Origin of the sequence: Capnocytophaga sp. FDAARGOS_737, from assembly GCF_009730375.1 — a bacterium.
Taxonomy (GTDB): Bacteria; Bacteroidota; Bacteroidia; order Flavobacteriales; family Flavobacteriaceae; genus Capnocytophaga; species Capnocytophaga leadbetteri.
The window spans coordinates 2537549-2652717 of sequence record NZ_CP046316.1; the positions used below are offsets into that span (position 1 = coordinate 2537549).

Below are 115169 nucleotides of genomic sequence, written 5' to 3' on the forward strand. Positions count from 1 at the left end.
TTTGGAACGATTTTGGCTGTGTATTTTTACGCATAAGAATCTTAATGTATCTTTTTTATGAAACGCTTATTATTAGTAAGTTTGCTATTTTCGATTTTGCTTACCGCTTGTTCTAATAGCAAGGGGGGCGAAACCTATCTGCCTGCCTCGGTAGGCCCTATTAACAGCTTAGCTGTAGTTATTGATAACGACCTGTGGGAAGGGTCAGTTGGCGACACTATACGCCGCTACTTCGCTGCCCCTATCGACGGACTTCCTAATGAAGAACCCACCTTCTCCCTTCACCAAGTGCCTCCCCAAGTATTCGAGGGCAACACGCGCAACAGCCGCAATGTGCTGATAGTCAGCCGTGGCAACCAGCCACAAGGCGCTATTAAAGAGAATGTGTATGCTAAACCTCAGGTAGTAGCTGTTATCGAGGCTAAGAAAGTACGCGACATCGCCTGCAAGATAGAGGAGTACCACCGCCTATTTATCAATGCTTTTAAAGAAAACGAATTAGCCGAAACGCGTCATCGTTTTCAGAAATCGCTCAATACCGAAACCGAATACACACAGGCACTGGGGGTAAAGCTACAGATGCCTTCTTTCTACAAAATAGTAAAACACGAAAACAATTTCTTCTGGATAGAGCGCCCTATCAAAGGGGGTCGTGCAAGTGTTATCCTTTACGAAATGCCGCTTAAGAGCATTCCCACTGACGAAGAGGGGCGCGCTAAGGCGATTGTAAAAATGCGCGACTCAATAGGCGAAAAGTACATCCCCGGACCTGAAAAAGGAATGTATATGGTTACTGAAACTTATTTAGCACCTAGCGTAAGCGAAGTAAAGATAAAGAACCATTTTGCTTTAGAGAGCAAAGGCTTGTGGGAGGTAAAAGGTTTTGCTTTAGGCGGCCCTTATATCAACTATATTATTGAGGACAAGGCTAAGAACCGCCTATTAGTTGCCGAGGGCTTTCTGTATGCGCCAGGCGTATCAAAACGCGATGTACTATTTGAGCTCGAAGCCATTATCAAATCAATCAGCTTTAATGATTAACAGCTATTTGGTAATTAAAAAAAATAATGTACTTTTGCACTATAAAATGATTTTGACATACAACCAATAAAAGTTATAACTCCCTCATTCCCCCTTTGGAGGGGGCAGGGGGAGGTCAAAAAAGAACCACCAATGCCAAACATTATACCTTATAACCCTAAACTCAGAGAGTTTGCTCGATATTTACGCAATAACAGTACTTTATCTGAAGTACTTTTATGGAAAGAAATCAAAAACAAAGCTTTAGGAGTAGAATTTAAGCGACAAGTACCTATATTAGATTACATAGTTGATTTTTATTGCCAAGAATTGAAGTTAGCTGTTGAAGTAGATGGTCATATACACGATTTTAGGTATGTAGAAGATAAAGTTCGGCAAGAGCAAATAGAGCAATGGGGAATAACTTTTATTCGTTTTTCAAATGAAGATATTAAAACAAATATGTTCAGTGTAGTACTCTCTTTAGAAAGTAAAATAGACGAACTAAAAAAGACAAACTTTTCTGAGGAATAGGCAGCTAACACTTTTACTCAGTTATAAAAATCAAAAAGTATAACAATTAACAACATAAAATATATGAATATTTTTTTAGGAATGGTAGGGCCTTGGCAAGTAGTGATTATTGTAGCCCTTATATTATTGCTTTTCGGGGGCAAGAAAATCCCTGAATTAATGCGTGGTTTAGGCACAGGCATCCGCGAGTTCAAAGACGCCACTAAAGACCCTGCTAAAGACAACGAACGTATTGGCAAACCAGAAGACGAACAAATCAACAAATCTGCTAATTAACAAATTGGCAAATCGACAAATTGGCAAATCGACAAATTAACATTATGCTTTTAACAACAACACCTACAATCGAAGGACATCCTATTAAGCAATATTTAGGCATCGTTACTGGCGAGACCATCATCGGGGCGAATGCTATTAAGGATTTTATGGCGGGGCTTACCGACTTTTTCGGCGGACGCTCTACTACCTACGAAAAAGTACTTATCGAAGGCAAAGAAACTGCTTTAAAAGAATTACAACAGCGTGCTGCTGCCCTCGGTGCTAATGCAGTAGTGGGTATCGACCTCGATTACGAAACCGTAGGGGCTAATGGGGGTATGCTAATGGTTACTGCCAGTGGCACAGCCGTACAAGTATAATTAGCTCATCTACGAATTGGCAAATCAACAAATCGACAAATCAGCTAATTGGCTAACCAGCAAATTGCTCTCTTGGTACGCTACGGCTAAGCGCGACTTGCCGTGGCGTGGCACAACCGACCCCTATAAAGTCTGGCTCTCCGAGATTATCCTCCAGCAAACGCGCGTAGTACAAGGGCTCCCTTATTACGAGCGATTTATCACTCATTTCCCTACCGTATCCGATTTAGCAAAGGCTTCCGAAGAAGAGGTGCTAAAGCTATGGCAAGGTTTGGGCTACTACTCACGCGCTAAGAATCTACATCATACCGCTCAGCACATAGCCACAGTGCTGGGGGGTGTTTTCCCTAAAAGTTATCAAGAACTCGTAAAGCTCAAAGGCATAGGCGATTACACTGCCAGTGCCATTGCTTCTTTCTGCTATAACGAGCCTTGTGCAGTAGTCGATGGCAATGTATATCGCGTATTATCACGCCTCTTTGGGGTGCAGACACCTATCAACACCCCTGCAGCAGCCAAAGAGTTCAAAGCCTTAGCTAATGAGTTGTTAGACAAGCCTCGGGCAGGCGAATACAACCAAGCTATTATGGAGTTTGGCGCAATCGTCTGCACTCCCCAGTCACCCGACTGTGCTAACTGCGTATTGCGCGACAACTGTTGGGCTTGGGCGCATAATCAGGTAGGTGTTTTGCCTGCCAAACTCAAGAAAATCAAGATAAAACAGCGTTACTTCAACTACCTCGTATGGCTGAGTGCCGATCAGCAAACCCTCCTTCAGAAACGAGAAGGCAAAGATATATGGCACGGACTCTACGAATTTCCGCTTATCGAAACCTCTACGCCCCTCTCTGCTGCTGCCCTTACTGAGCAGCTAAGAGAGCAGCACCCCCTCATCACTCCTTATTTGTATAACGAAAGCCCTGTTGTGCATAAGCTCACGCACCAGCACATACACACCTCGTTTTGGGTACTTACCACCCACTCTCCACTCGAAAAAGGCATATCTATCAGCCAGTTAGAGCGCTATCCTGTGTCAGCTCTTACCGCAAACTTTATTAAAAACTTTTGGAAGTTATAAAAAAAATCGTACTTTTGTAACATCTTTTAACCCCATAACCCAATTTACCAATGAACGGATATGTAAATAAAGTTATCCTTGTCGGACGCATAGGCGAGGCAATAAAGCTAACCTATTTTAGCGAAGGCAATTGCGTAGGTCAGTTCAGACTCGCTACCCACGAAGAGTATACTAACCGCAATACTAATGAGCGCGTAGAGCACACTGAGTGGCACAATATAGTGGTACGCAATAAGCTGGCTGAAGCCATAGAAAAGTACACCCAAAAAGGCGACCTTATCTATTTAGAAGGACAGTTGCGTACCCGCTCTTGGCAAGCCGAAGACGGCAGTCCTCGCTACATTACCGAGGTAGTAGTAAGCGATATGAATCTGCTGCCCAATATGCGCGCCCCTAAAACTGCTACCCCACCGGTAGCTGGCACCCTTACTACTCAATCGTCGCCTGAGTTAGATGCTAATGGAGTGCCGTTTTAATGTATAACGAAATTCTTTTATTTTGGAAACAGAACCCCTCTCGGCATCGTTGCTGATGCCCTTTTTAACCGTAGATATTGCGCTGATAGTACAATTTGCTATTTTTTGCTTACTGCTGCTCTGCTCTGCTATCATCTCTGGCTCTGAAGTGGCCTTATTTTCGCTCTCGCCTACTGAAATAGACGAGCTGAAAGAAGACCACAATTCTGCCAATAACCTGATAGCCAAAATGGTAGAAAACCCTAAAAAGCTGTTGGCTACCGTACTCATCGCTAATAACTTGGTCAATATCTCTATAGTGCTTATCTCACCAGAGCTGACCAACTTTGCCTTCGGAGGCATCAAAAACCCTATATTGCGCGATGTGATGGATATTGGGTTGGTAACCTTTGTATTGTTGCTCTGCGGCGAGATACTGCCCAAGATTTACGCCAATCGCAACAACTTGGCTTTCGCTAAGAGAGTGGCCTACTTCATCTATATACTCGATACCGTTTTCACCCCTATCAGCCTACCGATGAAGTCTTTCACCGTATGGATTCAAAAGCGATTAGGCAAAACCAAGAGCAATATATCAGTTGGGCAACTTTCGCAAGCCTTAGAATTGGCATCAGAAGAGGATACTACCAATGAGGAAAAGAAGCTATTAGAGAGTATTGTATCGTTTGGCAATACCGAAACCTGCGAAGTGATGGTGCCCCGCGTAGATATTTTTGCTCTTAGCGAGGATACCCCTTTTAGCGAAGTGTTGAGCGAGATAGTAAAAATAGGCTATTCGCGCATACCCGTATACCGCGAAAATTTAGACAATATTACAGGGGTTATCTATATCAAAGACCTATTGCCTTATATCGAAAAACCTGATTTTCAATGGACTAAGGTAATGCGAAAAGCTTTCTTCGTGCCTGAAAACAAGAAGTTAGACGATTTGCTCAGCGAGTTCCAAGAAAAGAAAATACACTTAGCCGTAGTGGTAGACGAGTATGGCGGCACTTGTGGTATCATCACTTTAGAAGATATTATGGAGGAAATAGTAGGTAGCATCAATGATGAGTTCGATGATGATGATGTTACATACTCTAAGATTAATGATCACACCTATATTTTTGAAGGCAAGACTGTGTTAAAAGATTTTTACCGCATCGTAAAGATGGACGATGAAAACATCTTGCTTTTTGATGAAAAAAGAGGAGAAGCAGAGACCTTAGCAGGCTTTTTGCTCGAAATATCAGGCAACTTCCCTCAAAAAGGCAAACCTATTGTGTTTCACAACTATAGTTTCACCGTAGAAGCCTTCGACAAACACCGAATAAAGGAAATCAAAGTAAAAATTAACAGTTAATTGACGTGAAGTATTCAAAAATTATAGAAGCAGCCTATAAAACAGTAATGGAAGCTGAGAATGTAGGCACTGTACCTACTTATATCCCCGAATTGGCTCAAGTAGACCCTAATAAGTTTGGGGTGTATTTCTACAGCCTCAACAAGCAATCCTTTGGCATAGGCGATTGCGACGAGAAGTTTTCGTGCCAAAGTATCTCAAAAGTGTTAGCGTTGTGCTTAGCTTATAGCATCATAGGCGACAAACTCTGGAAACGCGTAGATGTAGAACCTTCGGGCACTTCGTTTAACTCGCTCGTGCAATTAGAGGCTGACAATGGTATTCCGCGCAATCCGCTTATCAATGCAGGAGCCATAGTTGTATGCGACATTTTGCTATCTATTTTAGAAGATGCCGAAGCCGATTTCCTTACTTTCGTCCGCGATTTGGCAAATGATGAGTCAGTAAACTATTCTATCAGAGTAGCCGAGTCTGAAAAATCAGTAGGGTATAGAAATTTTGCGCTATGCTATTACATCAAATCGTTAGGAAATATAGAAAATGACCCTATAGAGGTACTTAACTTCTACTTCAAACTCTGTTCGTTAGAACTCAGTTGCAAGTCTTTAGCCTATATATTTTCATTTTTAGCCAATGATGGTATTCGTATGCACGACCGCGTACAGATACTCACCGACACTTGTACTAAGCGGGTAAATGCAATTATGCAAACCTGCGGTTTTTATGACGAGTCGGGTGAATTTGCTTTCAAGGTAGGCTTACCGGGCAAGAGTGGTGTGGGCGGAGGCATCGTAGCTTTATTGCCTAACCACTACAGCATAGCCGTGTGGAGCCCTAAGCTAAATAACAAAGGCAACTCATACCGCGGAATGCTATTTTTAGAGGAATTTACCGCCCAAACCCATACCTCAATTTTTTAATCCGTAAATCTTATCGATTTGCTAATTAGCTAATTATTTGTATCTTTGCCGCCCAAAAACACACACTCTAATGACTATAGAAGCAATACAAAACCAGATAATAGAAGAGTTTTCACTCTTTGAAGATTGGATGCAGCGATATGAATATATGATTGAGTTGGGCAAGTCGCTGCCCCTAATAGCAGAACAGTACAAAACTGATGATTATCTTATCAAAGGGTGCCAAAGTCAAGTATGGCTACACGCTGACTACCAAGAGGGTAAGATATTCTTTACGGCCGATAGCGATGCCATTATCACCAAAGGTATTGTAGCCTTATTGGTGCGCGTGTATTCAGGTCACACCCCCGAAGAGATTTTAGCGGCTAAAACTGACTTTATCGACCAAATAGGACTCAAAGAACACTTATCGCCCACCCGTGCTAACGGATTGGTGAGTATGCTCGAGCAGATGAGGCGATACGCCCTGTTACAAGCAAAAAAATAAGGACATAAATCTATAAACAAATGGCTGAAGAGACCACAAATACTCAAAAAATAATAGACACTGAAGTACTCGGCGAGAAAATCGTAGAAGTGCTTAAAACAATATACGACCCCGAAATACCTGTAGATATCTACGAATTAGGCTTAGTATATGATGTATTCGTAAATGAAGACTGCGATGTGAAGATACTTATGACTCTCACCTCGCCTAACTGCCCTGTAGCCGATGCACTCCCTATGGAGGTAAAAGAAAAGGTACAGAGCATTGATGATGTTCACGAAACCATTGTTGAACTCACTTTCGACCCGCCTTGGCATCAGGATATGATGAGCGAGGTAGCGAAACTCGAACTCGGATTTTTGTAAACTAATTAATAAATCACTTATGAAAAAACTTTTATTCTCAGCATTATTACTTTCTGCTGTATCAATGGGTTTTGCCCAAGAAGAGAGCACCGATGGAGTTGCTCAAGACCCTACTGTAGCCCCTGAGCAAGAAGCTCCTGCTACCCCTCGTTGGACAAAAGGAGGCAATGCCTCATTAATGTTTTCGCAAGCTGCCTTCAATAACGATTGGACTGGAGGGGGTACTAACAACGTAGCAGCAAGCCTTGCTGTTAGCTATGCATTCAACTATAAGAAAGACCGTTTAGCTTGGGATAACAACCTATACATCGATTATGGTCTTACTAAGTTAGAAGGCGATGAATTCACTCGCAAAACAACAGACCGTTTTGAAGTAAACTCTGTACTTGGTTATCAGATGACCAATCCAGAGTGGTTCTACTCATTCTTCTTCAACTTCAAAACCCAAATGACCGATGGTTATAAGTACACTTCTGGCACTCAGCGCGACCTTATAAACCAATTGCTTTCACCAGGGTATGTACAATTTGGTCCTGGTATCTTGTGGAAGAAAAGCGACAACCTAAAAGTGAATATCGCTCCTGCAACTTCTAAAATTACTACTGCTAGAAGTAGATGGACGCAAGCTGGTAGTTTCTACGGAGTAGAGAAAGGTAAAACAATACGCTATGAGCTCGGTTTCTCACTTAGTGGCTATGCTAAATTCAATGTAATGGACAATGTTTCATTTGAAAACATACTATCATTGTATAGCAACTACCTTGATAAACCTCAAAACATAGATATTGACTACACTGCCAACTTAGTGATGACTATCAACAAATATCTATCGGCAAACTTCACTTTCCAAGCTATCTATGATGATAATGCCGCTAAAGCCTTCCAAATACGCGAAGTATTAGGTTTAGGAGTAACTTACAAATTTTAAACATTTAGTAAATTTAATAATTAATAAATTAGCCCATTAACAGACGCGATTGTCTGTTAATGGGCTAATTTGTTAATATACTGACAAATAAGTAAGCAATCCTTAATAATATATTATTTTTTCGTAAAAAACTTTTGCGAATATCAAAAAATTATTTTAATTTTACGGCGAAATTAAGTTTGACTTACTCAAAAGCCTTACTCAATGACTTTTCCATAAGCCAAAAAAATACCACCACTATGATCGACCCACTTTTATTACCCTACCTCAGCATTATAGAGGATAGAAAAAAACACTTTACTGCCACCGCACGCACTATGCAAGGCGATGCCGCCCGATTGGCAGATAACTGCAACTCTCACCTGTACTACGGCTTACATTTTGAAGCTAACGAATGGGTGTTGCGCGAGTGGGCTCCTAACGCAACGGCTATATACCTCCTTTTTGAAGGTAATGACTGGCAAAAAAACAATCACTTCTCATTTAAAAAACTCAACAACGAAAATTGGGAACTACGGCTCCCCGCACATCTTTTGCACCACCAAATGCTCTACAAACTGTTAGTAGAGTGGGACGGCGGTAGCGGTGAGCGGTTGCCTTCGCATACCCTACGCGCAGTACAAGACGATTATACTAAAGTATTTACTGCACAAGTATGGCAACCCCCTGTACCCTACCAATGGAAGCACTCTCGCCCCAATACTACCGAACCGCCCCTTATCTATGAGGCGCATATAGGTATGAGTACTGAGCATCAGCGCGTGAGCACCTTTGTGGAGTTTCGTCTATACGTATTGCCTCGTATCGCTGATTTAGGCTATAATACAATACAGCTAATGGCTATACAAGAGCACCCTTACTACGGGTCGTTTGGCTATCAGGTAGCCAATTTCTTTGCAGTGAGTTCACGCTTTGGCACCCCTGAAGAGCTCAAAGAGCTTATCGACACGGCACACGGCTTAGGCATACGCGTAATTTTAGACCTTGTGCATTCGCATTCGGTAAGCAATGAGGTAGAAGGGCTCAGTTATTTTGACGGTACTGATTATTTGTACTTCCATAGTGGTGAGCGCGGCAAACACCCTGCGTGGGACTCTCGCTGTTTCGACTACGGCAAGCCCCAAGTACTCAACTTCTTGCTCTCTAACTGCAAGTATTGGCTTGAAGAATACCAGTTTGACGGCTTCCGCTTCGATGGAGTAACCAGTATGCTCTATTACGACCACGGACTTGGCAAAGCATTTACTAACTATAGTTTTTATTATGACGGTAATGAAGATGTAGAGGCAATAACCTACTTAACGCTTGCCAACTTAGTCACACATCAGCTCTATCCTCAAGCTATTACCATAGCCGAAGAGATGAGCGGTATGCCAGGGTTAGCCTCACCTATAACCGAAGGGGGTATGGGCTTCGATTTCAAGATGAGTATGGGCATACCCGACTATTGGATTAAGTTGCTAAAAGAAGTACCCGATGAACAATGGCACGTAGGCGATATTTATTATGAACTGACCAACAAACGCGCCGAAGAACGTACCATAAGCTACGCCGAAAGTCACGATCAAGCTCTCGTGGGCGATAAGACCATATTTTTCCGTATGACCGACAAGGAGGTCTACACCGGTATGAGCGTGTTCGACCACAATCTCATCATCGACCGTGCAATGGCTCTACATAAAATGATACGCCTCGTAACGTTAGGCACTGCCGGCGGAGGCTATCTAAACTTTATGGGGAATGAATGGGGGCACCCCGAGTGGATTGACTTCCCTCGCGAGGGCAACGGCTGGAGTTACGCCCACGCACGCCGCCTCTGGAGTTTGGTTGATGACCCCAACTTAAAATTTAAGTATCTGAACGCTTTCGACCGCGAAATGATACACCTAATAGCACGCAGCCGCCTATTGACCTACGAACCCCGTGTATTAGTACGCGACATCGAGCGGCAAATACTCGTATTCGAGCGTGGCAACTATCTATTCGTATTCAGTTTTAACCCTACCACCTCATATAGCGACTATCCGTTTGAGGTGCGTGCCGGCAAGTACCTAACCGTACTAAGTACTGACAACCCCGCTTTTGCAGGAGCTAACCGCATAGATGAGAGCATCGAGCACTTTACCCAGTACTTAGAGAAGAAGAACCTATTATCGCTGTATATACCAGCGAGAATTGCAATGGTGCTAAAAATTGACAATTGACAAAGGTTATGTAAATAGTACCTCACGTCTTGAGAAAAACATTATAAAACTTAAAAAACTCATCAGTATATTGTTAGATACTATTTATCGTGATAATATTTACTTGATAAGCCCTATAATTAATTGGACATTAATTGATGGGGTAAATAGACACTTTAGAGATAATTACAACAAAGTATTACCCACCTTACAGATGAAAGATTTGAAATCATTGATTTACCATCTAATCAATTAACAAGTGAGTAACAGTTTTTTAGACAAGAGCTCTAATATTTTATATATTTTTTCACAGATCTAAGTAAGCAAAAAACAAGAAAATGGAAATCATAAGTTCAAAAAACCAACAACTCATCAAAGATTTATGTGATTGGAAAATCAATAGAGAAAAGTTTATAGAAAAAACTGCTTTTAAAGCTAATTATGAGCAGTTAAGATATTTATTGTTGAGTGTTAGTGTTAAGGATTATCTAGACGAAAATGATTATAATCAGTATTTTGATACCATTCTTTGGGAATTACCTAATAGTATGAGTAAAGAAGAAGATGAAGCTTTATTTCAAGAGTTTTTGTTATGTAATTTTCACTCTGAACACGAGAATATGGCAAGTGCTTTTCAGTCGACTTTTAACAATAATATAGAAAACATTCTTATCTTACTAAAAGCAATAGACAATGTTCCCAAATATTTAGAGCCTGAAGATTTTAAATACCCTTATGTAAGAAAAATCATTTATGCTATAGGTGCCCAGCCACAACCTGAGAGTTTTTTAGCTTTAGAGCAATTAGTTTCTCAGACTAACGATGTAGAAATAAAAAAACTAGCCTTACACCAGCTTGAGAAACGAAAAGAATTAGGGCGATGGGAGTATGAAAGAAGTAAATAATAAGTTATAAACTTAGTCAAAAGTTTAAAACTTTAACTATCTCTAAAACATAATAACGCGTATTATACTACAACCTAATTATTATTAATTATCAATTGTTATGTATTTATCATTCAAAAAAGACCAACTTATCAATCTAGAGTACTCTCTTAGCAGAGAGTTCTTAGGTACCAACCGCGGTGGAGGCTACTGCTCCTCTACCCTTGTATTTTGCAACACCCGTAAATACCACGGGTTATTAGTAGTGCCTATCGAAAAATTTAGAGGCAAAAACTATGTAATGCTTTCATCACTCGATGAGACTATCATACAGCACGGACGTGATTTCAACTTTGGGGTACATAAGTACGAGGGTACTTATGAGCCACGCGGACATAAGTATATCGTAGATATTTCGTACGAAAAAGCTTTTACCGTTACCTACCAAGTAGGCGGGGTATTGCTAAAGAAAGAAATACTAATGATGCACAACGCTCCACAAGTATTGGTGCGCTATACACTACTCGAGGCTCACTCAGCTACCAAGTTGCGCTTAAACCCTCTTTTGGCTTTCCGCGATATACACTCACTCAGCAAACAAAACCCTGTAGCTAGCACCCAACCTGAAGCTGCTGATAACGGCATACGTGCCCGCCTATACCCTGAGTTTCCATACCTATATATGCAGTTTAGCAAAAAAGTTGACTTTATAAACAACGCGTATTGGAATAACAATATCTATTACACTAAAGAGAAAGAACGCGGCTATGACTATCAGGAAGATTTGCTAAGTATTGGTTATTTTGAAGTGAGCCTAAAGAAGGGCGAAAGCATCGTCTTTTCTGCCAGCATTGAAGAGGCTGAAAGCAAAACCCTCGAAAAGAATTTCAACAAATATCTAAAAGAACGCAGTGAGCGCAACTCAGCTCAAGAATGCCTACAGTACAGTGCAGCCCAATTCTTGATACACAAGGCAGGCGAAACACGCATCAAAGCAGGATATCACTGGTTTGACAGCAACACCCGCGATACCTTTATCTCTCTACCGGGTATTGCTCTTTCTGGCAATACAGCCAAGATATTCGATGAGGTGCTTACCTCTGCTTGCAAGTATTTTTATGAGGGACTTTTCGCTCGCGACATTAGTACCCACGTCACCAATCCTGTGTTTGATGCCGATACCTCATTGTGGTTCTTCTGGACGCTTCAGCAATACGAAAAAGAAACCAATAAGACCAAAAAACAACTGTGGAAAGAATATGGCGAACTGCTGAAAGCTATCCTACAAACCTACCGCAGCCGCAAGCACAAAACAATGTGTATGGACGACAACGGACTGATATGGAGTGATAACCTAAGTCGCCCCCTTACGTGGTTTGACGCTGAGGGCAATTACGGAGCTATCGTACCTAGAAATGGATATGTGGTAGAAGTAAACGCGCTATGGTACAATGCTGTATGCTATGCCATTGCAATGGCTGATGAGGCTAAAGACAAAGCTTTTTTGAGCGAATGGGCTACCCTACCGGCTACTATAGCCGAAAGTTTCAACCAGACTTTCTGGTATGAAGCTGAATCTTACTTAGCTGACTATGCTAACCACACTCATCAAAACACTGAAGTACGTCCTAACCAGCTATTGGCTTGTGCGCTTAACTACTCGCCTCTTACTGAAAAAAGACAACGCAAGGTGTTAAAGATCATCACCCAAGAGCTCCTTACCCCTCGTGGTTTGCGCACGCTATCACCTGAGAGCCCACGTTATGAAGGCGAAGGTGTAGGCCCCGTATACGTACGCGATAAGGCAACTTTCAACGGGTCGGCACACCCTTGGTTGATAGGTTTTTATATAGAAGCCAACTTAAAGCTCTACGGCGATGCTTACATACCTGATGCTGAAAGTATCCTCGCTGACTTCGAAGAAGAACTCAACGACCACGGAGTAGGCTGTATTTCGGCTATCTATGACGGCAATCCACCATTCCAATCAAGAGGATGTATCTCTAAAGCTAAGAATGTATCAGAGATTTTAAGGGCACAATGGCTGCTAAAAGGTAATAAATAACTCAGAATTTAAACCCTTCGAAATCGAGGGGTTTAGAAAAATCAATAAAAGCGTATGAAGAATGCAAGAGTATTAATGTTTGGTTGGGAATTCCCCCCACACATCAGTGGAGGGTTAGGAACAGCTTGCCTCGGTATAGCTCAGGGGTTAGCCAAAAATGGTGTACAAGTACTATTTGTAATGCCTAAAGCCTCAGGTGATGAGGATAGTAGTGTGGCAAAGATTATCAATGCCAGCGATGTAGAAATGCTTCAGAACACCGAGAAGATAGAAGAGTTCTGGAAACATATCAATTTTATGGAGATAGGCTCTAACCTTGTGCCTTATCTCGACCCCGAAACCTTTGCTCGCGAGCGCGACCGCTACCTCAAAGAAGGCGAAAACCGTGAACGCATCAGCTACCATAATAAATTTCAGTTTTCGGGCAAATATGGGGCTAACCTAATGGAAGAGGTATATCGTTATGCCTTAGTAGCTGGTACAGTAGCCAAAAACCACGATTTTGATGTAATTCACGCCCACGACTGGCTAACCTATAGTGCAGGTATCATCGCTAAAAAAATATCAGGAAAACCGCTAATAGTACACGTACACGCTACCGAATACGACCGCGGAGGTGAGTTTAACCGCAATACCTTAGTGTACGACATCGAAAAACGAGGTATGGAAGCTGCCGACAGGGTAGTAACAGTAAGCAACTGGACGCGCAATATTGTTATAGAAAAATATGGTATCCCTGCTGAAAAAGTTATCACAGTGCATAATGCAGTAGACTTTAAAACCGACACCGAAGACCGTGAGGAACGCGGCATCAAAGATAAAATCGTAACTTTCTTAGGGCGCATCACCCTACAAAAAGGGCCTGAGTACTTTGTAGAAGCCGCTGCCAAAGTGATGAAACGCCTGCCTAATGTACGCTTTGTGATGGCAGGTAGCGGTGAGAAGATGAACCCTTTAGTACGCCGTGTAGCCCAATTGGGTTTAGGCACACGTTTCCACTTCACAGGCTTCTTGCGCGGCAACGATGTACAACGTATGTTCCGCTATAGCGATGTGTATGTGATGCCTTCTGTATCTGAACCCTTTGGTATTTCGCCCTTAGAGGCAATGCGCTCTGGGGTGCCCACCATCATCTCTAAACAATCGGGAGTAGCCGAAGTACTCCACCACGCTATAAAAGTAGATTATTGGGATATCAACGCCCTCTCCGATGCGATATACGGCGTATTGGCTTACCCCACCCTATCTAACTTTATGCAACGCGAAGGTTATGAAGAGGTAAACCAACTAAAATGGGAAACTGCCTCGCTGAAACTCAAAAAAATCTACGAATCTTTAATGTAAAACCACCATTATGAAAAAGTCAATTTGTATTTATTTTCAAATCCATCACCCCGAACGTCTTAGAAAATATCAATTCTTCGACATAGGAAAAAAACACAACTATTTTGACAACTACGCTAACCGCTCAGAATTAGAAGATTTAGCCGAAAACTGCTACTTGCCTGCTAACGCTTTATTGTTAGACCTTATCAAGAAATACGAAGGCAAATTCAAAGTTGCTTTCTCTATTTCGGGCTCAGCTATTGACCAGCTCGAAATGCACACCCCAGAGGTAATACGCTCTTTTCAGGAGCTCGCCCAAATAGGACAAGTAGAGTTCTTAGCCGAAACCTATTCGCACTCATTAGCATCGCTATCTGAAGACACTGATGAGTTTGAATTGCAGGTAAAACGCCATAGTGCAGCTATCAAAGAGCTTTTTGGCAAAAAACCGGTAACCTTCCGCAATACGTCTCTCATCTATTCTGATAAAATAGGGAAAAGAGTAGCTGACTTGGGCTTCAAGACGATGCTTACCGATGGTGCTAAGCACGTATTAGGTTGGAAGAGTCCTAACTTCGTCTATAAAAATGCTTTAGACGAAAACCTCAACCTCTTACTAAAGAACAGTAAGCTGAGTGATGATATAGCAATACGCTTTTCTGACAGAAACTGGAGCGAATACCCACTTACTTCAGAAAAATACGTTGATTGGGTATCGCACAGCCTACAAGATACTGAAGTGCTCAACCTCTTTATGAACTACGAAGTAATAGGGCACTACAACCGCGCTGAAAGTGGGATTTTCGACTTTCTGAGATATTTCATCCAGCAAATAGCCGAAAACCCTAATTATCAGTTCTTATTGCCTAAGGAAGTCACTAAAAAGCATACAGCTAAAGATATACTACCTGTGCCTTACCCTATTTCGTGGACAGACGAAGAGCGCGATATCACTTCGTGGTTAGGAAACGAACTACAAAAAGAAGCCTTTACCGAGCTATTCAAAATACAACCTTTGGTGAAGAAGAAAAAGAATGCAGAGCTAAACGAAGACTATAGTAGGCTGCAAGCCAGTGAGCATTTCTATTTTATGCGCACTAAGCTATTCTCAGGAGCCGACTATCACAAGTACATTCTGCCTTACGAATCGCCGTATGAAGCGTTTATCAACTATATGAACGTGCTAAGCGACTTCATCGAGCGGGTGAAAGGCTAAATTAGTTAGGAGTTTATAGAAAGTTTAATAATAATTTTAAAAACAGACAAAATGAAATTAGAAAATGCTAAACCCAAAATCAATCATCTCTACGAAGAGATTGTCAGCAATGACGCCGCAGAAATGTCTGTATCTAATGGATTTGCAAGAAAAACCGTTGATGCGGAACGTAAGGTGAAAGCGTTAGACTCGGAAGAGTTTTTCTACGCAAATCCTCCTAAGGACAGGCAGAAAGGTGCCAAATATGAGGCTGATGAAAGTCTCATAGACAGTTCGCTGTATCTACCTTAATTTAGAAATTAATAATTTAGTCGTCAGTAGTGAATACTGGCGACTATTTTTTTATTCATAAATTAGCCTTTCAACAAATTTGCTAATTATCAAATAATATGTACCTTTGCCCTTTATTCTTAACTAAATACAGCTATGGCAAAAGAAACCCCTCTGATGAAGCAATACAATCAGATAAAGAGTAAATACCCTGATGCTCTTCTCCTTTTTCGCGTTGGCGATTTCTACGAAACCTTTGGCGAAGATGCCGTAAAAGCTGCTCACACCCTCGATATAGTACTTACTAACCGCAATAACGGTAGCGAACGCTCGGAATTAGCGGGCTTCCCTTATCACTCTATCAATACTTACCTGCCTAAACTAGTAAAGGCAGGATACCGCGTGGCTATCTGCGACCAATTAGAAGACCCTAAACTAGTAAAAGGCATTGTAAAACGCGGCGTGACGGAACTTGTAACCCCTGGTGTTGCTCTTAATGACGATATTCTACAAAGCAAAAACAATAACTTCCTCGCCTCGGTATGGCTCGGCAAACAGCTGTGCGGTATTGCTTTTCTCGACATCTCGACAGGCGAGTTTTTGGTAGCCCAAGGTGACAAACCTTATATAGACAAACTACTACAGAACTTCAAACCCAGCGAAATACTCATAGCTAAACAACAGAAAAAAGCCTTTGCCGAAAGTTTTGGTGAGGATTTTCACTGCTTCTTCTTAGAAGACTGGGTCTTTAAAGAAGATTACGCCCGTCAAGCACTTACTAAGCACTTCCAAACCAACTCGCTAAAAGGCTTTGGCGTAGACGAACTGACCGAAGCAATACTAACCGCAGGAGCGATACTTTACTATCTTTCAGAAACTCAGCACCACCAGCTACAGCACATCACTACCCTACAGCGCATAGCTGAAGATGCATACGTGTGGCTCGACAGATTCACCATTCGGAATCTGGAGCTCTATGCGGGTAGCTCGGCTCAGTCGGTTACACTTATAGATGTGATAGATAAGACTCTATCGCCTATGGGTAGCCGTACCCTAAAACGTTGGTTAGCCCTCCCGCTAAAGAAAATAGAAAAAATAGAACAGCGACACGAGGTGGTAGCTTACCTGCTCGACCATACCGATACGCTTAACCTAATAAAAGAGAATATCAGCCGTATGGGCGACATAGAGCGGCTTATCTCTAAAGTGGCAACACTGAAAATCAATCCGAGAGAGGTAGTGCAGTTGTGCGCTTCGTTAGAACATATAGCCCCTATAAAACAACAATGCTTGCAATCGGGCAAAGAGTCACTGAGTTTATTAGGAGATAAGCTGCACGACTGTCAGCAACTCTGCACACGCATACGCCAAACCCTTACTGATGAAGCCCCCGTAAACATAGCCAAAGGCAACGCTATAGCAGCAGGTTTTTCGGCAGAATTAGATGAACTGCGCAACCTTTCGCACACAGGCAAATCGTACTTAGACGACCTGTTACTACGCGAAACCCAGCGTACGGGTATCCCCTCGCTAAAAATAGACAGCAACAACGTCTTCGGCTACTACATAGAGGTACGCAACACCCATAAAGACAAAGTGCCTGCCGACTGGGTGCGCAAGCAAACCCTTGTGAATGCTGAACGCTACATCACCGATGAGCTGAAAGAATACGAGGCTAAAATAGTAGGGGCTGAAGAGCGCATCAGTCAGTTAGAGCAATCGCTGTATGCTGAGCTGATAAGCTATATAAGCGAATACATAGCACAAGTGCAGACTAACGCTAACCTAATAGGGCAATTAGACACTCTCTGCGGCTTTGCTACCCTCGCCCTTGAGAACCACTACAACCGCCCTGAAATGAGCGAAAGCTATGTGATAGACATCAAAGAAGGGCGACACCCTGTGATAGAAAAACAACTGCCTGTTGGCACCCCCTACATAGCTAACGATGTATATTTAGACCGTGACACCCAGCAGCTGATGATGATTACCGGACCTAATATGTCGGGTAAATCGGCTATACTGCGCCAAACGGCTCTTATCGTACTACTCGCCCAGATAGGTAGCTTTGTGCCTGCTACCTCAGCCCATATAGGTATCGTAGATAAGATTTTCACCCGCGTAGGGGCAAGCGACAATATATCAGTAGGCGAATCGACTTTTATGGTAGAAATGAACGAGGCAGCCCTGATACTCAACAACCTTTCTGACCGCAGCCTTATACTACTGGACGAGATAGGGCGCGGCACCAGCACCTATGACGGCATCTCGATAGCGTGGGCAATAGCCGAATACCTACACGAGCACCCCTCGCGCGCCAAAACGCTCTTTGCAACCCATTACCACGAACTGAACGAAATGACAGAGCAGTTTGAGCGCATCAAAAACTACAACGTAACCGTAAAAGAAACTCAAGATAGCGTGCTTTTCTTGCGCAAATTGGCTGCAGGAGGTTCGGCACACAGTTTTGGTATACACGTGGCTAAAATGGCTGGAATGCCGCAATATGTAGTTCAGAAAGCAAATAAGATGCTACAGAAGCTCGAGCAGATGCACAATGTAAATACTACCGAAGCGGTAAAAGCAGCTCAGAAGGAAATGCAGCTCTCTTTCTTTGATATGAGCGACCCTCGTCTTGACGAACTCAAAAACGACCTACTGAGCTTAGACATCAACAGTCTGACGCCGGTAGAAGCGCTAATGAAGCTCAACGAAATGAAGAAGCTACTCAATTAGACGATTTGCCAATTTGTCGATTTGCTAATTTACCAATTATATATGATATTTCAATTTAAAGAATTTAGTGTAAAGCAAGAACATAGTGCGATGAAAATCAGCACCGATGGGGTATTGCTCGGGGCGTGGGCACCCGTAGAAGATGCCGCATCGGTATTGGATATAGGAGCCGGTACAGGGTTATTGAGCCTTATGATAGCCCAACGCTGTGATGCCCCCCTAATAGATGCCGTAGAAATAGATGAAGCGGCTTATATAGAATGCACCGACAACTTCGAAAACAGTCCGTGGGGCGACCGCCTTTTCTGTTACCACGCTTCATTTAAAGAGTTAGTGGCTGAAATAGATACTCTTTACGACTTTATTATATCTAACCCTCCTTTCTACACAGCCGACACTCAAGCCCCTGAGACAGCACGCAGTACTGCCCGTTCGGCTGCAGCGCTCCCTTTTGAAACCCTTATAGAAGGAGTAGCCCAATTATTGTCGGATAGAGGGCGTTTTGCAGTTATCATTCCTTATCAGGAAGAGGCTTCTTTTATCGGTTTGGCAGCCGCTCAAGGGCTTTACCCTCACGCATTGTTGCGCACTAAAGGAACTGCTACGGCTCCGCTAAAACGCAGCCTTATCAGCTTTTGTAGGACAGAACAACCTTACACCCCTACTGAGCTTATTATAGAAGAAAGCAGAGGCGTCTATACCCCTGCTTATAAAGCTCTTACTGAAGATTTTTATTTGCCAAAATAGGCAGCTTACTGCCTTGAAAACCTCATACAGATTGCACGGAGAGAGTGCTAAGTTTATAATTACAATATGCCAAAGAACGCGCTGAAAGTTTTAAAACTTTTACGGCGCAAAGTTCAGACATTAGGGTGAAGTAAAAAAATAGTTGTTTCATAATGTGACAACTTTGTCAAAGTTTTGGTGTATCTCTTGGGTCTCCAAATTAGGTTTCAGCCAAAAAACCTTATTATATAATACTTAAATACAACTTGTATAGTTATTTTTTAAATAACTCAGAATGACTACCTAAACGTAATAAAGATATTTCCCTTTCGTCAAGGTATTCTTCCCATATAATAAGCAAGTCTGGTTCTATATGACACTCTAAAGCTCCTTTGTATTGACCTATTAATTTATGAGGTTTCATTTTTCGTGGAATACCCTCTACTCCACATTCTTGTAGCATCCCTAAAACTTCAGCAGTTTTTTGGAGCTTTTGGGCATTATTAGAAATAACCTTTAAGTCTTTTTTGAAAGAAGTTGAATATTTCAATGAAAAAGACTTCTTTTCTTTTTCAGTCTCGTTATTACTCATCTTCTTCTAAAATATCTTTAATCATTAGGTTTACATCAGTATACCCTTTCATAGAGTGTCTGTTTTCTCTCATCTCCATAAAAGCCTTATGTGTTTCCTCATTAGGGATAGATTTTTCTACTGGAATAGATTTTTTCTTATCATCTACTGTGACAGTCTCCAAAATAGTAGTCTTTATCTTGAGCCTTTCAAACAAATGTTGAATTATAGGAAAGTCGGCATTATTGATAGTTGCTTGTATAATTGTTGCATTCATATCTCTATTTTTTTGGCAAAGGTAATAATTAATTGACAATTAGCAATTGATAATTGAAAACTAATTATTAGTAATACACGATGTCGTATTTGATGATTTTAGGGGTGTTGGTGTTGTGTATTTGCTTTTCGCGGATGTTCTTTTGTGAATCGTAGGTGTAAGTGTAGCGTATGTAACTGCCCTCGCCAAGGGCATCGGCTACTCTCTCGCTTGTGCAGTCGCCTTGGGAATTGTATTGGTAAGTGTAGCGGCACCAATAATTGTAATCCACACTCTCATTTTTAATCTCCTTGCCTATCATATTGCCATTAGCCGAATAGGTATACGTATCGTGGCGGTAGCAATTACTGCCCTCGCATTGCTGTTCTTTGGTAAGTCGGTGGGCGGAATAGGTGTAAGTGATACGATCGAAAGGGAAATCGCCACCTGAGTAATATACCGTAAGCTGTTGCCCCTTTGCAGGGTACTCATAATTGCGCTTTTCTAATACCTGTCCGTTATAAGTGTCTTTATAGCACAATAGTTGGCTGTTTGTGCCGTACTCGAACGTCTCTTCGCGGGTAGTGTCGGTAGCACCAAAAATATTAGGGGTGCGTATCAGGGTAAGCATACCGGCATCGTTATAGCTATAGTGGCTGGTATAACTAAGGGTATTTTCGGCTGTATATACTTCGCGCTGCGTTAGCTTGCCCTCGCTATCGAAAAGGTATTGCACGATAGGTTCTTCTTCGGCAAGGCGCAAGGCTTTTAGTTGTTTGTTATCGGTAGTTTCTGCCTCGTAAGAGGTTATTTTGAGGCTCTTCACCTTCCCTTTGAGGTGAAGTTGTTGCCAGCCTGTCATCTTTAGGTATTCGGTGGTGTATTGCTGCGCCCAAATGGGACACGTTAGTAGAAAAAAGAATAGATACTTCATTTTTGATTTGTCAATTTGTCAATTTGTCGATTTGTCAATGAACTAATCAGCTCATTTCATTGGCAAATCGACAAATTAGCAAGATTATTAAATTATCCTTGGTGTGTTTTCTTCAATAGGTCATTTACTACTTTTACTGGGTTGAAGGTGATGATAGGCACTTCGACAAATAGAGTTATCCATTTTGCCATAGAGCCATTCCACAAACCAGGGAGCTCGAGGGCTTTTAGCGGTCTTCCCATATAGGTTTTGCTGGTGATAAATGCCTGTTGAGGGTCTACGTACTGCTGTAGGTCGAATTTTTGGCCTTTGTAGTCCTTGATGCCGCATACTAAATCTACCGGATTGAAGTGGGTAGACTGTTGGAAGATTTCCTTTTGCTTAGCATTGCTCATATCTACTTGTGCCGATTCGATAATCTGTAGGCTGTAACTGCCATCAGCTTCTTTTATCCAGAAAGGACCTCCACCGGGTTCACCTTCATTCTTCACCATACCACAAACGCGTATAGGGCGGTGTAGTTGCTCTTTGATAAACTCGAGCGCATATTGGCGGCGGAACTTGTACAAGTAGTCAGGTACGTTGATATTTATCTCTTTGAGGAAATTCAATATACGTTTTACCTCTTTCTTCTTCACTTTGTTATTGTCGATGCGGTGCAGTATTTTGAACACTTCGTCTTGCACCTCGCACAACTTACCGGCTAAGGCTTCTTTGTAGAAAACCGTTTCATCGGTGTACTTTTTCACTACTACGTTGTCGATATTTTTGATGAAGATAATATCTGCATCTATATCATTTAGATTGCTTAGTAGGGCTCCGTGTCCGGCAGGGCGGAAAAGCAGATTGCCGTCTTCGTCGCGGAAGTACTCATTATCCTCGGTTACTGAAACAGTGTCGGTACTTGGCTTTTGGTAAGAGAAGCTAACGTTGAAGCGGATGCCGTAGCGCTCCTCGAGGACGGGCTTGATAAGGTTTAGCTCTTTGTAGAAAGCCTCGGTATGCTGCTCGGTGATAGTGAAATGCAAATCGGCCTCCTCATCGTCTGAAGCATAGAGTACTGCCTCGCGGAAGTGCTCTTCGAAAGGGGTTGCTATCTTTTCTGAATGACGGTGGAAAGGTAGCAATCCTTTAGGCATATTGCCATAATTAAGTCCCTCTTCGTTTAGGAGGCTATTGACGATGATGTGTTTCTGAATATCTTCGTTTAATGAGGCAAAGTCGGGGTGGTGCTTATCGATATAGGCTTTGAGAAGAGGATAGAAAGCAAAGCGCTCGAGGCTATCGAAGAAAGCGCGTATTTCTTTATTGCCGGTACGATTGACATAGGCGGTAAACGACTCGCGGTCGGGTTCGAAAGCATCGCGGAAAGCAAACAACGATTTAAACATACGCGTAGCCGCACCCGAGGCGGGTACGAACTTGAGTATGGTATTGCCCTTCTTGCGGTGTTGGTAGATAGCGGCATATTTGGCGGCTTCTTCTTTGGGTAGAGGCAGTATACCATCGTCTATGACAGCGGCTTTATATAGCTGAATAGGGGGTACGCCTTGCTTGAATTGAGCTACTTGGGCATCGAGCATTGCTTCGGTGATGCCTTTTTTGATGAGTAGTTGTCGGTCTTTTTCTGTTAATTCACTCATAATATGTTGGTTTTTATTCTTTTTCTTTCCTCTGAATTAGGTGTCAAAGGTAAAAAGAAAAAAAATAAAAACCAAATAATTTGTGAATAAAATGTTAAGCTATTTTAGGTGTTTAAGCTAATTGACAAATTTGCATACGTGGAGCTGCCCTCTGAAGATGACCTTAAAGCTAAGCGAGCGCCAGTGCGGCGGTAAGCAAGGCTTGAAATGCAGCTGGTTATCGACTACGTGCATTCCGCCAAAGCCCTCGACTATGCTGAGCCAAGTGCCTGCCATAGAGGTGATGTGAAGTCCCTCGTGTACCTCTTTGTTATAATCGTCTAAGTCGAGGCGAGAGGTGCGCAGGTAGAGCGCATAAGCCTCTTCCTTCTTGTCTAAGGCTGCTGCCAAGACACTATGCACACAAGGCGACAAGGAAGACTCGTGCACCGTAAAGGGTTCGTAAAACTCGTAATGCTTACGCAACTCCTCGTGGGTAAAGTGATTTCGGAAGAAATAAAAGCCCTGTAGCGTATCGGCCTGTTTGATGTAAGGGGAACGGAGGATTCTATCCCAAGACCAATGCTGGTTGAGCGGACGCTCTTCTGCAGGAATAGCACTCGCTGGCTTTAGTTCCTTATCGAGGAAACCGTCTTGTTGCAAATATACTCCATATTTTTCGCTGTAAGGGAAATACATATTTTGGGCAATCTTGCGCCACAATACTATCTCTTGAGGATGTATCCACTGTTTTTCAATTTCATACTTCTCTGCCATATCAGCAGCATAACGCAAGCACCATTGGGCGATGTAGTTAGTGTAGAAATTGTTATTAACGTTGTTTTCGTACTCATTAGGACCTGTTACACCTAATATTACATATTTTTGTTTTTCCGCAGAAAAAGAGGCTCTTTGCGCCCAAAAACGCGCTATCGCCACCAATACCTCTAATCCATAATCCTTTATATAGGCTTCATCGCCGGTGTAGCGGACGTAATTATAGATAGCGAAGGCGATTGCGCCGTTGCGGTGTATTTCTTCAAAAGTGATTTCCCACTCGTTATGGCACTCCTCGCCATTCATCGTGACCATAGGATAGAGCGCTGCGCCACCGCTAAAGCCTAATTTCTGGGCATTTTCAATCGCTTTATCTAACTGGTTGTAGCGGTACATCAGTAGGTTGCGGGCTACCTCAGCACCTTTGGTTGCCATATAGAACGGCAGGCAGTAGGCTTCGGTATCCCAATAGGTGCTACCCCCATACTTCTCGCCCGTGAAGCCTTTGGGGCCTATGTTGAGGTGAGCGTGTTTGCCCGAATAGGTCTGGTTGAGTTGGAAGATATTGAAGCGAATGGCCTGTTGGGCTTTGTCATCGCCCTCAATCTCGATGTCAGAAAGCTCCCAAATAGCTGCCCAGTCTTCTTTTTGCATTTTTAATAGCGACTCGAAGGCGTCTGTAGTGCTTAACAAAGCGGCATAAGAGGGTTGTGGGGCATCAGGAGAAGATAAGGTTTTATATCCTCCGTATTTTTCTATCTTGAAGGTTTGGTTTTTCTTAAGAGTGACTTGGTATTGCAAGCCTATGTAGCTATCCTTTTTGTTCTGTTTTGAAGAGACTGCTAAGGCTTTGCCCTCTACAAAGAGTTTATTCTGCATAAAGGTAAGCACTTTGAAGTCCGTTTTTTTGGTAGCAGCGAGTATGTGAGCATTATTGGTAGCGGCTTCTACTTCCAAAGTATTCCAGAAAAGCTCGTCCCAATTGGCATCGTTATTTTTTACACCGCTGTCTAAATAGCTTTCTATTTCAACCTTTACCTCGCTTGACAGGGGGGTGATTTCGTAGCGCAAGGCGCCGAGCTCGTCATAACGCAAAGAGAGCATGCGCAGGGCTTTGACGGCTATCTGTGCGCCATTGGGGAGCGTAGCGGTGAACTGGCGCTCGTACCAGCCTTCTTTCATATTGAGTTCTCGGCGGAAGTTTTTGACTTCTGTGCAAGTGTTTAAGTCCAACACCTCGCCGTTGATTTTGATGTGAAGTCCTATCCAACTGGGGGCATTGAGGACTTTGGCGAAATACTCAGGGTAGCCGTTTTTCCACCAGCCTACTTTGGTTTTATCGGGGTAATAAACTCCGCCTATGTAGCTGCCTTGTAGGGTGTTGCCCGTATAATCTTCTTCGAAGTTGGCACGCATACCCATAGCCCCATTGCCGAGACTGTAGATGCTTTCGTGCTTGGTAACGTCTTCTTTGTGAAAGCCCTCTGCTATAATACTCCAGTTTTTCATCGCTTATTTTTAGGTGATTTGTGATATTAGCTGCAAAGGTAGTACATAATTAGCAGATTAGCAAATGTGGGGTTATCGTTCGCTCATCCTTCGCTCATCGTTCGGTGTAAGTGTATCTAAGGTATGGGAAGGTTGGGAGGAATGGGCAGAGGGGATTTTTTATTTGGTAGTGTGAAGAAGAATTTATATTTTTGCGTCGAAAATATCATCTTTTATGCAGAAAAATTATCTGATATTAGCTCATAAAAACCCTCTTCAGCTCAGCAGAATGATAGAGCGATTAGACGATGGTGCTTCAAAATTCTTTATTCACCTTGATGCTAAAACACCTATCGAGCCTTTTGCGGCTTGCCTTGAGGGGGCTCATATTCGCTTTATAGACAAGCGTGAGCGGTGTGTATGGGGTGATTTTTCTATAGTGCAGGCTACCATTCGCCTTATGGAGGCAGCCAGCAAGGAACAGGGGATTTTCATCTTGATGAGCGGGCAAGATTATCCGATACAATCGCAGGGGTATATTAATGATTTCTTAGAGCGCAACAAGGAATTTGACTTTATAGAAATTGAGCCCTTAGAAGAAAAATGGAAGCCGAAAATGGTAAAAGATAAACTGGAACATTACCATATTTTGCATTCGGAAGAACGAGGGAATAGCAATTGTTACGCTCCTTTTAGGCATTGCTCTGTTTTTCAGAAGCTGAGAACGCTGACGCACTTGCTAAAAGGAAGGTTATCAGTGAAGAACTTTAAGTTGCTTTGTTCGTTGCCTAAACGCGTAGCTCCGTTTGAGCGTCAGTATGCTGGCAGTCAGTTTTGGGCTTTTTCTGAAAGAACTTTTTACGCTGTGCTGCACTACATACGCGAGCACAAGGCAGCGTTAGAGGGGTATTATAAATATACTTCTTCGCCTGACGAGATATACTTTCACTCTGTGTTGATGGACTTAGTAGCTAAAGACTCTACCATAAAACTGAAAGACCCCATAACATACGTGAATTATTTTAGGAAGAATAACGTATTTATAACAGAAGATTTTGATAAAATTACCTCGGCTAAGGGGAAACTCTTTGCAAGGAAGTTCGATACTGACATAGATATAGAAATACTAAACAAATTGGATAGCAATCAAGAAAATGAATCATAGAGTTTTTATAATCAAGGAGTTTTTGAAGAAAGAGTGGTTTTTGCTATTAAGCCTATTGCCTCTTCTTTTTACTATTATTTTTCTGCAGTTTACCACTCCTGTTTGGGATGAAAGCACTAAAAATATAGCATTTTATAGCGTTTTCATTTATGATATTGCTATTATTTTGGTATTTCTTTATAAAAATCATACTTTTTTATTTGAAAAAGGAGAGTGGTTGCGAAATATTATCACAATAGTAGCCTGTGGAGTAGTATTATTATGGACATATAAGCACAAAATAACCTTTAGATTGGATATTCTACTGCTCTTCTTGTGTGCTTTATACGGTGTTATCTACAGAAAATATGTAAAACCAACGGTACTCTCTATTGTTTTCTTTGCGTTTATCGCAATAAGAATAGTAGGGCTTTTGTGGGCTCAGTATTTTGATTATGGGGTGAGAATACTTTTTGAAGAAGAAAGTATAGTGTTTTTTCTGTTAGTGCCTATTATTCTATTAGGATTTTCAGTAAGCCAACGCCAACAATTCAGTTTTATCGCTATTTGCTTCAAAGGATTTTTGCTTTTATTAGTAGCCAATGTAGTGTTTTACAGTTTTGCTATAAGTGCCGAAGGAACTAAACCTTTTTTTAGCTTTTTAACCTTGAATAAAGGATATCTTTCAGACAATGAAGGGTTTTCGTTATATGAGATATTGTTTTGGACGAGGTTTAAGCACCCAAGTTTCCTCTCTTGGATTATTTTAGTAGTCGGTGGCTTAGGTTTTTTCTTATGGAAGAAGTATCGCACTATTATCACTACGCCTGAAGTAATAGCTTATGCGCTTTTGCTTTTTGGCTTTATATTTATGATGCAGGCGAGGGTGAATATTATAGCTTATTTTGTAGTGATAGCTTTCTTTGTATATCTATCAGTGACACACCTATTTAGCAAACGGCTGAAGTATGGGTTATTTATAGGTGCGGGGGTTGTAGCTATAGGGATAGTAGCCTATCTAACGACGCATACGGCTTATTTTTCTGACCCTATTCGCAATCAATTATACGCGATTGCCTTTCAGGCGATAAAAGACGGCAATATATGGATAGGCAATGGCTCTGGCTACCAACGGTATATATTAGATGGTTTTGTGTACTACGTACATAATGATTTTGTAGCTACTTTAGTGGATACGGGCATTGTAGGGGTGAGTATTTTTGTAGTATGGTTAGGGGCTATTCTCTTTTCTAAAGATGTGCTCAAGCAATATTTGCTTGTTGTTTTTCTGCCTATTATGAATACTGATGTACTTTTCTACGTATTTGAGTGTACGTATATACTTATGCCCCTGATGCTCTTTGTATTATTTGCGCCGAAATACCCCGATTTACAAGAGACTTATTCTTTGCCAATGAGCGCATAAAATACTTTTTTATACCAAGGTCGCTGCTGTATTTTAGCTATTTTTTCTTTATATTTATTGATTACTTTCTGAAAGAACTCATCAAAATACAAAGTTTCATTTTTTAAGATATAAGCTAAAGCTACTTCGGTATTTTCCTCAATAAGACTCTTATTTTGGGTTGTATTTTGGTTATGAAGTCTATACATCGCTAGTGGTTTATTAACAAATGCCACTTTAGGATTTCTTTTGAATACATTTATCCACATTATCCAATCTTCTTTGGCTCGAAGAACTTGCTCAAAGTAAAGATTTTCTATTATCTTTGTAGAAAAAATAAAACAATGTATAGGAATATTAAAATCAATATCCCATTGTAATAGAATATTCTTATAGGTAAAACTGTATTTGGTAAGATCGCAAAAAGGAGAGCGTTCTTTACCATCTTTCATTTCATAAAAATTAGTGATAACAATATCGTACTTTCCACACTCAAACAGCTTGATACTCTCTTCAAATTTGGTAGGCTGCAAAGTATCATCTGCATCTAAAAACTGAATAAAATCACCTGTTATTTTAGTTAGTCCGTTATTACGTGCAGCACTTACCCCTGCATTTTTTTGATAAAAGTAGAAAAAACGACTGTCTTCTTCTTGCCTACGTTTAACTATTTGAGCTGAGCCATCTGTTGAACCATCATCTATAACAATACACTCCCAATTAGGGTAGGTTTGGTTAGCTATACTATTGAGTGTCTCTTCAAGAAAGTTTTCTTGATTATAACAAGTAATAATAGTCGAAATTTTCATTTTATATTTACTTTATATTTCTAATATATTCTTAACCCAATTAGAGAAGCTATATTTTTGCCTAATATCTTCAGATAATGGTATAAAATCACTCTCTAAAAAGTCTGATAACCCTTCAAAAAGGTCATTTTCTACTACATAGAAGTTATTAGGGTGGTAAAAATCGTATAGCTTTATGCTCTTATTATCAGTTATGAGCTTCTTTTGATATTTTATAGCTTCAAATATCCTAAATGATAAGCCATTGTGGTCTACGGTTTTTATATCTAAAAGTACAGTTGCTTTTTTAGTGAGAGTTAGATACTGAGCATAATTTAGTCCTTTAGAGAAAAAAGTGATATGAGGGTGAAAAAAAGGAGGTGTTTTTCTACCGTAAAACAAATTGATATTTAGTGTTAAATCGTATTGGGAGAGGGCATTGACCACTCTGATAAGCGATTGTATTCTGTCTTTGATATAAACACCTACATATAATACCTCGTTTTCATTTACTGACACACTCTCTTCAGGCATATCAAAATAAAAATTAGTACAAGGCAACAAATTAGGGTATTGGTATCTATAGCGATGGTAATCTTCAAGGTCGAAGACGAAGAAGCGTTGGAAGTGGTTTATAACCTTGAATACTTTTGGGAAACGGGCAAGTCCGTCCCACTGATAGGCAACTACTTTATGGGCGGTATTATGTATTTTCTCTATCGTTTTTAGGTCTAACTTATCTGGACGAATTACAATAGCATAGTCGATACTCTTAGGAGCAAAACGGCTTAGTGCTTGGGTTACTTCTGCTGAATAATAAGTGTCGATAAGCTGTTTTTTATACTCTTTATTGCCTAAGAGACTCTTCTGTATAAAGTTGAAGATTCTGTCTTTAGTTTTATAGCGAAATAGGGGCGATATAAGTGTTACCTGCTCAAAACCCATATAGCGCAGGTTTTGTTCTATCACCTGATAAACGCCAAAGTCAGGAGGCATTATCAAGATGATTTTCTTATCGCTTACATCAGGAGTATTATCTGTTATTTTGTTGATATTCATATACTTTTGCTAAACAAGAGAATTTGTACTGAGCTTTCAGTACTGCGAAAATAAAGCCCTTTTTGCCGTCTAAACAGCCCTTTTTGATGAAATAATATTTTATAAACCAAAACAAAGGAGAAAACAATAGTTTTACCCACCCTATCTTCTTTCCTTTACATTGGTCGGCTGCTTGAGTGCTGTAGTTATTGTTTTTGCTTAAAATAGTTGTTACTGAGTCGTTAGCTAAGTGTTCTGAAGCTAAATCGGGGCGGTTTCTGGGCATTTTAATCACCTGCCCTTGCACCTTTACCGTAGAATGTATTTCGGGCGGCCAATAAGCTCCTTCTTTCCTAAAAAAGCGCAGTTTGAAATCAGGAAAAGCCGAGCGCATATACTTGCCCATAAAATAGTTTTTAAAAGGGATATACACTCCCCCAAGATTAGGGGTTTCGACTATTTTATAAAGGTATTCTTTTAGTTTTTCGGGTACTGTTTCGTCTGCGTCAATTACTAATAGCCAAGGGTGAATAGCTTGCGCAATAGCATAGTTGCGTGCAGGCTCTACATAAGGGGCACGCTCGCAATACACTATCTTGCAGCCGTATTGTTCAGCTATTGCTATAGTGCTATCAGTACTGTGCATATCGCAAATTACCACCTCGTCAAAATCTTTAACGGTGTCTAACACAGTGCGCAAATGCTTTTCAGCATTATAGGTATTGATAACTACAGATATTTTCATTGACTCAGATTTTATAATTAGTGAAACCCAAAGAGCAGATTCTTCAGCAGTAGCATTAGCGAGAGTTGAGGTAGCGCTCCGATACCCCAGCTGAGCAGTAGCCAGCGTAGGGGTTGGGCGGTAAGATAGTACTGCGCAGTGATACTCGCCCCACTCATAAAGATGAAAGCTGCTATAAGGTATGTCATATCTTTCTCGAATGAAAGGCTCAGCAGTAGGGTGAATACCATCAGAGCTCCCATTCCCATTACAAATACATTAGGGGTGAACTTAAAGAAAAGCAGAAGAAGCAGTATCAGACACGACACTGCTAAGTTCATCAGATATACCCATAGTATGGGATAATGGTCGATGGTGGTGATGCTAAAAGCTACTACCAACAGCATAACTATATAGCCGCAGAGTAACCACTTCTGCTTTTCAGCGGGTACAATAAAAGGGTGTTGTAGCCAACCTCTCACAAACAGAATAAGGTATATGAGCGAAGGCAGCGCTATGGTAACCAATAGCAGTAATAACCACGTAAATCTCACCATTTCAAAAGGCAAAAAGAACGGAATGTTAAACAGCACTATCATCGCGCCGTAAATAGGCAACCAAATAGGGTGCGAGAAAAAAGATATGACGTAGCTAAAGCGCATAGTATATTATTCTTCAGTACTATCAGAGGTAGCAGTCGTATCGAGCAGACTGCTGCGTAATGAGTCTAAAGCTGCTTGGCTCGCAGCGCCTTTGAAGTATTCTTCAAGCTCTTTTTCACCCATAAATAAACCTGCCTTATCTTTGAATATCGCCCATTGGGCAGTGTAAAACTCCTTATCTAAAGTTTCGCTTAGCATCACTACTTCGCCATAGCGGTCTATACAATACTGTATGCGTTTGGCATTGCTGTTTAGCTCGCCAGCAGGCAGGTGAGTGTAATAATTCAGTTCCTCCTGATATTTCTTTATCACCTGTAGGGCGATAGCGCGTGCTTGCTCTCTCTTGCCTACCTTATAAGACCCTTCGATAAAAGGATCGAGGGTGAAGTAATAGCCATAAGCATCTACCGGCATATTCTTCATCGCTATATCGATAATTTCAGACGCTTTAGCGGTCTTTCCTTCAGCTATAAGCTGCTCGGTTAGTCGGGCGAGATTTCCGCGGAAAATAATGCTGTTTTTGCGCGTTTCAGGGTCTAAATAAATACCCTCTTTGCCCATATTGCCCCACGTCCATCGTTTTACAATATTGTACATCAGTTCAGAGTCTATACGACCCATATCATAAGGATTATTCTTATCGATAGGCGTTTTGATAGGCACTAACTTGTATACAAGTCCGTCTAACTGTAGGTAGTCTTTCATCCACAGATATTCAGCAGAATCCATACTACCTCCGGTGAAGTAGATAGGGCGCTTCCAATCGTTATTTGCCAAAATGTCGAGCATCACTATACGAGCTTTATCTATGGCTCCCGGTAAGGTAATATCGATATAATCTACTATCTTATCAGCATCTTCTGGTTTTACAATGCCACTCTTCAGTACGTTTTCCTTATTCACCGGTATACGCAACTTGTTAGTAGGATAGTAATAGAAATCTTGCTTATATTCGCCTGCTCCACGCGAACTGCGTGTAGAAGGGTCATCACTAGTAATCCAGTTTACAAAGTCTTTGATATTCCAACGGTTATCAGTGCGCTTTTGGTAGTAAATAGCCTCTCTCACTCCGTGAGCGTATTGTTTGTGCACCAACTGCCCTGGTATAGGGGTACTTTGGTAGGCTTGTCGCTTCATTTGGTCGATGTACCAGTCGGTTTGCAGTAAGCTGGTATTTATCACACGTACATCGGTACGATAGCCCTCTATCTCTTGTGCATACCACAGTAGGAAGGTATCATTATCACCTATGGTGAAAATCATAGCGTCTTTGTTTTCGGCTACCGATTCGAGGTAAGCATCGGCTATAAACTCGGCTGAGTATTTCTGAGAGCGGTCGTGGTCATCCCAGTTTTGGTATGCCATCACAGCAGGCACCGCTACAAGGCTAAGCACTGTGGCTGCTGTAGCAGCAATATTGAGGTGCATATACTTGCGCGCAGCACTAAAGAGGGCATAGACACCCAACCCTATCCAAATAGTAAAGGCATAAAACGACCCTACAAGAGCATAATCACGCTCGCGTGGCTCAAACGGACGTTCGTTTAGATATATCTTGAGTGCCAAGCCCGTAAAGAGGAAAAGCACTAATATCACCCACGTTTGTCGTTCGCTCTTCATCGATAGGAATACAAACCCTAAAAGCCCTAAGAGGAAAGGAAGGAAATAATAAGTATTGCGCGCCTTGTTATTGAGCACATCGGAAGGGAGATGTTTTTGCGAGTCTAAGTGGGCACTGTCAATAAAGTTGATACCCGAAAGCCAGTTGCCGTGGTCGTTTTCGAGTTTCCCTTGTACATCATCTTGCCTGCCTATAAAGTTCCACGCAAAGTAGCGGAAATACATATACCCGAACTGATAGTCGAATAGGTAAGCCATATTCTTCCAAAAACTCGGTTTTTCTACCTCTATATAGTCGCGGTAGTCAGAAAGGAACTGGTCATAACGCTCTGCCGGCATCGGAGTTATCGACTGCTGACGCTGTATTTGTTGTAAAAACTGATATAGCTTAGGCTCTTGGTAGGCTTCTTCGCTAATCTTGAAGTCTAACTGCCCTGTTAGCTTCATATAGTTAGCGGCGTGCTGCGGACTCCACATACGTGGCAAAAAGCCCATTTGCTTTCTGTTAGAAGCTACTTGTGCATTCTTATATTGGTTTACGATAATATAACGCCCTGTAGTATAATCGCGTTCGTATTTAGGTTTCGCATCCTGATAAGGGTAATCCTCGTCTATACCGGCGTATTTATCAGAGTACATAGGTCCATAAAACAAGTGCGTTTCGGGGTACTGCTCTAAGTTGTAGTACGCCAAGAGCAAACGAGCATCGGTTGGACTGTTTTCGTTGATAACGGTATCGGCATTAGAGCGAATAGGTATCATCAGCCAAGACGAAAAGCCTATAAATACAAAGAGCAGACACAAGGTAGCGGTCTGTAGTCGCACCTTCTTCTTCTGAGAAGCATATCTAAGTGCGAAAAAGAAAAACGCTACTAAGGTAAGCCCAGCGATGATAGTACCCGAGTTAAACGGCATACCAAACGAATTGACAAAATACACTTCTAAATAGCCAAAATAAGCCAAGGTGTAAGGCAATATCAGCTTGAAGATAAGCAATAAAACAGCTATTGAAACTACATTAGCAATAAGGAAGTTCCATACATTTTTCTTATAATTACTGTTGAAGAAATACAGCATACCAATAGCAGGAATGGTAAGCAGCGCCATAAAGTGCACCCCAAACGACAAGCCCACTACCAACGAGATAAGCAACAACCAGCGGTCACCGCGTGGCTCGTGCAGACTATCCGTCCACTTGATGCCCAACCAAAACATCACCGACATAAAGAGCATAGCCATAGCATATACCTCAGCCTCTACGGCATTGAACCAGAAGCTATCAGAGAACGTATAAGCCAATGCCCCCACTACCCCACTACCCATTACAGCTACTGTATGAGCTACTGATAGGGTATCGGCACTGCGCAAGGCTATCTTTTTTGCAAGATTGACGATGATAAAGTAGAGGAAAAAGACTGTAAATGCACTTGATAGCACCGACATATAGTTCACCAGCAAGGCAATTTTGTCGGTATTAGGCGCAAAAGCAGCAATAAAAGCCCCCATCATCTGAAAGAAAGGCGCTCCGGGTGGGTGACCTACTTCTAATTTAGCTGAAGTAGCAATATATTCGCCACAATCCCAAAAACTTACTGTAGGTTCTACGGTAAGGCTATAGGTAAGCAGAGCTATAGCAAAGACTGCCCAGCCTACGATAAGGTTGTATTTCTTAAAGAGTTTATCCGTCATCATAACAAAATTAATATCAAGACGCAAAGGTACGGATAATTTAATAATTAGCAAGCCTATAGGATAGCAAAATTTGCTAAATAGCTACATATTTCTGGGTAGGAGCGTTTTTACTCTCTACAGAAGTCATTTGTAGCATATCACCTAACAAGGGGTCTATATAGTTCTTCTTCATCCAATAACGGTCAGAAAAGCCTAATTCTTGGGCTATCTCTTGCAATGTATGAGGCTCTTGGCAAAAGACTATAATATGCTCAATAATTTTTTCTTTTTTATTACTCCTTGCCTTTTCTACTCCTTGAGTTTTACTCCTTGAGTTTTCTACTCCTTGAGTTTTACTCCTTGAGTTTTCTACTCCTTGACTATACTTTCCATTAATAGAATAAGTAGTCCAACGCCCTTTGTTAGTGGATAATAACATATTTTTTGCCACTAAAGCATAGAGCAATTTTCCTGCTTCTAACGGGTTTTTGTCAAGGAGTAATTGTATGGTATTATTAGCTATAACACCCTCACTAAGAGCTGTAGCCAAAATAAGTTGCTGTTCTTTTTCTGCTTCTTTATAGTCATTGCCATAGAGTTCTAAAAGTTGTGTTTCACATTCAGCTGATATTAAAGAAACCATAGAGAGGGTAAGTTCTACTAAGTGTAGGTCAGGGCGTTCTTCTAATAGAGGTCTGCGCCAATTTTCTTTTTTACAAGCCTCTAAAATAGTGGGAAAACCAGAACCTATATTCTCACCAAACCCAATCATTCTCAGTATTGCTTGTATATGAGGATTTCGTGCTTTGGAATGTCCTCCTTCATAAATATCTACCACAGGTATTTTAAGTGAACCAGGGTTAGAAAACACAAAGCGATTATCGTATTTTTCTACTTTTAAAACTCCTGTTAGCATATAATCAGCGTGAATAATTAAGTTTGTAAGTGCCTCGCGAATAGCTTTGTGTAGTAGGCTATCATCATTGCGTTCCATACCTTTAAGACTGAATGGACGCTTAATATCACTAATGAGCTTTGACTGCACTCGCATAAAGAAATTATAAAGGTTATTCTCCCAACGCCCATCATATGTTAGACGGTCACTCCAACGGCTTTCTTCTTCTAAATTGGTAAAATCGAGGTAATCCATACGAATGTTGTCAAAACGTTCTCTTATAGAAAGTCCTTTGCCAAAAACGAGTAGCCCTGCCAACGTAAGTCCCTCTCTTCTAGTATTTCTATCTCTGATATAAGCGCCTATATTGAGTAAAAAATCCTTATCATCATAGTCGTTCCAAATATGGTCGGGATTGGCAGTTCTAAATCTGTTGCGATAGGCATTAAAGGTAGCACTATCAATATCATCTATATTATAATGCTCTATCAATATTCCATCGTTTCCACTATCATTAGCATCGCGAATCATTGCCTTTACATCTTCTTCAGTACAGTGATAATCTCCTTCATAATTTCGTTTAAAGGCACCATTCATCATATTGCCATTAATATAGATAGGACGTTGCCTATAATCAGCTTGAGGAACTGTGATACACATCAAGGGGACTCCTTCATAATCTATTATTTCAACATCACTATCGGTAAGGATATTGCGGTTTACTTTATTACTGTTGAGCGTATCAAAAAACTCTTTTCTCAGCTTTTGAGGATTAGTAATTCCTGTGATTTCAAAATGATTAGCCTCGCCTACAAATTTGACATTCTCAGTAATGCCTAAAACAATAATACCTCCAATAGTATTGGCAAAGGAAGAATAGGTTTCCCATACTGACTTTGGAATGTTGTTTTCAGCTTTTTTACATTCAAAAGAGATACGCTCTCCTACCTCTAACAACACTTTTATATCTGTTGCATCCATAGTATATTTTTATTTAATCAATTAAAAAAAGGCTCTCTTTTTTGTATGAAGAGAGCCTTTTTTAATTCGTACTAATATCTTTTGTTAAACGTTTATTTTACTTTTTCTACTATAGCTTTGAACGCTTCAGCGTGGTTCATTGCTAAATCGGCAAGAACTTTACGGTTAAGCTCTATGTTAGCCGCTTTTAGTTTCCCCATAAATTGAGAGTATGAAAGTCCGTGTAGGCGAGCACCTGCGTTGATACGCACAATCCAAAGCGCACGGAAAGTTCTCTTCTTATTACGGCGGTCGCGGTAAGCGTACTGCATCGCTTTTTCAACAGCGTTCTTGGCTACTGTCCAAACGTTTTTTCTGCGGCCAAAGAAACCTTTGGCTTGCTTCATTATCTTTTTTCTACGAGCTCTACGAGCTACAGCATTTACTGATCTTGGCATAAATTCTTTTTTTTAATTTTTGTAGCAGGTGGTTTGTGCTTAAAACAAACTCTTAGGGGTACCTACTCCACGGTTATTAAATGTCCTACTAATAAACAATTATTTTAAGCCTAATTGTTTCTTCACGCTTGCCTCGTCATTAGTATGTACAAGGGTAGCGTGGGTGAGTGCTAACTTGCGTTTTTTAGCTTTCTTAGTTAAGATGTGGCTCTTAAACGCGTGTTTTCTCTTGATTTTTCCAGAGCCGGTAAGCTTGAAACGCTTTTTAGCTCCAGATTTGGTTTTAATTTTTGGCATTTGCTTCTTGAATTTTATGTCGATATTAGTACGTTTCTTTTCTATTCAGAATTTAGAATTCAGAACTATTTCTTTTTTGGCAGCGGTGCTAAGAACATCGTCATACGTTTGCCCTCGAGCTTAGGCATTTGCTCCACCTTACCATAGTCCTCAAGGTCGGTAGCCAAGCGCAATAATAGTATTTCGCCTTGGTCTTTATAGATGATAGAACGGCCTTTGAAGAACACGTATGCCTTCACTTTCGAGCCTTCTTTGAGGAACTTTTCGCCGTGTTTCTTTTTAAACTCATAGTCGTGGTCATCGGTCTGAGGGCCAAAGCGTATCTCTTTGATGACTACTTTGGTAGCCTTAGCCTTCATTTCTTTGTCACGCTTCTTCTGTTCGTAAAGAAATTTTTTGTAATCAATTACTTTACAAACTGGAGGGGTTGCGTTAGGCGAAATCTCTACTAAGTCGAGTTCTAGCTCTTCAGCGATTTCTAATGCTTTTCGTGTAGGATAAACGCCGCCTTCGATGTTTTCTCCTACCAGACGAACCTCTGGCACTCTAATCTCGCGATTGATGCGATGTGGGTTTTTGTCGTCTCTGCCCGGTGTGTTAGTTTTCTTAATAATGGCTATCTAAATTTTAAATTACTTTCAGTATTCTGATTTGCCGATTTGTCAATTTGCCAATTTGACGATTTGCCAATTCTGTATTGACTAATTGGCAAATTTGCTAATTGTTGCGGCTACTTCGTCATTGATGAGTTTAGCAAAAGCCTCTACGCTCATACTGCCCAAATCTTCACCTCCGCGTTTGCGCACCGATACGGTACCTTCTTTCTCTTCGTTCTCGCCTACAATTAGCATATAAGGCACTTTTTGGGTCTCTGCTTCGCGTATTTTTTTGCCCATTGTTTCGGCACGATTGTCTATCAGGGTGCGAATATCGGAATTTTCTAGCAATCTCAAAACTTTTTGAGCATAATTTTCATATTTTTCGCTCAATGATAGTACAATTGCTTGATTTGGATTGAGCCATAACGGGAAGTTTCCGGCAGTGTGCTCGAGCAAAATAGCTACGAAACGCTCCATACTTCCGAAAGGCGCACGGTGTATCATCACCGGTCTATGCATCTCATTATCAGCCCCTTTATACCATAGGTCGAAGCGCTCTGGCAAGTTATAGTCTACCTGTATAGTACCCAGCTGCCAGCTTCTGCCCAAGGCATCTTTCACCATAAAGTCGAGTTTAGGACCGTAGAACGCCGCTTCGCCTGTTTCAATCACATAATTCAAGCCTTTTTCTTTAGCGGCATTGATAATCGCGTTTTCCGCTTTTGCCCAATTCTCGTCAGTACCGATGTATTTAGTTGGGTTATCAGGGTCGCGCAATGATACCTGAGCGGTAAAGTTGTCGAACCCAAGCGAGCCGAATACGTACAATACCAAGTCGATAACGTGCTTAAACTCAGCATCTAACTGCTCTGGAGTACAGAAGATGTGGGCATCGTCTTGGGTAAAGCAACGCACGCGGGTAAGTCCGTGTAGCTCGCCACTCTGTTCGTAGCGGTATACCGTACCAAACTCTGCAAAACGCTTAGGCAAATCCTTATAACTCCAAGGGTGTGAGTTGTATATCTCGCAGTGGTGCGGACAGTTCATCGGTTTTAATAGGTATTCTTCGCCCTCATTAGGGGTAGCTATCGGCTGAAAGCTATCTTTGCCATATTTATCCCAGTGACCTGAGGTAACGTATAGGTTTTTATGCCCTATATGGGGGGTAACTACTTGTTCATAGCCTGCTTCTTTTTGTGCTTTTCTAAGGAAAGCCTCTAAACGCTCGCGCAAGGCAGCTCCTTTGGGCAACCACAATGGCAAACCTTGACCTACTTTGTTAGAGAAAGTAAAGAGTTCGAGCTCTTTGCCCAGCTTGCGGTGGTCGCGTTTTTTAGCCTCTTCTAACAGGGTTAGGTATTCGGTAAGGTCTTTCTGTTTTGGGAAAGAAATACCGTATACGCGTGTTAGCTGTGGGTTGTGCTCATCACCACGCCAGTAAGCCCCTGCGGCACTGAGTACTTTCACTGCCTTTACAAAGCCTGTGTTAGGGATATGTCCCCCGCGACAAAGGTCGGTAAAGGTGCTATGGTCGCAGAAAGTGATAGTACCATCTTCAAGAGCCTCAATAAGTTCAGTTTTATATTCGTTTTTGTCTGCGTAGTACGATAGCGCTTCGGCTTTGCTCACGGGGCGCATTTTAAATTCGTGCTTACCGCGGGCTATCTCTAAGAATTTTGCTTCGATTGCAGGGAAATCTTTTTCAGAAATAGGTTTGCCGTTGAAATCTACGTCGTAATAGAACCCATTGGCAATGGCAGGGCCTATGGTGAGCTTAATACCTGGGTATAGCTCTTCGAGGGCCTGTGCGAGAATGTGAGCAGATGAGTGCCAGAAAGCTTTTTTACCTTCTGGATTCTCCCACGTATATAATACCAAGCTACCGTCAGTGGTCAGAGGGGTTACCGTTTCTATAGTTTTGCCGTTGAAAGCGGCAGATAACACATTGCGCGCCAAACCTTCACTAATGCTTAGCGCTACTTCAGCAGGGGTAATCCCACTGTTAAACTCTTTTACAGAGCCATCAGGTAGAGTAATTTTAATCATTTTTGCTATTTGATTTTTAGTGTAGTTGTAATTTGAAAGTGCAAAAGTACAAAATAATTAGTAAATGAGCAAATTTGAAAATTTATTAACACAAAAAAGTTTCTTGTAATTCATTGATTATTAATATTCCTCCTGCCCACTTCAAAGGGAGAGATATGACGGTAAGTATACACGAAAAACTTTTTGCACAGCCTCTGTAATACTATTTATGGCAAAGTAGTATGCTCTAAAATGGTTATAAACTCGCTGAATGTATCGCATATAAAGTAGGTATTACAATCGCTATTGGAAGCCTCAAAAAAGTGAGAATGGTCATAAAAATGAATCCCTTTAGAGAAATCACCTACCTCTGTGGTTACTAAAAGGAGCATCCCTCCTCCTGGGTCTCTCCCGATTACAAGGCTTTTGTCGGGAAAATCATCACTGAACTCTTCATAGGTTTCTATACATTCTTCTATATCATAGAAAAGATCAAACATAATGTATTCCTCTATATCCTTTACATAGAAATAGGCTTCATCAATGATAGCGCCGTCATTTTGGACTAAAAAATTAAAATAATCATCAGGCAAGGTAAAGCCTAAAAACTCCTGAAAAGCAAAGGCTTTTGCTTCACTCCCTTTATTAATTGCTTCTATTTTCATACTTGTAAAATACTTGTTTTATGAATTGGTAAAGCGTTGAAAACTTTTAGTCCTGAAAATCATCATACTCAAAGTAATGTTCAATAGCTCCTAAAAGGACGTCTGTATCGTCGGTAGTTAGCAATTCATTATGATCAAACTTATTGTCAATAATGTCTTGAAAAATGCCTACTCCTGAAAAATAAGCTACTTCAAATTGGGCTAATGATTCGGGGACTTCTCCATACTTAGTTTCGACAGAATCTTGTTCTTTCTTCTCTTTACTTGATAAAACCCAAAATGCTGCCTCTTCATAGTTGTCTTTTTTTGCTCCTTCGATATAAATTATTCCAGGGTAAGGCAATTGCTTATAATCTTTGATAAGCTCTTTTATTGTTTTGTTTTGTTGCATATTGATATATAAATTAAAATGTTAAGAAATAGCAATGGTGTTGGTATTTTCCAATGATTTTGATATGGAATCCATTATTTCTTTTATCCTATTGGCTGTAAGGATTCCTTTTCCCTTTTTCTCTATTTCTTCTAATTCTTCAATAATCGCTTTAAAAGAGTAAAGTATTTTATTCAGCTTGTTGATGTCGCCAAAAATTTCAATGTAGACATAAGTCTTAGCAATTATTTTTATTTCAAAATCTATCCAATCCTTATCATTGTCTCTGCCCCAAGGTTTGCTTGCTTTTAAAAAATCGCCATAATTACTTATATCAGCCTTTAAAATCCAGCCAGGATTATCTAACATACCAATAGAAATACCCTGCTCGTGCTCCCAATCTCCATCTATTTGACTCATCGTCCAATTTTGTAACCAATCTACTATATTATCCATAAATAGTTTTACTTTTTTAAGAATGCACCTCTTCAATATCGGCTATAAAACCCTCAAAAATTTCATCATATGTATTATTTTTATCATTATTTTTTGCCGAATAAAAACATTCTTTGATAAAAGGGTCTCGTTTAAAACATAAAATAATATACAAAAGCGTTTCAAGTTCTTCTACAGAAGATATATCATTCAGCAATTTTAGATAAACACTTTTGCTAGCTTCCATATAGGTTATAATTGAGGGTAAAAGAGGGGCTTCCCTCCCTACTGAAGTAGGAATAAAATGCTCAAACGGTTCTATTTCAGTATTATACTTAATTATTATATGCTCGCCTTGCGCATTTCTGTCGTTACCATTGAATATTTCAAAAATGATATTTAAGAGTTCCAGTCTGTTGTTTGTAATAGTTACCAATTCATTAAGAAATGGCAGTATATAAAAACAGCTTTCGGATAGACCTCCTTGTATAACAATCTGGTTGTCTAATTGCCAATAAGCGATATTTCTTTTGTGTGGATCATCATCAATAAGGTTGCTCAATATATCAGCTATATTGTAATCTATAAAGCCTAAACGATCCTTTACCGCTCTCCACTCTACCTTTCTGACAGAATTTAATATAATATCTGATGACTTATTCATATCAATTGTGGTTTAATTCATTGTTTTCAATAAGTTACAATTCGGCAGTTACAACTGCCGAATTAGTATCTAACTCGTGCCACACTTTATAAAAGGCTTCTTTTATCTACTGAGCAGCAGAGGTATAAGAGTTTTGTGGAGTGTTCATTTTCATAGGGGTAAGATTTTGATACCGCAAAGCTACAAAACAATTCGCAAATTAGCAAACCTTCAAATTGTCAAATCAGAAAAATATTCCCCCACACCTCCCCTTTACTTCAGATATAGGAAGGATATAAGAACACTGTAGGAACACTATAGCATCACCAAAAGGACAACCATCTACCAACCCTCCCAAAACCAGAAAAATATTCTACTGCCACCCAAAATTTGCTAATTTGCTAATTTTCCCATTTGCTAATTTGCAAATTATACCCTACCTTTGCCCCGAAATTATAACACAAATGAGTAAATTACTAATCGTAGGGAGTATGGCTTTTGACCAGATTGAAACTCCTTTCGGAAAAAGCCATAAAACTATGGGCGGCTCGGCTAACTATATCAGTTTATCAGCCGCTATGTTTCACGCTCCCTCTGCCGTAGTATCGGTGGTAGGCGATGATTATCCTTCCGCTTTTATCGATGCGCTCTCTCAGAGGCATATCGATACCTCGGGCATCGAGGTAGTAGCTGGCGGTAAAACTTTCTTCTGGAGCGGTAAGTATCACAACGATATGAACTTACGCGATACACTCGATACCCAGCTTAATGTTTTGGCGGACTTTTGTCCCGTTGTGCCTACCCAATTTGCCGATGCCGAAGTAGTGATGCTCGGCAATCTACACCCTTGCGTGCAAATGAAGGTGCTCGACCAGATGAGTACCCCTCCGAAATTGGTGATAATGGACACGATGAACTACTGGATGACCCATACCCACAAAGAACTTTTAGAGGTTATTGCCCGCATTGATGTGCTGACTATCAACGATGAGGAGGCTCGCCAACTAACGGGTGAGTACGCTTTAGTAAAGGCTGCCGAACGCATTATGGCAATGGGTGTGAAGTACGTTATCATTAAGAAAGGCGAACACGGGGCGTTGCTTTTCCACGCCGATAAGGTATTCTTTGCCCCTGCCCTACCTTTAGCTGAAGTGTTCGACCCTACAGGGGCTGGCGATGTGTTTGCCGGTGGTATAGCGGGTTATTTGGCGAAAACAGGCGATTATAGTTTTGAAAATCTTAAGAATGCCCTTATACACGGGTCGAATTTAGCCTCGTTTTGCATCGAAAAGTTTGGTACCGAGCGTATGTTAAGTCTTACAGAAGACGAGATGTACGAACGATTACAAGATTTTAAAGACTTAACACAGTTTGATATAGTAGTTAGAAACTAGTCGTTAGTGATTAGTCGTTAGTCGCTAGATGCTAGTCGTTAGTGATTAGTCGCTAGTCGCTAGAAAGAGACGCTGTTTTGATGCTAATGACTAACAACTAAAACATACTAACGACTAAAACATACTAACGACTAACAACTAAGGACTAACAACTAAAACATACTAACGACTAAAGACTAAGGACTAGCGACTAAAGACTAAAGACTAAGGACTAAGGACTAGCGACTAAAACATACTAACGACTAAAGACTAAGGACTAGCGACTAAAACATACTAACAACTAAAGACTAAACGATATGATTTACAAAAGAAGTAGCGAGTTATTCGCAGCTGCACAACAAGTACTCCCTGGGGGGGTTAATTCGCCTGTACGCGCTTTTAACGCTGTAGGGGGTAATCCTATTTTCATCAAAGAAGCTAATGGGGCTTATCTGACCGATGAAGATAACCGCAAGTATATTGATTATATCGCCTCTTGGGGCCCTCTTATCTTAGGGCACGCTTATCCGCCTGTGATTGAGGCTGTAACCGAGCGCGCCAAAAAAGGTACTTCGTTTGGTATTCCTACCGAAGTAGAAGTACAAATAGCCGAGCTGGCTATCTCTATGGTGCCTAATATCGACAAAATTCGCTTTGTGAATAGCGGTACTGAGGCTTGTATGAGTGCTATACGCTTAGCGCGTGGTTATACCGGCAGAGAGAAGATTATCAAGTTCGTAGGTTGCTATCACGGCCATTCTGATGCTTTTCTGATAGAAGCGGGTAGTGGTGGTGCTACTTTTGGTACGCCTAACAGCCCTGGGGTAACGCAAGGGACTGCCAAAGATACGCTTTTGGCAAACTACAACGATTTGAGTTCAGTAAAAGCCCTTTTTGAAGCCAATCCGCAGCAGATAGCCTGCGTGATTATCGAGCCTGTAGCGGGTAATATGGGTTGCGTACCTCCTGCTGAAGGTTTTCTAGAGGGATTGAGACAGCTATGTACTGACAATGGAGCGCTTTTGATATTTGATGAAGTGATGACGGGCTTCCGCTTGGCTAAAGGGGGAGCGCAAGAAGTGTTTGGCATTAAAGCTGATATTGTAACTTTTGGGAAGGTAATTGGTGGCGGACTACCGGTAGGGGCGTTTGCAGGTAGCAAAGAGGTGATGAGCTATTTAGCTCCTGAAGGACCTGTATATCAGGCAGGTACCCTAAGCGGTAACCCTCTGGCGATGAGCGCCGGACTGGCAATGCTCACCGCTCTGAACGAGCAGCCTGAGGTATTTGAGAGCCTTGCTAAGAAGACTGCCTACCTACACGAAGGCTTCCATACGGTGCTTGAGAAGTCGGGCATACCGCACCAAATCAACAGTTTTGGGTCGATGTTTACCCTTTTCTTTACTGAAGAGCCTGTAACTGATTTTGCTTCATCGGCTAAGAGCGATACAGCGCGTTTTAGGAAGTATTTCCACGGAATGCTACGCGAGGGCATCTATCTACCGCCAAGCGCTTTCGAGAGCTACTTCCTTAATGATGCTATCACTTATGAAGATTTAGATAAGACCATTAAAGCACTCGGAAGAGTAACAATGGAATTATAAGCACCTATAAAGCAAAAAAATAACGGCTATTTGCCGTTATTTTTTTGCTTTTATTTTATCTTATTTCTACTTGGCTGTTACTTCATAGCCTTTAGCTGCAAAGGCATCAACAAGTGCCTGTACGTGGTCAGTGCCGTTAGTCTCTACCGTTATGAGCACTTCTTTGTCGCGGAAGCGCGATAGGTTCTTAAATTGGTTGTGCGCCAACTTCACTATATTAGCCCCTACATCGGCAATGATATGGGTAATCTTAGCCAATTCACCAGGGCGGTCAGGTATGCTCACTGCAAAGTTAAAGATACGATCGCGGCTTATTAAGCCCTTGTTTATCATTGATGATATCATCAGTACATCTATATTACCGCCACTGACTACAGGCACTATCTTCTTGCCGCGTTCGCTGAGCTTCTTAAGGGCTGCTAAAGGCAATATACCTGAGTTCTCGGCTATAATCTTGTGCTTTTCGGCCAAGAGTAGAAAGGCTTCAGTCAGTTCGTAGTCATCTACGGTTACCACCTCATCTACATACTGCTTAATACAGTTAAAAGTAAGGTCGCCAATGCGTTTCACGGCAGTACCATCGGCTATAGTATTAGCTTCTGGCAGGGTAACCACCTTGTTCTTCTTAAGGGCTTCAGTAGCCGATGCCGCTCCACTAGGCTCTACCCCTATTATCTTAATATCAGGCTTAATCATCTTAGCCGCAGCAGCAATACCCGATATAAGTCCCCCACCGCCTATAGGTACTACTATCACCTCAGCATCGGGCATTTCTTCTAGTATTTCGAGGGCGATAGTACCTTGTCCTTCTAATACATCAATATCGTCAAAAGGGTGAACAAATACATATCCTTCTTGCGCTTCAAGCTCTTTAGCTTTCTGGTAAGCATCGTCATACACATCGCCGTAAAGCACTACCTCAGCGCCATACTTTTTAGTCGATTGTACTTTTATCAAGGGGGTAGTTTTAGGCATTACTATCACCGCTTTGATGCCGAGCTCGCGAGCTGCATAGGCTACCCCTTGCGCGTGGTTGCCTGCTGACGAAGCTATCACACCGCGCTTCTTCTCTTCTTCAGTAAGTTTATTAATCTTGTTATAAGCCCCACGTATCTTAAAGGCGCCTGTCTTCTGTAAGTTTTCAGGCTTTATATAAATCTGATTTCCTGATTCTTCACTAAAAATCGGACTGTAAATAAGATGCGTAGGTAAGAGCACTTTTTGCAAATGCTCGCGTGCGGTAGTAAAATCTTGCAATTTCATATTATTATAAAGTTAATGTGTCAATTTATTAATATATCGGCTTATTGATGCACTTGTACTTGTGGGAAAGGTATTTCTACTCCAGCAGCATCAAAGCGCTCTTTAATAGTCTCTAACGTACGAAAATAGCAGGTAAAATAGTCAGCGTTCATACACCAATAGCGCAATGATAGGTTTACCGAGCTATCGGCAAGGGCTTCTACATACACTACAGGCTCAGGGTCTTTAAGGGCTAAGGGCTCTTGCCGAGCTATCTCTAGCAATATCTCGCGTGCTTTCTGTATGCTAGAGCTATAGCCTATACCTACTAACACATATACCCTTCTTTTTTCTTCTCGGCTGTAGTTGATAATACTATTACCAAACAGCTGTGTATTAGGTATGATGGCCTCTTCGTTATTAGGTTTATTGAGCGTTGTAGCAAATAGCCCTATGTTTTTAACCGTTCCTTTTTGTCCGTTAGCCTCTATAGTATCACTCACACGGAAAGGCTTGAATATCAATATCATTATACCGCTAGCAAAGTTAGAAAGAGACCCCTGCAATGCTAAGCCAATTGCTACGAAACCACTGGTAATGATAGCAATAAACTGGGTAGCGGGCAGTCCTATCACCTGTACTATGGTCAGGAAGAGCGCAATGTAGAGCACCCAGCGCACTACCTGCAATAAGAAGTTCTGTAGGGCAAGGTCTACTTGGCGGCGCTCCATTATGCGCTTTATCAACTTAGTTATAAAGCGAATGATATACCTACCTGCGTAATAAAGCGCGATAGTACCGAGCAAGGTAGGCACGTATTTAATAAGGTCAGTAGTCCAAGTCTTCAAAAGTATTTGAAGGTCTGAAGTAGTAATTTCTGTCATACTTAAGTTAGCTATTAGTTAAATAAAAGTTCGCGATATTTAGTAAGAGTCCACAGCTCATCGTCAATCATCAGTTCTAGTTTATCACAGTGGTAACGTATCTCATCAAAGAATGGTTTTACCTCATTGCAATAAGCATCGGCTCTTTCTACGAAAGTAGCCAGATGGTTAGCGCGTTTTCTCGCTTCAATCATTGCCTCTACAGTGCTGTGTATCACCTTTATGTGCTCAGAAATATGCCTAATAAGGTCTATTTGCTCCGAAGCCACTTCCTGATAAGCATCACCAAAAATCTCTTTGAGCCCGCGCACGTTTTCTATCAGCGTATTTTGGTAGCGCACGGCAGTAGGTACCACGTGGTTACGCGCAATATCGCCCAATACACGCGACTCTATCTGCACTGTTTTCACGTATTCCTCAAGAGCAATTTCATAACGGGCAATAAGCTCTACTTTACTCAGTACTCCCATTTCTTCAAAGAGAGCAATCGCTTTATCAGTAATGTTTTCTCTTAGCGCTTCAGGGGTAGTCTTATGATTAGAAAGTCCTCTACGGGCAGCCTCTTCTTCCCACGCCTTGCTATAACCATCGCCTTCAAAACGGATAGCCTTAGAGCTCTTCACATAAGCGCGCAATACCCTAAAGATAGCATCTTCTTTCTTCATTCCGCCCTCTATTAGGCTATCTACTTCTTTTTTGAAATCGATAAGCTGCTTGGCCACTATAGTGTTAAGCACCATCATAGGCTTGCCGCAATTGGCTTTAGAACCTACCGCGCGAAACTCAAATTTATTACCGGTGAAAGCAAACGGCGACGTGCGATTGCGGTCAGTAGTATCAAGGAAAAGGTCTGGTATCTTCCCTACCACATTCAACTTAAGTTCAGTCTTATCTTTACCAGAAACCTCCTCACCCGACATATTCTCCAGTGCATCAAGTACCTTGTTCAGCTGTTCGCCTATAAATACCGACACTATAGCAGGCGGAGCCTCATTTGCTCCCAGACGATAGTCATTAGTAGCCGAGGCTACCGAAGCGCGCAACAAAGGCTCATACTCGTGTACTGCCTTGATAGTACAGATGAAGAAAGTGAGGAATTGTAAGTTTTTCTGAGGAGTCTTGCTCGGGGCAAAGAGATTCACCCCTGTATCGGTCACCAGCGACCAGTTGTTGTGTTTACCCGAACCGTTTACGCCTGCAAAAGGTTTTTCGTGAAATAGCACCACGAAGTCGTGACGTTCAGCCACCTTACGCATCACGTCCATCAGCAGCGAGTTTTGGTCTACTGCCAAGTTAGCTTCCCCAAAGATAGGAGCCAACTCAAACTGATTAGGCGCTACCTCATTATGGCGCGTTTTTACCGGAATGCCGAGCAACAAACACTCTTGTTCCAAATCGCGCATATAGGCAAGCACCCTGCTCGGGATAGCCCCCAAATAATGGTCATCAAGCTGTTGCCCTTTAGCCGCTTCGTGCCCTAAGAGCGTTCTGCCGGTAATCATCAAATCCGGACGCGTATTAGCAAGCGTTCTGTCAATCAGAAAATACTCTTGTTCACACCCTAACGTACAAGTCACCTTGCTAACGTTCTTATCAAAATAACGAGCCACCTCAGTAGCAGCTTGGTCTATAGCACTCAGTGCTTTGAGTAGCGGCGTTTTGTTATCCAAGGCCTCACCCGTATAAGCGATGAAAATAGTAGGAATACAGAGCACTGTACCGTATACGAAAGGCGGCGACGAAGGGTCCCAAGCCGTATAACCTCGTGCTTCAAAAGTATTGCGGATACCCCCGTTAGGGAAGCTAGACGCATCGGACTCCTGTTGCACCAGCTGATTACCCGAAAAACGTTCTATAGCACTATCGCGCGTTACGGGCTCAAAGAAAGCATCGTGTTTTTCGGCAGTACCTCCTGTCAAAGGCTGAAACCAGTGCGTATAATGGGTAGCCCCTTTCGAGATAGCCCAATCGCGCATAGCTGCGGCCACTTGGTCAGCCACACGACGGTCTATTTTGGTGCCGTATTGAATAGCGTTCATTACCGCATCAAAAGCATCACGCGTCATCAACTGACGCATCGCCACCTCGTTAAACACATTGATAGCAAACAATTCAGAGCGTTTGCCATTTTCAGCCACTTGTAAGGGCTTCTTATTTTGTACACTATTAAGGGCGTTAAATCGTAACATAAAGATTAAGTGTTAGAAGATTTATGAATTAAATAGTTCTAATTCTTCAGGATTTCTTCTGTTATCCCAAAAAGACAGAATGGTAATAGTATTTTTTTCTATTAGGTAGAATATAGAATAATTGAAGAAAACTAATGCTCTGCGTATATTCTCATATCCTTCTACTTCTGCCCATAGATAAGGAAATCTTACTAAATCCTTAACAACCCTTTGTACTTCTGCATTCAATTTCACAGAGTACAAATTGCTTTTATTATGTTTTTTCCAGTACAGAAGTATCTCTTTAAGCTCTATTTTTGCTTGTTCAGTCCATTCTACGACCATAATAGAGCTTCCATTTCTTGTTCTACTTCTTCTTGCGAAGAAACTTTCCCTAATTTCTTATCATTAAGTCCCCTTAAAACAGCGCTCTCTTCAGCTGCTGTCATTTGGTATTTTATAGATACTTCTTCAGAAAATGGAACAAACACCTTTTGGGCTGTTCCTAATTCTTCTAATACAGATGTTTTCATAAACAAATCTCTTATTTTTTAGCAAAATTAAAAAATAAATATCAACCAACAAATTATTAGTGGCTATTTTTTAACTGCAATCCCAGTTATATAATACATCGTCAAATTTACAATTAGCCATATCTTCAGGACTGATAAAGAAATTAGCCACACCACAATCACCCCACAAAATTTCTTTCCCTTCTACCTCATCACTATCTATTTGCAGCAACAAAAAGGTATGAGAATCTCCTTCCTTGCGAGGGTCGTATTGAGTAAAGTAAGGATAACCACCAATTTTATGCCCGATAGCTTTGTCTAATAATTTAAAAACATCTTCTGGTAAATCCCATATTTCCGCCACTTCATCATCAAAAGTACTATTCCATTTCTCTATAAAAAACCTTTGAGAAGCTTCATCATAAAGCGTAAAACTTTCAGTACCTTTGGTAAAGCGTAAGGCAAACTGCAAATCAGCATCAAAAGGCAAGTAACAATCTTCAAAAGAGTAATGCTCTGTAAAGGCTTCTGCAGGCAAAGCTTCTCCTATAGTTGGGTAGTAAAGCACCCGTTTATTATCATTGCTACAAGGGTTATCAAAGTCTATCCCATACAGATAGTCTTCAGTATCAGCAATCCAAAACTGCAAAAGACCCTTTTTAGGGTACAGACTATTTTCAGGCAATTGCTCGCAGTTGATTTGCGCCAACATAAACAGCGGTTTGCCCTCGGCACTTCTGGGCAGCGCACCCTCTTTAGGGATATAAGGCACTCCCCCAACCTTACTATCAGTAACAGCCAACGCATCAGCTAATGATAGCTCAATGCCAATCACCTCCCGTTGGGTAAGCACTTCAAGATTTAAAACGAACTCTTCAATTTGTGCTTGTGTCGGAATCATATTTTAGGTAATTTTTGAGAGTTTTCAGCAATTGTTTTCTCATCGCGTGCGACTTTACGTTCTAATTTCTTAATATCTTCAGCGGGAGGCAATTCTTCTGGCTTGATACCACGCTGACCTAACATTTGTCGCACACTTTGATTATTCTGTACGTGTTCCTGTGTAATAGCAGATTCGCCGTGCAAATCATTACTTTCCACATTGTAATTAGTCATTTCAGTAGCGAGGTTTTTAGCAGCAATCGTAAGCGTTGGCAAGAAATCAGCCAAAGGTCTGTTAGCTTTCACTCCCAACCGCAGCTTCATATCCTCAGTAGTATGTCCGCCAAAAAGAGCGGTATCACCTTTAGAGCGGATACGCGCAAAGCCTTTATCATCAACGCCACGCTCATAAATGTTTTGCGAAAGTTGCTTTTCAGCACTTCTGAGTTTATCGCGCGTTTCTAAACGAGAAAGCAAGTTAAGACGTTCTTCTATAAGTTCTGCCTTGCGGGTTTGCACAGCAAAATAACTCTGAGCAAAAGCCACTTCTTCCTTTTTAGGGTCGCCATTCTGAGCAATGAGATAGCAAGCATAACGAGTAAGCATAAAATCCATAATTTCACGCTTCGAACCACTACCTAATTCGACCATTTTCGTGACCTCACGAAAATGGTCATCTACATTGATTTGCTGCGACTTACACGAAGCCACTGCCCTGTGTATCGCTACCAAAAAGTTCTCCCAACGGGCATAGCCTAATATAGTTTGCAATTCACGAGCAAACCAAACCTCTATTTGCTCTTTGGCATCTTCACTCTCTATATGACGAGTAATACCATCAAACTGGTTTTTATACTGCAAAATACTGTTTTTATCCATAATATGTTGGTTTAATAATTATCTTCCCAGTGAAAAAGCACATCATCGAACTTATAATTTCTTATGATCACCCATTACTAACGGCAAAAATACTATATAATTAGCAAACCTACCCAAGAGCAGAAAAATATACTACTGTAAGTTCCAGTAGTAAGTGCAATTTTAAGTATATAAGATTATCGTTTATCAATTTTCATTACCATTTCCTCAAAAGATTCTCGGGGAACGATGGCTTTGTTGCGTACTCGAGTACGATAGTTGTAGATGGTATTAGTGGAATAATGTAAGAAAGTAGCTATTTTAGAGCTATCGGTAATACCCAAGCGAATAAGCGCAAAGATACGCAACTCAGGGGGCATTTTATGAGACTTAGGATCAAAACGCTCCTCTTCAGCTAACAGAGCATTGAACTCTGTGATAAAATTAGGAAATAGGTGAAAGAAAATATCATCAAATAACTTGTAGAATTCTTTAAGCTCTTGCTCTATCATCTCAGTAGAACGAAGAACTTTGTTGAGTTCTTCCCAATTGCGATCTTTTGCTTTTTTGGCGAGCATTTTTTGGTATTTTTCTAATTTGGTAATATATACAGAACACAAGTTGAAAAACTCGCTTATATAAGCTTCTTTTACTTCATTGCTTTCATTGAGTTGTGTTACCACTTCGCATAAGTGTTCATTAAGTTGTTCTAAATCTTGGTTTTTGTGATAAAGCTCTTTGCGTATTTTGGTAATTCGCTTCATTTGGCGGGTAACCAATACAACAGCAATGATGAGAAAAACGGCAAACAATCCTACTAATAACAAAGCGTTGCGAAGTTTGGTATTCTGATTGTGTATACGCTCTTGATAAGCTTTTTCAATGATAGGAAAAATCTTCATCACCTCGTCTGAGCGCAACTGAGCATTGCAAAAAGTAGCGTCTTCCATAGCCGATTTTATGCAGGTATAAGCATTCTCTATTTCGCCTAATTGAAAGAGTGCTGAAGCAAGTTCAAGCATCGAAGCGTTTTCTTTAATAGCATCTTTGATGTCACAACTTGCCGATATAGCAAAGTACTCTATTTGCTTAGGTACATTCTTTTTCTTTTTGTAAAGCGTGCCAAGCACATAGCCTAATACGGCTTTTTCGTGTTCATCGGTGTGCATTAGGGCAAAGCGGTCAAGGAGAAGTTTTTCGGCTTCGTCATAACGACCAGCATCGGAGAGTACTCCTGCATAGAGAAGGATATAGTGGGTAGTATTTTTATCTACTAAATTGAGAAGAAGATCGCGATAGGTATTGCTTTTGGCAATATAAGTTTTAGCATCAGGACTATTGAAAGCGTAATTATTGTAGAGATTTAGATAACAGTTATAATACTGAATGAGCTGAGATTGTTGGAGTTGGTTTTTATCAATAGCTCTAAGCAGGTCTGCAGCATCTAAGTAGTTGCCCGAAATGATGTAGAGCGAAGCGAGGGAAAGATGCGAATCATTTTGGAGGTCGGGTTTTTGGAGTTCTTCAGCGATGCGGATATTCTGTTTCACATAGTACACCGCCGAGTCGGATATATAAGTTTTAAACTCGTCGAAGAGGCGTTGGTTGATAGCATAGCGTTGTTCAGCAGAAGCGTTAGGCACTCGTAGTAAATTGATAGCTTCTTTTATTTTGCGTTCTTTTTGCTGGGTGTATTGGTCTTTTTGTTTGATAAGGAGTAGGGTTTTATTTTGTTCCACTTGGGCAAGAACGTAATAAGGGAACAATAGCAAGAGAAATATGATAAGAGCTTTGTACTTCATTTTCAAACATTAATTTTTCAAATGCAAAAATAAGAATAATTACCAAATTAGCAAATTTGTAAATTGGAAAAAAAGCTGCTAAGCAAAGTGCTTAGCAGCTTTTTCACTATTATTACTGTAATTGCTATTGTTTTTTTAATCCTTTGGCTTGTGCCTTATCGGTGAGGGGGTACAAGCTAATGGCATAACCCCCACCTGCTACTGAGTGCAGGGTGAGCTTGCTCTTGTTGGTCACCAATACTTTTTGAATGGTATAGGCTTGTGGATTAGTTTGATAGTTGGCATCTTCGGCATCGGCATAGATAGTGGCTACATAAGTAGTTTTGGGCTCTAAGAAACTGAAATGAATCTTGGAGGTGAAATCCTTGCCGGCTGTATTGCCTACAAACCAATTGCGAGTGCCTTTGGCTTTGCGCGCCACAGTGATATAAGCCCCTGGTTCAGCTTCTAAATAGTGGCTTTCGCTCCAATCGAGGGCAACCTCTTTGATAAACTGAAAAGCATCAGGGAAACGGCGATAGTTCTCAGGAAGGTCAGATGCCATTTGCAGCGGACTGCTCATCGTTACGTACAATGCCAATTGGTTTGCCAAAGTGGCATTGCAGTGTGAATGGTTGTTGGGGTTGTTCTTGCTGATGTCCATTTCAAACACCCCAGGGGTATAGTCCATTGGTCCGCCTATGAGTCGGGTGAAGGGCAACACGCACACGTGGTTAGGCTTACTACCGCCAAAGGCTTGGTATTCACCTCCGCGTGCTGACTCGTTGCCTATGAGGTTAGGATAGGTACGACACAAACCCGTAGGGCGCACTGCCTCGTGAGCATTCACCATAATGCGGTAGTCAGCAGCTTTTTTAATAGCATAAAGGTAGTGATTGTTCACCCACTGACTGTAATGGTTTTCGCCTCGCGGAATGATATTCCCTACATAACCGCTTTTTACGGCAGGGTATTCGTATTTGTTCATTAGCTGATAGGCTTTATCCATAAAACGCTCGTAGTTGCGGATAGACGAGGAGGTTTCGTGGTGCATAATCATCTTAATTCCCTTGCTTTTGGCGTATTGGTGAATAGCTTCGATATCAAAATCGGGGTAAGGTGTTTGGAAGTCGAATACCAAATCTTTGGAATGTCCAAACCAATCTTCCCACCCTATGTTCCAACCTTCTACCAGTACGCCATCAAAACCATTTTCGGCAGCAAAGTCGATGTATTTCTTCACATTTTCGGTAGTAGCTCCGTGTTTGCCGTGGGGTTTGAGGGTGGTGTAATCAGTTTTACCTATATGTACACTGGGCACATCGTAAGTATACGACCATTCTTTCATACCGGTAATCATTTCCCACCATACCCCTATGTACTTCATTGGGTGAATCCAAGAGGTATCAGCCAAAGCGCAAGGTTCGTTGAGGTTGAGAGTGATATCCGAAGCCAAAATATCGCGGGCATCATCGCTAACAATTACTGTACGCCAAGGGGTTTGGGCAGGGGTTTGCATATAACCTTTGGCGCCGTTAGCATCAGGGGTAATCCACGATTGGAACACGAAAGTCTTGTCGTTGAGGTTGAGGTGCATCGCTCCGTAGTTTACCAAAGCAGCTTCGTGCAGGTTGATGTACAGACCATCGTCAGTTTTGAGCATCAAAGCAGTTTGTACGCCCGTATCCGAAAAGCCTGTTTGTGCTAAATTTGCCTGACGTCCTTTTTGGTTGATAGCGCGTATTTCGGAGAGGCGCGATTGCTGATAGTCGTACTCTTGGGTATCGTAATCGCCGGGTATCCACCACGCTTGGTGATTGCCCGTCATTGCAAACTCAGTGCGTTCTTCTTTAATTACAAAGTAAGGCATTTGCTTTTGTTCGGGGAACTCATAGCGGAAGCCCAATCCGTCGTCAAACAATCTAAAACGCAGGTTCATCTCTCGGTGGGTATCCTTCTGTTTAAGGCTCACCAATAGTTCGTTGTAGTGGTTGCGAATATTTTGGCTTTCGCCCCATACGGGTTGCCAAGTTTCATCAACGGTTGTATTTTGGGTATTCACCACTTCAAAGTTATGGTAGAGAGAGGTGTTTGCTCCCTCTTTTTTGGTGATTTCAGTGCCAAATTTCACTTCGTTAGAGCTAAATAGTTCAATACCTAATCTACTCGGTTTAACCACTTCTTTTCCCTTGTAAAAAAGCGAATAGGTAGGAGTACCTTCCGCGCTGAGCGAAAAAGAGAGTTTTAGCACTTTGTTAGGCGAAAATAACTCCTGCGCTACAGCAGTAGCACAGGAGAGGATGGTTATTGTTATGAAAGTAAGAAATCTCATTGATTTGTCAATTTGTTGATTAGTCAATTAGCTAATTTTCTCATTAATACTCTATCACCACCATATCCCAATAGCTGAGGGAGGGGAGGGTGAAGGTAATTTGGTTGTTGTTATAGGTAAATTCTACGGCACGAGGAGCACCGCCAAAGAGGTCGGGACTAGCAAACCACACTTTTTTGGGTTGTGCGGTTACAGCAACAGTAGTTTTAAGGTCAGTTACTGTGGTAGGTTTCTTTTGAGTACCATTGGTATCACGCCAGTCCATAGAGGTTACCCCGTTGAAATTGATAAGGTGCACTATATCCTTGCCGTTCACGGTTTTGGTGAGAGCCGCCACTTTATCCTTCGCTGCAGGCCAAGCCGCTATGGTTGCATTTTCGGCAGTTACTTGAGCTGAGGTATAGCTACCGCCATCGCGCAATAGGTTTTGGTAAGCTACCAAGAAATCGTAGTAGGTGATGAGCGCTTTTTTGAGGTCGGCTTTCATTTGAAGGTTTTTGTTAGGAAAATACTCATTGGCGAGGTAGTGTTCACCTATCTCTAAATGAGCCCCTCCGAAGGCAAAAATCACGGCATTGGTGAGCAATACGCCAGGTTCGTTTACAAAACCTGCATTCTTAGATTTTTCGTAATCCATATAGGCAGCCAACACGGTTTTGAGTTGGTTGTTGCTACGATTGTAGTTGTCGAGGATAATACGTGCCAACTGGTCGTAGGTTTTTTCGTCCCATACTTCGGTATAGAGAAAATCCACTTTATTGGTACCTGCAATTTCGGTTTGACCATATTGCCCTACCGCGTTCATCACAAGGCGCTTGTTAGGGTGTGCGCTTTTCATAGCATTGATAAACGAAGCGTACTGAGGCAAGAGGTCTACACTATTGCCATTGTAATCGTATACCGTGCCACGCCCTCCGAGTTGGTCGATATGATAGCCATCGAAACCAAAAACGGCATAGACATCGCTGTTGCGTCCTGCTAAGTAGTTTTGCCAATGCGCATTGCCAGGGTTGGTGAGGTAGATACTACTACGGGCAAAGTCTCCTAACACGTGCGCATCTTTCTCTTTGTGCTGGTTATCTTTATAGAGAAACCACTCTTTGGAAACCCCATCGGCTTCCGCATTTTTAAGTGCCCCGAAAGCCAAATTGTAAAACATCGCTTTCATACCCTTGCTATGAGCAGCACTGATATAGCCGCGTACAGTAGAAAGAAAAGTGGGGCGTTTGAAAAGGTCAGGCCACTCATTAGCAGGGTTTTGAGGAGTGCCAGCCAGCGGTTTGTGGTGGTCGTACATCCAGTCGTAGAACTGAATACCATTGATGTGACAGCGATTCATAAAGTCGATATTCTTCTCAATAGGCTCGTTTTTGCCGTAAGAAGACAAGAAGCCATAGCGAGGGAATTTTGTCCAATCAGAAGATACATCCACAGCGATACTGCCGTAAGTATTTTGTTTACCGCCAGCTTCTTGGCAGATTTCCACCAAATAACCTCGATAGTCATCAGCAGGGGTTACCCATTGCCAAGAGGTGCTGGTAAGAGGTTCTTCTTTAATAACTTCTCCTAAGTAAGAGTAGCGTACTTTGTAAGTACCAGAGGGCATACTCGCCAAGGAGAAGCGCACTGTGCTACCAGGGGTGTAGACCGCCTTATCGGTGCTGATATCTATTTTCAAATAAGTTTCGCCATAAGTAATAGGGTTATTGCTCGGTGTGTCGTTCTTCTCGCAAGAGAAGAGGCTGAGCGTAGTGGCGAAGAATAAAGTATATAAGATTTTCATTTTGAAAGAGGGTTGCATTTTACTGTTTTTTGATTATCACCGTTTGGGTGAGTTGATTAAGAGTGATTTTATAGGTGCCTGCCTCAGTGATTTTCCACTTGTTATCGGGGTTAGAGCCGTGGGCGCTGAAAATCATAGGTTCTTCAACACCGGCGGGTGCTTTATCAGCTTTAGAAGCTAAGAACCAGTCGCCACCCCAATCGCTTTTCTTGTCGCAAGAGAATTTGAGTTCGCCTGCTTTCAAGTCACCTTCCCAAGTAAAGACATTAGGATTACTGTTATCAACAGCCATAGTAATAGGATTGTTGATATCCCAACCAGCATCGGTAGCACTACCAATCATATACATTGCGGCATAAGGGGTGAAAGGCACAATATCAATCTTCATCGTACGGGTGTTGAGCGTAATCTTGTAAGTACCTGCTGCAATTTTCCATTTGTAATCGGGGTCGCCTGCCCATTTCTTTACAGGGAGGTCGCTACCTTCAGGAGTATTATTTTCTTTAGGACGGAAGAATACTGCCCCCCAATCGCCTTCTTTAGTTCCTATTTTGAACTCACCTCCATTGCCTAAATCGGCATTGTAGTGGAACACAAATGGGTCGGCGGGGTCTACAGTCATTTTCTTGAAGCTCCAACCAGTAGGTTCACCTACAAACCACAACTCGGTATATTCAGGCGCTTCGCCTTTGGTAATGCTTATAGTGAGGTTGATGAGGTTCACTTTCACGGTATAGACGCCACCTTCAGCAATTGTAAATTTCTCATCACTATTGTCGGCATCGGTTTTGCGGAAGTGCAGTTCGCTATTATTACTGCCTTTGCCATACGATGGTATAAACTGACCTTTGGTAGTGATGAACTTGATTTCGCCAGCAGACAATCGTCCTGACCACGCAAAGGCTTTAGGAGTACCCTCAACAGGTTTCATCTCTTCGGCTTGATCGGCACTCCAACCGTGAGGGGCAGCACTACCGATGATATACAACGTATTGCTGATAGGAGTATGCGTTTTGAAAACAACAGTCTTCACATTAGTCTGTTGTTTCATTCCCTCGCCAGAAGCTACTTGGGCAATGATGCGTACTTCCATAGTAACTTCGGTGTCTGCCGCAACTTTGAAAGTGTTGAGCAAGAGGTTGTTTAGTTCCTCGTTTTTATACACTCTCTCATAGGCTTCACGACCTAGATTCTCGCTGATACCTCCCGCAAAGTTGTTGCCTTGCACATCCATTTGGAAAGTATAGGTGATAGCGGCATTGGTGCCGTAATTAGAAGCCGCCGTCCAAGTGAGCTTGATAGCTTCTTGTTCGGGGTTAGCAGCGTCTAAGGCTACGTTTTCTTTTGGAGCTTTCAATTCAAAAGGTTTGCCCTCTTTGAAGAGCTCCATATAGTCCTCTTTTTTACAGCCCGTAAGGAGCAGTAAGAGGAAAGCGATGTATAAATGGTATGGTTTCATATTAATTTATCGATTTGTCAATTTGTCAATTTGCCGATTTACTAATTATTATATTACCAGCCTGGGTTTTGGGTAAGGTTGGGGTTGGCATCGATGTCTTTTTGAGGGACGGGCAAGAGCAGGTGTTTCTCGCGGGCGTTGGTTTTGCCTATAGAGTGCAAGAAATTGAGTGCATACTGACCGTTGTCCCAGCGAATCATATCAAACCAGCGATGCCCTTCAAAAGCGAGTTCTATACGGCGTTCGTGGCGTATTTTCTCGCGCATTTGTGCTTGGGTGAGGTTCTCTATATCAGCGCGATTGGTAAGCCCAGCGCGGGTGCGGACTTTGTACAAAGGCACTTCGGCTTCGGTGGTGCGACCCAATTCGTTGAGGGCTTCCGCTTTCATTAGGAGTACATCGGCAAAGCGGAGCGCTACAAAGTTGGCAGAGTTAGTGTTGAAGTCAGGTGACTGACTTAGTGGCACTAAAAACTTGCGCACGTTGTAACCTGTATTAGACATTGAAGCGCGGTATGCATTCCCTTCAAAATTAGGGCAACCCTCGTAGAGAATAGTCTTATCCTTACGGAGGTCGCCAGCCTCGTATTGGTCTACAAACTCTTGTGTAGGCTGATTCCAACCATAAGCACCACCTACCCAACCACTGTTGCGAGGCCCCATAAAAGTACTGAGCCAAGAGGCTTGGTTTTCTTCGCCCCAGAAATCATCTTTGGTGAGTCCGTAGTACTGAATTTCAAAGATAGACTCAGCAGTGTTTTTGTTGCGTTCGGCAGCGCCAAAACAATCGGAATAATCAGGATTGAGGGTATAGCCGAGGTTTTCGACAGCGTTGCACATTTCAAGAGCTTCGCTATATCTGCCCAAGGTGAGGTATACTTTGGCGAGCATACCCGCAGCAGCACCTTTGGTTGCGCGACCTTTATCGGCATTGCTATATTGCTCGCGTGTAGGCAATAGATTGAAAGCCTCTCTAAGGTCGGGGATAATCACCTCGTTGTATATCTTCATTTTGCTTTGGCGGAAAGGCGTTTTGTTAGTCAAACTCTCTTTAGGGTCGAGCTGAAGAGGCACATCGCCAAAGAGTTGCACCAAAAGGAAATAGTAGTGCGCGCGGAGGAATTTGGCTTCACCGATACAGCGGTTTTTGATATTCTCAGGGATATTAGCTGAAGGCAATGCTTTTAGAGCCGTATTGCAATAGAGAATACCAGGGTTACAACCACGCCATATTTCGAGCGCCAAAGGGTTATCGGCAGTCGCATTGAAGTTAGAAAGGGTGATGGTTTCGAGTCCATCGGTACCTCCTCCAGCGCCTACGATGCTGTTACCTGCTACGATGTCGAGCGTCCAGAGGCGCATATTGTAGAGGTTAGAGCGTTGCAAAGGTTTATAAGCCGAATTGGTAAGAGCAATTGCTGATGCCGCATCGCTTATGTTTTCAGCACTTGAATCTTCGTAAGGGGTCTTGTCCAAAAACTTAGAACAAGCCGTGAAGAGCGGAAATGCTAATAGGGTGATGTATAATATCTTTTTCATAGTATTAATTCCTCTCCCCCGTTCCCCCTCTCCCAAGTAGAGGGTGCAAGCCACAAAGGCTGCATAGGGGTAATATTGTTTTATGGTTTATAATTATGTTATATTTTATTACCTGATATCTGATACCTAAAACTGCACATTTAATCCGAAACTAACTGTGCGGGTTACAGGGTAAGTACCGCCATCAACTCCACCAGTGCCTACTTCGGGATCCATACCGCTGTATTTGGTGAAAGTATAGAGATTTTGGCAAGACAGATATATGCGCAACATATCGGTATGGAATTTTTGAGTAACCTCTTTAGGAAGCGTATACCCCAAAGTTACGTTTTTGATGCGCAAATACGAACCGTCTTCTACAAATCGGGTAGAGTGACGCGTATTTTGATTAGGGTCGCCATAGATAGCACGCGGAATGCTATTGCTAGTGCCCTCGCCAGTCCAACGGTCTTTTACTTTGGCAATTTGGTTTTGTGGTACCGACATTCCCTCTTGCCATATACGATTAGCATTGTAGATATCGTTACCTGCTACGCCTTGTAAAAATATCTGTAAATCGATGTTTTTGTAATTGAAGTTGTTGTTCATAGAGAATGTCCATTCAGGGAACGGATTACCAATATAAGTACGGTCATCGGCATTGATGACCCCATCGTTGTTAAGGTCGCGGAACTTCACATCGCCAGGGGCGGTACCATTTTCCACTTGGGTAGCATAGTTATCTACCTCAGCTTGGTTTTGGAACAAGCCGTTCATCACATAGCCATAGAAAGAGTTCACAGGGTGACCCTCAGAGAGAATTTGCAATTTGGTGAGGAACGCTTCAAAACCAGTGAATAGAGGCACTCCATCGTTCATCTTCACGATTTTGTTGCGGTTGAACGATACGTTTACATCAGTATTCCATTGGAAGTCCTTTTTATTCACATTCACTGATGATACCGTGAGCTCTACCCCTTTGTTTTGTACTTTACCAGCATTGATACTCGGCACATTGATATCTGAATAACCAGAGCTTACTGATACCGCCATAGGTACTAACATATCGCTGGTGTTTTTGATATAGGCATCTAAAGTGAGGTTCAAGCGGTTTTTGAGTAGCGCAAGGTCAATACCCCCGTTGAATTGTTCTACAGTTTCCCATTTTACATTAGGGTTAGGCATTACGTGAGGATAAAGAGTAGAAACCAAATTGTTGTTGAATACATATTGCCCTGTGCGCAATTTGGTGAAATAAGCATAGTTATCAATACCACCTTGGTTACCAGTCATACCGTAACCCACGCGCAATTTCACATCGTTTACATAGTCGTTTTTAGGGAAGAAAGACTCATTCGATGCACGCCACGCCAAAGAGAAAGAAGGGAAAGTACCCCAGCGGTTCTCTTTGGAGAAACGCGAAGAACCATCGCGGCGCACCGTAGCAGTGAGTAAGTACTTATCAGCATAAGTATAGTTGAGTCGCCCGATGAAGGAGAGGATAGCCCAATCGTTCATTGTACCGCCTACCGTAGGGTTTTCTAAACCTTTGCTGAGTTGGTTTTGCTGGTCGCTCAAGAAGTTGCTCACACTCGCATTGATTTTGCTATACACGTTGTTTTGCGCACTGGTGCCCACCATCACATTGAGGAAGTGTTTTTGGGCAAAAGTATTGGTATAAGTGAGTGTGTTATCCCAAAGGAGGGTAGTACTCTTATTAGCATCTTGATAGAGGTTAGAAAGCGGATTAGGTATTGGTTTCCAGTTGTATTTAGGAGAGAAACTGCGGTTGTCCCAATATTTAAAATCGAGTCCTCCAGTGGTTTTGAATACCAAATGTTTTACAGGAGTAATCTCGGCAAAGATATTGCCCAAAATGTTATAGCCTTTGGTAGTGTTTTGTCCGTTGATAAGAGCAGTACCGACCACATTGCGGATATCGCTGTACTGATGGGCAGGCGAATCAGGACCTGAATAACTGCCGTCTTCATTGTAAATAGGTTGTGTAGGCAAAGAAGCCATCGCCATACGGATGTTGTAGTCGCCAGATTTCTTCTCGTCGTGGCTAAGGGTAAGGTTGTTACCAAACTTTATCCACGGTTTTACACGTGACTCACCATTGAACTGCACTGTATAACGGCGGTAAGAGGTGTTGAGAATAATCCCATCTTGGTCGAACACGCCCCCTGATACGTAGTAATTGCTCTTGTCGTTACCACCTGAGTATGAAAGCGAATAGTTGCGCATAAAAGCAGGACGGAAAAGCGCTTTGAGCCAATTGGTGCCTTCGCCCCAATCGTTGGGGTTAGCAAAGTCGGGGCGTTGTGTAAGTGGACTGACCCCAGGGGTACGGTTATAGTTGGCAATCATTTCGTTGTGAAAAGATGCAAACTCGCGGGCGTTGAGCATCACGGGCAAGTTGGCAGCCTGCTGAAGAGCTACATTGGAGCTGAACGACAGCTTGCCGTCTCCGCTTTTTCCTTTTTTGGTAGTGATAAGCACCACCCCATTAGCCCCACGAGAGCCATAGATAGCTGTAGCTGAGGCGTCTTTTAGCACATCGATATTCTCAATATCATCTACGTTGAGGGCGTTGATACCGAGGTCGGTAGGTACGCCATCAATCACCAATAGCGGTTCACTGTTGTTAATTGTGCTAATACCGCGAATGCGAAATGACACATTGTCGCCCGGTTTTCCTGCTGAGGTTACTTGCACCCCCGCTGCACGCCCTTGGAGCGCTTCGCCTGCATTGGCGATAGGTTTCTCTTTGAGGGCTTTGTTAGACACTGAAGTTACCGCCCCCGTAAGGTCTTTTTTGCGGACGGTACCATAGCCTACTACCACCACTTCGTCTAACTGCTCTTGTTCTTCTTTGAGCACGATAGTAAGTTGGTTTTGGGTGCCTACTGCCACGTTTTGGGTGTGATAGCCAATAAACGAAACCGAGAGGGTTGCTTTAGCTGGTATTTCTAAGGTAAAATTACCATCGAAATCGGTGGTAGTACCCTTGGTAGTGCCTTTCACCACTACTGATGCCCCCAGCACAGGCTGGTGTTTTTCATCGATTACCTTTCCGCTAATCTTTTTATTTTGAGCAGAAAGGGCGGTAGAAAGCAAGCTAAAAAGTAGTAGCAAGGCGAGCTTGCTAATACTGTTTAATAAAGTTCTTTGTTTTCCTTTCATTTTAGTTAAGTGTTTTTTCAATTGTCAATTGATATCTAATTCTGGCGCAAAGATAAAACGTTAAAGATATATTAAAACATCAGATAGTGAAAATATAGATACCTAAAAATGTAGTAGTTTGATAAACAATAAAATAAAAGAAAAACAAGAACGAAAAATATAAAAAGAAAATTAATAGATACGGGCTAAACGGGCAGAAGAATGGGAGGGTTAAGAGGGCTGGGAAGGCTGGGAGTAGTATATTTTTCTGGTTTTTGGGTGGGAGGTAGATATTTGCATTTTCGATGTTCGTTTAGTGTTTGTCTATTGTTTGTGTATTGTTTGTATATCTGAAGTAAAGGATAGGTGTAGGAGAAAATTTTTCTGATTTTTGAATTTGCTATTTATCTTTTGTTTTGTATTTTTGCCGCCGAAAATTAAAAAATAAAAAACTATGAAAAAGAACATTTATTACTTTGTTATGGGCGTTTTTGCCCTATTGGGTACAGTATCTTGCTCTAAATCAGAGAGCGAAGAAAGCACAAAATATCAAAACCTACCCAAGGAGGTCAAAAGCATCGTTCCTGATAACATTCTAAGAAAATTAGAAGCAAATGGTATGGTCATACATACTGGCACTACCCCTCCTAATATCGAAGGTACTTTCAATATAACTCCGTTCGAGTTAGCTTTTACCGATGTTGAAGATTATCAGTATGTTGTAGGCTATCAGATAACAGGTTATACCTATCATTTCTACGACCAACAAGGTGTAAAAATAAAAACGGACTACCAAAACCTCAATTTATTAAGTGATGATAAAGCGATAGGCAAAGGCACTATCATTTCGGGCAGTGAGAATAAATTTACTGCTTATATGGCTTTTGAAGGTGAAAATAAGTCTATAGGTGCCAGCTATAAAGAGGTAGCTGTCATTTCAGGGGAAATCACTGCACAGGGTATTAAGAACTTCAGATATGCCTTTTGTTTATTAGAAAAGAATGACCCTCTTAATAAACTGATGCCAGTAGGGGGTACCCGCATTTGGTTCGACAGCGATAATATGTCTGAAAGAGAATAAAGCAACCTACTAGTTGCTAGTTAATGTATAAAAAAACGTGGGATATCCCACGTTTTTTTAATTACCATTGTTTTTGAAATACCAAAATAGTATTTGTGTTGCCAAAGAAAAGAGTTTGTTTATCATCACTAAAGCTAAACGGAATAGGTACTTTTTGTCCGTTAGAAACGTTGTAATACGTATTACCTTCTCTTGCCCAAGCAAAGGTTTTTCTTTCTTCATCACCACATTTTACACCGTCATCTGATAGCCTGTAGTATATGGTAAAACCAATTGTACTTGCTACAATATCACCTCTAAAGCAAGCAGGAATACCCGCCTTAAATTCTTTTATAGTCTTACCGCTCTTCAATTGTACTTTGGTAAGTCTCCAATAACCTACAAAGGGGTCTAAGTGACTATAATCTACGCCCCGCTTATGAAGAATCAATGTTTCATCATTACCCTTATCATTTAGGAAACGCAATATGAGCTCTTTGTTTTTCATTTCATAATTGACAGTAGCTGTTTGTCCTTTGTAGCCTTTAGGAGAATCAGCCGTTATAGTCAAATGAAAAGCACTGTTAGAAGCGGTGTAATCGTAATACTTAAAGTCTTCTTTACAAGTAGAATTATCTTCATATACCCGTTTGTGCTTCAGCTGGTTGTCAGAGATTTCAAATACAGTTCGTTTTGAACATTGATTGGGAGTATACCAATTGTATTCGTTTATACTTTGTTTTAGGTTGTACATAGTATGGATATACCAATCACCTTTAAGCGAAGTACTACTACCATTGTCATCATCTTTTCCGCAAGAGAAAAGACATAAAGCTGTGGCAACAAGTGCCGATAAGATACGTTTTTTCATATTTGTTTTTATTTTAAAAGTGAATATTGGGACAAAGATAATAAAAAATACGCTTATATCTTATATAACATTTTTTTATAATCAAAAAATATACTTATTTTTGCCTTGAAAAATTGTAAATTTATATAGAGAGTTATGAGTAGTATTTTTGTCATTGGTATTTTTCTGTGTTGCTTTCTCTCAGTATTGCTCTTTAGCAAAGCTGCTAAAAGGTTGCCCGACAATATACTGGGGGTCTGGTTGTTATGTATTGCAACCTACTTGCTCAACTACTACCTGCACTATTTGGGGTATTGGGAAAAATACCCGCATTTAGTAGGGGCTACTCATCCATTCCCTTTGCTGTTTGCGCCTTTTGTCTATCTGTATGTCGTTACTAACCTACGCCAGCCACAGCGACTCTATTGGCGAGACGGCCTTCACTTTCTCCCCTTTGCTGTTACCTATGTGCTGATGTTCCCCTTTTTATTTGGTTATTCTGCTGCCGAAAAGGCAATGATAGATCAAGCCGATTACCACAGCCCCTACCAATGGCTATTTACTATTTCATTTATAGCTTTTGTAATCGTATGCGTAGCCTATTCAGTAGCAACCTATCATAAAATCAACCAATACGAACAAATTATAGGCGAGCAGTTTGCCTATAATGAGGGTATTAGCCTACAATGGCTACGACTCTTACTCATCGGGTTCGGAATCATCTTCTCAGTGATGATAGTGGGATATGTACTCCAGTTTCTGTTAGAAATAGAGTTAGCAGTCAATATAGAACTCATTTTCTTAGGTCTTTTTGTATTGCTTATAGCACTTATTGGTTTCTGGGGCATACGCTATCAAGGTATTTTTACTGCTGAAAAACCCAAAGTATTGTACTCTTCAGAAAAGCCATCGGAGGCAGAAGAAACTGAAGAGCCACTTAAAATGCCAGAGTACCGCAAATCAGGACTCAAGCCAGAAGAGGCGAAAAACCTACATAAGCAGTTACTTACACTAATGGCTACTGAAAAACCTTACCTCGAGCCCAAACTCTCTTTAGCCCAATTAGCCGATAGTTTAGGTGTTCTACCCAACCATTTGTCGCAAATTATCAACCAGTATGAGGGTAAGAATTTCTATGATTTTGTCAATAACTATCGTGTAGACGAATTTATAGCTTTAGCCAAAAAAGATACTGATAAAAACTTCAACCTATTAGGGCTTGCTTTCGAAGCAGGCTTCAACTCCAAATCATCATTCAACCAAGTTTTCAAGAAGATAAAAGGACAGACCCCAAGCCAATTCGTAAATGAGGGATAAGGTATATATTTAATAAAAAAGACGTCCAAACCCTCACGCTTAGGCGATACACCCCTTTTTGCGCCGTACTTTTGCCCCAGAATTTTAAAAGTATTACGCAATGAAAACGTTTTTTCATATCCTCTTGCTTTTAGTGCTACCTCTTACCGCACAAGCACAAGATATTAACCAAACCCTCAGAGGTACTGTTTACGACCAAAGCACACACGAACCCCTAATAGGGGCTACCGTAGTGGTGCAAAACTCCGACCCTGTTATAGGGACAACTACTGATGAAAACGGTCATTTCACCCTCCTCAATCTCCGTTTAGGAAGAGTCACTTTAGAAGTTTCTTATATAGGCTACGATAGCCAGACAATTCCCGAAATACTCATTACCTCAGCCAAAGAAGTCGTGCTAAACATAGCCCTCAGAGAAGCCTTTACCGAGCTCGAGGGAGTCGAGTTAGTAGCAGGCATACGCAAAGAGAAAGCACTCAACACAATGGCTACCGTTAGTGCGCGTACCTTTTCGGTAGAAGAAACACAGCGTTACGCCGGCGGACTTAGCGACCCTGCCCGCTTGGCATCAGCCTTTGCAGGAGTCTCTACAGGCAACTTGCAAGACAATTCCATTATCGTGCGTGGCAATGCACCACAAGGCGTACAATGGCGATTAGAAGGGGTAGAAATCCCCTCACCTCAGCACTTCTCTGGCGGCAATGTCATTGGCGGCGGACTGGTAACGCTCTTTAGCAATCAGGTGATTAGCAATTCCGATTTCCTTACAGGCGCTTTCCCTGCTGAATATGGCAATGCCCTTGCTGCTGTTTTCGATGTAAAAATGCGCACTGGCAACACTTCTCGCTACGAGCACACCGCTCAAGTAGGCGTCTTAGGACTCGATTTTGCTTCCGAAGGACCTCTTTCACGCACCAAAGGGGCTTCTTATCTCTTCAATTATCGCTATTCTACTTTGGGCTTGCTTAATGATTTGAAGCTCAACAACACAGGGCAACGCATCAAGTACCAAGACATTTCTTTTAAGCTGAATTTTCCTACCGAGAAAGCAGGTACTTTCTCTCTTTGGGGTATTGGCGGCACTGACCATACCCATAAAGAAGCTATTAAAACCCCCAGCGATTGGAAAACCGACATCGACCGCATGACTAACAGCTGGGATACCTACGTAGGTACGATAGGCTTACGCCACCAAATCACTGCGGGCGAGAAGAGTTTTGTAGAGTCGCACGCTGCCTTTTCAAGCACTGACGACCGCATTACTACCGATTACCTTTCAGATGACGCTTCAGTGTTCACCCCTGATAGTCGCCTGAAAAAGCAAAACGGAACCCTTACACTGGCTACCTCGCTTACCCATAAACTTTCTTCCTCAGCTACTTTCAAAGCAGGGATTACCCACAAACAGCTTTTCTATAACTACGACCTCAGCGCAGCACAAGACTATGTGCCAAGCACCTATGCGCGTATTGTCAATTCAGCAGGGAATACCAATTTTACCGAAGCCTACTCACAAATTAAATACCAGCTATCACCTTCACTTTTGGCTAATGTGGGCTTGCGCGCTCACCACTTTGGTCTGAGAAAAGAGATAACGTTAGAAAGCAGAGCAGGACTGGCTTGGAAGATAAGTGATAAACACAGTTTGAGTTTCGGCTATGGCAAACACTCTCAACCCGAAGACCTCAATGTATATATGATAGAAGTAGGAGGCGTGGCTGTAAATAAAGATTTGAAAATCAGCGAGGCACATCATTTTGTATTGGGCTACGATTGGCAGCTTACCGATAAATTGCGCTTCAAGATAGAGGGGTATTTTCAGTATCTGTGGAATATTGCTGGCGAAGAAGGTACCAGCTACTCGCTTATCAACCTACGCCGTGCGTTGTACCTGAACAAAAAGCTCGTGAATAATACCGAGGGGCGCAATTATGGCATCGACCTTACTTTAGAGCGCTTTTTAGGCAATAACTATTACTATCTGATTACCGGCTCAGTATTCACCTCAAAATACAAAGCAGGCGACAATGTATGGCGCAATACTCGTTATAACAAAGGTTTTGTGCTAAATGCCCTCTTTGGCAAGGAATTCTATTTTGCTAATAACCGCAAGGTGTTAGATGTAAATGCACGAGTAACTGTTACAGGGGGCGAGCGTTATAGCCCTATTTTAGAGAGTCAGTCGTTAGCAGCCAAACGAGTGATATTCGATGAAAGTCGCGCTTTTAGCAAGCAATTGCGCCCCCTTACCTACGCCGACCTAACGGTAAATTACCGCATCAATCACCGTAAGAGCTCGAGTGTATTCTCTTTTCAAATGAAGAATGTGCTGGGTGCCCCTATCTACATCGACCATAATTACAATTACCAAACCGGTCAAATAGAGCTTAGCAAAGCCACTTTGGTCATTCCAAATATCAGTTACAAAATCGAATTTTAAGGCAGCCGTATAGGCAAAGTTAATTATGAAGAAATATCAACACCCCGTATTGTTTTTTACCCTTTCCCTTGTCATTCCTTGGGTATTATGGTTTGTAGTGGCTTATTGGAGTCACCAGCCAAAAGCACCTAATGCTTTTTGGACAGGCTTTTTTGAGTTAGCAGGTCTATTAGCTCCGGTGGGGGTAGCAGCCTACTTATTTGCCCGCGATAAAGCCCTTTTATCCGACCTAAAAGCGCGTTTTATAGGCAGGAACCTACTTAGCAACCGTTATTTCTGGATTACCCTCTTATTTCCGCCTATTTCGATTATTATGGCACAACTCATTTCCCTCGATTTAGGACACACTCTCGACCAGTTTTACATTTCAGGAGAGCCTAGTTTCAGTTCAGCCCCTTTCAATGCTTGGTTTGTACTTTGTTTAGCGCCAGTAGTCGAAGAGTTAGCTTGGCACACCTATGGTACTGATGCCTTGCGCAGTAAGTGGAGTTTATTCACCTCATCGGTTATTTTTACTCTCTATTGGGGCTTGTGGCATTTACCTCTTTTCTTTGTAAAGGACTATTATCAAAGCAACATACACGCCGAAGGACTGCTCTATACTATAAACTTTTTTGTAAGTCTGTTTGCTTTTGTATTTATCATCAACTGGTTGTATTACAAATCAGGGCGCAATGTACTAATAGCTATATTATTTCATTTAGTAGCCAATGTTTCCAACGAAATCTTTGCCACCCACCCCGATAGCAAGGTAATACAAACAGGTTTATTCACCCTACTAATGGGCTATATACTCATAAAAGAAAGAAAACTGTTTTTTAGTACCAGCCACACTCAGATAAAAGCCTAATATGTAACCCATAATTTGCTTATTAACAAATTAATAGCTACTTTTGTGGTGTAAAAACACTTTATCTGTCATATGAACGCAAAACCAAATCCTGAAAAGCCAGCTATAGTAGTATTTTTTGTTATATTTGCTATAATGCTAATTGCCTCTCTAATGTTTATTTTTGAAGGGGGGTGGGGGGCTATTTATATTTTTATTCTTGCATCGGCAGTTAGTATTGTTATAGCATTTCTGTTCTTTAGTTACTTTAGTGTGTATTACAAATGGTCACGCTGGGGGTTGGCTGCAGTTATACTATTTGCAGCTATTCCGTTGTTAAATTTATTTCATAATGATATTATAGATTATTATTCAAATAAGATAACTCCGAAGAAATACAAGAACTATAAGAACTTATTTAATAGTGCCCCTTATCATAAACAAGGCAAGACTATTAGCTTTCTTTCTAAACGCGAAGGTCCTGGGTATGGTAGTACGACTACTGTTGTTTTCTTGAATGATAAAAATGAACTTATCTTGATAGAAGGAGCTGAAAGACTCTATAAATATGATACTTATGGCAACCTCATTGCCGAATACTACATTAGGCAAGGATATTACGCAAATGCTGTGATGAAGAGTTGTTACTTTGACTCGCGTAATAACAAATACCTTACTTGGGCTATTGATGGTGATACAGTACCAAAACCTATGAGCTTTTTAAAAGAATCGGCAGAGTGGAATGACAGTGAAAGTGAAGCTTTTTTTGAAGAAATGAAACAAACAACTGATGCTTTTTTTATTGATAATGAAGGCTATATATACCGGAAAGAACCCGAAAATAAGCAGTTAAATGATTTGAAGGTTATTTTCAGCAAAGACAATGAGTGGTACTATTTCTTTCTTCCGTTTAACAGAAAATATGAAGAACGCGATGAATATGATTTTCTGCGAGGTCTTATTTCTAAAAATAAAGTAAAAAGCTTTATGAATTTTGAAGAATGGGAGGCTACCAAACGTGATAGTAAGCAACTTAAAGGCATACAACTGCAATATATAGCTAATAATAACAAAGATTTTTACTACGATTTGATAATAGATAAGGTTACTTTTAATATAAGTGATTATAGAGAAACGGAAACTAACCTACATTTGCCTACTACTTATTTCAGTACTCCTACAGAAACTATGGAGGTTTTTGCTCACCTGAAACTCTATAGTAATAAAAATTTGCACTATAAACTGTTTAATGATAGAGATAGAACTTACCTCATTAAGGATGAATAGACAGAATCTTTGCTTTTTTGGTTTTAAAGAAAATAAAAAGTCCCGAGCTTTTAAGTAAAGTTCGGGACTTTTTTTATTTGCATTACTACTTATTTACATCACTACGTTGATAATTCTGTTAGGTACTACGATTACCTTTTTAGGGGTGTTGCCTTGTAGCTGTTCTGCTGTTTGAGGGTCGGCAAGGATAGCTTGCTCTATCTCGGCAGGAGTCATAGTGGTTGCAAAAGCGCGTTTGAAGCGTACTTTGCCGTTAAACGATACAGGATACTCCTTGCTGTCTTCTTGCAAATACTTATCTTCGTGTACAGGGTAAGGGGCATAAGTTACGCTTTCGGTATTTCCGAGCCTTTTCCAGAGCTCTTCGGCAATATGCGGAGCAAAGGGTGCTACCAGTACCGAAAGAGGCGCTAAAACGTCTCTATGGTGGCATTTTAGCGATGATAGCTCATTCACGCATATCATAAACTGACTTACCGAGGTGTTAAATGAGAAATTCTCGATGTCTTCATTTACCTTTTTGATGGTTTTATGCAGTGCTTTGAGCATCTCGGGTGTAGGGGCTTCGTCGGTTACTTGCCAACCATTGTCATTGAAATACAAACGCCATAGCTTACGCAAGAAGTTATATACCCCCGAAATACCTGCTGTGTTCCAAGGTTTGGCTTGTTCCAAAGGTCCTAAGAACATTTCGTAAAGGCGCAGAGTATCAGCACCATATTGCTCGCAAATATCATCGGGATTTACTACATTGTATTTAGATTTCGACATTTTTTCGACTTCACGAGCACAGAGGAAATCCTCCCCCTGTCCCCCTCCCAAGGAGGGGGTGTAGAGTGCACCATTTTCTAAAATAAACTCGGCATTAGCAAATTCTTTACGCCACGCCTTGAATTTCTTAATATCTAACTCATCAGAAGTATCTTTGAGGAGAGAAACATCTACGTGAATAGGTTGGATAATAGTATTAATTATTTTTCCTGAGAGTTTTTTCATAAACTCCACCCATTGAGGATATTTAGGGAAAATCTTCTCTAATAAAACAATCGCCAACTTATCATCCTTGAATTTCTTTGAAACAAATATAGGAGGAAAGTTATTAGATGAAAGCTCTTTTACTTCAACTAAATTCACTTCATTACCTTGCTCATCTTTCACTTCCCATAACACTCGGTATGCAAAAGCACTCATTCCCAGTATCATACCCTGATTAATCAGTTTTTTGAAAGGCTCTTCGGTAGGGGCAAAACCGCGGTCTTTGAGAAATTTGTTCCAGAAACGAGAGTACAAGAGGTGCCCTGTGGCGTGTTCGCTACCCCCTACGTAGAGGTCTACGTTTTGCCAGTAGTCTACTACGGGTTTGGTAGGGAAGGTTCCACGTGCGTCTTTTTCCATCATATACTCTAACCAATACCAAGAAGAGCCCGCCCAACCTGGCATAGTATTCAATTCTAACGGGAATATAGTTTGATTATCAATAAATTCGTTGCTCACCACCTTGTTATTTGCAGTATCCCACGCCCAAGTGGTAGCGTTGCCCAACGGCGGATTTCCCTCTTCGGTAGGAAGGTATTTCTCTACTTCGGGTAGGTGAATAGGTAGGTACTCCTCGCCTATCATCTGTGGCAAGCCGTTTTTATAGTACACAGGGAAAGGTTCGCCCCAATAACGCTGACGTGAGAAGACAGCATCGCGGAGGCGGTAATTCACCTTGGCTTTGCCTGCACCTTTGGCTTCTAAGACTGCTAACACTTTGGCAACTGCTTCGCCAAAGTTAGTACAACCATTGAGAATGTCAGAGTTTTGGTAAGTCATTCCCTCTTTATCGGTAAAGGCTGCTTCTGAAATATCTTTATCGAAAATGTTGATGGGTTCAGGCATTCCTTTGGCGCCCTTGAAGTGTTTGGCAAAGGCATAATCACGATCGTCGCCAGCAGGCACTGCCATAACAGCCCCCGTACCATAGCTTGCTAATACATAATCGCCTATCCAGATAGGAAGCTGCTTGCCGGTAAGTGGGTGCACGGCATACGCCCCTGTGAAAGCACCCGATACGGTTTTGGTATCCGCCATACGGTCGCGCTCTGAACGTTTGGCAGTAGCTGCAATATAAGCCTCTACCTCAGCGCGTTGCTCCCCAGTAGTGATAAGAGGCACCAAAGCGTGCTCAGGAGCCAAAGTAAGGTAAGTAACGCCGAAAAGGGTATCGGGGCGAGTAGTGAAGATCCTCACCCCCTGCCCCTCTCCCAAGGAGAGGGGAGAAGTTGTATTAATATTATCGCTCTTACACGCTACAGTTTCCTCTCCTTCGGATTCTTCTATAAAACCGCTGCTATTACGCGCCACAGTTTCCCCTCCTTGGGAGGGGGCTAGGGGGAGGACTAACTCTTGTTTTATTTTTGTTAAAACAGCTTCTGTATTACCAAGAACTTCTTCATTAGTAAAGCGAATTACTTTAAATCCTTTTTCATTGAGATACAACGTACGTTGCTGATCGTATTCTTTTTGAGTAGGGTCATTATGATAACCTCCATCTACTTCAATAACTAAATTCTTAGAAAGGCAAACAAAATCAACAATAAAATCATCAATCAAATGTTGTCTTCTAAACTTATCTCCTAATTTTTTATCACGCAAAAGTTCCCACAACGCTGCTTCTGCATCAGTAGGTTCTTTTCGCATACGTTTAGCTTCTTCTATAAGTCTGTATGCATTATTTCCTCCTGTCATAAAGAAAGGTGTCCTCACCCCCTGCCTCTCTACTTGGGCTAGAGGAAACACAACTTCGGCTCCTACTGATTTTCCTATCCAGTTGCGTTGGCTTTCTTTGATGCTCTCACTCCAATCGATGGTGTCTAAGCCTTGCAAGAGGCGTTCAGCATAAGCAGTAATGCGCATACTCCACTGGGTCATCTTCTTGCGAATAACAGGGTGACCCCCACGCTCGGATACGCCATTCACGATTTCATCGTTGGCAAGTACAGTACCTAAGGCAGGACACCAGTTCACCTCGGTTTCTGCCAAGTAGGTAAGTCGGTATTTGAGGAGGATTTGTTGTTGCTGTTCTGATGAAAAAGCGTGCCACTCTTCCGCAGTGAAGGTTGGGATATCGTCGTCACAGGGAGCATTTACCTTGCTATTGCCTTCTGTTTCAAAGAGAGCGATAAGCGTTTCGATAGGCTCTGCTTTGTCGGTTGCGTTGTTATACCACGAGTTGAACAACTGTATGAATATCCACTGGGTATGGCGATAGTAGTCGGGATCAGAGGTTTTCACCTCGCGACTCCAATCGAATGAAAAGCCTATTTTATCGAGCTGCTCGCGGTAACGGGCGATATTCTGTGCCGTAGTAACGGCTGGGTGCTGTCCTGTTTGAATAGCATATTGCTCGGCTGGCAAACCGAAACTATCGTATCCCTGAGGGTGCAATACGTTAAAGCCTTTGTGACGCTTGTAGCGCGCCACAATGTCGCTGGCAATATAGCCGAGCGGGTGCCCTACGTGTAAGCCCGCCCCTGAAGGGTAAGGGAACATATCAAGCACATAGTACTTAGGTTTGGTGCTGTTATTCTGGGCTTTGAAAGTTTGGTGTTTTGCCCAATATTCTTGCCAAAAGGCTTCTATTTCTTTGTGATTATAAGTCATAATTCTTAATTTGTCGATTTGTTAATTAGCAAATTTGCCAATTATGGGGCAAAGGTAGTATTTAATTAGGAAATGAGCAAATTTTTAAAATAAGATGGATAGTATATTTTTCTAATTTTTGTAGCATTATTGGCTATTTATACTTCGGTTATCTTTCAATTATCCTTCGGTGGAGGTAAATCCTTTGTATATCCAAAGTAAAGGGAAGATATAAGAGAACGTTTTTCTGAAAATGCTTATAAAATTAGAAAATAAGATGCTTAGCTATTTTTGACTTCTTTTTTAGTTATTAGCTCTTATTTCTCGCTCTACGTAGCCTACTATATTGCCCTTTACAAAGATAGTGCGGGTAAGCCAGTTACCTTGTTTATCGAAGGTATGTTCGAATTTTTGGTCGTTGATACCTGTATTATTGCCTTTTTTATCGTAGGTGTAGCGCAAGGTTTGCGGAGGAGTGTAACCCTCGCGAATACTGCGCTCCACTACCCTACCCTCGCGGTCGTAACGCAAGGTCACACGCACTTCTATAGGCGGGTCGGCTTTAGTGAGCATCTTTAACATTGTACGGCGGTTTTGCTTATCAAACTCCTGATATACCAAGGCTTCGGAATGAGGCGTAGTGAGCGTACCCTCTATGGCATTGCCATTAGCATCCCACTTAGTGAACGTATAGACCTGCGTAGGAGTGGCCGTAGCAGTGTTATTTTGCTGAGGTATAGAGGTATAGCTAAGCATACGTCCGTTATCGTCATACTTATAAGTGCCTATGGTAACCTCTACATAGTGATGGGTTTCTTTGGTAAGTATGACCTGCTGAAGCCTATTGGCATCGTACGTATATTGGTAATACAGACGAATATTGCCGTATTTTTGTTCTAAGGAAACAGCATTGCCTGCGGGATTGAACACGTAGGTATTCTCGGTAGCAAGGCGTTTCTGAGTAAGATTACTGCGATAAACATCGTAAGTACGCTCGGTAAGTGTGCTAACATTATCAGTTACTTCTTTTTCTGCGCGTGTAGCGGGCAGGTTTATAATCTGCGCTGACCCCATAAGAGGGAGCAGGGCGTATAAAAATATTCTTTTCATCATATAGTGTTATTAAAAATGTTCCACGTGGAACATTTATCTTATAAAGGCGAAGCATTTTCTGTGCTTCAGATAATCGAGATTATGGTCGTTATCGTAGGCTTCCTTTTCAAAAATAATATTGCGGTAAGCAAGGTATTTATCTTTGTATTTTAGGTATTTGAATAGAAAATCGGCTATGTACCAAAGGTAGAAAAACACTATTAACAGTTCGCACTGCTGTGCTAAATGAATGCGTTCGTGATTCTTAAACCTACTATCTTTCAGATACTTAGCATCATTTGTAAAAACAAAAGGATATAAAGTAATACCTGAAAAACCTTTAGGTACAATATGTTTATTGACTATAAACATTTATTTTTATATTAATAAATTGATACTAATTGGCTAGTCGGAGCAGGTAAATATGCGATGAATATTCGCCCTTGCGGTAGCCATAATAGTTGGAACGGAGTCCGTTATAGATACCTTTTAGAAAGCTTTTCTTACCGGTTTTGTACTGTTCTGAAAGCATACTTACATAAAAAGCATCAAAAAACATAGGATAGGTAGCTATAAGTTCGAAGCCCTCAGTAGCAAATAGCTGTTTGATACTCTCCTTAGAAAAGTGCCAAAGATGTCGGGGTACATCGAAAGCAGCCCAATATTGCTGGTAATGCTTAGCATCAAAAGAACGATAATTAGGGACAGCTATTACTAATAATCCATTGTCTTTCAGTAGGTTCTTAAGAATTTTAATCTCTTGAACTGTATCGGGTATATGTTCTAAGACATGCCATAGAGTTATCACATCAAAGGAATGTGGGGTAAGTGCCTCGTAGTTAGGATAGAGTGTAAGTTGCTTATCGCTAGCTTTAATGCGTGCTTTATCGCTAGGTTCTACCCCTACTGCTTGCCAATGAGCATACTGGTGGCAGGCTTTTATAAAGTCGCCTGTGCCTGCTCCGACATCTAACAGATTGATATTCTCTTCTTTATATTGGCTAATGAGTTTTATTTTATGTTTTAGATTATAGTGCTTTACCCATTGATATAATTTCTCGAATAACGTTTTACGTCCGTCAGTATGAGATATATAATTTTCGCTTTCGTAGTACTTGCTAAGTTGAGAAGGTACGGGTGTAGTGCGATAGAGTTGCAGCTGAGGGTCATAGCACAGCTTAAAAGTTTCTTGCGATACACTGTAATCTCTGGTGGTAATATCAGTATACATAATAAGGTTTAATTTTCAGCTGCAAAGATAATAATTAATTATAAATTATCAAGGGAGAAGTATAAATTGTTCCACGTGGAACTTTTTTTGATTATTTTTAGGCTTGAAATAGTAAAAAATTAAAATAAGGATTATTTAGAGCGTTTCAGTAATTAAGTGGTATACTTATATCACTTTTAAAAAATAATGCTTTAAAAGGGCTGTATTGAAGTCGTTTTTAATAAGGTATTTTTATAGTAATAATAATAATGATAGAAATAGTTTATAGTCATAAAATAGTAGTGAAGAAGAGAAAAATAAAAAGTTTCACGTGGAACAAACATTAATAATCATTTGTTGTTTGTCATTCATAATTATTTTATTACTTTTGCAGTCTAATCAAAATAAAATCTATAAAGATGAAAAAAATATTAATAGCAGGAGTTGCCCTCCTAAGCCTTACCGCTTGTCAAGACAAAATTGCCTTTGTTGACAACGCTAAACTTTTAGACAACTATCAAGAAAAAAAAGACATCAAAGCTAAATTAGATAAGCAAGTAGAGGCTTACCAAAAAAAACGCGATAGTGTATCGCAAGCTTTCCAAGCTGAAGCTATGGCTTTTGATAAACAGGCTAAAGAATTGCCTGCTAACGTGGCTCAAAAAAAATATAACGAGCTGATGCAGAAAAGCCAAATACTACAGCAACACCTTATGCAACAGGAGCAAACTCTACAAGCTGAAAGTCAAAAAGAACTCGATTCGCTTATCAATAAAGTGAAGAAAAATATAAGAGAATACGGGAAACAAAAAGGATATACTTTTATACTTGGAGCCAATGACGGTGGTAGCGTACTATACGGTGCTGAGAAAAAAGATATTACTAAGGAAGTAACCGACTACCTAAACCAACAATACAAAGGAACTACAAAATAATAAATAAAAAAATAAGGCTGCCCAGTATAACTGAGTAGCCTTATTTTTTTATATTATTATATTAACTAATCGACTTTAGCATATTAGGAAAGAAGGCTTGCAATATGAGAAATACCCCGAAAACAAGCAAGATAATACTAATACTGCGCTTAATCTTATAAATGTGAAAAGCTGTAAGTCGGTTTTTTAACTTCTTTGCTATCAGTATCTTAATAACATCAATAGCAAAATAAACCAGAATAATAGAAGTGAAAAATATTAGTATTCTATTGGCATTCATATCGAGCTTAGGTCCGAAAACAATGATGATGCCTAACCAGAACCCCAATACGCCTATATTGATAAAATTCAGTAGAAATCCTTTGATAAACAGGGCTATATAATTTACTCTCTCAGGTACTACTAAATGGGCATTCTCCTTATTATCAATTGTTTTCTTGAAATCTTTCTTCAACTTTATAAAGGAAATAATACCATAAGCCATCATTATTAGTCCGCCTACAAAGAAAAGTTTAGGGTCGTCCTTAATTTCGCGCAGCAAACTGCTGGTAGTAAAATAAACTATTAGAATAAAAGTAGCATCGGCTAATAACACCCCTCCATCAAAAGCTACTGCTGCCCTAAATCCTTTAGTAATAGCCGTTTCGAGCAATACAAAAAATACTGGACCTATAGTAAAAGCCAGTAAAGTGCCCAAAGGTAATGCTAATAATACATCTGCAAACATCGTTGTACTCTAATAGTTATAATATTTTACAAAAGTAATGAAAAACTAATAATTTCACAAAAAATAAAGGGAGAAGTTTTTAAACCTCTCCCCTACTCTATTGATTTTCAGTTGTTAGCAATTAATTAGACTCTACGAGCTCAAAATCTAACTGCTTTTTGAGCAGGTCAGTATTCTTAACGCGTATCATCACTTCATCACCGAGCTGATAAGTCCTACCGGTAGCCTGTCCTACCAAGGCGTATTGCTGCTCGTCAAAAGTGTAATAATCGTCCTTAATGTCGCGTGCACGCACTAAGCCCTCACACTTATTTACATTCAGCTCTACATAAATACCCCACTCGGTTACCCCTGATATAACTCCCGCAAATATCTGATTCTTATGCCCTTCCATATATTTCACCTGCATATATTTGATAGAATCGCGTTCTGCTGAAGCTGCTAAACTCTCCATTTGTGATGAGTGTTTGCACTTAGTTTCGTACTCAGCTTCACTTTGAGAAGGGCCATTATCTAAATACAATTGCAACAAACGGTGTACCATCACGTCAGGATAACGGCGTATGGGCGATGTGAAATGGGTGTAATAATCAAACGCTAAACCGTAATGCCCTATGTTTCTAGTAGAATAAGAGGCTTTTGCCATAGAACGTATAGCTAAAGTATCGACTAAATTCTGTTCTTTCTTGCCTTTTACCTCTTCCAACAGGTTATTGAGTGAATCGGTAATCGTTTTCTTGTTGTTCAAATTCAAACTATAGCCAAAACGCGCTATTACCCCGTTAAACTGCTGCAATTTATCAGCATCGGGTTCATCGTGGATGCGATATACGAAAGTTTTCTTCATCTTGGCTACATATTCAGCTACCTTGCGGTTAGCCAATAGCATAAATTCTTCTATCAGCTTATTAGCTTCCTTGCTTTCTTTGAAATAAACGCCTGTAGGATTGCCATTGTCATCGAGGTCGAATTTCACTTCTACTTTATCAAAAGTAATAGCCCCTAAACGTATACGTTTACTTCGCAAACGTTGTGCTAAAGTATTGAGCGTCAGTATAGCCTCTACTACATTTGCAGGAATAGAACGCTCAGTATCGGTGATAGAAATATCAGCAGGAATGGTGTAGCCCTCCCCTACTTTGGCTTCTTCTATCACTGATTGTGCCTCTTCGTAAGCAAACCTAAAAGACGAATGTGTAGCAGTTCTACCCAACCATACATTTAGTACTTCTGCTCTCTGATTCATCTCAAACACTGCTGAAAAGGTATATTTATCTTCATCAGGACGTAATGAGCAGGCAAAGTTACACAATACTTCGGGCAACATAGGCACTACCCTATCTACTAAATAGACAGAGGTAGCACGATTATAAGCCTCTTCATCTAAAATAGTACCCTCTTTCACGTAGTGCGACACATCGGCAATATGTACCCCTATTTCGTAATTACCATTATCTAACATCTTGAAAGACAGGGCATCATCAAAGTCTTTAGCATCACGAGGGTCGATAGTGAAGGTGAGTGTATCGCGCATATCGCGGCGGTGGCTTATCTCTTCTTCTTTAATGCTGAGATCTAAGGATTTGGCAAAAGCCTCAACCTCTTCGGGATAGGTATAAGGCAAACCGTATTCTGCTAAAATAGAGTGCATCTCGGTAGTTTGGTGCCCTGGTATGCCGAGCACTTGCTCTACCACCCCTATAGGTGAATCGTGGTGATCTTTCCAATCATCAATACGGACTATTACGCGGTCGCCATCTTGCGCTCCGCCAAGTTTGTCTTTTTTCACAAAGAAATCGGTGTACATACGAGGGTCGGTAGGGACTACAAAAGCAAAATTCTTATGCAGCTGCACTGTACCTACAAAGCGTTGTTTCTTTCGCTCTATTATTTTCGTAACCTCACCCTCCATCTTATTGCGATTGCGGAAGCGAGGAAATACATATACCTCTACCCTATCACCATGTAAGGCTTTGTTTAAGAAATTAGAAGCTACAAAAATGTCTTGCTCAAGTCCTTCTACCACCACATAGCCATTGCCACGTGAATTGACATCAAGCGTACCTATATAATAATGTGCAGCAGATGTTTCTTGGTGTTTTCCTTTGTGCTGCTCTTGTCGGTTGCGTTTGGCTAAACTTCTATTTTTCTTAGATTTTCCCGGTTTTCCTTGTTTCTGATTCTTAGTTGTCTTTTTCATAATTGCAAAATTACATTTTTTTGAGTTATCAACAATCTTTTAATTATAAATTAAAAAACTTTTTTTAAAAAAAAAGAGGGTTATTATTATTAGGCTGTGAATAAGTAGGATAACTTTTGTCTTCAAAATTTGCTTTTTTGACTTATGGTAGTTTATTAACAATGGGGTATTTGTTAAGCTGCTGATTTTAAGGGTTACTATAGATATTTGTTAATAACTTTTCAGGCTTCTCCCCTACTTTTTGTTGATATTTTTTTAGATGGTTGATAGTTGATAACTGTATTATAGCAGTGGATATTTAATAAGAAATAAATTTGCATAGCTGCTTTCAGCTTTTGTATATACGCGGGCTTGAGAATAGCAAATTTTTTAATTAAAATAAATCAGTGAGTTATTCACTAATTATGAACAAAGGATAAATACAAAAGACAAAATACAAGAGAATAAAAAAAGACGAGAAACAAATTTTGCTCCTCGTCTTTCTCATTTTGTATTTAAATTATTATAACTTAGTAAAGTCTACTTTATCAAAGTTAGCTATATCTACGATAGCTTGGTGAGTATCTCCAGTATACCAATTTACTCCTTTAGCACCTTTTAAATATCTAAATTTACTATTGGTATTTAAGGCTGTTTGATAAGCGGTTGCACTACCAATAGGAATGAATAATCTTACTCTATTACCTCTATCAGTATCAAGGGCATTTTCTGCTTTTTCCAATTCACTACCACTATAGGTCATACCTTTTGGAGGGGTAGTACTTCTGAAAGCTACGGCTCTTAGTGCAGTACAACCAAATAAAGACTGGTTACCTAAGAATTTAAGGGTAGAAGGGAACTCTATTACTTTTAAGTGAACAGCATTTCTAAAGGTGTCATAACCTATTTTTTCTACTTTTCGCATAATTACTTTAGTAATATTGATACCTGTAGGATTTGCTACATTATCAAAAAGGCTACCTTCTATTTCAGTTACATTATTGAAATCAATAGAAGTAACATTAGGTTGATTTTTAAATGCTTTTTCAGCTACTTTTTTAGCGTTGCTTGGTAGTACTACTTCAGCAGGTAGTATTACACCTGATTTTACAGTTAGTACTCCATCAGCATTCACGTTGAAGTAGTTGTTGGCTACGTAAGCTGTTACAGTAAATTTGATTTGTAGTGACTGTCCGTCGCCGTTAGTAAGTTGTATTACTGCTTCGCCTGCTTGTTTAGCAGTAATCTTGATACCTGTTACTAATTCACCTAATTTGGTACCTTGATTATTACCTTGAGCTTTTATATCTTTGGTTATAAGGGTAGCTTCTACCTTATCATTGTTAGCAGTGATAGTTACTCTGTCGTAACGACCATTTTGTAAACTACCTGTATTATAAACCCCTGTAAGATTAAATGTTTGCACATCATTAACCGCCATAGAGGCAGGTATACCTACGGCAGTAAAAGGAACTATTACATATACAGGCACTTCTAATTCTTCATTATAATCTAAATCTTTGAATTTTAGTTTGTCAGTAAGACCTTCGCCAGAACCAATAGCGTATAATTTTCCGTTTTTCTTACCAGCCTCTTTTACTACTGAGGTGTTAGGAGTAGAAACGGTATAATTGCCTGAACCTTTCTTTACCCAGCCAGTTACATCAGTTTCTTCATTTTTCTTGAGGAAGATGACATCACTCTTCACTTCAAAACGTTTACCATTAGACTGAGAAGTTTTTTTGTTTACAGTTACATTTACTTTAGCACTATTTTTTTGAGGGTCAGTAATAGTTAGTACAGCAGTACCTTCTTTTTCTCCATTGATTTGTACCATGACTGTTTTATCTTGTGGAGTAGCAGTTGCTACATTTTCATTGGAAGATACTATAGTCAAGCTATTTGCAGGAGTACTTACTTTTATAGTTGTTTTGCCTCCTTCTATAAGAGTTACTTGTGTACTACTTACAGAGAACTTTTTTTCATCACTGCTGTCGTCTTTTTTACCACAGCTAAATAAAGTAGTAGCAACTACAGCGGCTGTTAGAATAAGGGTTGTAGTTTTCATTTTTACTAAATTTTTTTATATTATATTATTTCCAATTCGCTACAAAAGTAGTATATTTTTTTAAGATATGCAAAAAAAAGAGAGTAAATTTGTGTAGAATAATTTGTTGTTTTTATAACAATAGTTTATAAGTAGTTGATAATCAAATAAAAACAAAAATGGGATTTTATTAAAATCCCATTTTTATTTTACTTAAAGAATACTCCTTATATTTCTTCTTGATCTCTCAAGTGTTGAATATATTGAGCTTTCTGAATTTGTGCACGGCGGCGCACAGAGGCTTTAGTGAAATGTTGTCTATCACGTAACTCGCGTACTACTCCTGTACGGTCAAATTTGCGTTTGTAGCGCTTTAAAGCCTTATCAATGCTTTCTCCGTCTTTAATAGGTATTATTAACATAGCTGATACACCTCCTTTTATTTTTCAGGGCGCAAAAGTAGGAAATAATTATTAATTGGCAAAGTATTAGAATAGAAATTTTAGTGAATTAGTGTATTTTTCTATTTTTGGGTAGCTTTAAGATGCTCAGCAAATTGGTAAAGAGTCTTTACGTTTAGTTCGACATCGTCTGTTTCAAAGAAAAAATAATCGCGGTAACGGGGGTAGAGGGTTTGAAAAACTTGTTGCAGTTTTGGGTCGCGCAGTAGGGCGGCTCCGAAAGATAGAGCAATGCCGTGAGAGAGAAGGGCTTGGGCGGTAGGGAGGTTTTTGCGAAAACCGTGTAGCACCCATAACTGGCGTGCCTGCGTGCGTTGGCGCAAGGCTATGACTTCGCTATAGGCTTTTACGCAGTGAATAATGAGGGGTTTTTGCAGTGCTTCGGCTATGGCTATTTGTTCGGTGAAAATTTGCTGTTGCAAGGGTAGGGGAGTAGAGGTGTTTTTGTCGATGCCACATTCCCCTATTGCCCAGCAGTTGGGGTGCGAAGCTAAGGTACCTATAGCCTCTAATTGCGCTTGCCAATTGTCTAAAAACCAAGGGTGTATACCTACTGAAAAGGGTAGGGAAGGGTCTGCCGTTAGGGGGTATTGGTTGCGGATGACCAAGGTATCGGCAGAGGCGTATTGGGTATGCGAATGCAGGTCTAAATACAGGGGGCTAGGAGAGGGGGTATTGCTATTTTTTTTAAACATTTCTCTCAAAAAATTTGGTATGTAATAAAAAAGTTGTACATTTGCAGCGGCAAGTCCTACACGACCAGCTCCTGAAAAATCCTCCAGGGTGGGAACACAGCAAAGGTATTCGGTTGTAGCGGTGCGATGTAGGTAGCTTGCCACTTTTTTTTGCCCTTAACTCAGGACTATCGGTTCATACCGCGCTCATTGGCTATTTGTTCGTATGCCTGTTGCACTTGTTTGAACTTTTCTTCAGCGCCTTTCTTTATCGCTTCATCATCAGTAATCACCTTATCGGGGTGATATTTTTTTGCCATATTTCTATAGGCTTGTTTTACTTCGGCATCGGTAGCATTTCTGCTGATACCCAATATGTTATAGGCATCGGGGGTATTGCGCTGAGTGTTTTGCTGCTGGTAGCGGCTGCCATTGGCAGTGGTAAACATAGCTTTGATGCTTTCGTAATCGCTTCTTTCTAAACGAAGATAATAGGCTATCTGCTCTATCTGATTGACTTCATCACTGCTTACATAGCCATCGGCTTGTGCAATGCCAAAGAGGAAGTATAGTATCTGTAGGCGGGTTTCATAGGTGGTGCGCATACGCACGTAAGTGGCCACGCGTTCGGCAGATATTTGGCGTCCTTTCAGGTCGTTGAAAGTGCGAAATACAGCATTAGCGCGCTCTTTTCCGTAGAGAGAGACAAACTGCTGGCGCACGAAGTCGAGTTCGGCTTGCGTTACTTGTCCGTTGGCTCTGATTACTAAAGTACAGAGAGATAAGAGATTAAGTTCAAAACTAGCGGGTGAAATATCTTCCTGACGAGAGTTAGAAAAAGACGAGAAGCCTCCGTTTTCATTTTTTGAACTGAACATTCGAGAAGCTAAACCCAGTAAGAAGCCTATAATAGCGCCAGGTATTCTGAAGAATATATAACCGAGAACGGTAAAAATCCATACGGTATTCATTGTTTTAGTGTTTTGAGTATTAAAAAGTTAGAAACAAATACCCCGCAAAACTTGTACCAATTTTTAATATGTCATTTCCAAAACAACTTATTTAACATCTCTCCTGTTTGCAAATTCAAAAACTCTTGGTTGGTGGTGGGGCTGTCTAAACCTCCGAGGTGGGGCAGCCACTTGCCAGTCTTGATATAGTCTAAGCAGGCGAGTAGTTCGGGACACTGACGCTGTACTTGCTTCATATTCAGCCCCGTGTAGAGAGCCGTCTTAAGCTGTTTGCACTTGGCAGTAAGGATAAACGATAGCAAGGTCTCCGCTTGCCACTCGCCCCCCATAAAGAGCACACAGCTGATAGTATCTTCATAACGGTCTAAGAGTTTTTCTAATAGTTCATTGCTGAGCAAACAACCTTTGCTACCATCCCACGTATATTCGGAATGGCAACCCTCGCAAGCCAACGGACACCCTGTGATAGTGAAACACAGGGATATCTCGTTGGGGACTTCTTGCAAGACAATGTCGTAACTGCTATACCGTAGTATGCCCATAGTAACGTATTTTGGCTTCTTTTTGTCGGTCTTTAGAGAAATTGCTGATGCGCTTCAGATAGCCTATCACGCGGGTAGCATAATCTACATCGTGTGAATGGCAGTGCGTGCAATGGTCGGTGGTGTGTTTGTTGATATATCCACAATCGTTGCAAACGGTTACGCGGATATTGAAACAGAAATAGTTACAACCTGTCTTAGCCGCTACATTTAGCAGTTTGTAGAATCCTCCTTGGGTAGGATACTCCTCGAGGTTGCAATGGTAGGCTGACCCACCATCTAAGTATTGTATATAGTCGTTGCCGTGTAGGTAGAACTTATCAATAAGGTTTTGCGAGTCGTCTTCTACTATGTAGAAATATGAGTTGTAGCAATCGCGAGGCACTTGCAAGCCATCAGCTTTGTCCCACGCGGCATTCTTCACCCCTAAATTCTCAGCTGGCACGAACTCAGTGTTGAACATAAAGCCATATTTAGCTTTAGCTTCCTTGTTCTTGTCGTAAATTACCTTTAGATTTTTGTTGATAAACGCCTTATAGTCGGGGTTGTCAGATATTTTGATGCCTATATACTCGGCAGCTTCTACCATTCCGTTGATGCCAATGGTTAGGAACTGCTTGTCGAGCGATATAAAGCCCGCATCATACACCGGTAGCATACCCGCATCTTTGTAGTCTTGCACAATGGCACGGTAGGCTACTTGGTACTTCTGTATCTTATCTACTGTTTCTTCTAACGATAGTCCTTTTTGGTAAAGGCGGTTCATATTGATAGTTATCACATTAATACTACCAGTAGAAACCCCTCCTGCACCAAGCGAATAACTAAAAGTGTTATCAGAAATCTCATTGCGCAGACGGCAGCAGCTGGCTAAGGAGTCGGCGTTATCAGACTGGTATACAAAGAACGCATTCCCTTCGCTGAGTTCTTTAGCACAGAATTGAGCAAAATGCTCGTCATACACGCGCTTGTCTTTGGTGAGCATTGCAGCGGTTACCACAGGGAAAGTGAGTATCGCCTTAGTGCGCTCGATGTTAAACCAGTGCATAAAGAACTGTTGCAGTTTGTCGAGGCTCTCGTATAGAGGTTTGCTGCCATCAGGGAAAACAAAGGTGCCGAACATCGAATCGAAATAAGGGCGGTCGTAGAGTGATATATTCCAGAATACCGACTGATAGCCACGTGCAGCAGCTGGCTGATTGATAGCGTATACCACGTGTTGAAGTTCGTTCTCTATTACCTCGCGGTGGGTGCTGAGGTAGTTATCGCCAAAGTCTTTGCGGGCAAAATAGTCGAAATACATCAGAAACTCTACCGTAGCGACTGCTCCTGCAAATTGCGAAGATACGGAGAATAGAAAATTGACAAACGAACCGCAATAGCTTGCCAAATGTTTAGGGGCTTTGCTTTCGCCTCCGAGCTTCAACAGCCCGTCTAATAGCAGTGGGTACATCGATACGCTCACACAGTAGGGTTTGAGGCTTGTTTCATCGTGTACATAGATTTCGTGACTCTCAATTTGGCGTATGTATTCCTCGGCCAAATCTTTGCCAAAGAGTTGCTCAATCTTATGAGAGACTAAAGAGCGGTTCACCTGAATATTGATGTCTTTATTGAGTTCAGCCTCCATAGTAGCGATGTTTTTATGAGCTACGTTGGCGTTGGCATCAAAGAGAGAACCTGTAGCGGCGTTGTGCGAAGTGAGGTAATTTTCTATAAAGTTGCGTTTGGTAAGCAACTGTTCCTCAGTGAGTTTTGTAAACTTAGACATAGTTTTTTGTTTTATTATTATTTCTTATTTCTGCTGCAAAGTTAGGCAATAAAGAGATAGCTTCTCCATTCTTTTAAAATACTTATCAACACAGTTTTCAACAGCTAGCAGAACGAATTGTAAATTAGTAGATTAGCTAATGAGTAAAAAAATAATAGCGCGATTTAATTTCTAAATCGCGCTATTGCTTTTTTTATTTGCTTTTCTTAAAAGTATTTTATTTTTTGTACCATTATCATAGTAGGTTTGCCGTCTATGATGGTAGTTTTCTTTGTCCAGTTCTTTTTCTTGTCGTATACTAAAGTGTAGTTCTCTTTCTTAGCTATAGTGCCATCAGCATCGTAATAACTTACTTCTACAGCGTTGTTATGAGCGTCAAACTCGCTTACTATTCTTTGTTTGAGGTTTCCTTCGCCATCATATACTTTTTTCTCTACAGCATTGCCTTGGGCATCGTAGGTGAATACCGTTTTGCTCTTTAGTACATCGCCTTTGCCAAGTTTTCTTTCTTCTGAAACCTTATCGTTATTGTCATATACGTATACGGTTTTGTTGTCGCATAATCCTGCTAAACACTCGCTTACCTCTATTAGGCGGTCGTGAGCGTCATAAGCACTTACGCGACTCATAAACACGCTACCATCAGGGGTAATAACATCTTGGCGTACGCGGTTGCCGCGCTCATCGTATTCGTATGTGTTTTTAGACATAGAGGTGTTGCTGGCATCTCTTGAATCTGACTCTATAAGGTTTCCTTTTTCATCGCGTTTATCTACGTAGTTGATAACCGTGCCGCCGTTTTTAGCCTGCATTTTGGTATTCATACCTTTTTTGTCAAATTCGGCATAAAATTCAGAGTTCATCAACTGTTCTTTACCATTTTCATCAAACTCATAGCCTATCATACGATAGCTTTTCACTTTCCCTTGTAAGCCTGCTTTTTGCAAGTCAGTTTTTTTGTTTTGCTGACCGAAAGCTACGGTACTAACGAGAAATAATGCAAATACAATTTTTTTCATAATACAAATTAATAAGATAAATTTTATTTTAAAGGTGCAAAGATAATAATTTATGCCGAATTAGCAATCTAAAACTATGCCAAAAACAATGGCAAAGCCCTTTATACCTGCTAAATCAGGGGTGTTTTGTTATATTTGTAACTTTAATTACCTATAAAAAGAAAAAAATTCTTACCTTTGCCGAAAACAAAAAAGCAATTACTATGAATCCTAAATTCAAGTAATAAAAGTAACTTTTTAATAAGGGTTTGTTTTTAATTTTTGTCTGCTGCAGACAAAAATTAAAAACAAAAAAAGCAAGGAAAAATCATATAGTTTTTCCTTGCCAAATGAAAAAAATCCTCATATTTGCGTTGTTGAAATTGAAAAATGTAAAGTACAAATTATGAGTCATATTTCATTGGGGCAAAGATACAAAATAGAAGGATATCTACAAATTAATTTAAAAAGAGCTCAAATTGCAAAAGAAATAGGGTTGCCTAAAAAGACTGTAAATCAAGAAATTAAAAGAAACTCTAATCCTCAAACAGGCATATATAAAGCTGAGGAAGCTCATCAATTATACCTTGATAGAATGCAGAAAAAGAGAAAAGCTATACATTTTACAGAGGAAATTAAAGAGCAGGTAACTACCCTTTTAAAAGAAGATTATAGTCCTGAACAAATTGCAGGAACACTAAAAAATATTTCTCATCAAACTATTTATAAGTTTGTTTGGAATGATAAGAAAAAGGGAGGTGATTTGTACAAACACCTTAGAAATCAGGGGAAAAGGTATCAAAGAAAAGAAACTTATAAATCAAATGATCCTATTAACGATAGAAAAAGTATAGACTTAAGACCAGCAATCGTTGAACAACGCTCACGCATAGGTGATTACGAAGTGGATTTAGTAATGGGAGCTAATCATAAAGGAGCTATTTTAACATTTAATGATAGAGCTACAGGTTATACTTTATTAGGGCACTTGCCTTGTAAGGGAGCTATCCATACAAAAGAAATGATAGCTAAGTTAATTACTGAAAATCAACTAACTATACATACAATAACCTCTGATAATGGCAAAGAATTTTCTAAACACAAAGAGCTATCAGAAGAGTTCAATTTAGACTATTATTTTGCTCATCCATATCATAGTTGGGAGAGAGGTTCTAATGAGAATTATAATCGTTTATTAAGACAGTACTTTCCAAAGGGAGCTGATTTAAGGTTTATAAATGAAGAAGAATTGGAGAGAGTACAAAACAAACTTAACAATAGACCTCGAAAAAGATTTGGTTATATGAGTCCAAAACAGGTATATTTGCAAGCTATTAAAAATCAAGGAAACGTTAACTTATTGAATAACAATCAGCAAAATTAAAAGTTACCTTTATGAATTGAATCTGCCAATTTTTTAGAATTAGCAAAAAACCGCTATACTACTAAGTATTACAGTACCAAACACATTAGCGATGAGGATATTGCACAACTCAAAGAGATTTTGCGCCTTGCCCCCTCGTCTATCAATTCACAGCCTTGGCAATTCGTTTTTATAGACGATGCTGCTACTAAAGAAGCGTTTGCCAAAGTGTCGCTTAATAATGCAGACCGCGTGCGCAATGCCAGTCATTTGGTGGTGTTTATGGCCAATAGGTCGCTACCTTCGTTTGAGAAGAGATTAGAAAAGTCCACTACCGAAATGGCACGTGTTGGCTTTTATCAAAAGGTACAAAAACCTAAAGGCGATGTAGCCCTTTACACGTGGATAAACAATCAGGTGTATATATCGTTAGGGTTTTTCCTCAGTGCTTGTGCTTCTATGGGCATCGATAGCACTCCTATGGAAGGCATTCTCGGTGCTGAATACGACAATCTTCTTGGCGATGCTGATTATACCGCTCTTTTTGCGGTGGCTATAGGTTATCGCGACCCTGAGGATAGCAATCAGTTGCATTTGCGTCCTAAATCTCGCTTACCTTTAGAAGAGGTAGTAAAGGAGTTTAAAATAAGCTGATTTGTCGATTTGTCAATTAGTAAATTTGCCGATTTGTCAATGGTATTAACCCATTGATAAATCGGCAAGTTTGTTAATAGGTAAAAAGTTTGTGTGACTCACTCTAAAATGCATAGAAGAAGTCAGCCCCGCCATCTGTTTTGAGCAATTGTTGGGTTGTATTTGTTGTAGGATTATAGCTAAACAAACCTCGTTTGTCTGTACCCGATACCCCAAAAATTACTTCGTTATTATTTCTACCAATAAACACGCTGTGGCTATCAGTATAAGGAATACCATCAATTTTCTTGATAGTTTTAGCGTTGAGGTTTATCGATACGGCAATCCCATTTTTATCGGTGAAAGGGTCTTTTATATTGAGTTCAGAAACACCTACAAAAGCTACCGCCTTGCCATTGCCTAAGTATTCTATACTATAGATAGTAGCAGGTTTGTATGTAGTACCTTCAATAATAGTACTTGAAATATCCCAACTCTTACTGCTATCAAACTCGGTAGCCGATATAGTAGCACTTTTAGGAATGCACACTAATCCTGAATGTTTATTGGCAGGATTAAAACCAAAATAACCAGCACACATTATGTATATATCTTTGTTTTCGGTAGTGAAAATACAAGTTTTATACGAGGGTTGCGAAGGCATAGCCAAATGGCTGGTGGTTTCTGAAATTACTTTTTCTACAAGATCAGTTTGTGTGTTGATAATGAGTACATCGCTTTGTAGGTGGTCAGCATAAGGAGCATAATCAGGACCTAATTGTAATAATGGTAGATAGTAATAACCATCGCGCACTACACCATACCCAGCATCCGGACTACTATCAGCGTGTGCATACTTCTGTATATCTATTTCGCCTGTTTTTTCCATTGTTTGTGGATTGACAATCCATACTTTAGGTGCGTTGTATAAAGGTAGGTAGGCTTTAGTATCGCTTATTTTTATCAGGTTGCAGGGCATAGAGTGGGCAGGAGTATTGAGGTTCTTAGCCTCACTAAGCTGTTGGTTAGCAGGGTTGTATATAAATTTTCTAACACCATAGCTACCATCAATAGCATCCATCAAATAGACTTCGTTGCCGTATGTCATTACGCTCGACATATAGGGCGCTTGTATGGCTAGTTTGCTGTCTAAAGCAGTGGTAGCGTTGAGGTCATTGGTGAGCTGTAGGTAAGAACTACCGCTTTTGCCATCGGGGTTTTTAAAGGTAGTTTTTACCAAATATTTTCCTGTACCTCCTTGTGGAGTATTTACAGAATTATTATTGTCGTCTTTTTTGCAAGACAAGCTTAGCAGCGCAAGACTGCAGAGGGTTAAAATTACTTTTTTCATTTTAGTTTATATTTATGGTTAATAAATCAGCCAATCGTCAAATTAACCACTCTTTGGTTAAATCGCTTATAAAAATAAGGAATCTTATAGAGCATTCTAAAAATAAAAGGATAACGACCTTTGTCGTACTCGCTCATATAGTACTCTTTGGTCAAATGTATTTTAGGGTGCCAACTTTCCATTACAGCACTCTCTTTCTCACTCCATTGAAATTCAGGACGTCTATCCTTATCCATTGCTCCCAAACTATCGTGTTTTTTGGCGTGCCCTACTAAGGCGTAGGCGAGCATATCAAACACAAAAGTAGCTTCAGTAAGTTCATTGCAGAGTTTTACCATAAAATCTTTTACTTCTTTTTGGGTGAAGTACATCAGCACACCCTCTACTATGATAAGCAGCGGCTTGTGGTAGGCTTGCACGAGGTCTATCCACGCCGGACTGAATAGCGACATCGGTAAGAACGTCCGTATATCAGTCTCTTCAAAATACTTACGGCGCAGCTCAATGGCTTCGGGCAGGTCGAGTTCGTACCAATGGGTTACTGGCGGACAGCCCAAACGCTCATAGCGGGCATCGAGTCCTGCGCCCAATTGTATGACTACCGCATCGGGGTGAGCGGCTATAAAGGCGCGTGCCTCTTCGTCTATAAGATTAGCACGCACACACACGCCTGCTTGCGAGAAGCTAGCTTTTTTAAATTTGCTGAAATCATAATCTATCTTGCTGATAATTTCAGCAGCTTTTTCATCGCGCAATAAAGGGTTGCGATGTTCGTTTTCAGTTGCTTTTGCCCATAGGGTTATGAGCATTGTTTCAGGTATTTTATCCATAATCTAAAATATAACTCTTAATTTTATTCCCCCATTAATACCAGGTAGCGGACGGTTAAATTCTGATAAAGTCTTTTCGTTCGTTACATTGCGCAATTTACCCGATATAAAAAGCTTGTTGTTCAGAAAACTGTGTTCAAAACCTATATCAAGAGTAGTGCTGCGCGGTATACGGCGTTTCTGCAACTGGGTCATTTCAAAATCGTAAAAATATTCTTCTACGAAAGCTACATCAGCAAACAGACGCGTATTCTGACCGCTACCGCCAAAAAGGTTTTCACGGTGAAACTCTACCCCTGCATTTGCCATTAGGTAGGGTATGTTGGGCATACGCTTGCCTTTGGTAGGATTGGGCACGGTGCTGGCAGGCTCGTAATCGCGAGTATCGCGCAGGTCTTGGTAGGTAGTATTCACATAGCCGTAGAGCGAGGGTAGCACATCGGCTTTAGCTTCAAACTCCATACCTAGAGTGCGCATCTCCCCAAAATTCTGATACTGTGCCCCTATCAGTCCAGAGGTATAGCGTATCATATCTTGCAGATACATATAAAAGAAGTTCATTTCTATCTGCGCATTGCTGCGGTGCTTGCCTGTTAGGTCAAACAGAACCCCTATATTGGCGCTGGTGTTGCGTTCAGGCAATAGGTCAGCACTGGGCACTACACTAATACCATCTCCCAAAAGCTCTGTTTCCGAGGGAATACGCACCTCATAACCTGCCGATAGCTTACCCATTAGCGAGGGCAAAAACCGATAGCGCAAGGCGTTGTTCACTCCCCAATTGCTCTTGTGTACATCTACATCATACTTACCAGGTACAAACAGCGGTGCCATTTGGGTATGCATAGTGTATTGGTAGTAACGCAAGGTGAGCGAATTCAGAAATACATCATCAAGCGAACGCAGGTCATAGGTAAGACCACTCACCCAGCTGTGCATATGCGAATCAAAATTCACCTGCTTGCCTAAGCTACGCGTCTTCAGCTCATCTTTAGGGGTACCTTCTGCTATAGAGAGTACACTGTTGAAGTTAAAAGAATGACGTTCGTTTATGATATACTCTAAGTTCGTTTTGTTGATGAAGGAGAGTTTTTGGTCGTCAGAGTCCGAAGGGAAGTTATAACCCACCTCACCACCATAGCGCGAAGGGGTAGGGTAAGAGGTACCGTCCCATTCATAGCGACGAGTAGCTTTATCGATAAAATTCATTTGGGTGAGTACCACCCCGTTGAACATATCAAAGTTAAGCCCTTCGGTAAGGAAATTGTCTTTGGTAAGTTTGTTAGCCAAACCTGCCATTAGCGATTCGCTATAGGCTTCGCGTATGTCGTACTCTATACCTTGCACTTCTTTGTAAGTCTTCACCACTACCGGTTCAAACTCTACCTCGTCAAACCACCATTTTTTAGCCTTAAAACTCCCCCCGATGATGTATTTGCGATACTTATCGTGGTTGCGAGTGATGCGTAATCCCTTGCGGTAGGGCGAATCAAAAGTATAGTTATTATCAGAAGTAGTATAACCACCCCCGATACCAAAAACGAGTCCGCGTGCTTTCAAATTGCGTTTGAAGACTCCTTGCGCCTTGTGAGTGTTGAAACTCTCGTAACCATAGCTGAGGTCGGCATATTTATCAGGGTACTCGCGAATTACGATATTGATAGCCCCACCCAAAGACGACCCCCCAAAGCGAGCAGGTACCACGCCTTTGTAAATCTCAATGCGGTCTATCATATCCACAGGAATATCGTTGATGTCTAAATAATCGGTCTGCTCAGTCATTGGCAATTCATCTATAAAAAAACCAATGCGCTTGCCCTCTAAGCCTCGTACCGAAATACGCGAACTACTCCCTACGCCTCCAGAAGTCCGCAGTGTGATGCCTACCGTCTTGGCGAGGATATCTTGCACATTGCTCACCGTACCCCGCATATTGCTCATATCAATTACCGTGATAGGCATACTCTCTTCTTTTTTCTGATGCGCTATAGTCTTTGCCGATACTATTACTTCGCTTATTTGCTCAGCTTGCTCTTTTAATGATATGTCTATGCGCGTTTGTTGTCCGGTGCTTACCTTTTTAGTAGCAGTTTGATAACCTAAGTAACTGAATAGTAGGGTGTAATTACCTTTTGGCACACCAGCCAACTCATACTCTCCATTAGCATTAGCAATACTCCCTTTCTTCAATTCTTTAATGTAAACAGTAGCTTGAGGCAAGGGGATACCCGTACTTTTGTCAGTAATGGTACCGATGAGTTTATACGTAGTCTGAGCCGATACTGAAGCAGAAATTAACAGCAATAAATAAAAAAATCTGTTCATAAATTTGCTTGTTTGGTATAGATTATTTACTTTTGTTCTAAACAATGAGTTTCAGAGGACAAAAGTACAGCAAAAACACACACGAGACTTTAATCTTATTAGCAAAGATTTTAATTTGAATGGCTATGATAAATGAAGTAACATTACCGTTGGTAACCAATGAAGAAGAAATACTTACTTATTACGAAGGGGTAAGCGAGCAAATAGCTCATTTTCAGTTAGAACAACAAACCTTAGGGCATTATACTTATCATCGTTGGCAAGCGCAAGTAAAACAAGAGGCTACTTTCGAAGGGCGTATGGATATCCCTTCTTTGCGCCTGTATTTTGTAACCCAAACCTGCAAAGGCATTCAGATAGAGGTAGATAAATCTATTTCCACTGCCAAGGCAGGAACGCATAATATCTTTTTCGGACGTGAAGAATGCACAGGCAAAGACTTTTTTCATAAAGGCGATACTATAGAGGTCATTACCTTAGCCATTAGTGCCGAGCAGTTTGAGCAGATAGCTACTCAGTACCCCGAAACCTTTATGAGTTGGTATGAGCGTTACCAGCGCAGCGGCAACTTTATCCTTTCACCCGATTATGCTCTGCCTACTACTTTCGCTATGCAAACAGCGCTAAGCCAATTGCAGCAAGCCTCCTTATTGGGCAAGGCTTCCCGCCCTTATGCCGAACTCAAAGTACAAGAACTTCTCCTCTTGCAGCTCTATCAATACGAACAACAGCAGTGCCAAAGTTGCCAGTATTGCAAGACCCAAACCGATGTACAGAAGATGTACGAAGTGCGCGACCGCCTTACAGCACAATTAGAGGCCACCCCCTCTATTACCGATTTAGCCCGCGCAGTAGGTATCAACGAAAAGAAGCTGTGCTACGGCTTTAAAGAAGTGTTTGGCAATACCGTCTTTGGGTATTTATACGATTATAAGATGACTTTAGCGCGCCAGCTACTCCTCCACACCGATAAGACCATCAGCGAGGTCGCTCTCGCCTGTGGCTACGACTATCTGTCGCATTTCTCAACAGCCTTCAAGCGCAAATACGGCATCAATCCCAAACAGCTCAAAAATTAACCATTAAAAAAGCCACAGCTTTAGGCTATGGCTTTTTCGTTCTTAGTTAGTGAAAGAAATAATAATAATTTTATTTGTCAATAGACCCTACTACGCGCTTCATAAAGCTGTTTAGGGCTTCTTTCTGCGGAGTGCCGGATTTTATCATATTATCCACCTCAATAGCTCCGTAGAAATTAGAGAGCAATTCACCTATTACGTCAAGCTCCTCATCTTTGAGTTGCTCACATTCGATGAGATTTTCGAGAGTCTCTACCGTCTCATTCACATAATCCTGATCGTTGGTTTCTATAAACTGAACGATGTGTTTAATTACCGGTAATCTCATCTATAAATTGCTTTAAAATTTCAGCTTTATTAGTTTGTACTTGGTTTACCAAAGCACCGTTTTTAAAAGCCGCAAAAGTAGGTAGGTTATCCACTTTAGCCAGTTTGCGCGATTCTGTAAACGCTTCAGCATCTACATATACGAAAGTAGCATTAGCGGTTTCACTAGCGTACTTCTTAAATTTCGGTTTCATTATTTTGCAGTTGCCGCACCATCCAGCGCCAAATTGTACGAATACAAGCGGATTAGCAGCTACTACTTCTTGCAAGTTATCTTGGGTTAGTTCTGTCATAGTGATAAATTTTAAGTGAGTGAGTCTTTTAGTCAGTGCAAAAATAGATAGGTTTACAATGATTAAGTTATTATGAAAGATAAATTAGTGCGATGCTAAATAGCTAGCAACTCCTTTGCGGTCAGCATTCATTGCATCTTTACCTTCTTCCCAGTTAGCAGGGCATACTTCACCGTGTTGTTGTACGTGGGTGTAAGCATCTACTAATCTAAGGTATTCTTTTACGTTACGTCCTAGAGGCATATCGTTGATGCTTTCGTGAAAAACTTTACCTGTTTCGTCTATTAGGTAAGTAGCGCGGAAAGTAACATCATCACCTTCTAAAAGGTAAGCGTCAGCTACTTCGTCATATACCTCGTTAGAGTCAAGGATACCAAGTGTACGAGCAAGGTTGCGGTTGCTATCAGCCAAGATAGGGTAAGTAACACCCTCAATACCACCGTTGTCTTTAGAGGTATTTAGCCAAGCGAAGTGTACTTCAGCAGTATCGCAAGAAGCGCCGATAACCTTTACGTTGCGTTTTTCAAATTCAGCCAAAGCCTCTTGAAAAGCGTGTAGCTCAGTAGGGCATACGAAAGTAAAGTCTTTAGGATACCAGAAAAGGAGTACTTTCTTTTTGTTGTTTACGGCTTCGTTAAGCACGTTTATTTTGAATGTGTCCCCAAGGTCGCTCATAGCGTTAACCTCAATGTTAGGGAATTTTTTTCCTACGAATGACATATTTATTATGTTTTTATGGTTTATTTTTCTGGCGGCAAAATTACTATCATTTTTTATTGAAGAAATAGTTTTCTAATTGAAAGAATTTATAAAGCGATAAGTTTTGCTGATTTATAACAAAACTTTATAAGTAACAAAGCATAAAAAAGGTTGCCCAGACTTCTGAGCAACCTCTTTCTATATTCTATTAGATGATTAACTTCCTAAGGTATACCAATGTACGCCTATCAAATATTGAAACTCCGCTGAAAACGACAACCGTACGGCAACTACCAGCAGAAAAGTCAATGCCGATAAGCCTATCTTCTGGTACGTCTTGCTCACGGTGGCAATGAGCATTCCTAATAAAAAAGCTGCCCCTGTGCTCACAATATAAATCAGAGCTAAACTGAAATGTGCATCAGGCAGACTCCCTGCAATAAGCATTAACCCCGTAAACGGAAGAACAATGCGTAAGGCACTTTGTAGGCATTCTTGGGGTCTCTCTCTTACAAAGAGATAACTCATAATCACTACCCCTGTTAAGTACAGCGGTAGGGTTACCAAATGATCTCCATAGGCTATTGAATTTATAAACAAGTAAAGTGCAATAGCTGAGATAAGTTCTAAAAAGATTTGTACTGATTTTTTCATAATAAAAATGATTAATTATGGGAGTATTAGTTCTTTTCCTTCTTCTGGATTAAATATTTTAGAATTTTGCGACAAAGTTATAAGATATTCTCTTCTCTGTCAAGTAAGTTAGCAAAGTTTAAGATTGTTTTAACTTTTAATTGTGGACTTTGTATTGTTTTTAATGAAAAACGTGTTTAAACTTTTTTGAGGAACTTGGATATAAACCCTAATAAAAGCATTCCAATCCAAGTTACATCAAGATACTCGTATCTCATTATCAAACCTTTACCATTTGGTATCACCTCCATATATTCTTATATTGCTGCGATTGCCTTCTTTTAGTATAAAGCCATCTTTTCTGAGTAAGGGGTATAGATTCCACTTATGAGCTTCTCCAAACTTGCATTCTCCCCAAGCTGTGGTGGCTAATAAGAAGAGTTGCTGGTCAATAGAGGTCTCTAAGGTGGTCTTGGCAAGGTCGCGCTTCTCTATCAACGCCTTGAAGTCTATGGGGGTTTTGTAGTAAGTGCCTTTCATAGATTACTCTTTTGGATATAATTGGATGTCAAATGTACTATTAAATAGCTCAAACTCTACATTGGGGATTTCTTGCATTATATCATCTTTTTTTAGGTATAGCTTAGGATTTTCAAATTTTTCATCTATTTCTAAATGTAGATCAAAGGGCTGTTTTCCTATCCTTTCATAAAACTCCTTAAAAAGCTTTACAAGTTGTTGCTCTCGTTTGCGATATTGGTCATAAGGTAAAACAGAAAACTCCTTACCGCCTACATTACCTGGAAATACCCTAAACTCATACCTCCCTCCAGGAGCATCAAAAGTAGTTGCCAATTCAATAGGAATAGGCTTAGGTTCAGGTGTAATAAAATAATTCACTTCATTAAGTTTTAACCTCCTCTCAGCATTGATAAACACAACGTGATTCTCTTCTTCTCCAACTATTTTTTCAGGATAATCATTTCTATCTACTAAATGAAATGTAAAGCGCCAAGGATATTTCACACTAATTTTATCCCAAATATCAGTGGGAATAGTATTATTCTTTATTTCATTTAATGTCTGCTTAGGTAATTCTTCCTGAAAGAATTTTACATATTCCAACCTTGTATCTTCTCCTGCTACTGTCCCTTTCATTAGTCGCATTTCCCTATGAAAAGCATCATCATCCTTAACTATATATTCTTCTCCTTGGTAAATTCCTAATAAAAAGGTATTCACACCATACAAATACAACATTACTTTTCCACCTGGAATAGGTACTACCTTAAAGTCAATGCCTCCTCCATCTCTGTAAATATATTCCTCCTGTTCAAAAATAGCTTCAATATACTTATGGTCTAAATCAAACTCACCCTTAAAGAATTTATTCTCAGCATAAGAAAACCATTTAATTTTCATTTTATGAGGTAGTGGACGAAATTCATCCCCCACTATCATCATCCCTGCATCACCAAATAAACGACTTCTTAACAGTTGACCAGTAGGAATATTTCCTCCTCTTCCGATCGGATCAGTTAACTCTCCATAGATTATTTCCATTGGATAACCATCATCTGCAGCTGTTAATACCAGCCATTCATAGTTATTATTCATATTATTATATATCTTTTTTACATAATCTGTATTTTTAAAATAAAATAAAAATATAGAAAAAATACATACTATGATTATTATACTATTTTTTTTCATAATAAACGTGTTTAAACTTTTTTGAGGAACTTGGAGATAAACCCTAATAAAAGCATTCCAATACAAGTTACATCAAGATACTCGTATCTCATTATCAAACCTTTACCATTTGGTATCGCCTCCATATATTTTCATAGTGCTGCGATTACCTTCTTTTAGTATAAAGCCATCTTTTCTTAAGAGGGGGTATAGATTCCACTTATGAGCTTCTCCATACAGCAATATAATTTTTTTATCAGTAGATTTTTTGATGAAATCAAATAAATATTCATCTCTATAATGGCGCGTTAATAAGTATTTGTATTGTTTGTAGTTGGCACAAGTATACTTAGCATTCATAGGCGTAGCATAATCGCAACTATCTAAGGCAATCTTTACTTTCTCTTCGGTTTCTATAAGGTGTATAAGGTCTTTAAAATTAGTATCAGCGCGGGTATCACCTTCTATAATACCAGTATTTTCTTTAGTCTGCGCTACAAACTTCTTATAAAACTTGGGGGTAGATTTATTTTTTTCGTCATCATAGCCACCAGAGATATTTATGCATAATATTTTGCGTACTTTCATCATAATAGTATCTTGTTCTTGCTTAGTTTCTCCTCCTGTTACTACGCCTTCGTAGTAGATAGCATATCCTTGTTGGCGTTTTTCAGTTATAAACTGTTTTACTTTGTCGTAATATTCTTGCCTTGCGACGTGAATCATCGGGATATGGATAATTTCGCGCTCTTCTTTTACCCATACGCTTTTTTTCTTCATAGGGTCTTTTTTGTTGTAGAAAGTAATAAAAGCTCTTGTACAAGAACTTACTGAAAAGGCAATGAGCAGTATAGCTCCCATTTTTTTTAATAACTGTTTCATATGCGTTAAAATTTAATATATTGCACGGCAAATATAGTAGGCACGAGCTATAAGTTCGCGCCAGCAGGGGGAGACAGCAAAAACACTCTCAGAGCGGTTTGGAAAAGTACTGCAAAAGCGGCAGTCAATGACTATCAACCGCAATGATACTTCTACTTCTATATCTACGCAGTTAGACAGTCTTATCCCTGCCAGCAAGATTGCCAACCTCACTCAAGAAATGTTCGTTGGAGCAGTCTCTGACAACTTTGATGAGCGCATAGACCAGAAGATATTCCACGCTCAGATTATAGTAGATAACAAGAAAGTAGCTGCTGAGACCAAAGCCTACCAGAAAATCCCCGAAGTCCTCTCCTTTACTGATGCTAATGGCAACGATACTACCAAAGAACAGGTAGAAGCCAATTATCGCCAGATAAAGTTAGATGTCATTGAAATCATTGAACGCGAGAAAGAACGTATCGCCAATGACCCTGAACTGAGGCATTTGGTGAAGAAAGAGGGAGAATAAACAAAAAAGGCTATCCGCTTAAAATTTGGATGGTCATATTCTCTCAATAGCAAGGTTCATTTTTATTAAATAAGCAATGAGGAAAGCGGACATCTACACTATCTTTTATAGAATAGATTTTTAGGCTATCAATAGTGCCATTTTTGTTGTAGTATTTCCACTCTCCTACCTTGCAATTGTTCTCTACTTTGCCTTCTTCTTTTATATTTCCACTTTCATAATAAAAATCTTTCCAGTAACCAGAACCATCTGTAAATTGGGTTTTATATAAAAGATTGTCGTTCATATCTTTTGTTATATATACCCCATTTATCGTCCCTTTTTTATAGCTTATTTTTTTCAGTGTTAACCTTTTGTCTTTTTGATAATAGAACACTTCATATTCTACAGAATAACCATTTAAGATTGTTACTTTTTCTAATCCAATCGTTACTTTTTTAGAAAAATAATTATTTAAAAGAGAAATATTATGTTCAATTATATATTGAGGTTTATCATCCAAACGGATTTCTAAAATTTGCCCTTTTTTATTTATTTTATGCCTCTTTACAAAAGAGGCAATTTCTATTTCATCAAAAGGGCTTACTACATCTGATGAATCTATTTTTTTTATATAAATGATAATTATAAGGAATAGGTTCAATTTTTTGAGCATATCCCTCCATAAAAAATATAAATAAACAACCAATGTATATTATTTTATTCCTTATCATTGTAATATTTTTCAACTTCATTCTGCATAATTTTTATTTGCCATTGAGTAAAAGAGATTCTTTTATTATCAAGCTGTTTAAACTTATTTCTATAATAAAGTAAAAGTTCCCGAAAATTAGTAATTTTGTGTTTGAAAAAAAAAAGAACGCCAAAATTCAGGAACTTTGGGCAAAGATACAATAAATAATTGGATTATTCCCTTTTTAAGTGTAGTAAAAAGAGCCTAATCCCCGAAATGGAGAGCAACCAGATGTTTATTTTGATAAAGAATTGTACAAAAATAGGTTTAAAATTGAACAAGCAAATGGTTGGCTTGACGGATATAAAGGTTTGATAATGAGATACGAGTATCTTGATGTAACTTGGATTGGAATGCTTTTATTAGGGTTTATCTCCAAGTTCCTCAAAAAAGTTTAAACACGTTTTATGATAAATTAATTTCATTGTTTCACTATCTTTCCTGTTTCAGTGATTTTAAATATGTCAGTACTATGATAAGAAAAATCTTCTCCTTCATCTAATTCTCCTGAACAAAAAAAATCTGTTTGAATTTTTATTTTAAAGTTCTTATCAATGCAAAATGTTCGCTCTGATGAACATTCATCAGCGAGGCGATAATAAAGAATGATACTGTCTATATAATTCCCTTGTTTATCAAATGTTTGTAACTCTATACGCGGTACTGAATATTCATTTATTCGTATATATCCATATAGAACGGTAGTTATAGAATCATTTATTTGTATTTTCTTTACAGCAAAAGGAGGAGAGTCCTCACTTTCTTGATAATAGGGGTAAGCTATCAAAACTTCTTCATTAGTTATAAAATCAATCGTACCTTTATGAAAAAGGGCATTTACTTCCTTGTTTAACGATTTTTTTAACTTATGAAAGCCTAAAAATTTATCAATATCTACATAATACAAATGATCTTTCACATAACTACCTTTTATACAAAAAGGCAACGAAACTTCTTCTAAATCATCAAACGAAATTTCTTTTGGAGGATAACTTAACTCTTGCTGAGTTGTAGTTTCTTTTTTTTCTGTCTCTTTTTCTGTAACCTTCGGTTTTTGTCTACAAGCTATAAAATTAACAAATAATAAAAATAAAATTATCTTTCTCATTTTTCTATTTTTTTAAACTTTCCTGTTGTATTATCTATTTTATATTCTTCATAATTATCCACTATTATAGAAGATTCATCATATACAAGATATACAGTTGAAATTTTTTGTTTTTTTAAGTTTATATAATAGTATTTTTCATATGCTGATAATGTATTTGCATTATTATAGTATTCGTAACATAATAAAGAATCTATTATATCATTGTTTAAGTAAGAATACAATATAGTTTTTATATGTTCTTCGTGATTATTTTTAACAATCAAATTATTTTTAAATTTCAAGTTTATATTACTATTTAATGTGATACTATCCATTAATTTTTTTTCTTTTCTGAATAGTTTATAATAATTAATTTCAATTTTATCATATAAACAAGAATCTTCTCTATTGAAATAATCTATACTACAAGTTTCTTTTAATTTTTCTATAAACAATTTATCTCCAATTAAAGGACTTCCTAATAAACTATCTGTAATTTCTTTATTTATATTTGGTAGCTCTTGATTTTGATAATCCGTTTGAGATTTACTTTTATTCTGACAAGAAAAAATTATTATTAAAAACGATAATAAAATTCTTTTTATAACACTTTTATTAAATCTTGAATGTAAATGACTATTATGCAAAGAACCCTTTTTCTCTTGAATTGCATTATCAAATTTTTTCTTGTCTTTTCCTGTAATTTGTTTGTTAAAACCAAAATTATTCATTGCAGTTATAAATTTTTGTTCATCAGAATCTTTTAAAATATAATATCATCAATAATATACTTATCCTTCTTCTTAGCTACTTTTAATTGTACGCTATCATATCTATTAAAAAAGAAATCAAAAATATAAACATTATATCTTTCTGAACTTATTTTCTTTACTTTAAGAGAGTCTAACCATTTTAGGTTGATATCTTGGGCATTTAGAATAAAATCCATATCTCTATCTTCAGTAGGTTTTATTTTTTTTATCAATTTATTTGATAAATAATTTTTCTTAATTCTTATCAATTCATCTTCACATTTTTTTTCTTCTTCATATAAATCAGAGCACGGTATTTTATCTCGTTGCCTGATGTACTTATCATAAAATTCCAAAATCATTTTTGTAGCTTCATCAGTTTCTTCTTTAGGCACTTGAATTGGTGCAATTGTATCTTTTTCTACTATGGTATCTCTTTTGATAGAGGAAATAGTATCTGTAGTATCATCAGAAGATGATACTTGGGTATTGTTATTGTTACAAGAAAATAACAATAAACACGCTGAAATAAAATAATAAATCTTTACCATCTGAATATTTTAAAATTAACTTCTCTTTTTTCTTCTTTTCTCTTTTTGAAGCTGTTTAAACTTATTTCTATAATAAAGTAAAAGTTCCCGAAAATTAGTAATTTTGTGTTTGAAAAAAAAGAACACCAAAATTCAGGAACTTTGGGCAAAGATACAATAAATAATTGGATTATTCCCTTTTTAAGTGTAGGAAAGTAAAAAAGAAAACTATATATGTCTTGCGTTCAAGTTCCTCAAAAAAGTTTAAACACGTTTTTAATAATGTTTTTTGCCTATAGGTTAAATATAAGAAAAATTTTCCCCCTATACTTTCCCTTTACTTTGGATATAGCTTCCCTTTAGGATCACCGAACAAATTTCGAAAGACCGCCAAAGTATAAACATCTAATTCCCCACTAAACCCCAGAAAAATATCCTACCCAGCCCTCCCAATCCTCCCAGCCTTCTCAGCCCTCCCACTTGTCCCACTTGTCTCACCTGTCCCACAATCGCCCCCACATACCCAGCTCCATGCATTCGCTGGCTTTGGCTCGCACTCCCACCCGTTCCACTCGTCTCACTTGTCCCACTCGTCCCACTCGTCCCACTCGTCTCACCTGTCCCACAATCGCCCGTGCAGCTCGCACTCCCACTCGTCCCACAATCGCCGGTGCGGCTCGCACTCCCACCCGCCCCACCTGTCCCACAATCGCCCCCACATACCCAGCTCCATGCATTCGCTGGCTTTGGCTCGCCCTCCCACTTGTCCCACCTGTCCCACTTGTCTCACTCGTCTCACCTGTCCCACCCGTCCCATAATCGCCGGTGCGGCTCGCCCTCCCACTCGTCCCAGCCTTCCCATTCTTCACAGCCCTCCCAATCCTCCCAGCCTTCTCAGCCCTCTCAATCCTCTCAGCCTTCTCAGCCCTCCCATTAATCAAATAATTTTTATTAATTACCAATTATTTATTAGTTTTGCAAAAATATTTAAAACACCATACAAAAAATGAATATTGCTATAGGTAATGACCACGCCGGAGTAGCCTACAAACAGGCCATCATAACAGCCCTCCAAGCACAAGGGCATCAAGTACTTAATTGCGGAACCGACACTCCCGAGAGTGTAGATTACCCCGACTTTGGGCACGCGGTTGCCCGTGCTATCGAAGAAGGCAAAGCACAAGTGGGCATTGTCATTTGCGGCAGCGGCAACGGTATCGCTATGACCGTCAATAAACACGCTTCTATACGCTGCGCCCTCTGCTGGACAAAAGAAATCGCCGCTCTCGCTCGCGCTCATAACGACGCTAATGTGGTGAGTATCCCAGCGCGTTTCACCGCTATAGAGCAGGCAGTAGCCATTGTCGAGACTTTCCTCGCTACCCCTTTTGAAGGAGGGCGACACCAAAAAAGAGTATGCAAAATTTAACTTCCCCTTAAAAGAGCAAAAGTGAACTGGTTAGAACGAACAGAACTCCTCGTAAAAGAAGAAGGGATACAAAAATTGCAAAATGCCCGGGTGCTAATAGTAGGATTGGGCGGAGTAGGGGGGTCTGCGGCAGAGTTTATCACTCGTGCAGGCATAGGCAACCTCACTATAGTAGATGGCGATGTGGTATCGCTCACTAATATCAACCGCCAGCTACCCGCTTTGCATAGCACCATAGGCAAACCTAAAACAGAAGTAGTAGCAGAGCGCCTTTTAGACATCAACCCCGCTCTTAACCTTACGGTCATAAACGAGTTTTTATCGCCTGAGCGCGCGTGGGATATTGTCACCCCTGACTACGATTATGTGATAGACTGCATCGATAGCATCACTCCGAAGCTCAATCTTATTTTGTCCTCAAAGCGCAAACGCGTAAAGATAGTCAGTTGTATGGGGGCAGGAGGGGCAACCGATGTTTCGCAAATAAAGGTCGTCGATTTGATGAAGACCTATAATTGCCCATTGGCGAAGTTCATCCGCAAACGACTCAAAAACGAACACATCGATTCCGGAGTAAAGGCGGTCTTTTCGGCAGAGATAGTTTCTAAGGACAGTATGCAGCGCACCGATGGCTTAGATTATAAGAAGTCGTATTACGGCACCATCAGTTTTCTCCCAGCCGCCTTCGGACTCCACGCCGCTGCCACCGTAATAAACTATCTACTAAAGCGATAACTTAAGTTTGCTAAATAGGCAATAATTTTGTATATTTGCATTTTTAGAACATAAATAACAATATGCCTTCAATTCGAATCTTTTGGACAATCACAGCGGTTTCAGTAATGGCTCTTGCTCTTGTGTTTTTCCCTATAGATAGCTTTGAAACTTATGGCATTCCCTGCGCAATAGCCTTAGGCATATCGGTAGGGGTTCTTTCCTATTTGGCTATGGCCAAGGTTAAAAATTTTAGCGAACTCTACACCGCTATGTACGATAAAGAGGCTAAGTCAAATAACTTTATCAGTGTGGCCATTACGTATGCCATAATGGTGGGGTCGAGTATTTTGTTTTACCAATTGATAAGTCATCGTATTGAGAATTTACTTAAAGCAGAAGGAGTTTATACCCAAGCAACTATTGAAGAGCGGCAAAAAGACACCAGTCGCAGAAGAGGCAGCATTTATACTACTTACACTATAAGGATAACATATAATGATAAGCAAAGCGGACAATCCCATAAGGTCAATGGTAAAATTGCTAAAGATGTCTATGAAAATCTCTATCAAGGTCAAGAAATAGAAGTGCTTTATTTACCTAAACACCCCTCCATTTTCCGATTGATGACAGAGGACAACATCACACGTTACAAATAACTAAAAAGTTGAAAGATGAGTTTGTGGTATTTTGATAAGTTATTTGATAGAGAAGAGATAACAATTTTCGTGTTTTACGATTATTTTGTACATTTGCATTTTGAAAACAATTAAAATCTGAAAACTATGGCAAGAGAGATAAAACCAACCCCTGTATTAGAGGGACAAGATGTAATAGAGTTCTATAAAAAAATGGCCTCTTTCAAAGATGATTTAAAAAAATTAGGTATTACTCGCGAGAGTATAGAGAGAGATGCTGCTAAATTTAGAACGATGTTTAAAGTAAAAGTTGTAGGCGATGAAAAATAATGCAGATGAAATATCTATTTTATTGCTCACAGAAAACTATCCGATAAAACCTTTTGATTGTGAAGACGAAGATTTGAACGATTTTCTATTTAATGAAGCAGTTCCTTATCGAAAAGAATTGCTGGCTACCACTTTTGTAATGGAGAATGATAAACAGACCTTAGGTTATTACAGTTTGCTGAATGATAGCTTACAATTAAAGGAAGAAATGTTTACCAGCAAGAGTCAGTTCAGAAAATTCTTAAGAGAGTTAGTGCCTTATCCTAAACGACATTTAAAAACAATACCAGCTCTTAAGATAGGGCGTTTAGCTATTGATAAAACTTTCAAAGGTAAAGGATTAGGTTCTGTGATTATGGCAAACATCATTAGTAAATGTATCAAGATGAATGAGGAACAAGCCTGCAGACTTATCACGGTTGATGCTTATAAGCAGGCAGTACCTTTTTATCAAAAGATGGGATTTAAGTTTTTAATAGAAGGAGATAAAGACGATACCACCCGACTAATGTTCCTTGATTTAACAAGTTTTATTTAGAAAACAAAACCAACCCCCTTTCTAACGACTAACGACTAACAACTAATAAATAATTATACTAAAAATGTTAAAAAATAGTAATCCAACACAAACCAATGCTTGGAAAGCATTGCAAAAACATTTCGCGGAAGTAAAAGACCGCCATACCCTTTCTCTTTTCGAGAAAGATGCTGCTCGCGCTGATAAATTCAGCATTCAGTGGCACGATTTCTATGTAGATTATTCTAAAAACCGCATTGATGAGGAAACAATGAAGCTCCTCGAGCAATTAGCGGACGAGTGTAACCTTAAAGAGGCTATCGAAAAGTACTTCGGTGGCGACCTTATTAACAACACCGAAAAACGTGCGGTTTTGCACACAGCCCTTCGCGCGCCCGAAAACAGCGTAGTGAATGTCGATGGCAAGAACGTAATGCCCGAAGTAGCAGCTGTAAAGCACAAAATCAAACAGTTTAGCGAGGAAGTCATCAGTGGCAAACGCAAAGGTTATAGCGGTAAAGCCTTTACCGATGTAGTAAATATTGGTATTGGTGGCTCTGATTTAGGTCCAGCAATGGTAACAGAGGCACTTAAGTTCTACAAAAATCACCTCAATGTACATTTCATCAGCAATGTAGATGGTGACCACGTGCTCGAAACCATTAAGCACCTCAATCCAGAAACTACCCTGATAGTGATTGTATCTAAAACTTTCACTACATTAGAAACCCTTTCTAACGCTCTTACTGTAAAAGAATGGTTTCTCAAATCAGGTAGCGAGAAAGATATTGCTAAACACTTTGTAGCGGTGTCTACTAACCTACAAGAGATTGACAAATTCGGCATCGACCCTGATAACGTATTCCCTATGTGGGATTGGGTAGGCGGACGCTTCTCATTGTGGAGTGCCGTAGGCTTGAGCATCGCTCTATCAGTAGGATATGACAATTTTGATAAATTGCTCAAAGGAGCGCACGCTATAGACGAGCATTTCCGTACAGCTCCGTTTGCAAACAATATTCCGGTAGTCTTGGCATTGCTCAGTGTGTGGTACAACAACTTCTACGGAGCTGAAAGTCAAGCTATCATTCCTTATACTCAGTATTTGCACCGCTTAGCAGCATACCTACAACAAGGTATAATGGAAAGTAACGGCAAGCAAACCGACCGCGATGGCAACCCTATCCCTTATCAAACAGGGGTGATTATCTGGGGCGAACCAGGTACGAACTCTCAACACGCGTTCTTCCAGCTTATTCACCAAGGTACTAAATTGATACCTACTGATTTCATTGGCTTTAAACACTCATTGCACGGTAATACCGACCATCATAACAAGCTAATGGCCAACTTCTTTGCTCAAACCGAAGCCCTTCTTAAAGGTAAGACTGAAGCTGAGGTGCGCAAAGAAATGGGCGATAAGGTAAACGAAGCGTTGGTGCCTTTCAAAGTATTTACAGGCAATCGTCCTACCACTTCTTTCCTTATTGATAAACTTACCCCAGAGAGCTTAGGTAGCCTTATTGCTATGTACGAGCATAAGATATTCGTAGAGGGCGTTATTTGGAACATCTATAGCTACGACCAATGGGGCGTAGAGCTTGGCAAACAGTTGGCAAGCAAAATTCTTAAAGACATTGCAACTACTGAAATCTCAGCTCACGACAGCTCAACCACCAATTTACTAAAACAATTTAAAAAATAAATAAAGGTGTTAGTTATCAGTCGTTAGTGGTTAGAAATCGTAGTATTCTAACGACTAACGACTAACGACTAACGACTAACAGCTAATCGCTAAAAATGATTCATATTAGAACAACCGAAGAAATAGAACTACTACATCAGGCAGCCCAAGTGGTATCACGCACTTTGGGGTTAATGGCAAAAGAAGTAAAACCAGGGGTAACCACCCTCTACTTAGATAAGATAGCAGAAGAATATATTCGCAGTCAGGGGGCAATCCCAGGATTTTTGGGGTTGTATGGCTTCCCTAACACGCTATGTATGAGTCCTAATGCACAAGTAGTACACGGTATCCCTAACGACCGTCCGCTACAAGAGGGCGACATCATCTCAATAGACTGTGGAGCTTTGAAAAACGGTTACTACGGCGACCACGCTTATACTTTCGAGGTAGGCGAAGTAGCTCCCGAAGTAAAAGAACTATTACGTGTAACCAAAGAATCGTTGTATATAGGTATCCGTCAGTTTCGTGCGGGCAATCGTGTAGGCGATGTGGGACACGCTATACAACAACACTGCGAGGCTCACGGCTACGGAGTAGTGCGCGAACTCGTAGGGCACGGCGTAGGACGCAAGATGCACGAAGACCCCGAGATGCCCAACTACGGAAAGCGCGGTAATGGTAAGAAGTTTAAAGACGGAATGGTAGTGGCCATAGAGCCGATGATAAATATGGGTACTAAGAGTATTCGCCAACTAAAAGACGGCTGGACAATCCTCACTGCCGATGGCAAACCTTCAGCCCACTTCGAACACGATGTAGCCCTCATCGATGGCAAACCCCGATTGCTTTCCACCTTCAAATACATATACGAAGCCTTAGGCATTGAAAGCAATGAAGAGGATGAGTTTTTGCTCAATTAGCAAAATTTAAATAGCATTAAAAAAAGAGAGCATAATGGAAAAAGAAAAAGTAAACGAGAGAGTAGTGCTGCACAAAACCCATAATGCAGAGACTATAGAGATTAGAAACCCCAGTGAAAAGCTATTAGCTTTTATGGATGAGCTTGCTGAGAGAGCAAGAAAGCGGAAAGAAGAAATAATGAAAAAAATATATAAAGAAGAAGATTATATAACTATTTAACAGTGAACTTAAGTGATAAACATCATTTTATTTCACCCCAACATTTTAGAAGTTACCTTTTTCATACCCTATTTACAAAAGAAAATCCTAAAGATTTGCTCATAAGTAATAGAGTTATCCCTAATATTCATATAGGGAACCATTATATCTCTTTTATCTATAAACAAAAACATCAACCCTATGTAGATATTCTTACTGAGGAACTAGAAGAATATCAAAAGTAATTCAAAATTCATAATTAAAAGAAATGTACAGAACGCATACTTGTGGAGAGCTACGCCTCTCGCACGAAAACCAACAAGTAACCCTTAGCGGATGGGTGCAACGCGTCCGCAATAAGGGATTTATGATTTGGGTAGACCTACGCGACCGCTATGGCATTACCCAGCTTATTTTTGACGAAGAACGCACTGACAAAGCAGTATTCGAGAAAGCGAAAACCCTTTCGCGCGAAGACGTGATTCAGATACAAGGTACTGTTATCAAGCGCGAGGCTGCTAATACAAATATCCCTACGGGAGAGGTGGAAATCCTCGTTACAGCACTCACCTTGCTCAACCATTCTGAACTTCCTCCTTTTACCATTGAAGACAATACCGATGGCGGTGAAGACCTCCGTATGAAGTACCGCTATCTCGATATACGTCGTACCCCTGTGCGCGATAACCTTATTTTCCGCCACAAAGTGGGGATAATGGTGCGCAACTACCTTTCTGAACAAGGTTTTATAGAGGTAGAAACCCCTGTACTTATCAAATCAACGCCTGAAGGAGCACGCGATTTTGTAGTGCCTAGCCGTATGAACCCAGGTGAGTTCTACGCTCTCCCTCAATCGCCACAAACCTTTAAGCAGTTGCTTATGGTAGGCGGATTAGACAAATACTTCCAAATTGTAAAGTGCTTCCGCGATGAAGACCTCCGCGCTGACCGTCAGCCAGAGTTTACCCAAATAGACTGCGAAATGTCGTTTGTAGAACAAGAGGACATCATCCAGACCTTTGAAGGATTGGCAAAACACCTCCTCAAAGAACTCAAAGGCTTAGAGTTCGGGGCTTTCCCTCGTATGACCTACGCCGAGGCAATGAAAACTTATGGCAACGACAAACCCGATATCCGTTTTGGTATGAAGTTCGGCGAGCTCAACGACCTTGCGCAACACCGCGATTTTAAGGTTTTCAACGAAGCAGAATTAGTAGTAGGTATTGCCGTACCTGGTGCTAACAGCTATACCCGCAAAGAGATTGACGCTTTGGTAGAATGGGTAAAACGTCCGCAAGTAGGCGCTTCGGGAATGGTATATGTAAAATGCAATGAAGACGGCACCTTCAAATCGTCAGTAGATAAATTCTATAACGAGGATGACCTCAAAGCGTGGGCAGAGCGCACTGGCGCTCAAGCAGGCGACCTTATCTGCATCCTTTCAGGCAAGGCAAATAAAGTACGTGGACAACTCAGTGCCCTCCGTATGGAACTCGCTGAGCGTCTCGGCTTGCGCAAACCTGATGAGTATGCCCCTCTGTGGGTGGTAGATTTCCCACTTTTGGAATGGAGCGAAGAGGAAGAGCGCTTCTTTGCGATGCACCACCCTTTCACCTCTCCTAAACCTGAGGATATTCCGTTACTCGACAGCAACCCAGGGGCAGTACGTGCAAATGCTTACGACCTCGTGCTCAACGGTAATGAAGTAGGCGGTGGTTCTATACGTATCTTCAACCAAGAGTTACAAGCCAAAATGTTTGAGCTATTAGGCTTTACCCCAGAGCAAGCACAGGCACAATTTGGCTTCTTGATGAACGCCTTCCGATACGGTGCTCCTCCTCACGGTGGTTTGGCTTTTGGTTTCGACCGATTGGTAGCACTGCTCGGCGGACAAGAAACTATCCGCGACTTTATCGCTTTCCCTAAAAACAATAGCGGTCGCGATGTGATGATTGATGCCCCCTCCCCTATCGATGATGCGCAACTGAAAGAACTAAGCATTCAATTAGCAAATTAGAAATTAAAATTCTTTTAATGACTAAGAAAATTCCAGCTCTATTTGTAGGACACGGTAACCCTATGAACGCTCTTGATGAGCAGAATCCTTTTAACCAAAAGTTTGCCGAAATCACACAGACTTTTGATAAACCAAAAGCTATCTTGTGTATTTCTGCTCACTGGTATAGTGAGGGGTTATTTATTATGGGAAACCCTAACCCTCCAATGATGTATGATTTCTACGGATTTCCAAAAGCTCTCAGCGAAGTGCAATATCCCGCTAAAGGTTCTCCAGAGTTAGTAGCACAAGTGAAAGAACTACTTGCAGATACTGACCTAAAAGTAGACCCCGAACGTGGATTTGACCACGGTGCTTGGGCGGTATTAAAGTTCTTGTACCCCAAGGCAGATATTCCCGTAGTACAACTGAGCTTAGATGCTACCAAGCCTGCTCAATGGCACGCCGATTTAGCCAAAAAACTCGCTCCCTTGCGCAAACAAGGAGTATTGATTTTAGCAAGCGGGGATATTATACATAACTTACGCCTGATGAACTTTCGTTATATCAATGATTTAGGGTTATGATTGGGCTTTTGCCTTTCGTGATCAAATCAATCAAACGATAACCGATAATAACTTAGAGGTATTAGTTCATTTTGAGCAATTCGGAGAAAACGCAAAACTATCAGTCCCCACCCCCGATCATTACTTGCCTTTGCTCTATGTAATGGCTTTGCGAGAAGAAGATGATGAAGTGCTGATTTTCAATGATTCAATAGTAGGAGGTTCTATCAGTATGACCTCAGTACTCGTAGGAGGAAAGTCTTAGATCATAAGAATTAAATCTATAAAAAAAGGCTGTTGCAAAGTAAAATTTGCGACAGCCTTTGTTCTGTTTACGAAAAATAATATTACTTTTGCAATGTAAAATGCTAAAAATAAAATGTATATGAAACAAGTTTTAAAAGCAGTAGGCTTAGTGCTCTTACTACTCACTTCTTGTAGCAAAGAGGAATCTAACCCTAACAATGGTAACGGAAATGGGAACGGTAACGGAAATGTTACCCCACCCGTAGAACAAAAAGCAATTGTGATCACTTCGTATAGCAAAAACTACGGCTATGCAGGTGATAGCGTGGATATTTTAGGCGAAAATTTCCCTAAAAAAGAACAATGTAAAGTAACTTTTGGAGATACTGAAGCTACTATCACCTCAGTTTCAGCCGATGGCAAGAAACTCACCCTTGTATTACCCCGCAGTAGTACCTATTTGCCAGAGTTGAAATTCTACTTTGGCGAAAAAACTGTGGTAGACAACAAAGTAACCAATGACTATGAGCAAAAAATAGGTATTATTGACAAGGCTGTAGGGGAATGGGTAAAGACTCAATGTCGTTATATTAGTCAAAATGAAAGTAGTACTTATATACAAGTACAAGTTGTAAAAGATCGTATCTATTGTAATGCTATGTCGTATTACCGTGAAATTTTTTTCAGTAAAGATAATGGTATTAGTTGGAAAAAATGGGCTTCTTCAGGCCCTTTTGTAAGTCAATCAAATTTTTATATAACGCCTTCTTATGAAGGACTTAATCTTTATACAGGATTTAAAAAACAGGAAACAGGAGTTTACAAAGTGCCTTCTGAAGGAATAGAGGGTTTTACAATTAATCCAGGAGAACTTGTTTTTGAAATAGAAAATAAACCCTACAGTAAGGTATTTTGTGACGATACTATGAAAAATATTGTATTTGTTGCGCAAGATGGCAGTGTTTATAAATCGACTAATGGGAAAGATTTTAATATGATAAAAGAAAATAACGTATTTTTTCCCACAGCAGCTCATTTTCAAAGAGATATAAACCATATATGGGTTGGAGGAGGTGTGTATGACAAAGATGTTCCATACAAAAAAGAAATACCTTATATACTATTCTGTAATGGTAATAATGGACAATGGACAGAATATATACACAAATCAGCCTCTGAAGGATTAGTATCATACATAATCTCAATAGATTTCCCCACTAATGAAGTAGGATATAGCATTTTATGGTTAGAAGAAAAATATAAAATACTAAAATCAACAAATGGAGGACATAATTGGCAAGAACTATCTTTTGTACTAAGAAAAACAGGCTCAGAAAATACTGATATATCTATGGCTTTTCAAAATGAAAATACGGGCTGGGTATCATTAGACAAAGTTATCTATAAAACTACTGATGGTGGCAATACTTGGCAAAAGGAGTTTGAAGCCGAAAGCAATATCAAAAAACTTTACTATACTCAAAATGTGTTATACGCTTTTGCCGAAAATGGTTTGCTATACCGCTACTATTTTAAATAGTGAATTTACAGGCTTAAAAGAAAACATCGCTTTTTGCCTTGAGAACAAGCTCGATATGGCACTGTTTTGCTATTAGTGAAAAGTTGCTAAACAAAAGCTGTCGCAAATCTTACTTTGCGACAGCTTTTTTTATACTATCTCGCCGACTTTCCTTCGCTTATTGTTCGCTCATTGTTCGCTCATCGTTCGTCACATACTCGGCTGCGCCAGCTCGCCGACTTTTGTTCGCTCATCGTTCGATTATCCTTCGCTCATCGTTCGGTGAAAGTAAGGGCAAATTAACTTAGGGGTTAATTCTTTATGTATTTTGCTAATGTTTTCATTAGGTCTTGTCCGCGTAGGGTTTCGCCTTGACTTAATAAGTTGCCCTCAGGGTCAATGAGGAATGCTGAAGGTAGGCTCTCTACTCCATAACTGTCAGAAGTCTTTTTGTCGTCTAAAAGTTGCGTCCAGACTAAACCATCGGCCTTGATGGCGTCTAACCATTTTTCGCGGTCGCGGGGTTTGTCTACTGATACTGATACAATAGTGAAGTTCTGATTTTTGTAGGTATTATAGGCCTTGCGTAGGTGGCGACTCTCTTGTCGGCAAGGGCCACACCACGATGCCCAAAAATCTATCAGCACATATTTGCCTTTTAGAGAGGAAAGGTTGAACTTTTCGCCACTAGGCTGTACCAATTCTATAGCAGGTACAGGACTATGGCGCTGTAGCGATTGTGCTAAGCTCGGCAGCACTCCTAAAAAAAGAAGGGCTATAGTAGCTATGCATATTCTCTTTTTCATAAATATAATAAATTGTTTATTAATACATTGGCACTTCCCACAAAAACAATGCCACGAAAAAATA

105 protein-coding genes, 1 other RNA gene and 1 pseudogene are annotated in these 115169 nt (G+C 40.4%); 45 read left to right on the plus strand and 62 right to left on the minus strand.

What is annotated here, in order from left to right; translation table 11 throughout:
* Positions 1 to 57: 57 nt before the first annotated feature.
* From FOC45_RS11375 to FOC45_RS11465, 19 genes are all read left to right on the plus strand, one after another.
* Entirely contained in the window at positions 58 to 1041 is a 984-nt protein-coding gene (locus FOC45_RS11375) for a DUF4837 family protein (RefSeq protein ID WP_009390051.1), read from the plus strand.
* A gap of 132 nt (positions 1042 to 1173) precedes the next feature.
* On the plus strand, positions 1174 to 1554 hold the full coding sequence (locus FOC45_RS11380) for an endonuclease domain-containing protein (protein WP_009390049.1): 381 nt from the start codon (positions 1174 to 1176) through the stop codon (positions 1552 to 1554).
* A 63-nt stretch (positions 1555 to 1617) separates the two neighbouring features.
* Positions 1618 to 1830, plus strand: coding sequence for a twin-arginine translocase TatA/TatE family subunit (locus tag FOC45_RS11385; RefSeq protein ID WP_009390048.1), 213 nt, complete (start codon positions 1618 to 1620; stop codon positions 1828 to 1830).
* Positions 1831 to 1874: 44 nt separating this feature from the next.
* Entirely contained in the window at positions 1875 to 2192 is a 318-nt protein-coding gene (locus tag FOC45_RS11390; RefSeq protein WP_009390047.1) for a YbjQ family protein, read from the plus strand.
* 16 nt (positions 2193 to 2208) lie between these two features.
* Positions 2209 to 3270 (plus strand): A/G-specific adenine glycosylase, encoded by a 1062-nt coding sequence (gene mutY, locus FOC45_RS11395; RefSeq protein ID WP_009390046.1) that lies wholly within the window; start codon positions 2209 to 2211, stop codon positions 3268 to 3270.
* 50 nt (positions 3271 to 3320) lie between these two features.
* Positions 3321 to 3746, plus strand: a complete 426-nt coding sequence (locus tag FOC45_RS11400) for a single-stranded DNA-binding protein (RefSeq protein ID WP_009390042.1) — start codon at positions 3321 to 3323, stop codon at positions 3744 to 3746.
* A 55-nt stretch (positions 3747 to 3801) separates the two neighbouring features.
* Positions 3802 to 5088, plus strand: a complete 1287-nt coding sequence (locus FOC45_RS11405; protein ID WP_009390039.1) for a gliding motility-associated protein GldE — start codon at positions 3802 to 3804, stop codon at positions 5086 to 5088.
* A gap of 5 nt (positions 5089 to 5093) precedes the next feature.
* Positions 5094 to 6008, plus strand: coding sequence for a glutaminase (locus FOC45_RS11410; protein WP_009390037.1), 915 nt, complete (start codon positions 5094 to 5096; stop codon positions 6006 to 6008).
* Positions 6009 to 6078: 70 nt separating this feature from the next.
* Positions 6079 to 6495, plus strand: a complete 417-nt coding sequence (locus FOC45_RS11415; RefSeq protein WP_009390036.1) for a SufE family protein — start codon at positions 6079 to 6081, stop codon at positions 6493 to 6495.
* Positions 6496 to 6515: 20 nt separating this feature from the next.
* Entirely contained in the window at positions 6516 to 6860 is a 345-nt protein-coding gene (locus FOC45_RS11420) for an iron-sulfur cluster assembly protein (protein ID WP_009390034.1), read from the plus strand.
* Between the two features lie 19 nt (positions 6861 to 6879).
* Positions 6880 to 7788 (plus strand): DUF3078 domain-containing protein, encoded by a 909-nt coding sequence (locus FOC45_RS11425; RefSeq protein ID WP_009390032.1) that lies wholly within the window; start codon positions 6880 to 6882, stop codon positions 7786 to 7788.
* Between the two features lie 239 nt (positions 7789 to 8027).
* Entirely contained in the window at positions 8028 to 9992 is a 1965-nt protein-coding gene (locus FOC45_RS11430; RefSeq protein WP_009390030.1) for an alpha-amylase family glycosyl hydrolase, read from the plus strand.
* A 317-nt stretch (positions 9993 to 10309) separates the two neighbouring features.
* Positions 10310 to 10876, plus strand: a complete 567-nt coding sequence (locus FOC45_RS11435; protein ID WP_009390029.1) for a hypothetical protein — start codon at positions 10310 to 10312, stop codon at positions 10874 to 10876.
* A 100-nt stretch (positions 10877 to 10976) separates the two neighbouring features.
* Positions 10977 to 12920 (plus strand): glycogen debranching enzyme N-terminal domain-containing protein, encoded by a 1944-nt coding sequence (locus tag FOC45_RS11440; RefSeq protein WP_009390015.1) that lies wholly within the window; start codon positions 10977 to 10979, stop codon positions 12918 to 12920.
* A 54-nt stretch (positions 12921 to 12974) separates the two neighbouring features.
* On the plus strand, positions 12975 to 14264 hold the full coding sequence (locus tag FOC45_RS11445) for a glycosyltransferase family 4 protein (protein WP_009390013.1): 1290 nt from the start codon (positions 12975 to 12977) through the stop codon (positions 14262 to 14264).
* A 10-nt stretch (positions 14265 to 14274) separates the two neighbouring features.
* Positions 14275 to 15462 (plus strand): glycoside hydrolase family 57 protein, encoded by a 1188-nt coding sequence (locus FOC45_RS11450; RefSeq protein WP_009390011.1) that lies wholly within the window; start codon positions 14275 to 14277, stop codon positions 15460 to 15462.
* 51 nt (positions 15463 to 15513) lie between these two features.
* On the plus strand, positions 15514 to 15753 hold the full coding sequence (locus FOC45_RS11455; RefSeq protein WP_009390009.1) for a hypothetical protein: 240 nt from the start codon (positions 15514 to 15516) through the stop codon (positions 15751 to 15753).
* A 135-nt stretch (positions 15754 to 15888) separates the two neighbouring features.
* Positions 15889 to 18468: a DNA mismatch repair protein MutS gene (gene mutS / locus FOC45_RS11460; RefSeq protein ID WP_009390007.1), complete on the plus strand. Its 2580-nt coding sequence runs from the start codon at positions 15889 to 15891 to the stop codon at positions 18466 to 18468.
* A 42-nt stretch (positions 18469 to 18510) separates the two neighbouring features.
* Complete coding sequence (locus FOC45_RS11465; RefSeq protein WP_009390005.1) at positions 18511 to 19215, plus strand: tRNA1(Val) (adenine(37)-N6)-methyltransferase; 705 nt, start codon at positions 18511 to 18513, stop codon at positions 19213 to 19215.
* Positions 19216 to 19468: 253 nt separating this feature from the next.
* On the opposite strand, the gene FOC45_RS11470 is transcribed toward FOC45_RS11465, so the two are convergent.
* The 5 genes from FOC45_RS11470 to FOC45_RS11490 form a co-directional block, all read right to left on the minus strand.
* Positions 19469 to 19786: a type II toxin-antitoxin system YafQ family toxin gene (locus FOC45_RS11470; protein ID WP_009390002.1), complete on the minus strand. Its 318-nt coding sequence runs from the start codon at positions 19784 to 19786 to the stop codon at positions 19469 to 19471.
* Entirely contained in the window at positions 19779 to 20042 is a 264-nt protein-coding gene (locus FOC45_RS11475; RefSeq protein WP_009389999.1) for a hypothetical protein, read from the minus strand. The genes FOC45_RS11470 and FOC45_RS11475 overlap by 8 nt, the downstream gene beginning before the upstream one ends.
* A gap of 67 nt (positions 20043 to 20109) precedes the next feature.
* Positions 20110 to 20955: a hypothetical protein gene (locus tag FOC45_RS11480; protein WP_009389997.1), complete on the minus strand. Its 846-nt coding sequence runs from the start codon at positions 20953 to 20955 to the stop codon at positions 20110 to 20112.
* A 92-nt stretch (positions 20956 to 21047) separates the two neighbouring features.
* On the minus strand, positions 21048 to 22598 hold the full coding sequence (locus FOC45_RS11485; protein WP_009389995.1) for a DUF4301 family protein: 1551 nt from the start codon (positions 22596 to 22598) through the stop codon (positions 21048 to 21050).
* A gap of 117 nt (positions 22599 to 22715) precedes the next feature.
* Complete coding sequence (locus tag FOC45_RS11490) at positions 22716 to 24863, minus strand: family 65 glycosyl hydrolase domain-containing protein (protein WP_009389989.1); 2148 nt, start codon at positions 24861 to 24863, stop codon at positions 22716 to 22718.
* A 214-nt stretch (positions 24864 to 25077) separates the two neighbouring features.
* Here FOC45_RS11490 and FOC45_RS11495 point away from each other — a divergent pair, with 214 nt between their 5' ends.
* The gene (locus tag FOC45_RS11495; protein ID WP_009389986.1) at positions 25078 to 26007 is read left to right on the plus strand and encodes a beta-1,6-N-acetylglucosaminyltransferase; all 930 of its coding nucleotides are present in this window, start codon (positions 25078 to 25080) and stop codon (positions 26005 to 26007) included.
* Positions 25997 to 27412 carry an O-antigen ligase family protein gene (locus tag FOC45_RS11500; RefSeq protein WP_009389985.1) on the plus strand — a complete coding sequence of 472 codons (1416 nt, stop codon included), beginning with the start codon at positions 25997 to 25999 and terminating at the stop codon, positions 27410 to 27412. The genes FOC45_RS11495 and FOC45_RS11500 overlap by 11 nt, the downstream gene beginning before the upstream one ends.
* Here the strand turns inward: FOC45_RS11500 and FOC45_RS11505 are convergent.
* The 14 genes from FOC45_RS11505 to FOC45_RS11570 all read right to left on the minus strand — a co-directional run bounded on the left by FOC45_RS11505 (position 27388) and on the right by FOC45_RS11570 (position 41262).
* Entirely contained in the window at positions 27388 to 28200 is an 813-nt protein-coding gene (locus FOC45_RS11505; RefSeq protein ID WP_009389983.1) for a glycosyltransferase family 2 protein, read from the minus strand. The genes FOC45_RS11500 and FOC45_RS11505 overlap by 25 nt on opposite strands.
* Before the next feature lie 12 nt (positions 28201 to 28212).
* Positions 28213 to 29238, minus strand: a complete 1026-nt coding sequence (locus tag FOC45_RS11510; protein ID WP_009389981.1) for a hypothetical protein — start codon at positions 29236 to 29238, stop codon at positions 28213 to 28215.
* Positions 29213 to 29962 carry a glycosyltransferase family 2 protein gene (locus tag FOC45_RS11515; protein WP_009389980.1) on the minus strand — a complete coding sequence of 250 codons (750 nt, stop codon included), beginning with the start codon at positions 29960 to 29962 and terminating at the stop codon, positions 29213 to 29215. The genes FOC45_RS11510 and FOC45_RS11515 overlap by 26 nt, the downstream gene beginning before the upstream one ends.
* Before the next feature lie 17 nt (positions 29963 to 29979).
* Positions 29980 to 30603, minus strand: a complete 624-nt coding sequence (locus FOC45_RS11520; protein WP_155846671.1) for a hypothetical protein — start codon at positions 30601 to 30603, stop codon at positions 29980 to 29982.
* Positions 30604 to 30609: 6 nt separating this feature from the next.
* Positions 30610 to 33912, minus strand: coding sequence for a DUF2723 domain-containing protein (locus tag FOC45_RS11525; protein WP_052141362.1), 3303 nt, complete (start codon positions 33910 to 33912; stop codon positions 30610 to 30612).
* Positions 33913 to 33988: 76 nt separating this feature from the next.
* The gene (locus FOC45_RS11530) at positions 33989 to 35770 is read right to left on the minus strand and encodes an ATP-binding protein (protein WP_009389969.1); all 1782 of its coding nucleotides are present in this window, start codon (positions 35768 to 35770) and stop codon (positions 33989 to 33991) included.
* 92 nt (positions 35771 to 35862) lie between these two features.
* Positions 35863 to 36207 (minus strand): 50S ribosomal protein L20, encoded by a 345-nt coding sequence (gene rplT / locus FOC45_RS11535; RefSeq protein ID WP_009389968.1) that lies wholly within the window; start codon positions 36205 to 36207, stop codon positions 35863 to 35865.
* 99 nt (positions 36208 to 36306) lie between these two features.
* Positions 36307 to 36504: a 50S ribosomal protein L35 gene (gene rpmI / locus FOC45_RS11540; protein WP_009389967.1), complete on the minus strand. Its 198-nt coding sequence runs from the start codon at positions 36502 to 36504 to the stop codon at positions 36307 to 36309.
* A gap of 65 nt (positions 36505 to 36569) precedes the next feature.
* Positions 36570 to 37115, minus strand: a complete 546-nt coding sequence (gene infC, locus FOC45_RS11545; protein ID WP_084063412.1) for a translation initiation factor IF-3 — start codon at positions 37113 to 37115, stop codon at positions 36570 to 36572.
* Between the two features lie 90 nt (positions 37116 to 37205).
* The gene (thrS, locus tag FOC45_RS11550; RefSeq protein WP_009389964.1) at positions 37206 to 39149 is read right to left on the minus strand and encodes a threonine--tRNA ligase; all 1944 of its coding nucleotides are present in this window, start codon (positions 39147 to 39149) and stop codon (positions 37206 to 37208) included.
* 206 nt (positions 39150 to 39355) lie between these two features.
* On the minus strand, positions 39356 to 39793 hold the full coding sequence (locus FOC45_RS11555; protein WP_009389962.1) for an SMI1/KNR4 family protein: 438 nt from the start codon (positions 39791 to 39793) through the stop codon (positions 39356 to 39358).
* A gap of 46 nt (positions 39794 to 39839) precedes the next feature.
* Positions 39840 to 40184, minus strand: a complete 345-nt coding sequence (locus FOC45_RS11560; protein ID WP_009389960.1) for a hypothetical protein — start codon at positions 40182 to 40184, stop codon at positions 39840 to 39842.
* Between the two features lie 21 nt (positions 40185 to 40205).
* The gene (locus tag FOC45_RS11565; RefSeq protein WP_009389958.1) at positions 40206 to 40619 is read right to left on the minus strand and encodes an Imm53 family immunity protein; all 414 of its coding nucleotides are present in this window, start codon (positions 40617 to 40619) and stop codon (positions 40206 to 40208) included.
* Between the two features lie 16 nt (positions 40620 to 40635).
* Entirely contained in the window at positions 40636 to 41262 is a 627-nt protein-coding gene (locus FOC45_RS11570; RefSeq protein WP_009389956.1) for a hypothetical protein, read from the minus strand.
* Between the two features lie 443 nt (positions 41263 to 41705).
* Here FOC45_RS11570 and FOC45_RS11575 point away from each other — a divergent pair, with 443 nt between their 5' ends.
* Entirely contained in the window at positions 41706 to 42635 is a 930-nt protein-coding gene (locus FOC45_RS11575) for a PfkB family carbohydrate kinase (RefSeq protein WP_009389952.1), read from the plus strand.
* A 296-nt stretch (positions 42636 to 42931) separates the two neighbouring features.
* Positions 42932 to 44218, plus strand: a complete 1287-nt coding sequence (gene hemL / locus FOC45_RS11580; RefSeq protein WP_009389950.1) for a glutamate-1-semialdehyde 2,1-aminomutase — start codon at positions 42932 to 42934, stop codon at positions 44216 to 44218.
* Positions 44219 to 44284: 66 nt separating this feature from the next.
* On the opposite strand, the gene ilvA is transcribed toward hemL, so the two are convergent.
* The 13 genes from ilvA to FOC45_RS11645 form a co-directional block, all read right to left on the minus strand.
* A complete protein-coding gene (ilvA, locus tag FOC45_RS11585; RefSeq protein ID WP_009389948.1) occupies positions 44285 to 45481 on the minus strand; it encodes a threonine ammonia-lyase in 1197 nt (398 codons plus the stop codon).
* 41 nt (positions 45482 to 45522) lie between these two features.
* Positions 45523 to 46344 (minus strand): mechanosensitive ion channel family protein, encoded by an 822-nt coding sequence (locus tag FOC45_RS11590; RefSeq protein ID WP_009389946.1) that lies wholly within the window; start codon positions 46342 to 46344, stop codon positions 45523 to 45525.
* A gap of 14 nt (positions 46345 to 46358) precedes the next feature.
* On the minus strand, positions 46359 to 48533 hold the full coding sequence (locus FOC45_RS11595; RefSeq protein WP_009389944.1) for a glutamine synthetase III: 2175 nt from the start codon (positions 48531 to 48533) through the stop codon (positions 46359 to 46361).
* 21 nt (positions 48534 to 48554) lie between these two features.
* On the minus strand, positions 48555 to 48857 hold the full coding sequence (locus tag FOC45_RS11600) for a type II toxin-antitoxin system RelE/ParE family toxin (protein ID WP_009389942.1): 303 nt from the start codon (positions 48855 to 48857) through the stop codon (positions 48555 to 48557).
* Entirely contained in the window at positions 48848 to 49045 is a 198-nt protein-coding gene (locus tag FOC45_RS11605; RefSeq protein WP_009389940.1) for a hypothetical protein, read from the minus strand. The genes FOC45_RS11600 and FOC45_RS11605 overlap by 10 nt, the downstream gene beginning before the upstream one ends.
* Before the next feature lie 70 nt (positions 49046 to 49115).
* Complete coding sequence (locus FOC45_RS11610; RefSeq protein WP_009389938.1) at positions 49116 to 49925, minus strand: YwqG family protein; 810 nt, start codon at positions 49923 to 49925, stop codon at positions 49116 to 49118.
* On the minus strand, positions 49922 to 50785 hold the full coding sequence (gene dinD, locus FOC45_RS11615) for a DNA damage-inducible protein D (protein ID WP_009389936.1): 864 nt from the start codon (positions 50783 to 50785) through the stop codon (positions 49922 to 49924). Before dinD ends, FOC45_RS11610 begins: the two co-directional genes overlap by 4 nt.
* 176 nt (positions 50786 to 50961) lie before the next feature.
* Complete coding sequence (locus tag FOC45_RS11620) at positions 50962 to 52566, minus strand: DUF6377 domain-containing protein (protein WP_009389934.1); 1605 nt, start codon at positions 52564 to 52566, stop codon at positions 50962 to 50964.
* Positions 52567 to 52690: 124 nt separating this feature from the next.
* Entirely contained in the window at positions 52691 to 54877 is a 2187-nt protein-coding gene (locus tag FOC45_RS11625) for a glycoside hydrolase family 97 protein (RefSeq protein WP_009389932.1), read from the minus strand.
* 43 nt (positions 54878 to 54920) lie between these two features.
* Positions 54921 to 56660 carry a glycoside hydrolase family 66 protein gene (locus FOC45_RS11630; RefSeq protein WP_034539645.1) on the minus strand — a complete coding sequence of 580 codons (1740 nt, stop codon included), beginning with the start codon at positions 56658 to 56660 and terminating at the stop codon, positions 54921 to 54923.
* 19 nt (positions 56661 to 56679) lie between these two features.
* Positions 56680 to 58119, minus strand: coding sequence for a SusF/SusE family outer membrane protein (locus FOC45_RS11635; protein WP_009389928.1), 1440 nt, complete (start codon positions 58117 to 58119; stop codon positions 56680 to 56682).
* Positions 58120 to 58172: 53 nt separating this feature from the next.
* Positions 58173 to 59657, minus strand: a complete 1485-nt coding sequence (locus FOC45_RS11640) for a RagB/SusD family nutrient uptake outer membrane protein (RefSeq protein WP_009389926.1) — start codon at positions 59655 to 59657, stop codon at positions 58173 to 58175.
* A gap of 126 nt (positions 59658 to 59783) precedes the next feature.
* Positions 59784 to 62822: a TonB-dependent receptor gene (locus FOC45_RS11645; protein ID WP_009389925.1), complete on the minus strand. Its 3039-nt coding sequence runs from the start codon at positions 62820 to 62822 to the stop codon at positions 59784 to 59786.
* Positions 62823 to 63255: 433 nt separating this feature from the next.
* Here FOC45_RS11645 and FOC45_RS11650 point away from each other — a divergent pair, with 433 nt between their 5' ends.
* Positions 63256 to 63882 carry a hypothetical protein gene (locus FOC45_RS11650; RefSeq protein WP_009389923.1) on the plus strand — a complete coding sequence of 209 codons (627 nt, stop codon included), beginning with the start codon at positions 63256 to 63258 and terminating at the stop codon, positions 63880 to 63882.
* Between the two features lie 61 nt (positions 63883 to 63943).
* On the opposite strand, the gene FOC45_RS11655 is transcribed toward FOC45_RS11650, so the two are convergent.
* Entirely contained in the window at positions 63944 to 64732 is a 789-nt protein-coding gene (locus FOC45_RS11655) for a lipocalin family protein (protein ID WP_009389922.1), read from the minus strand.
* A gap of 135 nt (positions 64733 to 64867) precedes the next feature.
* Between FOC45_RS11655 and FOC45_RS11660 the strand changes: the two genes are divergently transcribed.
* From FOC45_RS11660 to FOC45_RS11675, 4 genes are all read left to right on the plus strand, one after another.
* On the plus strand, positions 64868 to 66028 hold the full coding sequence (locus FOC45_RS11660) for an AraC family transcriptional regulator (protein WP_009389921.1): 1161 nt from the start codon (positions 64868 to 64870) through the stop codon (positions 66026 to 66028).
* Positions 66029 to 66128: 100 nt separating this feature from the next.
* Positions 66129 to 68468, plus strand: a complete 2340-nt coding sequence (locus FOC45_RS11665) for a TonB-dependent receptor (protein WP_009389920.1) — start codon at positions 66129 to 66131, stop codon at positions 68466 to 68468.
* Between the two features lie 25 nt (positions 68469 to 68493).
* Positions 68494 to 69318, plus strand: coding sequence for a CPBP family intramembrane glutamic endopeptidase (locus FOC45_RS11670; RefSeq protein ID WP_009389919.1), 825 nt, complete (start codon positions 68494 to 68496; stop codon positions 69316 to 69318).
* Between the two features lie 72 nt (positions 69319 to 69390).
* Complete coding sequence (locus tag FOC45_RS11675; RefSeq protein ID WP_009389918.1) at positions 69391 to 70584, plus strand: NADH-quinone oxidoreductase subunit J; 1194 nt, start codon at positions 69391 to 69393, stop codon at positions 70582 to 70584.
* A gap of 93 nt (positions 70585 to 70677) precedes the next feature.
* Here the strand turns inward: FOC45_RS11675 and FOC45_RS11680 are convergent, their stop codons facing one another.
* The 4 genes from FOC45_RS11680 to FOC45_RS11695 all read right to left on the minus strand — a co-directional run bounded on the left by FOC45_RS11680 (position 70678) and on the right by FOC45_RS11695 (position 76519).
* On the minus strand, positions 70678 to 74229 hold the full coding sequence (locus FOC45_RS11680; RefSeq protein ID WP_009389917.1) for a DUF559 domain-containing protein: 3552 nt from the start codon (positions 74227 to 74229) through the stop codon (positions 70678 to 70680).
* Positions 74230 to 74511: 282 nt separating this feature from the next.
* On the minus strand, positions 74512 to 75321 hold the full coding sequence (locus tag FOC45_RS11685) for a hypothetical protein (RefSeq protein WP_009389916.1): 810 nt from the start codon (positions 75319 to 75321) through the stop codon (positions 74512 to 74514).
* 33 nt (positions 75322 to 75354) lie between these two features.
* The gene (locus FOC45_RS11690; protein WP_009389914.1) at positions 75355 to 75672 is read right to left on the minus strand and encodes a hypothetical protein; all 318 of its coding nucleotides are present in this window, start codon (positions 75670 to 75672) and stop codon (positions 75355 to 75357) included.
* Between the two features lie 25 nt (positions 75673 to 75697).
* The gene (locus FOC45_RS11695; protein WP_084063413.1) at positions 75698 to 76519 is read right to left on the minus strand and encodes a class I SAM-dependent methyltransferase; all 822 of its coding nucleotides are present in this window, start codon (positions 76517 to 76519) and stop codon (positions 75698 to 75700) included.
* A gap of 410 nt (positions 76520 to 76929) precedes the next feature.
* Between FOC45_RS11695 and FOC45_RS11700 the strand changes: the two genes are divergently transcribed.
* Complete coding sequence (locus FOC45_RS11700) at positions 76930 to 77445, plus strand: OmpH family outer membrane protein (protein WP_009389908.1); 516 nt, start codon at positions 76930 to 76932, stop codon at positions 77443 to 77445.
* A 61-nt stretch (positions 77446 to 77506) separates the two neighbouring features.
* Here FOC45_RS11700 and FOC45_RS11705 read toward each other — a convergent pair whose 3' ends face one another.
* From FOC45_RS11705 to FOC45_RS11725, 5 genes are all read right to left on the minus strand, one after another.
* A complete protein-coding gene (locus tag FOC45_RS11705; protein ID WP_009389906.1) occupies positions 77507 to 78172 on the minus strand; it encodes a LysE family translocator in 666 nt (221 codons plus the stop codon).
* Positions 78173 to 78293: 121 nt separating this feature from the next.
* Positions 78294 to 80372: a ribonuclease R gene (gene rnr, locus FOC45_RS11710; protein WP_009389904.1), complete on the minus strand. Its 2079-nt coding sequence runs from the start codon at positions 80370 to 80372 to the stop codon at positions 78294 to 78296.
* A 502-nt stretch (positions 80373 to 80874) separates the two neighbouring features.
* The gene (locus FOC45_RS11715; protein WP_009389902.1) at positions 80875 to 82419 is read right to left on the minus strand and encodes a leucine-rich repeat protein; all 1545 of its coding nucleotides are present in this window, start codon (positions 82417 to 82419) and stop codon (positions 80875 to 80877) included.
* A gap of 206 nt (positions 82420 to 82625) precedes the next feature.
* Positions 82626 to 82820 carry a 30S ribosomal protein S21 gene (gene rpsU / locus FOC45_RS11720; protein WP_009389899.1) on the minus strand — a complete coding sequence of 65 codons (195 nt, stop codon included), beginning with the start codon at positions 82818 to 82820 and terminating at the stop codon, positions 82626 to 82628.
* A 101-nt stretch (positions 82821 to 82921) separates the two neighbouring features.
* Positions 82922 to 83515 carry a TatD family hydrolase gene (locus FOC45_RS11725; protein ID WP_034539655.1) on the minus strand — a complete coding sequence of 198 codons (594 nt, stop codon included), beginning with the start codon at positions 83513 to 83515 and terminating at the stop codon, positions 82922 to 82924.
* Between the two features lie 86 nt (positions 83516 to 83601).
* Here FOC45_RS11725 and ffs point away from each other — a divergent pair.
* An RNA gene (gene ffs, locus FOC45_RS11730) (signal recognition particle sRNA small type) lies at positions 83602 to 83700 on the plus strand.
* Positions 83701 to 83721: 21 nt separating this feature from the next.
* On the opposite strand, the gene FOC45_RS11735 is transcribed toward ffs, so the two are convergent.
* The 4 genes from FOC45_RS11735 to FOC45_RS11750 form a co-directional block, all read right to left on the minus strand.
* Positions 83722 to 84411 carry a molecular chaperone DjiA gene (locus tag FOC45_RS11735; RefSeq protein ID WP_052141363.1) on the minus strand — a complete coding sequence of 230 codons (690 nt, stop codon included), beginning with the start codon at positions 84409 to 84411 and terminating at the stop codon, positions 83722 to 83724.
* Between the two features lie 164 nt (positions 84412 to 84575).
* Positions 84576 to 85046 carry an anaerobic ribonucleoside-triphosphate reductase activating protein gene (nrdG, locus tag FOC45_RS11740; RefSeq protein ID WP_009389895.1) on the minus strand — a complete coding sequence of 157 codons (471 nt, stop codon included), beginning with the start codon at positions 85044 to 85046 and terminating at the stop codon, positions 84576 to 84578.
* Positions 85027 to 86817, minus strand: coding sequence for an anaerobic ribonucleoside-triphosphate reductase (nrdD, locus tag FOC45_RS11745; RefSeq protein WP_009389894.1), 1791 nt, complete (start codon positions 86815 to 86817; stop codon positions 85027 to 85029). The genes nrdG and nrdD overlap by 20 nt, the downstream gene beginning before the upstream one ends.
* Before the next feature lie 206 nt (positions 86818 to 87023).
* Positions 87024 to 87836: a type IV secretion protein Rhs gene (locus FOC45_RS11750; protein WP_009389893.1), complete on the minus strand. Its 813-nt coding sequence runs from the start codon at positions 87834 to 87836 to the stop codon at positions 87024 to 87026.
* Positions 87837 to 88158: 322 nt separating this feature from the next.
* On the opposite strand from FOC45_RS11750, the gene FOC45_RS11755 reads away from it, so the two are divergent.
* On the plus strand, positions 88159 to 89199 hold the full coding sequence (locus tag FOC45_RS11755; RefSeq protein ID WP_147715965.1) for an IS30 family transposase: 1041 nt from the start codon (positions 88159 to 88161) through the stop codon (positions 89197 to 89199).
* A gap of 15 nt (positions 89200 to 89214) precedes the next feature.
* Positions 89215 to 89832 (plus strand): nitroreductase family protein, encoded by a 618-nt coding sequence (locus FOC45_RS11760; protein WP_034540731.1) that lies wholly within the window; start codon positions 89215 to 89217, stop codon positions 89830 to 89832.
* 103 nt (positions 89833 to 89935) lie between these two features.
* Here the strand turns inward: FOC45_RS11760 and FOC45_RS11765 are convergent, their stop codons facing one another.
* From FOC45_RS11765 to FOC45_RS11775, 3 genes are read right to left on the minus strand one after another with little or no spacing between them, the layout of a single operon-like run.
* Positions 89936 to 91162, minus strand: coding sequence for a hypothetical protein (locus FOC45_RS11765; protein ID WP_009388486.1), 1227 nt, complete (start codon positions 91160 to 91162; stop codon positions 89936 to 89938).
* A 26-nt stretch (positions 91163 to 91188) separates the two neighbouring features.
* Positions 91189 to 91992: a class I SAM-dependent methyltransferase gene (locus FOC45_RS11770; RefSeq protein ID WP_009388485.1), complete on the minus strand. Its 804-nt coding sequence runs from the start codon at positions 91990 to 91992 to the stop codon at positions 91189 to 91191.
* A gap of 3 nt (positions 91993 to 91995) precedes the next feature.
* Positions 91996 to 94317: a TonB-dependent receptor gene (locus FOC45_RS11775; protein WP_009388484.1), complete on the minus strand. Its 2322-nt coding sequence runs from the start codon at positions 94315 to 94317 to the stop codon at positions 91996 to 91998.
* Between the two features lie 119 nt (positions 94318 to 94436).
* On the opposite strand from FOC45_RS11775, the gene FOC45_RS11780 reads away from it, so the two are divergent.
* Positions 94437 to 95396, plus strand: coding sequence for a helix-turn-helix transcriptional regulator (locus FOC45_RS11780; RefSeq protein WP_009388483.1), 960 nt, complete (start codon positions 94437 to 94439; stop codon positions 95394 to 95396).
* Between the two features lie 70 nt (positions 95397 to 95466).
* On the opposite strand, the gene FOC45_RS11785 is transcribed toward FOC45_RS11780, so the two are convergent.
* The 7 genes from FOC45_RS11785 to FOC45_RS11825 form a co-directional block, all read right to left on the minus strand.
* Positions 95467 to 95724 (minus strand): hypothetical protein, encoded by a 258-nt coding sequence (locus FOC45_RS11785; RefSeq protein ID WP_009388482.1) that lies wholly within the window; start codon positions 95722 to 95724, stop codon positions 95467 to 95469.
* Entirely contained in the window at positions 95705 to 96016 is a 312-nt protein-coding gene (locus tag FOC45_RS11790) for a co-chaperone YbbN (protein ID WP_009388481.1), read from the minus strand. The genes FOC45_RS11785 and FOC45_RS11790 overlap by 20 nt, the downstream gene beginning before the upstream one ends.
* Before the next feature lie 84 nt (positions 96017 to 96100).
* Positions 96101 to 96736: a peroxiredoxin gene (locus tag FOC45_RS11795; protein WP_009388480.1), complete on the minus strand. Its 636-nt coding sequence runs from the start codon at positions 96734 to 96736 to the stop codon at positions 96101 to 96103.
* Positions 96737 to 96931: 195 nt separating this feature from the next.
* Entirely contained in the window at positions 96932 to 97369 is a 438-nt protein-coding gene (locus FOC45_RS11800) for a hypothetical protein (protein WP_009388479.1), read from the minus strand.
* Between the two features lie 267 nt (positions 97370 to 97636).
* Positions 97637 to 97888, minus strand: a complete 252-nt coding sequence (locus FOC45_RS11810; RefSeq protein ID WP_009388478.1) for a hypothetical protein — start codon at positions 97886 to 97888, stop codon at positions 97637 to 97639.
* A 3-nt stretch (positions 97889 to 97891) separates the two neighbouring features.
* On the minus strand, positions 97892 to 99061 hold the full coding sequence (locus FOC45_RS11815; RefSeq protein ID WP_155846672.1) for a DUF2931 family protein: 1170 nt from the start codon (positions 99059 to 99061) through the stop codon (positions 97892 to 97894).
* A gap of 102 nt (positions 99062 to 99163) precedes the next feature.
* Positions 99164 to 99922 (minus strand): hypothetical protein, encoded by a 759-nt coding sequence (locus tag FOC45_RS11825; protein ID WP_009388476.1) that lies wholly within the window; start codon positions 99920 to 99922, stop codon positions 99164 to 99166.
* A gap of 52 nt (positions 99923 to 99974) precedes the next feature.
* Between FOC45_RS11825 and FOC45_RS11830 the strand changes: the two are divergent.
* Positions 99975 to 100433: pseudogene (locus FOC45_RS11830) on the plus strand (conjugal transfer protein TraG); the annotation flags it as partial.
* 43 nt (positions 100434 to 100476) lie between these two features.
* Here FOC45_RS11830 and FOC45_RS11835 read toward each other — a convergent pair.
* From FOC45_RS11835 to FOC45_RS12035, 5 genes are all read right to left on the minus strand, one after another.
* Positions 100477 to 101076, minus strand: a complete 600-nt coding sequence (locus FOC45_RS11835; RefSeq protein WP_155846673.1) for a toxin-antitoxin system YwqK family antitoxin — start codon at positions 101074 to 101076, stop codon at positions 100477 to 100479.
* Positions 101077 to 101587: 511 nt separating this feature from the next.
* A complete protein-coding gene (locus FOC45_RS11845) occupies positions 101588 to 102274 on the minus strand; it encodes a hypothetical protein (RefSeq protein WP_009388471.1) in 687 nt (228 codons plus the stop codon).
* A complete protein-coding gene (locus FOC45_RS12030; RefSeq protein ID WP_009388470.1) occupies positions 102271 to 102987 on the minus strand; it encodes a hypothetical protein in 717 nt (238 codons plus the stop codon). Before FOC45_RS12030 ends, FOC45_RS11845 begins: the two co-directional genes overlap by 4 nt.
* Positions 102988 to 103019: 32 nt before the next feature.
* Complete coding sequence (locus FOC45_RS11855) at positions 103020 to 103559, minus strand: hypothetical protein (RefSeq protein WP_009388467.1); 540 nt, start codon at positions 103557 to 103559, stop codon at positions 103020 to 103022.
* Between the two features lie 473 nt (positions 103560 to 104032).
* Positions 104033 to 104275: a hypothetical protein gene (locus tag FOC45_RS12035; RefSeq protein WP_196774060.1), complete on the minus strand. Its 243-nt coding sequence runs from the start codon at positions 104273 to 104275 to the stop codon at positions 104033 to 104035.
* Between the two features lie 269 nt (positions 104276 to 104544).
* On the opposite strand from FOC45_RS12035, the gene rpiB reads away from it, so the two are divergent.
* From rpiB to FOC45_RS11910, 11 genes are all read left to right on the plus strand, one after another.
* Positions 104545 to 104967 (plus strand): ribose 5-phosphate isomerase B, encoded by a 423-nt coding sequence (gene rpiB / locus FOC45_RS11860; protein WP_009388463.1) that lies wholly within the window; start codon positions 104545 to 104547, stop codon positions 104965 to 104967.
* Between the two features lie 21 nt (positions 104968 to 104988).
* Positions 104989 to 105702, plus strand: coding sequence for a ThiF family adenylyltransferase (locus FOC45_RS11865; RefSeq protein ID WP_009388461.1), 714 nt, complete (start codon positions 104989 to 104991; stop codon positions 105700 to 105702).
* A 62-nt stretch (positions 105703 to 105764) separates the two neighbouring features.
* Positions 105765 to 106340 carry a DUF3592 domain-containing protein gene (locus FOC45_RS11870; protein WP_034540219.1) on the plus strand — a complete coding sequence of 192 codons (576 nt, stop codon included), beginning with the start codon at positions 105765 to 105767 and terminating at the stop codon, positions 106338 to 106340.
* A gap of 126 nt (positions 106341 to 106466) precedes the next feature.
* Positions 106467 to 106649 (plus strand): hypothetical protein, encoded by a 183-nt coding sequence (locus tag FOC45_RS11875; protein ID WP_009388458.1) that lies wholly within the window; start codon positions 106467 to 106469, stop codon positions 106647 to 106649.
* Positions 106639 to 107187, plus strand: a complete 549-nt coding sequence (locus tag FOC45_RS11880) for a GNAT family N-acetyltransferase (protein ID WP_009388456.1) — start codon at positions 106639 to 106641, stop codon at positions 107185 to 107187. The genes FOC45_RS11875 and FOC45_RS11880 overlap by 11 nt, the downstream gene beginning before the upstream one ends.
* 64 nt (positions 107188 to 107251) lie before the next feature.
* On the plus strand, positions 107252 to 108871 hold the full coding sequence (gene pgi, locus FOC45_RS11885; protein ID WP_009388454.1) for a glucose-6-phosphate isomerase: 1620 nt from the start codon (positions 107252 to 107254) through the stop codon (positions 108869 to 108871).
* A 95-nt stretch (positions 108872 to 108966) separates the two neighbouring features.
* The gene (gene map / locus FOC45_RS11890; RefSeq protein WP_009388452.1) at positions 108967 to 109773 is read left to right on the plus strand and encodes a type I methionyl aminopeptidase; all 807 of its coding nucleotides are present in this window, start codon (positions 108967 to 108969) and stop codon (positions 109771 to 109773) included.
* A gap of 34 nt (positions 109774 to 109807) precedes the next feature.
* The gene (locus FOC45_RS11895; RefSeq protein WP_009388451.1) at positions 109808 to 109993 is read left to right on the plus strand and encodes a hypothetical protein; all 186 of its coding nucleotides are present in this window, start codon (positions 109808 to 109810) and stop codon (positions 109991 to 109993) included.
* A gap of 247 nt (positions 109994 to 110240) precedes the next feature.
* On the plus strand, positions 110241 to 111989 hold the full coding sequence (aspS, locus tag FOC45_RS11900; protein WP_009388449.1) for an aspartate--tRNA ligase: 1749 nt from the start codon (positions 110241 to 110243) through the stop codon (positions 111987 to 111989).
* 17 nt (positions 111990 to 112006) lie between these two features.
* Complete coding sequence (locus tag FOC45_RS11905; protein ID WP_009388448.1) at positions 112007 to 112555, plus strand: dioxygenase; 549 nt, start codon at positions 112007 to 112009, stop codon at positions 112553 to 112555.
* A gap of 364 nt (positions 112556 to 112919) precedes the next feature.
* Entirely contained in the window at positions 112920 to 114320 is a 1401-nt protein-coding gene (locus FOC45_RS11910; RefSeq protein ID WP_231121865.1) for an IPT/TIG domain-containing protein, read from the plus strand.
* A 290-nt stretch (positions 114321 to 114610) separates the two neighbouring features.
* Here the strand turns inward: FOC45_RS11910 and FOC45_RS11915 are convergent, their stop codons facing one another.
* Complete coding sequence (locus tag FOC45_RS11915; RefSeq protein ID WP_009388441.1) at positions 114611 to 115105, minus strand: TlpA disulfide reductase family protein; 495 nt, start codon at positions 115103 to 115105, stop codon at positions 114611 to 114613.
* Positions 115106 to 115169 lie beyond the last annotated feature (64 nt).

Excerpts from the sequence above, each read along its gene's own strand:
- FOC45_RS11375 (WP_009390051.1), top strand. The coding sequence starts at position 58 with ATGAAACGCTTATTATTAGTAAGTTTGCTATTTTCGATTTTGCTTACC.
- FOC45_RS11380 (WP_009390049.1), top strand. The coding sequence starts at position 1,174 with ATGCCAAACATTATACCTTATAACCCTAAACTCAGAGAGTTTGCTCGA.
- FOC45_RS11385 (WP_009390048.1), top strand. The coding sequence starts at position 1,618 with ATGAATATTTTTTTAGGAATGGTAGGGCCTTGGCAAGTAGTGATTATT.
- FOC45_RS11390 (WP_009390047.1), top strand. The coding sequence starts at position 1,875 with ATGCTTTTAACAACAACACCTACAATCGAAGGACATCCTATTAAGCAA.
- FOC45_RS11400 (WP_009390042.1), top strand. The coding sequence starts at position 3,321 with ATGAACGGATATGTAAATAAAGTTATCCTTGTCGGACGCATAGGCGAG.
- FOC45_RS11405 (WP_009390039.1), top strand. The coding sequence starts at position 3,802 with ATGCCCTTTTTAACCGTAGATATTGCGCTGATAGTACAATTTGCTATT.
- FOC45_RS11415 (WP_009390036.1), top strand. The coding sequence starts at position 6,079 with ATGACTATAGAAGCAATACAAAACCAGATAATAGAAGAGTTTTCACTC.
- FOC45_RS11420 (WP_009390034.1), top strand. The coding sequence starts at position 6,516 with ATGGCTGAAGAGACCACAAATACTCAAAAAATAATAGACACTGAAGTA.
- FOC45_RS11425 (WP_009390032.1), top strand. The coding sequence starts at position 6,880 with ATGAAAAAACTTTTATTCTCAGCATTATTACTTTCTGCTGTATCAATG.
- FOC45_RS11430 (WP_009390030.1), top strand. The coding sequence starts at position 8,028 with ATGATCGACCCACTTTTATTACCCTACCTCAGCATTATAGAGGATAGA.
- FOC45_RS11435 (WP_009390029.1), top strand. The coding sequence starts at position 10,310 with ATGGAAATCATAAGTTCAAAAAACCAACAACTCATCAAAGATTTATGT.
- FOC45_RS11440 (WP_009390015.1), top strand. The coding sequence starts at position 10,977 with ATGTATTTATCATTCAAAAAAGACCAACTTATCAATCTAGAGTACTCT.
- FOC45_RS11445 (WP_009390013.1), top strand. The coding sequence starts at position 12,975 with ATGAAGAATGCAAGAGTATTAATGTTTGGTTGGGAATTCCCCCCACAC.
- FOC45_RS11450 (WP_009390011.1), top strand. The coding sequence starts at position 14,275 with ATGAAAAAGTCAATTTGTATTTATTTTCAAATCCATCACCCCGAACGT.
- FOC45_RS11455 (WP_009390009.1), top strand. The coding sequence starts at position 15,514 with ATGAAATTAGAAAATGCTAAACCCAAAATCAATCATCTCTACGAAGAG.
- mutS (WP_009390007.1), top strand. The coding sequence starts at position 15,889 with ATGGCAAAAGAAACCCCTCTGATGAAGCAATACAATCAGATAAAGAGT.
- FOC45_RS11465 (WP_009390005.1), top strand. The coding sequence starts at position 18,511 with ATGATATTTCAATTTAAAGAATTTAGTGTAAAGCAAGAACATAGTGCG.
- FOC45_RS11470 (WP_009390002.1), bottom strand. The coding sequence starts at position 19,786 with ATGAGTAATAACGAGACTGAAAAAGAAAAGAAGTCTTTTTCATTGAAA.
- FOC45_RS11475 (WP_009389999.1), bottom strand. The coding sequence starts at position 20,042 with ATGAATGCAACAATTATACAAGCAACTATCAATAATGCCGACTTTCCT.
- FOC45_RS11480 (WP_009389997.1), bottom strand. The coding sequence starts at position 20,955 with ATGAAGTATCTATTCTTTTTTCTACTAACGTGTCCCATTTGGGCGCAG.
- FOC45_RS11485 (WP_009389995.1), bottom strand. The coding sequence starts at position 22,598 with ATGAGTGAATTAACAGAAAAAGACCGACAACTACTCATCAAAAAAGGC.
- FOC45_RS11490 (WP_009389989.1), bottom strand. The coding sequence starts at position 24,863 with ATGAAAAACTGGAGTATTATAGCAGAGGGCTTTCACAAAGAAGACGTT.
- FOC45_RS11495 (WP_009389986.1), top strand. The coding sequence starts at position 25,078 with ATGCAGAAAAATTATCTGATATTAGCTCATAAAAACCCTCTTCAGCTC.
- FOC45_RS11500 (WP_009389985.1), top strand. The coding sequence starts at position 25,997 with ATGAATCATAGAGTTTTTATAATCAAGGAGTTTTTGAAGAAAGAGTGG.
- FOC45_RS11505 (WP_009389983.1), bottom strand. The coding sequence starts at position 28,200 with ATGAAAATTTCGACTATTATTACTTGTTATAATCAAGAAAACTTTCTT.
- FOC45_RS11510 (WP_009389981.1), bottom strand. The coding sequence starts at position 29,238 with ATGAATATCAACAAAATAACAGATAATACTCCTGATGTAAGCGATAAG.
- FOC45_RS11515 (WP_009389980.1), bottom strand. The coding sequence starts at position 29,962 with ATGAAAATATCTGTAGTTATCAATACCTATAATGCTGAAAAGCATTTG.
- FOC45_RS11520 (WP_155846671.1), bottom strand. The coding sequence starts at position 30,603 with ATGCGCTTTAGCTACGTCATATCTTTTTTCTCGCACCCTATTTGGTTG.
- FOC45_RS11525 (WP_052141362.1), bottom strand. The coding sequence starts at position 33,912 with ATGACGGATAAACTCTTTAAGAAATACAACCTTATCGTAGGCTGGGCA.
- FOC45_RS11530 (WP_009389969.1), bottom strand. The coding sequence starts at position 35,770 with ATGGATGCAACAGATATAAAAGTGTTGTTAGAGGTAGGAGAGCGTATC.
- rplT (WP_009389968.1), bottom strand. The coding sequence starts at position 36,207 with ATGCCAAGATCAGTAAATGCTGTAGCTCGTAGAGCTCGTAGAAAAAAG.
- rpmI (WP_009389967.1), bottom strand. The coding sequence starts at position 36,504 with ATGCCAAAAATTAAAACCAAATCTGGAGCTAAAAAGCGTTTCAAGCTT.
- thrS (WP_009389964.1), bottom strand. The coding sequence starts at position 39,149 with ATGATTAAAATTACTCTACCTGATGGCTCTGTAAAAGAGTTTAACAGT.
- FOC45_RS11555 (WP_009389962.1), bottom strand. The coding sequence starts at position 39,793 with ATGAAAATAGAAGCAATTAATAAAGGGAGTGAAGCAAAAGCCTTTGCT.
- FOC45_RS11560 (WP_009389960.1), bottom strand. The coding sequence starts at position 40,184 with ATGCAACAAAACAAAACAATAAAAGAGCTTATCAAAGATTATAAGCAA.
- FOC45_RS11565 (WP_009389958.1), bottom strand. The coding sequence starts at position 40,619 with ATGGATAATATAGTAGATTGGTTACAAAATTGGACGATGAGTCAAATA.
- FOC45_RS11570 (WP_009389956.1), bottom strand. The coding sequence starts at position 41,262 with ATGAATAAGTCATCAGATATTATATTAAATTCTGTCAGAAAGGTAGAG.
- FOC45_RS11575 (WP_009389952.1), top strand. The coding sequence starts at position 41,706 with ATGAGTAAATTACTAATCGTAGGGAGTATGGCTTTTGACCAGATTGAA.
- hemL (WP_009389950.1), top strand. The coding sequence starts at position 42,932 with ATGATTTACAAAAGAAGTAGCGAGTTATTCGCAGCTGCACAACAAGTA.
- ilvA (WP_009389948.1), bottom strand. The coding sequence starts at position 45,481 with ATGAAATTGCAAGATTTTACTACCGCACGCGAGCATTTGCAAAAAGTG.
- FOC45_RS11590 (WP_009389946.1), bottom strand. The coding sequence starts at position 46,344 with ATGACAGAAATTACTACTTCAGACCTTCAAATACTTTTGAAGACTTGG.
- FOC45_RS11595 (WP_009389944.1), bottom strand. The coding sequence starts at position 48,533 with ATGTTACGATTTAACGCCCTTAATAGTGTACAAAATAAGAAGCCCTTA.
- FOC45_RS11600 (WP_009389942.1), bottom strand. The coding sequence starts at position 48,857 with ATGGTCGTAGAATGGACTGAACAAGCAAAAATAGAGCTTAAAGAGATA.
- FOC45_RS11605 (WP_009389940.1), bottom strand. The coding sequence starts at position 49,045 with ATGAAAACATCTGTATTAGAAGAATTAGGAACAGCCCAAAAGGTGTTT.
- FOC45_RS11610 (WP_009389938.1), bottom strand. The coding sequence starts at position 49,925 with ATGATTCCGACACAAGCACAAATTGAAGAGTTCGTTTTAAATCTTGAA.
- dinD (WP_009389936.1), bottom strand. The coding sequence starts at position 50,785 with ATGGATAAAAACAGTATTTTGCAGTATAAAAACCAGTTTGATGGTATT.
- FOC45_RS11620 (WP_009389934.1), bottom strand. The coding sequence starts at position 52,566 with ATGAAGTACAAAGCTCTTATCATATTTCTCTTGCTATTGTTCCCTTAT.
- FOC45_RS11625 (WP_009389932.1), bottom strand. The coding sequence starts at position 54,877 with ATGAGATTTCTTACTTTCATAACAATAACCATCCTCTCCTGTGCTACT.
- FOC45_RS11630 (WP_034539645.1), bottom strand. The coding sequence starts at position 56,660 with ATGAAAATCTTATATACTTTATTCTTCGCCACTACGCTCAGCCTCTTC.
- FOC45_RS11635 (WP_009389928.1), bottom strand. The coding sequence starts at position 58,119 with ATGAAACCATACCATTTATACATCGCTTTCCTCTTACTGCTCCTTACG.
- FOC45_RS11640 (WP_009389926.1), bottom strand. The coding sequence starts at position 59,657 with ATGAAAAAGATATTATACATCACCCTATTAGCATTTCCGCTCTTCACG.
- FOC45_RS11645 (WP_009389925.1), bottom strand. The coding sequence starts at position 62,822 with ATGAAAGGAAAACAAAGAACTTTATTAAACAGTATTAGCAAGCTCGCC.
- FOC45_RS11650 (WP_009389923.1), top strand. The coding sequence starts at position 63,256 with ATGAAAAAGAACATTTATTACTTTGTTATGGGCGTTTTTGCCCTATTG.
- FOC45_RS11655 (WP_009389922.1), bottom strand. The coding sequence starts at position 64,732 with ATGAAAAAACGTATCTTATCGGCACTTGTTGCCACAGCTTTATGTCTT.
- FOC45_RS11660 (WP_009389921.1), top strand. The coding sequence starts at position 64,868 with ATGAGTAGTATTTTTGTCATTGGTATTTTTCTGTGTTGCTTTCTCTCA.
- FOC45_RS11665 (WP_009389920.1), top strand. The coding sequence starts at position 66,129 with ATGAAAACGTTTTTTCATATCCTCTTGCTTTTAGTGCTACCTCTTACC.
- FOC45_RS11670 (WP_009389919.1), top strand. The coding sequence starts at position 68,494 with ATGAAGAAATATCAACACCCCGTATTGTTTTTTACCCTTTCCCTTGTC.
- FOC45_RS11675 (WP_009389918.1), top strand. The coding sequence starts at position 69,391 with ATGAACGCAAAACCAAATCCTGAAAAGCCAGCTATAGTAGTATTTTTT.
- FOC45_RS11680 (WP_009389917.1), bottom strand. The coding sequence starts at position 74,229 with ATGACTTATAATCACAAAGAAATAGAAGCCTTTTGGCAAGAATATTGG.
- FOC45_RS11685 (WP_009389916.1), bottom strand. The coding sequence starts at position 75,321 with ATGATGAAAAGAATATTTTTATACGCCCTGCTCCCTCTTATGGGGTCA.
- FOC45_RS11690 (WP_009389914.1), bottom strand. The coding sequence starts at position 75,672 with ATGTTTATAGTCAATAAACATATTGTACCTAAAGGTTTTTCAGGTATT.
- FOC45_RS11700 (WP_009389908.1), top strand. The coding sequence starts at position 76,930 with ATGAAAAAAATATTAATAGCAGGAGTTGCCCTCCTAAGCCTTACCGCT.
- FOC45_RS11705 (WP_009389906.1), bottom strand. The coding sequence starts at position 78,172 with ATGTTTGCAGATGTATTATTAGCATTACCTTTGGGCACTTTACTGGCT.
- rnr (WP_009389904.1), bottom strand. The coding sequence starts at position 80,372 with ATGAAAAAGACAACTAAGAATCAGAAACAAGGAAAACCGGGAAAATCT.
- FOC45_RS11715 (WP_009389902.1), bottom strand. The coding sequence starts at position 82,419 with ATGAAAACTACAACCCTTATTCTAACAGCCGCTGTAGTTGCTACTACT.
- rpsU (WP_009389899.1), bottom strand. The coding sequence starts at position 82,820 with ATGTTAATAATACCTATTAAAGACGGAGAAAGCATTGATAAGGCTTTA.
- FOC45_RS11735 (WP_052141363.1), bottom strand. The coding sequence starts at position 84,411 with ATGTTCAGTTCAAAAAATGAAAACGGAGGCTTCTCGTCTTTTTCTAAC.
- nrdG (WP_009389895.1), bottom strand. The coding sequence starts at position 85,046 with ATGGGCATACTACGGTATAGCAGTTACGACATTGTCTTGCAAGAAGTC.
- nrdD (WP_009389894.1), bottom strand. The coding sequence starts at position 86,817 with ATGTCTAAGTTTACAAAACTCACTGAGGAACAGTTGCTTACCAAACGC.
- FOC45_RS11750 (WP_009389893.1), bottom strand. The coding sequence starts at position 87,836 with ATGAAAAAAATTGTATTTGCATTATTTCTCGTTAGTACCGTAGCTTTC.
- FOC45_RS11765 (WP_009388486.1), bottom strand. The coding sequence starts at position 91,162 with ATGAAAAAAGTAATTTTAACCCTCTGCAGTCTTGCGCTGCTAAGCTTG.
- FOC45_RS11770 (WP_009388485.1), bottom strand. The coding sequence starts at position 91,992 with ATGGATAAAATACCTGAAACAATGCTCATAACCCTATGGGCAAAAGCA.
- FOC45_RS11775 (WP_009388484.1), bottom strand. The coding sequence starts at position 94,317 with ATGAACAGATTTTTTTATTTATTGCTGTTAATTTCTGCTTCAGTATCG.
- FOC45_RS11780 (WP_009388483.1), top strand. The coding sequence starts at position 94,437 with ATGGCTATGATAAATGAAGTAACATTACCGTTGGTAACCAATGAAGAA.
- FOC45_RS11785 (WP_009388482.1), bottom strand. The coding sequence starts at position 95,724 with ATGAGATTACCGGTAATTAAACACATCGTTCAGTTTATAGAAACCAAC.
- FOC45_RS11790 (WP_009388481.1), bottom strand. The coding sequence starts at position 96,016 with ATGACAGAACTAACCCAAGATAACTTGCAAGAAGTAGTAGCTGCTAAT.
- FOC45_RS11795 (WP_009388480.1), bottom strand. The coding sequence starts at position 96,736 with ATGTCATTCGTAGGAAAAAAATTCCCTAACATTGAGGTTAACGCTATG.
- FOC45_RS11800 (WP_009388479.1), bottom strand. The coding sequence starts at position 97,369 with ATGAAAAAATCAGTACAAATCTTTTTAGAACTTATCTCAGCTATTGCA.
- FOC45_RS11810 (WP_009388478.1), bottom strand. The coding sequence starts at position 97,888 with ATGAAAGGCACTTACTACAAAACCCCCATAGACTTCAAGGCGTTGATA.
- FOC45_RS11815 (WP_155846672.1), bottom strand. The coding sequence starts at position 99,061 with ATGAAAAAAAATAGTATAATAATCATAGTATGTATTTTTTCTATATTT.
- FOC45_RS11825 (WP_009388476.1), bottom strand. The coding sequence starts at position 99,922 with ATGAAACAGTTATTAAAAAAAATGGGAGCTATACTGCTCATTGCCTTT.
- FOC45_RS11845 (WP_009388471.1), bottom strand. The coding sequence starts at position 102,274 with ATGAGAAAGATAATTTTATTTTTATTATTTGTTAATTTTATAGCTTGT.
- FOC45_RS12030 (WP_009388470.1), bottom strand. The coding sequence starts at position 102,987 with ATGAATAATTTTGGTTTTAACAAACAAATTACAGGAAAAGACAAGAAA.
- FOC45_RS11855 (WP_009388467.1), bottom strand. The coding sequence starts at position 103,559 with ATGGTAAAGATTTATTATTTTATTTCAGCGTGTTTATTGTTATTTTCT.
- FOC45_RS12035 (WP_196774060.1), bottom strand. The coding sequence starts at position 104,275 with ATGCATGGAGCTGGGTATGTGGGGGCGATTGTGGGACAGGTGGGGCGG.
- rpiB (WP_009388463.1), top strand. The coding sequence starts at position 104,545 with ATGAATATTGCTATAGGTAATGACCACGCCGGAGTAGCCTACAAACAG.
- FOC45_RS11870 (WP_034540219.1), top strand. The coding sequence starts at position 105,765 with ATGCCTTCAATTCGAATCTTTTGGACAATCACAGCGGTTTCAGTAATG.
- FOC45_RS11875 (WP_009388458.1), top strand. The coding sequence starts at position 106,467 with ATGGCAAGAGAGATAAAACCAACCCCTGTATTAGAGGGACAAGATGTA.
- FOC45_RS11880 (WP_009388456.1), top strand. The coding sequence starts at position 106,639 with ATGAAAAATAATGCAGATGAAATATCTATTTTATTGCTCACAGAAAAC.
- pgi (WP_009388454.1), top strand. The coding sequence starts at position 107,252 with ATGTTAAAAAATAGTAATCCAACACAAACCAATGCTTGGAAAGCATTG.
- map (WP_009388452.1), top strand. The coding sequence starts at position 108,967 with ATGATTCATATTAGAACAACCGAAGAAATAGAACTACTACATCAGGCA.
- FOC45_RS11895 (WP_009388451.1), top strand. The coding sequence starts at position 109,808 with ATGGAAAAAGAAAAAGTAAACGAGAGAGTAGTGCTGCACAAAACCCAT.
- aspS (WP_009388449.1), top strand. The coding sequence starts at position 110,241 with ATGTACAGAACGCATACTTGTGGAGAGCTACGCCTCTCGCACGAAAAC.
- FOC45_RS11905 (WP_009388448.1), top strand. The coding sequence starts at position 112,007 with ATGACTAAGAAAATTCCAGCTCTATTTGTAGGACACGGTAACCCTATG.
- FOC45_RS11910 (WP_231121865.1), top strand. The coding sequence starts at position 112,920 with ATGAAACAAGTTTTAAAAGCAGTAGGCTTAGTGCTCTTACTACTCACT.
- FOC45_RS11915 (WP_009388441.1), bottom strand. The coding sequence starts at position 115,105 with ATGAAAAAGAGAATATGCATAGCTACTATAGCCCTTCTTTTTTTAGGA.